Source organism: Nonomuraea sp. NPDC049152, assembly GCF_040648355.1.
GTDB lineage: Bacteria > Actinomycetota > Actinomycetes > Streptosporangiales > Streptosporangiaceae > Nonomuraea.
The window spans coordinates 1-112,709 of record NZ_JBEZDO010000007.1 but is presented as its reverse complement, the minus strand read 5'-3'; the positions used below and the strand labels follow the sequence as shown (position 1 = coordinate 112,709).

110 protein-coding genes, 3 tRNA genes and 4 pseudogenes (1 of these 117 running past the window's edge) are annotated in these 112,709 nt (G+C 67.5%); 72 read left to right on the top strand and 45 right to left on the bottom strand.

Annotation, left to right across the window (positions count from 1 at the left end):
• On the bottom strand, positions 1–354 hold the 5' portion of the coding sequence (locus tag AB0B45_RS15470) for a hypothetical protein (protein ID WP_358130571.1). The gene continues 822 nt to the left of window position 1, outside the view; only the first 354 of its 1,176 coding nucleotides appear in the window; it begins with the start codon at positions 352–354; the stop codon falls past the left edge of the window.
• Positions 355–848: 494 nt separating this feature from the next.
• On the opposite strand from AB0B45_RS15470, the gene AB0B45_RS15465 reads away from it, so the two are divergent.
• From AB0B45_RS15465 to AB0B45_RS15420, 10 genes are all read left to right on the top strand, one after another.
• A complete protein-coding gene (locus AB0B45_RS15465; protein WP_358130569.1) occupies positions 849–1,139 on the top strand; it encodes a hypothetical protein in 291 nt (96 codons plus the stop codon).
• 403 nt (positions 1,140–1,542) lie between these two features.
• On the top strand, positions 1,543–2,061 hold the full coding sequence (locus tag AB0B45_RS15460; RefSeq protein WP_358130566.1) for a hypothetical protein: 519 nt from the start codon (positions 1,543–1,545) through the stop codon (positions 2,059–2,061).
• A 494-nt stretch (positions 2,062–2,555) separates the two neighbouring features.
• Complete coding sequence (locus AB0B45_RS15455; RefSeq protein WP_358130564.1) at positions 2,556–2,894, top strand: hypothetical protein; 339 nt, start codon at positions 2,556–2,558, stop codon at positions 2,892–2,894.
• Positions 2,895–2,976: 82 nt separating this feature from the next.
• The gene (locus tag AB0B45_RS15450; protein WP_358130563.1) at positions 2,977–3,549 is read left to right on the top strand and encodes an SAF domain-containing protein; all 573 of its coding nucleotides are present in this window, start codon (positions 2,977–2,979) and stop codon (positions 3,547–3,549) included.
• Complete coding sequence (locus AB0B45_RS15445; RefSeq protein ID WP_358130560.1) at positions 3,546–4,226, top strand: hypothetical protein; 681 nt, start codon at positions 3,546–3,548, stop codon at positions 4,224–4,226. The genes AB0B45_RS15450 and AB0B45_RS15445 overlap by 4 nt, the downstream gene beginning before the upstream one ends.
• On the top strand, positions 4,223–5,512 hold the full coding sequence (locus tag AB0B45_RS15440) for an ATPase, T2SS/T4P/T4SS family (RefSeq protein ID WP_358130558.1): 1,290 nt from the start codon (positions 4,223–4,225) through the stop codon (positions 5,510–5,512). The genes AB0B45_RS15445 and AB0B45_RS15440 overlap by 4 nt, the downstream gene beginning before the upstream one ends.
• Positions 5,509–6,339: a type II secretion system F family protein gene (locus AB0B45_RS15435; RefSeq protein WP_358130555.1), complete on the top strand. Its 831-nt coding sequence runs from the start codon at positions 5,509–5,511 to the stop codon at positions 6,337–6,339. Before AB0B45_RS15440 ends, AB0B45_RS15435 begins: the two co-directional genes overlap by 4 nt.
• A gap of 188 nt (positions 6,340–6,527) precedes the next feature.
• Positions 6,528–7,211 (top strand): type II secretion system F family protein, encoded by a 684-nt coding sequence (locus tag AB0B45_RS15430; RefSeq protein ID WP_358130553.1) that lies wholly within the window; start codon positions 6,528–6,530, stop codon positions 7,209–7,211.
• 18 nt (positions 7,212–7,229) lie between these two features.
• Positions 7,230–7,424 (top strand): hypothetical protein, encoded by a 195-nt coding sequence (locus AB0B45_RS15425; RefSeq protein ID WP_358130550.1) that lies wholly within the window; start codon positions 7,230–7,232, stop codon positions 7,422–7,424.
• Positions 7,421–7,792 carry a TadE family protein gene (locus tag AB0B45_RS15420; protein WP_358130548.1) on the top strand — a complete coding sequence of 124 codons (372 nt, stop codon included), beginning with the start codon at positions 7,421–7,423 and terminating at the stop codon, positions 7,790–7,792. Before AB0B45_RS15425 ends, AB0B45_RS15420 begins: the two co-directional genes overlap by 4 nt.
• A 5-nt stretch (positions 7,793–7,797) precedes the next feature.
• Here AB0B45_RS15420 and AB0B45_RS15415 read toward each other — a convergent pair whose 3' ends face one another.
• Positions 7,798–8,316 (bottom strand): DUF4262 domain-containing protein, encoded by a 519-nt coding sequence (locus AB0B45_RS15415; protein ID WP_358130545.1) that lies wholly within the window; start codon positions 8,314–8,316, stop codon positions 7,798–7,800.
• Between AB0B45_RS15415 and AB0B45_RS15410 the strand changes: the two genes are divergently transcribed.
• The 3 genes from AB0B45_RS15410 to AB0B45_RS15400 are packed head-to-tail and all read left to right on the top strand — an operon-like array spanning position 8,317 to position 11,572.
• Complete coding sequence (locus tag AB0B45_RS15410; RefSeq protein ID WP_358130543.1) at positions 8,317–8,745, top strand: TadE/TadG family type IV pilus assembly protein; 429 nt, start codon at positions 8,317–8,319, stop codon at positions 8,743–8,745.
• Positions 8,742–9,131, top strand: coding sequence for a pilus assembly protein TadG-related protein (locus AB0B45_RS15405; RefSeq protein ID WP_358130541.1), 390 nt, complete (start codon positions 8,742–8,744; stop codon positions 9,129–9,131). The genes AB0B45_RS15410 and AB0B45_RS15405 overlap by 4 nt, the downstream gene beginning before the upstream one ends.
• Positions 9,128–11,572, top strand: a complete 2,445-nt coding sequence (locus AB0B45_RS15400) for a LysM peptidoglycan-binding domain-containing protein (protein WP_358130538.1) — start codon at positions 9,128–9,130, stop codon at positions 11,570–11,572. The genes AB0B45_RS15405 and AB0B45_RS15400 overlap by 4 nt, the downstream gene beginning before the upstream one ends.
• Positions 11,573–11,695: 123 nt before the next feature.
• Here AB0B45_RS15400 and AB0B45_RS15395 read toward each other — a convergent pair whose 3' ends face one another.
• The 3 genes from AB0B45_RS15395 to AB0B45_RS15385 form a co-directional block, all read right to left on the bottom strand.
• The gene (locus AB0B45_RS15395) at positions 11,696–12,139 is read right to left on the bottom strand and encodes a hypothetical protein (RefSeq protein WP_358130536.1); all 444 of its coding nucleotides are present in this window, start codon (positions 12,137–12,139) and stop codon (positions 11,696–11,698) included.
• A 163-nt stretch (positions 12,140–12,302) separates the two neighbouring features.
• Positions 12,303–12,842 (bottom strand): NUDIX domain-containing protein, encoded by a 540-nt coding sequence (locus tag AB0B45_RS15390; RefSeq protein WP_358130534.1) that lies wholly within the window; start codon positions 12,840–12,842, stop codon positions 12,303–12,305.
• A 139-nt stretch (positions 12,843–12,981) separates the two neighbouring features.
• Positions 12,982–14,328 (bottom strand): helix-turn-helix transcriptional regulator, encoded by a 1,347-nt coding sequence (locus tag AB0B45_RS15385; protein WP_358130532.1) that lies wholly within the window; start codon positions 14,326–14,328, stop codon positions 12,982–12,984.
• Between the two features lie 281 nt (positions 14,329–14,609).
• On the opposite strand from AB0B45_RS15385, the gene AB0B45_RS15380 reads away from it, so the two are divergent.
• The 9 genes and pseudogenes from AB0B45_RS15380 (at position 14,610) to AB0B45_RS15340 (ending at position 23,043) form a co-directional block, all read left to right on the top strand.
• Entirely contained in the window at positions 14,610–15,773 is a 1,164-nt protein-coding gene (locus AB0B45_RS15380; RefSeq protein WP_358130529.1) for an adenosylhomocysteinase, read from the top strand.
• Entirely contained in the window at positions 15,770–16,843 is a 1,074-nt protein-coding gene (locus AB0B45_RS15375; RefSeq protein ID WP_358130527.1) for an NAD-dependent epimerase/dehydratase family protein, read from the top strand. Before AB0B45_RS15380 ends, AB0B45_RS15375 begins: the two co-directional genes overlap by 4 nt.
• Positions 16,840–17,715, top strand: coding sequence for a glycosyltransferase family 8 protein (locus tag AB0B45_RS15370; protein ID WP_358130524.1), 876 nt, complete (start codon positions 16,840–16,842; stop codon positions 17,713–17,715). Before AB0B45_RS15375 ends, AB0B45_RS15370 begins: the two co-directional genes overlap by 4 nt.
• Positions 17,705–19,225 carry a hypothetical protein gene (locus AB0B45_RS15365; RefSeq protein WP_358130522.1) on the top strand — a complete coding sequence of 507 codons (1,521 nt, stop codon included), beginning with the start codon at positions 17,705–17,707 and terminating at the stop codon, positions 19,223–19,225. The genes AB0B45_RS15370 and AB0B45_RS15365 overlap by 11 nt, the downstream gene beginning before the upstream one ends.
• The gene (locus AB0B45_RS15360) at positions 19,222–19,851 is read left to right on the top strand and encodes a hypothetical protein (RefSeq protein WP_358130520.1); all 630 of its coding nucleotides are present in this window, start codon (positions 19,222–19,224) and stop codon (positions 19,849–19,851) included. Before AB0B45_RS15365 ends, AB0B45_RS15360 begins: the two co-directional genes overlap by 4 nt.
• Positions 19,740–20,144: pseudogene (locus tag AB0B45_RS15355) on the top strand (Gfo/Idh/MocA family oxidoreductase); the annotation flags it as partial. The gene AB0B45_RS15360 and the pseudogene AB0B45_RS15355, both read left to right, overlap by 112 nt.
• Positions 20,145–20,565: 421 nt before the next feature.
• A complete protein-coding gene (locus AB0B45_RS15350; protein WP_358131095.1) occupies positions 20,566–20,847 on the top strand; it encodes a hypothetical protein in 282 nt (93 codons plus the stop codon).
• The gene (locus AB0B45_RS15345) at positions 20,834–21,817 is read left to right on the top strand and encodes a phosphotransferase (RefSeq protein ID WP_358130517.1); all 984 of its coding nucleotides are present in this window, start codon (positions 20,834–20,836) and stop codon (positions 21,815–21,817) included. The genes AB0B45_RS15350 and AB0B45_RS15345 overlap by 14 nt, the downstream gene beginning before the upstream one ends.
• Positions 21,814–23,043 carry a DegT/DnrJ/EryC1/StrS family aminotransferase gene (locus AB0B45_RS15340; RefSeq protein WP_358130515.1) on the top strand — a complete coding sequence of 410 codons (1,230 nt, stop codon included), beginning with the start codon at positions 21,814–21,816 and terminating at the stop codon, positions 23,041–23,043. The genes AB0B45_RS15345 and AB0B45_RS15340 overlap by 4 nt, the downstream gene beginning before the upstream one ends.
• Before the next feature lie 24 nt (positions 23,044–23,067).
• Here the strand turns inward: AB0B45_RS15340 and AB0B45_RS15335 are convergent, their stop codons facing one another.
• On the bottom strand, positions 23,068–24,120 hold the full coding sequence (locus AB0B45_RS15335) for a phosphotransferase (protein WP_358130512.1): 1,053 nt from the start codon (positions 24,118–24,120) through the stop codon (positions 23,068–23,070).
• A 161-nt stretch (positions 24,121–24,281) separates the two neighbouring features.
• On the opposite strand from AB0B45_RS15335, the gene AB0B45_RS15330 reads away from it, so the two are divergent.
• Positions 24,282–24,593 (top strand): hypothetical protein, encoded by a 312-nt coding sequence (locus AB0B45_RS15330; protein WP_358130509.1) that lies wholly within the window; start codon positions 24,282–24,284, stop codon positions 24,591–24,593.
• A gap of 370 nt (positions 24,594–24,963) precedes the next feature.
• Here the strand turns inward: AB0B45_RS15330 and AB0B45_RS15325 are convergent, their stop codons facing one another.
• Both AB0B45_RS15325 and AB0B45_RS15320 read right to left on the bottom strand, forming a co-directional pair.
• Positions 24,964–25,494: a hypothetical protein gene (locus tag AB0B45_RS15325; RefSeq protein ID WP_358130507.1), complete on the bottom strand. Its 531-nt coding sequence runs from the start codon at positions 25,492–25,494 to the stop codon at positions 24,964–24,966.
• Positions 25,495–25,609: 115 nt separating this feature from the next.
• The gene (locus tag AB0B45_RS15320; protein WP_358130504.1) at positions 25,610–29,410 is read right to left on the bottom strand and encodes a LamG-like jellyroll fold domain-containing protein; all 3,801 of its coding nucleotides are present in this window, start codon (positions 29,408–29,410) and stop codon (positions 25,610–25,612) included.
• A gap of 430 nt (positions 29,411–29,840) precedes the next feature.
• On the opposite strand from AB0B45_RS15320, the gene AB0B45_RS15315 reads away from it, so the two are divergent.
• The 6 genes from AB0B45_RS15315 (at position 29,841) to AB0B45_RS15290 (ending at position 34,942) form a co-directional block, all read left to right on the top strand.
• Positions 29,841–30,674, top strand: coding sequence for a hypothetical protein (locus AB0B45_RS15315; RefSeq protein WP_358130501.1), 834 nt, complete (start codon positions 29,841–29,843; stop codon positions 30,672–30,674).
• Positions 30,675–31,554: 880 nt separating this feature from the next.
• Entirely contained in the window at positions 31,555–32,379 is an 825-nt protein-coding gene (locus tag AB0B45_RS15310) for a hypothetical protein (protein ID WP_358130499.1), read from the top strand.
• Between the two features lie 372 nt (positions 32,380–32,751).
• On the top strand, positions 32,752–33,120 hold the full coding sequence (locus tag AB0B45_RS15305) for a hypothetical protein (protein WP_358130497.1): 369 nt from the start codon (positions 32,752–32,754) through the stop codon (positions 33,118–33,120).
• 13 nt (positions 33,121–33,133) lie between these two features.
• Positions 33,134–33,469 carry a hypothetical protein gene (locus AB0B45_RS15300; RefSeq protein ID WP_358130494.1) on the top strand — a complete coding sequence of 112 codons (336 nt, stop codon included), beginning with the start codon at positions 33,134–33,136 and terminating at the stop codon, positions 33,467–33,469.
• Positions 33,470–33,542: 73 nt separating this feature from the next.
• Positions 33,543–33,836 (top strand): hypothetical protein, encoded by a 294-nt coding sequence (locus AB0B45_RS15295; protein ID WP_358130491.1) that lies wholly within the window; start codon positions 33,543–33,545, stop codon positions 33,834–33,836.
• A gap of 65 nt (positions 33,837–33,901) precedes the next feature.
• Positions 33,902–34,942: a DUF4192 domain-containing protein gene (locus AB0B45_RS15290; protein ID WP_358130489.1), complete on the top strand. Its 1,041-nt coding sequence runs from the start codon at positions 33,902–33,904 to the stop codon at positions 34,940–34,942.
• A gap of 345 nt (positions 34,943–35,287) precedes the next feature.
• On the opposite strand, the gene AB0B45_RS15285 is transcribed toward AB0B45_RS15290, so the two are convergent.
• The 4 genes from AB0B45_RS15285 to AB0B45_RS15270 form a co-directional block, all read right to left on the bottom strand.
• Positions 35,288–36,169, bottom strand: coding sequence for an ADP-ribosylglycohydrolase family protein (locus tag AB0B45_RS15285; RefSeq protein ID WP_358130486.1), 882 nt, complete (start codon positions 36,167–36,169; stop codon positions 35,288–35,290).
• 161 nt (positions 36,170–36,330) lie between these two features.
• Positions 36,331–37,353 (bottom strand): hypothetical protein, encoded by a 1,023-nt coding sequence (locus AB0B45_RS15280; RefSeq protein WP_358130483.1) that lies wholly within the window; start codon positions 37,351–37,353, stop codon positions 36,331–36,333.
• 130 nt (positions 37,354–37,483) lie between these two features.
• Positions 37,484–38,176 (bottom strand): hypothetical protein, encoded by a 693-nt coding sequence (locus tag AB0B45_RS15275; RefSeq protein WP_358130481.1) that lies wholly within the window; start codon positions 38,174–38,176, stop codon positions 37,484–37,486.
• Positions 38,177–38,527: 351 nt separating this feature from the next.
• Positions 38,528–38,827, bottom strand: coding sequence for a hypothetical protein (locus AB0B45_RS15270; RefSeq protein WP_358130478.1), 300 nt, complete (start codon positions 38,825–38,827; stop codon positions 38,528–38,530).
• Between the two features lie 124 nt (positions 38,828–38,951).
• Here AB0B45_RS15270 and AB0B45_RS15265 point away from each other — a divergent pair, with 124 nt between their 5' ends.
• Both AB0B45_RS15265 and AB0B45_RS15260 read left to right on the top strand, forming a co-directional pair.
• Positions 38,952–39,467, top strand: coding sequence for a hypothetical protein (locus tag AB0B45_RS15265; RefSeq protein WP_358130475.1), 516 nt, complete (start codon positions 38,952–38,954; stop codon positions 39,465–39,467).
• A gap of 185 nt (positions 39,468–39,652) precedes the next feature.
• The gene (locus AB0B45_RS15260) at positions 39,653–40,261 is read left to right on the top strand and encodes a hypothetical protein (RefSeq protein WP_358130472.1); all 609 of its coding nucleotides are present in this window, start codon (positions 39,653–39,655) and stop codon (positions 40,259–40,261) included.
• 45 nt (positions 40,262–40,306) lie between these two features.
• Here AB0B45_RS15260 and AB0B45_RS15255 read toward each other — a convergent pair whose 3' ends face one another.
• From AB0B45_RS15255 to AB0B45_RS15240, 4 genes are all read right to left on the bottom strand, one after another.
• The gene (locus AB0B45_RS15255; RefSeq protein WP_358130469.1) at positions 40,307–40,846 is read right to left on the bottom strand and encodes a GNAT family N-acetyltransferase; all 540 of its coding nucleotides are present in this window, start codon (positions 40,844–40,846) and stop codon (positions 40,307–40,309) included.
• 150 nt (positions 40,847–40,996) lie between these two features.
• On the bottom strand, positions 40,997–42,319 hold the full coding sequence (locus AB0B45_RS15250; RefSeq protein ID WP_358130467.1) for an NlpC/P60 family protein: 1,323 nt from the start codon (positions 42,317–42,319) through the stop codon (positions 40,997–40,999).
• Positions 42,316–43,170, bottom strand: a complete 855-nt coding sequence (locus AB0B45_RS15245) for a replication-relaxation family protein (RefSeq protein WP_358130466.1) — start codon at positions 43,168–43,170, stop codon at positions 42,316–42,318. The genes AB0B45_RS15250 and AB0B45_RS15245 overlap by 4 nt, the downstream gene beginning before the upstream one ends.
• Entirely contained in the window at positions 43,167–45,509 is a 2,343-nt protein-coding gene (locus AB0B45_RS15240) for an ATP-binding protein (RefSeq protein ID WP_358130463.1), read from the bottom strand. The genes AB0B45_RS15245 and AB0B45_RS15240 overlap by 4 nt, the downstream gene beginning before the upstream one ends.
• A 41-nt stretch (positions 45,510–45,550) precedes the next feature.
• Here AB0B45_RS15240 and AB0B45_RS15235 point away from each other — a divergent pair, with 41 nt between their 5' ends.
• Complete coding sequence (locus AB0B45_RS15235; RefSeq protein WP_358130461.1) at positions 45,551–46,162, top strand: amino acid transporter; 612 nt, start codon at positions 45,551–45,553, stop codon at positions 46,160–46,162.
• 3 nt (positions 46,163–46,165) lie between these two features.
• A complete protein-coding gene (locus tag AB0B45_RS15230; protein ID WP_358130458.1) occupies positions 46,166–46,639 on the top strand; it encodes a hypothetical protein in 474 nt (157 codons plus the stop codon).
• Here the strand turns inward: AB0B45_RS15230 and AB0B45_RS15225 are convergent.
• The 4 genes from AB0B45_RS15225 to AB0B45_RS15210 form a co-directional block, all read right to left on the bottom strand.
• The gene (locus AB0B45_RS15225; RefSeq protein ID WP_358130455.1) at positions 46,618–48,357 is read right to left on the bottom strand and encodes an ATP-binding protein; all 1,740 of its coding nucleotides are present in this window, start codon (positions 48,355–48,357) and stop codon (positions 46,618–46,620) included. The genes AB0B45_RS15230 and AB0B45_RS15225 overlap by 22 nt on opposite strands.
• The gene (locus AB0B45_RS15220) at positions 48,354–49,283 is read right to left on the bottom strand and encodes a PrgI family protein (protein WP_358130453.1); all 930 of its coding nucleotides are present in this window, start codon (positions 49,281–49,283) and stop codon (positions 48,354–48,356) included. Before AB0B45_RS15220 ends, AB0B45_RS15225 begins: the two co-directional genes overlap by 4 nt.
• Entirely contained in the window at positions 49,280–50,776 is a 1,497-nt protein-coding gene (locus AB0B45_RS15215) for a conjugal transfer protein TrbL family protein (protein ID WP_358130451.1), read from the bottom strand. Before AB0B45_RS15215 ends, AB0B45_RS15220 begins: the two co-directional genes overlap by 4 nt.
• Positions 50,777–50,955: 179 nt before the next feature.
• Positions 50,956–52,317: a hypothetical protein gene (locus tag AB0B45_RS15210; RefSeq protein ID WP_358130448.1), complete on the bottom strand. Its 1,362-nt coding sequence runs from the start codon at positions 52,315–52,317 to the stop codon at positions 50,956–50,958.
• A gap of 254 nt (positions 52,318–52,571) precedes the next feature.
• Between AB0B45_RS15210 and AB0B45_RS15205 the strand changes: the two genes are divergently transcribed.
• The gene (locus AB0B45_RS15205) at positions 52,572–53,075 is read left to right on the top strand and encodes an XF1762 family protein (RefSeq protein ID WP_358130446.1); all 504 of its coding nucleotides are present in this window, start codon (positions 52,572–52,574) and stop codon (positions 53,073–53,075) included.
• Positions 53,072–53,287 (top strand): hypothetical protein, encoded by a 216-nt coding sequence (locus AB0B45_RS15200; protein ID WP_358130443.1) that lies wholly within the window; start codon positions 53,072–53,074, stop codon positions 53,285–53,287. Before AB0B45_RS15205 ends, AB0B45_RS15200 begins: the two co-directional genes overlap by 4 nt.
• A 2-nt stretch (positions 53,288–53,289) precedes the next feature.
• Here the strand turns inward: AB0B45_RS15200 and AB0B45_RS15195 are convergent, their stop codons facing one another.
• Positions 53,290–53,994, bottom strand: coding sequence for a hypothetical protein (locus AB0B45_RS15195; RefSeq protein ID WP_358130440.1), 705 nt, complete (start codon positions 53,992–53,994; stop codon positions 53,290–53,292).
• 97 nt (positions 53,995–54,091) lie between these two features.
• Between AB0B45_RS15195 and AB0B45_RS15190 the strand changes: the two genes are divergently transcribed.
• The gene (locus tag AB0B45_RS15190; RefSeq protein WP_358130437.1) at positions 54,092–54,499 is read left to right on the top strand and encodes a VUT family protein; all 408 of its coding nucleotides are present in this window, start codon (positions 54,092–54,094) and stop codon (positions 54,497–54,499) included.
• Positions 54,496–55,230, top strand: a complete 735-nt coding sequence (locus AB0B45_RS15185; RefSeq protein ID WP_358130434.1) for a hypothetical protein — start codon at positions 54,496–54,498, stop codon at positions 55,228–55,230. Before AB0B45_RS15190 ends, AB0B45_RS15185 begins: the two co-directional genes overlap by 4 nt.
• On the opposite strand, the gene AB0B45_RS15180 is transcribed toward AB0B45_RS15185, so the two are convergent.
• The gene (locus tag AB0B45_RS15180; protein ID WP_358130431.1) at positions 55,221–55,883 is read right to left on the bottom strand and encodes an HAD-IA family hydrolase; all 663 of its coding nucleotides are present in this window, start codon (positions 55,881–55,883) and stop codon (positions 55,221–55,223) included. The genes AB0B45_RS15185 and AB0B45_RS15180 overlap by 10 nt on opposite strands.
• A 54-nt stretch (positions 55,884–55,937) precedes the next feature.
• Here AB0B45_RS15180 and dcm point away from each other — a divergent pair, with 54 nt between their 5' ends.
• From dcm to AB0B45_RS15165, 3 genes and pseudogenes are all read left to right on the top strand, one after another.
• The gene (gene dcm, locus AB0B45_RS15175; RefSeq protein WP_358130428.1) at positions 55,938–56,885 is read left to right on the top strand and encodes a DNA (cytosine-5-)-methyltransferase; all 948 of its coding nucleotides are present in this window, start codon (positions 55,938–55,940) and stop codon (positions 56,883–56,885) included.
• A complete protein-coding gene (locus tag AB0B45_RS15170; protein WP_358130425.1) occupies positions 56,882–57,118 on the top strand; it encodes a WhiB family transcriptional regulator in 237 nt (78 codons plus the stop codon). The genes dcm and AB0B45_RS15170 overlap by 4 nt, the downstream gene beginning before the upstream one ends.
• A 201-nt stretch (positions 57,119–57,319) precedes the next feature.
• Positions 57,320–58,285, top strand: a pseudogene (locus AB0B45_RS15165) (recombinase family protein); the annotation flags it as partial.
• Between the two features lie 582 nt (positions 58,286–58,867).
• On the opposite strand, the gene AB0B45_RS15160 reads toward AB0B45_RS15165, so the two are convergent.
• The 3 genes from AB0B45_RS15160 to AB0B45_RS15150 form a co-directional block, all read right to left on the bottom strand.
• Complete coding sequence (locus AB0B45_RS15160) at positions 58,868–59,095, bottom strand: hypothetical protein (protein ID WP_358130422.1); 228 nt, start codon at positions 59,093–59,095, stop codon at positions 58,868–58,870.
• Between the two features lie 62 nt (positions 59,096–59,157).
• Positions 59,158–59,239, bottom strand: a tRNA-Arg gene (locus AB0B45_RS15155).
• A 206-nt stretch (positions 59,240–59,445) separates the two neighbouring features.
• Positions 59,446–61,122: a DUF6119 family protein gene (locus AB0B45_RS15150; RefSeq protein WP_358130419.1), complete on the bottom strand. Its 1,677-nt coding sequence runs from the start codon at positions 61,120–61,122 to the stop codon at positions 59,446–59,448.
• 141 nt (positions 61,123–61,263) lie between these two features.
• Here AB0B45_RS15150 and AB0B45_RS15145 point away from each other — a divergent pair, with 141 nt between their 5' ends.
• The 5 genes from AB0B45_RS15145 (at position 61,264) to AB0B45_RS15125 (ending at position 71,347) form a co-directional block, all read left to right on the top strand.
• Complete coding sequence (locus AB0B45_RS15145; protein WP_358130416.1) at positions 61,264–63,207, top strand: N-6 DNA methylase; 1,944 nt, start codon at positions 61,264–61,266, stop codon at positions 63,205–63,207.
• Between the two features lie 90 nt (positions 63,208–63,297).
• Positions 63,298–65,292: a class I SAM-dependent DNA methyltransferase gene (locus tag AB0B45_RS15140; protein WP_358130413.1), complete on the top strand. Its 1,995-nt coding sequence runs from the start codon at positions 63,298–63,300 to the stop codon at positions 65,290–65,292.
• Positions 65,289–66,566 (top strand): restriction endonuclease subunit S, encoded by a 1,278-nt coding sequence (locus tag AB0B45_RS15135; RefSeq protein WP_358130410.1) that lies wholly within the window; start codon positions 65,289–65,291, stop codon positions 66,564–66,566. Before AB0B45_RS15140 ends, AB0B45_RS15135 begins: the two co-directional genes overlap by 4 nt.
• On the top strand, positions 66,566–69,712 hold the full coding sequence (locus AB0B45_RS15130) for a type I restriction endonuclease (RefSeq protein WP_358130408.1): 3,147 nt from the start codon (positions 66,566–66,568) through the stop codon (positions 69,710–69,712). The genes AB0B45_RS15135 and AB0B45_RS15130 overlap by 1 nt, the downstream gene beginning before the upstream one ends.
• 78 nt (positions 69,713–69,790) lie before the next feature.
• Entirely contained in the window at positions 69,791–71,347 is a 1,557-nt protein-coding gene (locus AB0B45_RS15125) for a protein kinase (protein WP_358130405.1), read from the top strand.
• Here the strand turns inward: AB0B45_RS15125 and AB0B45_RS15120 are convergent.
• From AB0B45_RS15120 to AB0B45_RS15110, 3 genes are all read right to left on the bottom strand, one after another.
• Positions 71,325–72,320: an EVE domain-containing protein gene (locus AB0B45_RS15120; RefSeq protein WP_358130403.1), complete on the bottom strand. Its 996-nt coding sequence runs from the start codon at positions 72,318–72,320 to the stop codon at positions 71,325–71,327. The genes AB0B45_RS15125 and AB0B45_RS15120 overlap by 23 nt on opposite strands.
• Before the next feature lie 508 nt (positions 72,321–72,828).
• Positions 72,829–73,302, bottom strand: a complete 474-nt coding sequence (locus AB0B45_RS15115) for an NUDIX domain-containing protein (protein ID WP_358130402.1) — start codon at positions 73,300–73,302, stop codon at positions 72,829–72,831.
• Positions 73,303–73,313: 11 nt separating this feature from the next.
• On the bottom strand, positions 73,314–73,553 hold the full coding sequence (locus tag AB0B45_RS15110) for a winged helix-turn-helix domain-containing protein (protein WP_358130399.1): 240 nt from the start codon (positions 73,551–73,553) through the stop codon (positions 73,314–73,316).
• Positions 73,554–73,717: 164 nt separating this feature from the next.
• On the opposite strand from AB0B45_RS15110, the gene AB0B45_RS15105 reads away from it, so the two are divergent.
• A complete protein-coding gene (locus tag AB0B45_RS15105; protein WP_358130396.1) occupies positions 73,718–74,017 on the top strand; it encodes a hypothetical protein in 300 nt (99 codons plus the stop codon).
• Positions 74,018–74,527: 510 nt separating this feature from the next.
• Here the strand turns inward: AB0B45_RS15105 and AB0B45_RS15100 are convergent.
• The 3 genes from AB0B45_RS15100 to AB0B45_RS15090 all read right to left on the bottom strand — a co-directional run bounded on the left by AB0B45_RS15100 (position 74,528) and on the right by AB0B45_RS15090 (position 76,783).
• Positions 74,528–75,121 carry a guanylate kinase gene (locus AB0B45_RS15100; protein ID WP_358130393.1) on the bottom strand — a complete coding sequence of 198 codons (594 nt, stop codon included), beginning with the start codon at positions 75,119–75,121 and terminating at the stop codon, positions 74,528–74,530.
• The gene (locus AB0B45_RS15095; protein WP_358130390.1) at positions 75,118–75,858 is read right to left on the bottom strand and encodes an AAA family ATPase; all 741 of its coding nucleotides are present in this window, start codon (positions 75,856–75,858) and stop codon (positions 75,118–75,120) included. Before AB0B45_RS15095 ends, AB0B45_RS15100 begins: the two co-directional genes overlap by 4 nt.
• A 556-nt stretch (positions 75,859–76,414) precedes the next feature.
• A complete protein-coding gene (locus AB0B45_RS15090) occupies positions 76,415–76,783 on the bottom strand; it encodes a GntR family transcriptional regulator (protein ID WP_358130388.1) in 369 nt (122 codons plus the stop codon).
• A gap of 124 nt (positions 76,784–76,907) precedes the next feature.
• Between AB0B45_RS15090 and AB0B45_RS15085 the strand changes: the two genes are divergently transcribed.
• The 9 genes from AB0B45_RS15085 to AB0B45_RS15045 all read left to right on the top strand — a co-directional run bounded on the left by AB0B45_RS15085 (position 76,908) and on the right by AB0B45_RS15045 (position 82,883).
• Positions 76,908–77,246, top strand: coding sequence for a hypothetical protein (locus tag AB0B45_RS15085; protein ID WP_358130385.1), 339 nt, complete (start codon positions 76,908–76,910; stop codon positions 77,244–77,246).
• A complete protein-coding gene (locus AB0B45_RS15080; protein WP_358130382.1) occupies positions 77,243–78,622 on the top strand; it encodes an FtsK/SpoIIIE domain-containing protein in 1,380 nt (459 codons plus the stop codon). The genes AB0B45_RS15085 and AB0B45_RS15080 overlap by 4 nt, the downstream gene beginning before the upstream one ends.
• Before the next feature lie 14 nt (positions 78,623–78,636).
• Entirely contained in the window at positions 78,637–79,269 is a 633-nt protein-coding gene (locus tag AB0B45_RS15075) for a DUF2637 domain-containing protein (RefSeq protein WP_358130380.1), read from the top strand.
• A gap of 15 nt (positions 79,270–79,284) precedes the next feature.
• A complete protein-coding gene (locus AB0B45_RS15070; protein ID WP_358130378.1) occupies positions 79,285–79,566 on the top strand; it encodes a hypothetical protein in 282 nt (93 codons plus the stop codon).
• Between the two features lie 15 nt (positions 79,567–79,581).
• Positions 79,582–79,758 (top strand): hypothetical protein, encoded by a 177-nt coding sequence (locus AB0B45_RS15065; RefSeq protein ID WP_358130375.1) that lies wholly within the window; start codon positions 79,582–79,584, stop codon positions 79,756–79,758.
• Positions 79,755–79,877: a hypothetical protein gene (locus tag AB0B45_RS15060; protein ID WP_327089209.1), complete on the top strand. Its 123-nt coding sequence runs from the start codon at positions 79,755–79,757 to the stop codon at positions 79,875–79,877. The genes AB0B45_RS15065 and AB0B45_RS15060 overlap by 4 nt, the downstream gene beginning before the upstream one ends.
• A gap of 102 nt (positions 79,878–79,979) precedes the next feature.
• Positions 79,980–81,332, top strand: coding sequence for a replication initiator (locus AB0B45_RS15055; RefSeq protein WP_358130372.1), 1,353 nt, complete (start codon positions 79,980–79,982; stop codon positions 81,330–81,332).
• Positions 81,325–81,516: a helix-turn-helix domain-containing protein gene (locus AB0B45_RS15050; protein WP_358130370.1), complete on the top strand. Its 192-nt coding sequence runs from the start codon at positions 81,325–81,327 to the stop codon at positions 81,514–81,516. Before AB0B45_RS15055 ends, AB0B45_RS15050 begins: the two co-directional genes overlap by 8 nt.
• Positions 81,513–82,883: a tyrosine-type recombinase/integrase gene (locus AB0B45_RS15045; protein ID WP_358130367.1), complete on the top strand. Its 1,371-nt coding sequence runs from the start codon at positions 81,513–81,515 to the stop codon at positions 82,881–82,883. Before AB0B45_RS15050 ends, AB0B45_RS15045 begins: the two co-directional genes overlap by 4 nt.
• Before the next feature lie 31 nt (positions 82,884–82,914).
• On the opposite strand, the gene AB0B45_RS15040 is transcribed toward AB0B45_RS15045, so the two are convergent.
• The gene (locus AB0B45_RS15040; RefSeq protein ID WP_358130364.1) at positions 82,915–83,574 is read right to left on the bottom strand and encodes an HAD family hydrolase; all 660 of its coding nucleotides are present in this window, start codon (positions 83,572–83,574) and stop codon (positions 82,915–82,917) included.
• A 172-nt stretch (positions 83,575–83,746) separates the two neighbouring features.
• Positions 83,747–83,819: transfer RNA gene (locus AB0B45_RS15035), tRNA-Arg, on the bottom strand.
• A 151-nt stretch (positions 83,820–83,970) separates the two neighbouring features.
• Here AB0B45_RS15035 and AB0B45_RS15030 point away from each other — a divergent pair.
• On the top strand, positions 83,971–84,441 hold the full coding sequence (locus AB0B45_RS15030) for a hypothetical protein (RefSeq protein WP_358130361.1): 471 nt from the start codon (positions 83,971–83,973) through the stop codon (positions 84,439–84,441).
• Positions 84,442–84,578: 137 nt separating this feature from the next.
• The gene (locus AB0B45_RS15025) at positions 84,579–85,733 is read left to right on the top strand and encodes a D-alanyl-D-alanine carboxypeptidase family protein (protein ID WP_358130358.1); all 1,155 of its coding nucleotides are present in this window, start codon (positions 84,579–84,581) and stop codon (positions 85,731–85,733) included.
• 46 nt (positions 85,734–85,779) lie between these two features.
• Here the strand turns inward: AB0B45_RS15025 and mscL are convergent, their stop codons facing one another.
• The 3 genes from mscL to AB0B45_RS15010 form a co-directional block, all read right to left on the bottom strand.
• Entirely contained in the window at positions 85,780–86,178 is a 399-nt protein-coding gene (gene mscL, locus AB0B45_RS15020; protein WP_358130355.1) for a large conductance mechanosensitive channel protein MscL, read from the bottom strand.
• A gap of 18 nt (positions 86,179–86,196) precedes the next feature.
• Complete coding sequence (locus AB0B45_RS15015) at positions 86,197–86,790, bottom strand: SAF domain-containing protein (protein ID WP_358130353.1); 594 nt, start codon at positions 86,788–86,790, stop codon at positions 86,197–86,199.
• 103 nt (positions 86,791–86,893) lie between these two features.
• On the bottom strand, positions 86,894–87,700 hold the full coding sequence (locus AB0B45_RS15010) for an S-methyl-5'-thioadenosine phosphorylase (RefSeq protein ID WP_358130351.1): 807 nt from the start codon (positions 87,698–87,700) through the stop codon (positions 86,894–86,896).
• A 268-nt stretch (positions 87,701–87,968) separates the two neighbouring features.
• On the opposite strand from AB0B45_RS15010, the gene AB0B45_RS15005 reads away from it, so the two are divergent.
• Positions 87,969–91,322, top strand: a complete 3,354-nt coding sequence (locus AB0B45_RS15005) for a serine/threonine-protein kinase (protein WP_358130348.1) — start codon at positions 87,969–87,971, stop codon at positions 91,320–91,322.
• Between the two features lie 104 nt (positions 91,323–91,426).
• Positions 91,427–93,400, top strand: coding sequence for a DHA2 family efflux MFS transporter permease subunit (locus tag AB0B45_RS15000; RefSeq protein ID WP_358130345.1), 1,974 nt, complete (start codon positions 91,427–91,429; stop codon positions 93,398–93,400).
• Here AB0B45_RS15000 and AB0B45_RS14995 read toward each other — a convergent pair.
• The 3 genes from AB0B45_RS14995 to AB0B45_RS14985 all read right to left on the bottom strand — a co-directional run bounded on the left by AB0B45_RS14995 (position 93,397) and on the right by AB0B45_RS14985 (position 95,948).
• Positions 93,397–93,693: an FmdB family zinc ribbon protein gene (locus tag AB0B45_RS14995; RefSeq protein WP_358130343.1), complete on the bottom strand. Its 297-nt coding sequence runs from the start codon at positions 93,691–93,693 to the stop codon at positions 93,397–93,399. The genes AB0B45_RS15000 and AB0B45_RS14995 overlap by 4 nt on opposite strands.
• A gap of 66 nt (positions 93,694–93,759) precedes the next feature.
• A complete protein-coding gene (locus tag AB0B45_RS14990) occupies positions 93,760–95,265 on the bottom strand; it encodes a potassium/proton antiporter (RefSeq protein WP_358130340.1) in 1,506 nt (501 codons plus the stop codon).
• An 86-nt stretch (positions 95,266–95,351) separates the two neighbouring features.
• Positions 95,352–95,948 (bottom strand): 5-formyltetrahydrofolate cyclo-ligase, encoded by a 597-nt coding sequence (locus AB0B45_RS14985; RefSeq protein WP_358130337.1) that lies wholly within the window; start codon positions 95,946–95,948, stop codon positions 95,352–95,354.
• 25 nt (positions 95,949–95,973) lie between these two features.
• Here AB0B45_RS14985 and galU point away from each other — a divergent pair, with 25 nt between their 5' ends.
• The 7 genes from galU to AB0B45_RS14950 all read left to right on the top strand — a co-directional run bounded on the left by galU (position 95,974) and on the right by AB0B45_RS14950 (position 100,968).
• Positions 95,974–96,876 carry a UTP--glucose-1-phosphate uridylyltransferase GalU gene (galU, locus tag AB0B45_RS14980; protein ID WP_358130334.1) on the top strand — a complete coding sequence of 301 codons (903 nt, stop codon included), beginning with the start codon at positions 95,974–95,976 and terminating at the stop codon, positions 96,874–96,876.
• A complete protein-coding gene (glp, locus tag AB0B45_RS14975; protein ID WP_358130331.1) occupies positions 96,863–98,053 on the top strand; it encodes a gephyrin-like molybdotransferase Glp in 1,191 nt (396 codons plus the stop codon). Before galU ends, glp begins: the two co-directional genes overlap by 14 nt.
• Positions 98,050–98,520, top strand: a complete 471-nt coding sequence (moaC, locus tag AB0B45_RS14970) for a cyclic pyranopterin monophosphate synthase MoaC (protein WP_358130328.1) — start codon at positions 98,050–98,052, stop codon at positions 98,518–98,520. Before glp ends, moaC begins: the two co-directional genes overlap by 4 nt.
• Positions 98,505–98,993, top strand: a complete 489-nt coding sequence (locus AB0B45_RS14965; protein ID WP_358130325.1) for a MogA/MoaB family molybdenum cofactor biosynthesis protein — start codon at positions 98,505–98,507, stop codon at positions 98,991–98,993. The genes moaC and AB0B45_RS14965 overlap by 16 nt, the downstream gene beginning before the upstream one ends.
• A 425-nt stretch (positions 98,994–99,418) precedes the next feature.
• Entirely contained in the window at positions 99,419–100,051 is a 633-nt protein-coding gene (locus AB0B45_RS14960) for a GNAT family protein (RefSeq protein WP_358131079.1), read from the top strand.
• Between the two features lie 178 nt (positions 100,052–100,229).
• Positions 100,230–100,835, top strand: a complete 606-nt coding sequence (locus AB0B45_RS14955; protein WP_358130322.1) for a hypothetical protein — start codon at positions 100,230–100,232, stop codon at positions 100,833–100,835.
• A gap of 56 nt (positions 100,836–100,891) precedes the next feature.
• Positions 100,892–100,968 (top strand) — tRNA-Ala (locus tag AB0B45_RS14950).
• Between the two features lie 151 nt (positions 100,969–101,119).
• Here AB0B45_RS14950 and AB0B45_RS14945 read toward each other — a convergent pair.
• The 5 genes from AB0B45_RS14945 to AB0B45_RS14925 form a co-directional block, all read right to left on the bottom strand.
• Positions 101,120–101,434, bottom strand: coding sequence for a hypothetical protein (locus AB0B45_RS14945; RefSeq protein WP_358130319.1), 315 nt, complete (start codon positions 101,432–101,434; stop codon positions 101,120–101,122).
• 139 nt (positions 101,435–101,573) lie between these two features.
• A complete protein-coding gene (locus AB0B45_RS14940) occupies positions 101,574–101,963 on the bottom strand; it encodes a hypothetical protein (protein ID WP_358130316.1) in 390 nt (129 codons plus the stop codon).
• Between the two features lie 285 nt (positions 101,964–102,248).
• Positions 102,249–103,391 (bottom strand): hypothetical protein, encoded by a 1,143-nt coding sequence (locus AB0B45_RS14935; RefSeq protein WP_358130313.1) that lies wholly within the window; start codon positions 103,389–103,391, stop codon positions 102,249–102,251.
• Between the two features lie 687 nt (positions 103,392–104,078).
• Complete coding sequence (locus AB0B45_RS14930) at positions 104,079–104,714, bottom strand: hypothetical protein (protein WP_358130311.1); 636 nt, start codon at positions 104,712–104,714, stop codon at positions 104,079–104,081.
• 403 nt (positions 104,715–105,117) lie between these two features.
• Positions 105,118–105,750 carry a hypothetical protein gene (locus AB0B45_RS14925; RefSeq protein ID WP_358130308.1) on the bottom strand — a complete coding sequence of 211 codons (633 nt, stop codon included), beginning with the start codon at positions 105,748–105,750 and terminating at the stop codon, positions 105,118–105,120.
• A 765-nt stretch (positions 105,751–106,515) separates the two neighbouring features.
• Here AB0B45_RS14925 and AB0B45_RS14920 point away from each other — a divergent pair.
• From AB0B45_RS14920 to AB0B45_RS14900, 5 genes and pseudogenes are all read left to right on the top strand, one after another.
• Positions 106,516–107,034, top strand: a complete 519-nt coding sequence (locus AB0B45_RS14920) for a VOC family protein (protein WP_358130305.1) — start codon at positions 106,516–106,518, stop codon at positions 107,032–107,034.
• A 28-nt stretch (positions 107,035–107,062) separates the two neighbouring features.
• Positions 107,063–107,881 carry a MerR family transcriptional regulator gene (locus AB0B45_RS14915; RefSeq protein WP_358130303.1) on the top strand — a complete coding sequence of 273 codons (819 nt, stop codon included), beginning with the start codon at positions 107,063–107,065 and terminating at the stop codon, positions 107,879–107,881.
• Positions 107,882–108,450: 569 nt separating this feature from the next.
• A complete protein-coding gene (locus tag AB0B45_RS14910; protein WP_358130301.1) occupies positions 108,451–109,176 on the top strand; it encodes an ABC transporter ATP-binding protein in 726 nt (241 codons plus the stop codon).
• A gap of 65 nt (positions 109,177–109,241) precedes the next feature.
• Complete coding sequence (locus AB0B45_RS14905; protein ID WP_358130298.1) at positions 109,242–110,489, top strand: FtsX-like permease family protein; 1,248 nt, start codon at positions 109,242–109,244, stop codon at positions 110,487–110,489.
• 444 nt (positions 110,490–110,933) lie between these two features.
• Positions 110,934–111,839: pseudogene (locus tag AB0B45_RS14900) on the top strand (LysR family transcriptional regulator).
• Positions 111,840–111,879: 40 nt separating this feature from the next.
• On the opposite strand, the pseudogene AB0B45_RS14895 reads toward AB0B45_RS14900, so the two are convergent.
• Positions 111,880–112,002, bottom strand: a pseudogene (locus AB0B45_RS14895) (LysR family transcriptional regulator); the annotation flags it as partial.
• A 147-nt stretch (positions 112,003–112,149) separates the two neighbouring features.
• Between AB0B45_RS14895 and AB0B45_RS14890 the strand changes: the two are divergent.
• The gene (locus tag AB0B45_RS14890) at positions 112,150–112,524 is read left to right on the top strand and encodes a VOC family protein (RefSeq protein WP_358130296.1); all 375 of its coding nucleotides are present in this window, start codon (positions 112,150–112,152) and stop codon (positions 112,522–112,524) included.
• The last annotated feature ends 185 nt before the right edge of the window (positions 112,525–112,709 follow it).

The window sequence follows — 112,709 nt, the reverse complement described above, 5'->3', positions numbered from 1 at the left end:
GCCGAAAAGGCGTGGAGCGACGTCGCGTTCGAGATATCCGAGGACGGTCGCGTAGAGATGGCCGCCGCCGACCTGCCGATCGGCGCCGCGGAAGGACGCCATGGCCTCGAGGTCGTGACAGCCGGTCGGTGGTCGAGGAGAGGCGACCGTGGCGACGGTCTCGGAGCCACGGTCGTCCTGGTGGAAGAGGTTGCCCTCGCTCATCCCGAAGGCACGGCAGAACAGCAGCCGGTACCGCTCGCTCAGTGACGCGATCCGGCCCGACTCCCAGCGCCGGATCGAGCGAACCAACGCTTCGTGATCGGGAAGATCGCGAACATTGTCCCCAGCGGCGACGCGAAGACGTCGGGCCATACTGTGCACGTCCCACAGGCGCGCCTTCCGCTCGGCGCGGATGCGTGCGGCCCATCGTGGTGGCTCCACTGTCTCCGCCTCCGTGCTTGCCTGAATGCATTGCGTGTCCGCCGGTGCTCCTCATTGTCACCCTCCGATCGCCCGTGCGCAGGCCCTCTACTGGGACCGACTCGATTTCGACAACGTAGGGACCTCCAGATGGATGAATCACAGACTGCGCGAGCGCTCGCGGCACGACTTCCCAAATGGACCATCTGGTTCGGCGAGCACACCAAGAGCTTCTGGGGCCTATCAAGAAGCTTGGACCTGCGAGCGGCGCCGCATATCGAGGCGTCCACCGCCGAGGAGTTGGAGCGCCGAGCGAAGGCGATAGAGCGGCACTTTTGCGACATCCCCGCGCTCATTTCACGCCCGGTATTCCGGCGGTCATCCACGACCGAGCCCTCCCTTGGTCGGAATGTCCGCAGGCGCCGCCGTGTAGCGGGAGCCTCCTCATGACGCCTGACGAGGCACTCGCGGAGTTGCGGAACGAGCTGCAGACCGCCGGAGTCCCGACCGAAGACCGTGATGTCTTCTGGTGCGCGGCGGACGAACCAATGCTCAGCCTCGCGCCTGGACTGGTCATCTGGATCGGACGCCAGCACGGCTTCCGCTGGCCGGACCAGAAGGGGCGGTGGCGCAAGTGCTCCCTCGACGATGTCTGCGGTGTCGTCGACTTGATCCTTCCGATCTACAAGCAGCGCATGAGCGGCGTTGAGGCCGCTACTCAAGCTGAACCTGTGTAATGGCAGGTTCGTTCGACCGGCGCGGCGATGTGACGGAGGCGCGGCCTCGTCGTTGCGCCGCCCAGCCCCGGTGAGTCTGGCAGGAGTGGTACCGGGTCCACTCCCGTCATCTCGTACCTCGCAGTGACGAGGGGCGCACCGGGCAGAGGACCGCGCGGAGCAGAGGCGCCCTGTTCCGCGCGGTTTCCTTTGCAGGAAGAAATTCTCCCGCCCAGTTCACCGCATATGTATTGATATTTGGAGATAATCCGGCGCATTTACAATGCTCTGACGTGCAGTGATTACATTGCGCAACTAGATTTCTTTTCATCGTCGCATTACTGTGACTAGCCCACGCGGTTACTACCCTCTCGAACTGCGAGGACGAGTCATGCGGCGACGGTGCGCCCAACGGGAACGTCTCTTGGCCGGGACGATCGTGCTTGCTGCTCTAACGGCCTGTCGGCCTGTCGAGAGCGCGCAGACATCCCTTGCGCCACCGTCCTTCACCGCCTCCATCGACCCATTGGCCTCGGTCAAGGACGCCATCCTTAATGCCTACCGAGGCATGTGGCGCGACTTCGCCGATGCTGCCCATACGGCGGACTGGAACGATCCGGATATCGCCGACCACACGACTGGAGACGCCGAGGCGAAGCTCCGTTATGGGCTCTTTCTCGCCAGCAAGAAGGGCCAAGTGGTCAAGGGCGACCCACTGCTGCTCAGCACGCGTATTGCCGAGCTCAAGCCGGAGAACATCCCGACGAAGGCCACGATCGTGGACTGCGTCGACGACACGAGGTTCCTGGTCCATGAGAAGAGCGGAAGCAAGGCCAAAGGCGGCGCAGACGTCGGACGGCACCACACCACCGCAGTGCTCACCCTCCGCAGGGGCTCCTGGTACGTCAACTCCTACATCCTCAAGGAGGCGGGGACGTGCTGACCCAGGTCCTGGTCTCTTGCGCGCTGACCACCACGGTCTTCGTGGCCTCCGGTGACGACGGTGGCGGTACCGGAATCGCGGAGTGCGGCAGCTTCGGCAGCACAGGCTGCGCCGCCGAGGCCAGGCGCTGGTGGGGCACCAACCGAACCGATCCGACCGGCGGGGGCCATTCCGGCAGCGGATCTGGCTCCGCGCAAGGCCCGACGTGCTCGACAGCGCCGGCACAGGCGCCGGCAGGAGCTCCCAGCAGCGGGCGATGGGTCCTGATCACCTGCCCAGGGCAGCCGCCGCTCCTCGCCCGCGACGGTGGCGCGCCGGAAGGTGAGCCAGTAGACGGAGCCCCGGCGCTGACTCCGATCATGGTTGCTCTCATAGCTCGGGACCGCTTCACACTGCCATCGCCCGCCATCGACTCTTCGCCTAAGCCGTCCGACCCGCAGTTGGTCCGTCTCCCGATCTGGCTATCCGTTGGGCGGAGCATCTGGCATCCATACATGTCGACCGCCACGGCCGGTGGCATCACCGCGACCGCTACGGCGACGCCGACACTCGTCACCTGGAACATGGGCGATGAAACCACGGTGACCTGTAAGGGCCCGGGGACGCCATTCAGACACGGTCGCGACGACGCACGCAAGGAGTCGCCGACCTGCGGCCACACCTACGTCAAGTCCAGCGCGACGAATCCCAGCGCGAAGTACCCGGTGACAGCGACGATCACGTGGGCCATCACCTGGAGCGCCGCCGGGGAGAGCGGCACGTTCCCCCCGCTCGTCACCACCTCCACCACAAGCTTCCGGGTCGCCGAAAGCCAGGCGATCGTTACCAACTGAACGGGGGAACATGTTGGTAAGGACTGCCGCTCCGGCACGCCCGAAACCGGGTATGCCGAAACGACGCCGCAGTGTAGGCAGGGTGCTCTTCGGCGGCATCGTCGTCTTGGCATGCTCGTTCGCCTCGGCTGCGGTGACACTGCGCGTGGGGGCCGTTGAAACTGGGGCGTTGGCCGTCCAGACCGATCTGCAGGTGGGACACACCCTCACCGCGGCCGACCTCCGCGCGGTCAAGGGCTCGATGGATGCGAACCTTGTCCCGCCGGGCATGGCGCAGAAGGTAATCGGACGCCAGACGAAGGTGCCGCTGATGGCGGGCACGCTGGTCACCGAGAACGTCGTAGGGGACCCGGCTTTCCCGCAGCCGGGGCTTGCCGTGGTTGGCGTTGCGGTGAAGCCCGGCCAGTATCCACCGGACTTGGCCCCAGGTGACCGCGTATCCGTCTCACCGATTCCCGAAACTGGAGTGATGACGGATGCGAATACCAAGGTGAAAGCCGTGGTCGCCGTGGTCACCAAGGTTGACCGGCCGGAACAGCCGCAGAACCCTGCTGTGGTCACCCTCCTGCTGCCACAGATCGACGCGCAGTCCGTCTCGGCTCCGATCGCCCAGGGTCTGGTGAGCTTGATGCAGATCTCACCGGAGGCACCATGACGGTGATCGGCGTGGCATCGGTGAAGGGCTCCCCAGGGGTGACGGCGTTCGCACTCGCCCTGGCGACCACCTGGCCAGGAAGCGCACTACTCGCCGAACTCGACGCCTCTGGTGGCGACCTGGCCGGATACCACGGGCTCCAACCGGATCCCGGCATCGCATCGCTCGCCACAGAGTTCCGCAGGGAACGCGACCCAGAAGTCCTGACCAGGCACACACAGAGCTTGCTCAGCGGACTGAAAGTGATCGCAGCGCCGGCCCATCCCGCGCAGGCGTACGCCGCCATCAGCGCACTCGCACCCACGCTCCCCGCGCTCTTTCCGAAGCTCCTCCGTGACACGATGCTGATCGCCGACCTCGGGCGACTGGTCGGACCCTCGGTCGAGCTGGCTCGTTCAACCGACCGGCTCCTCGTTCTCGCCCGCGCCCATCTGACTGATCTCGCGCACCTCGATGGACTGCCCCCGAACGCGGAGTTGGTCCTTGTCGGTCGCGGTCCGTATCCGCCCAAGGAAGTCACGGACGCGCTCGGGCTGAAGGTCCGCGCGCACATCCGCCACGATCCGGTTGCCCAGGCATTCCTGGAGGGCCGACGCCGCCGTACCCGCCTGGTCAGGGCCGCAGAAGAGCTCTCCGCGACCTTGGCTACGTTTGTCCAGCTGGAGCCGACTCCGTGAAGGACTTGATCAAACAGATCCGCGTCGAGGTTGCCGACAGGATCGCCGCCCGCAGCCGCGCGGACGAGGAGGCGGGACGTCCGCCGATGACCCCGAAGGAGCGGCGCGAGTACGGCAGGCAGCTCACGACGGAGGCACTGGACGCGCACATCCGGCGGTCGATCGACGCAGGTCGTCCTCCACTGGATCCGGTCACCGAGGCGCAGATCGCAAAAGCGGTCGACAACCGGCTGTTCGGGCTCGCCGGGTTCCAGCAGTACCTCGACAACCTGAACATCGAGAACATCAACGCCAACGCCTTCGACGACGTCCACATCACCTATGCCGACGGGACGTCGGAACAAGTCGGCCCGGTCGCGGAATCGGACGAGGACTTGGCGGAGACGATCCGCACTGTCGCCGCTCTGCTCGGTGTCGGAGAGCGCCGGTTCGACCCCGGCTCGCCCATGCTGGAGATGGAGCTCCCGGATGGAGCCCGTCTGGTCGCGACGATGGCCATCTCCCGGCAGACAGCCGCATCCATCCGTCGCCACCGCTTCCCCGACGCCACCATGAACGATCTGTACAAGACTGGGACGTTCGATCGCCAGCTTCAAGGATTTCTCTCCGCGGCCGTGCTGGCCCGCAAGAACATCGTGGTCGTCGGCGCGACGGGTGGTGGAAAGACAACTCTGGTCAGAGCGATGGCCTCGGTGCTGCCGCGAGACGAGCGGATCATCACCGTGGAGCACCAGTTCGAGCTCGGCCTGGACCGCGACAAGCAAGCGCACTCCAACGTCCTGGCCTTCCAGGCTCGCAAGTCCAACATCGAGGGTCAGGGCGCCGTCACACTTCCGGAGCTGGTCCGCATCGCGCTGGGCATGTCACCCAGCCGCGTGATCGTCGGAGAGGTCAAAGGCGATGAGATCATCCCGATGCTCAACGCCATGACCCAGGGCAACGACGGCTCGCTCAGCACCGTACACGCCAGCTCCAGCGATGGTGCGTTCAAGCGGCTCTCATCCTTCGCGATGCAGGCCCCTGAGCGACTGTCGGCCGAGGCCGCGGCCATGCTCATCTCCGAAGCGCTGCACTTCGTCGTGTATCTCACGCTGACCCGCGACGGTATCCGCGTCGTTTCCAGCGTCCGTGAGATCGTCGGGTGCGACGGCATCAACGTCATCTCCAACGAGATCTACGCCCCCGGCCCCGACCGTCGTGCCATACGCAACCACCCGCTGCGCACCGAAACCCTGGACGAGTTCGAGGCAGCGGGCCTGAACGTCGACGAGTGGCTGGCCTCATGACGGAATATGCCCTGCTCGCAGCCCTGACAGGTGCCGGTATCGGTCTCGGTCTCGTCCTCGTCGCCACCGGGTTCAAGCCTCGCGTCGTCGAACCTCGCGGCCCGCTCGACCCCCGGCTCTTGGTGCGGCTGGCCGCCTGCGTGGGCGCCGCCGTACTCATCGGAGCCGTCACCCGCTGGCCCGTCGGCGCCGCGCTCGCAGGTCTGGCCGCGTGGTTCCTGCCCAAGGCGCTCGGCCCCGACCGTGAGCACGCTCGGCAGGTCGCCCGCATCGAGGCGGTCGCGGTCTGGGCCGAGATGCTCCGTGACACCCTCGCCGCTTCAGCAGGCCTGCACCAGGCGGTCAGCAGTACCGCGGCCATCGCCCCTGAGCCGATCCGTCCAGAGATCATGGAGCTGGCCGCCCGCCTCGACCAAGGAGAACGGCTTCCGCACGGGCTGAAACTGCTCGCCGACGACCTCGCCGATCCGACCGGCGACCTCGTGTGCGGCGCACTGATCCTGGCTGCCAAGCGGCAGGCCGGACAGCTCGGCGATCTCCTCGGCCGCTTGGCAGAGGCTGCTCGGGCACACGCGGTGATGCGGCTGCGCGTGGCCGCCGCCCGCGCGCAGACCCACTCGTCGGTGCGGACCATCATGGCCGTCACGGTGCTCATGGCGGGTGGCCTGATGCTGTTCAACCGTGACTTCCTGGCTCCCTACGGCACCACGATCGGCCAGGTCGTGCTGCTCCTCGTCGGATTGGTCTTCGCCGCGTCGTTCTACCTCATCCATCGACTTAGCCGGATCGGCGAGCCGCCTCGCGTCCTCACGAATCTGGAGGACTGATGGTCCTCTCGCTGATTCTCGGCGCCGGGATCGGCCTCGGCCTAGTGCTGATGGCATTCGGCCTGTGGCCTGCTCGGCTGTCTCTCGCTCAAGAGCTTGTACGGCTCCGCCACGGCACGCCGGCGAAGGCCTCTGCTGAACCTGATGTGGTTGCCCGGCTCGGTCGGCCGCTCGCCACCAGAAACCCGGTGAGCACTGCCACCCGGCGTGACCTGGCGGTCTGTGACAAGGCGGTGGAGCGGTACTTCGGCGAGAAGCTCGCGGCCGGGCTGGTCTTCTTGCTGCTGGGACCAGCGCTGTACGGCATGCTCGCTCTGGCCGATCTTCGCCTGCCCTGGCAGGTTCCGGTGTGGAGCATGGTGCTGCTCGGCGTCGTCGGCTTCTTCGTACCTGACACCGCCATCCGGTCGGAAGCCGCGAAACGGCGGGCGGAGTTCCGGCACACGCTGTCGGCGTTCTTGGACCTGGTCGTCGTGTCGCTGGCGGGAGGCCGAGGCGTCGACGGGGCTCTTACCGACGCGGCAGCCGGTGGCAGCGGCTGGGCGTTCGTACGGCTACGTGCCACCCTGATGGCCGCGACGTCTACCCGCCGTACTCCATGGTCCGCCCTCGGGGAGATGGGCGAAGAGTACGGGATCAGCGAGCTGTCCGAACTGGCAGCCTCCGTCGCGCTGGCGGGCACCGAGGGAGCGCGAGTGCGGGCCTCGCTGGTGGCCAAGGCGGCGTCGCTGCGGGCCCATCAGCTGGCCGAGATCGAAAGCGACGCCCGTGCCGCGACCGAACGCATGAGCGTCGTGACCGTCGGGTTGTTCGTCGGGTTCCTGGTCTTCGTCGGCTATCCGGCCATCGCGGCCGTTCTAACGGGGTTCTGAATCACATGGAGGTAACTCGTGTTGCTTCGGCTCATGGTCCTGTTCGAGGCTCACCTGAAGAAGGTGCGCAAGGCCGTGAACGAACGCCCGGACGCGGGCTACTCCACCGAGACCGTGGTGATGGTCGCGATCCTGGTCGCCATCGCGATCGCCGTGGGCGCCATCCTGATGAGCAAGCTGCTCGCGAAGGCGAACTCGCTCGATCTCGGGTGAGTGAGCGGGGAGCGGCCACCGCCGAGATGGTGATGACGTTCCCTTTCGTCATGGTGCTGATCCTGCTCGTGGTGCAGTTCGGCGTCTGGCAGCACGCCGTGCACATAGCCGAGACCGCGGCGGCGGAGGCACTGGCGGTGGTCCGCGCGCACGGGGGAAGCACGGGCGCCGGTCAGGCCAAGGCGTCGTCGTTGTTGTCGCAAATGGGCCGATCTGTGCTGCGCTCTCCGCAGGTGTCGGTCTCCCGTACGGCTGACGCGGCTCGCGTGGAGATCACAGGGGTGGCGCAGGCTGTGGTGCCCTTCCTCGAGCTGCCGGTCGGCTCAGTGGCGGTCGGGCCGGTCGAGCGGTTCCGAGGTGATCAGTGATCTGGTCAGGAGGGCAGCTGGGTCCAGGATCCTGCCGGATGCTCGGCCTTCGGGATCCACAGCGACGGCTGGAGTTCCCCCAGCGCGCAGCCCTCATCCCAGGGGAACCGATTCTGCCCGTCAGGCCAGAACATCTGCAGGAACGGCAGCGGAGGGTATTGGTAGAACTGCAGCGCCGTGCCGAACAGGGTCGAGTGCCAGCTGGCGTCGACCATCTTGAGCGTTACCAGGCGCTCTTCCAGCACGTCGTCCCGTCGCTGGTCGGCGCGAGCCGAATGACCAGCGGCGATCCCGGCTCCCAGGGTGTTCAGACAGCTTCGCAGGAGCTCGACGTCCAGCCCGAACATGGCGATCTCGGGGGAGTCGAAGCTGTGTCGCAGGCCGACGGTGAACGCCCATCCCGGCCCCGTTTCGTCCTCCGGGATCATGACGACGCTCCAGCCATACTCGTTGATGTGCTCGATCGTTCGGCGGTCACCACTGTCGAGTTCGAAACAGATCACACACTGGCAGGAGTCGGGCATGTGGCTGAGCCTAGGGCAGCTCCTCTTGAACGAGAGCGGGGGTCGGCGACGGCAGAGCTGATCACGCTCACGCTGCTGCTGTTCGTGCTGGCGCTGTTCGCTGTCGCGGCGGGCCGGCTGGTGACCGCGCGGCTGGAGGTCAACAACGCCGCGCACCAGGCCGCGCGGGCCGCGTCGGTCGCGCGCACCCCGGCCGCTGCTGGTGCCGCCGCCCGCTCAGCCGCTGATGGAGCGCTGGCCGCCAAACGGGTTATATGTGCAAGCCGGCAGGTGAACGTCGGGCTCAGCTCATTCCGGCCTGGCGGGAGCGTCACGGTGACGGTCACCTGCCAGGTGAAGCTGTCGGATGTCGCACTCGTCCACATCCCAGGCAATACGGCGCTGAGCTCATCATTCGTGGCGCCGATCGACTACTGGAGGTCGCGGTGACCGGGTTCGTGGTGGCCATCGTGGGAGCGCTGTTCCTGCTCGCCGGGCTGGTGGTGGACGGCGGGCTGGCGCTGGGCGCGCGGGTACGGGCGGTCAACGAGGCGCAGGAAGCTGCGAGAGCCGGAGCACAGCAACTGGACCTGGCGGCCTACCGGCGGGACGCCGAGGTGCGGCTGGATCCAGGGCGGGCGCGGGCTGCCGCGCTGGCATACATCGCGGCCACGTCGGACACAGCGATGGTCACGGTGTCCGGGGACCGGGTCACCGTCGCAGTCCACGCCGTCCAGCCCACGCAGATCCTCGGGCTGGCAGGACTCGGGTCGATCCGGGTGTCCGGGGAGGCCGCAGCCGTAGCACAGCGCGGTGTCACGGAGGTGATCAGGTGAAGATCCTCATCATCCTCGGCCGTGGAGCTCGCCTCCTGTTGGCTGGCGTCGTGCTCATCGGGATCGAGGGCGGCGTGCCGTACATGCTGGTGCGGTTCGCGGGCCTCCCCATCCCGCGCGGCGTGCCTTCCTGGACTGCGATAGAGCGGCTGTTGCTGAACCCGATACCTGACCAGCTCCTGCTCAGCGTGCTCGCCGTCCCACTCTGGCTGCTGTGGGCCGCCTTCTCCGTGGCGCTCATCGTTGAGATCACCGCGCTGGCGCGGGGTGTGGAGCTTCACGTTCCGCTGCTTGGGCCGCTTCAGGCCATGGCCGCCGGACTGCTGGGCTCGATGGCGATAGCCGTTCTACTGATCGACCTGCGCGCTGCGAGCACGCCGATACAGCCAGCTGCGGTACCCGTGGCTGCCACGCAGGTCGTGGAAGTTGACGCTGCTGTCGACGGTGCTCCGCATAAGCCTCGCGAACCAGTTCACGTGGTCAAGCCCAGGGACAGTCTGTGGAAGATCGCCGGTCACCGGCTCGGCAGCGGGCTGAAGTGGCGCACGATCTGGAAGCTCAACGGCGACCGGCGCCAGGTCGACGGCCAGATGTTTACCGATCCGGACGTCATCCAGCCCGGCTGGCGTCTCCGTCTGCCCGATGCGCATCGGTCCCAGCCATCTGTTCAGGTCGAGAAGCCTCCTGCCCATGAACCGTCGCCGCCCGCTCAAGCCCGTGCGAAGCCGACGGAGCAGGCACCGTCCGCCACTCCGGTGATCGTCACCATCGACGTACCGTCCGGTGGGATTGTGGCGCTGTCCGCGGTCGCAGGCATGTGCGCCGCTCAGGTGCTCGCGCGGTTCCACCGGCGACGCCGCCGAGTACTGCCGTCCGCCGCAGAAGGGGTCACGATCACTCCGGAGCCCGACATACCGCCGGTGATCGAAGCTTCTCGCCGTGCCTACAATCAGTTGTTTCGCGAACAGGACCAGGCGCCGCCATCGGAAGCTGAACTGGTCCGCGCCGCGTCCACTATCGAGGTGCCTGATGACATCGTCATCGGTGTCCACGAGGACGGCTCTCCGGTCCGACTGAGTCTGTCGGGGATGAGCCTCGGACTCGCCGGACCAGGAGCGCTCGATGTGGTCCGAGGGATCCTGGTGGACCTGCTGCATCAGGCGGGCGACTTCCGCGTTGAGGTCCTCACCTGTGCGGCGGACGCGGCTCGGCTTCTCGGTGTTGAGGAATGCCACGCCCTGGCGCGAGGCGTACCCGGGCTGACCGTGCTGGAATCGATGGGGGCAGCGCTCGATCGATTCGAGGAGATCCGCTTTACACGACGGCGAATGCTGGCCGAACGAGAAGCAGGTCACGTCGAAGAACTCCGGCAGCGCGATCCTGGGGAGGCGCTGCCCGTCGTGATCCTCGTTGTGACGCCGGAGGATGAGGTCGACACCCGTCTGGGTACTCTGTTGGAGCCCAGATGCGGCATGGGCGCCCTTCTGTTGGGCGACTGGCCTGCGGCCACCTGCCAGGTGGCCGCTGATCACTCGGTGTCAGCTGCACATGGCCAGGATGGGAGACCCCTGACCGGCGCGAACCTCGTACACCTTCCGGCGGGAGATCTCGTCGATGCACTGCGCGTACTCGGCGAGGCCCAACCTGATGCGTATGAGCAGGATGCGGCTGTCCCACCGGTAGGCACAGTCGCTGAGTGGGAGCATCCGACGCCCGTATGGGTGCAGGTCATGGGGCGACCAGCTGTCCTGGTGAAGGATCACGAGCAGCCGCTGCGCATTCGCGGTCTCAAGCTCTCCTTGCTCGTCTACCTCGCGTTGCACCCGAGAGGGGCGACGAAGGAGGCGATCAGTGAGGCGCTGTGGCCTGGCAAGCCGCCCGGTCACGAGTTTCACAGCCTGCTCCGGCATCTGCGCGACGCACTGGAGACGGCCACCGGTCTGACCGGCGAGTCGTTCGTCGTGGCCATGGACAACGAGACCTACCGCGTCGACGCCGAACGGATCGGCTTCGACCTGTGGGAGTTCCAGCGAGAGGTCAAGGCTGTGCGGGTCGCCGCCGACACGGCATCCCGGCTCGCAGTGCTTGACCGCGCCGCAAGGCTGTGCGTCGGGGAGCTCGGCAGCGGCCTGAGTGAGGAATGGATTCTGGAGGAGCGCTACCCGCTCACCCTGGCCCAGGTCGACGTCCTCACCCAGCTCGCGGAGCTGTGCGACGACCACGAGCGCAACCTGGAGCTGCTCGATCAGGCGCGCCGTCTTGACCCGGACACCGAAGAGATCTGGTGCCGGATCATGCGACTCCACCAGCGGCTCGGCTACTTTGAGCAGGCCAGGCTCACCGGCCAACTGCTCCTAGCGCACCTACGGACCCTGCATACCGAACCTACGCCTGCTACGGCGGAAGTGCTCGCCGCGGTCCTGGGACGCCGGGCGCGCTAGGTTGCCGCAGCGGTGGAAGGGAATTCCCTCAGAGCCTCGACAAAGACCAACCGCCTCAGGCGCTGTTCCGAGCAATGTGAGGCTGATGTTGGTGCGCACACATGAATTCGCCGGCAGCGGGTTTCAAGCCTCGAGTAGGGTCTCAGCCTTCGTAAGGATGACGCCTACCTCATGCCAGTACTCATTCAACGCAGGGAGAACTTGCTTCCCATCGAGATCCCCGCCGATGAACTGCCATTCAATTGAAACGTCAATGTGAACTTGATTGGCAGTAAGTTTCTCGACGGTCATAGCAGCCGGCTTAGGATTAGGAGATGTCATCTCGACCCTGACTCTTGGCTTCGTCCGCGACTCAACCCGCTTCAGTTCGGCGTTGCGCAGATCCTGGATCGCCTTCTGCATCCTACGGTCAGCTGTATGCCACCAACTGGCGAACTGGCTCGTCCTACATCCTTTGCTCTCGTCGTCGATACAGCGCGTCACTCCGGCGAGCAAGTCCAGGACATAGGGCAAAAGGTCCCGGAAAGCGACCTCGTTCTCTACACGACCACTCAGGTCGTCCAGCATGCGCCGAGCACGCGAGAGTGTCTGTCGAGCTAGCAACAGATCCATTTCTGTAGGTTAGCGCGGAGAAGCATTCTGCCTCCAGCGGCCCGGAAGCCTTAAGGGCGGCTACTTGGATCGCGTCCCAGGTGCGAGTGCGAGTACTACCTCTTCATCGAGGTGGCGCTCAAATCCAGGTGTAGTTGTCGTCGGTGACGGCAGGCAGAGCGGCGTCGGTCAGCGTGGCATGTGGAGAGGACAGTGCGGCGAGGGCAGCCCCGATCGGAGGGAAGATAGGCAGGTCGGCGGTTTTGCGGTAGTCGATCCATTCGACGATGCCCACCTCGCGACCGCCATCGGGCAACTCGTCGTACTCCTCGGCTGCCATCCGGTCACGGACCTCCGGGGAGACGTGCAGCCGGTAGATCAGATGCAGTTTGCGCGGCGGCGCGGTGGGCCCGGGGCGGGTGACCATCTGGTCGGCCACCCACAGCAGTTGAGGCGGCGTGGCCTGGTCGATGTTGAGGGCGAGTTCCTCGGCCAACTCGCGGCCGAGCGCCGCCAGGAGGTCCTCGCCGGGTTCGACGTTGCCGCCGGGTGGGGTGTAGTGGACGGAGTTGGCGCGGTCGCGGTGGATGAGGGCGACGTCGTCGCCGCAGAACACGAGCGCACCGGTGCGGATCTTGATCCGAGTGAACGCCGCGTGTCCGGCGGGATTGGGTGTCATGGCCGTCAGTATCGCGGCCTGAAGGCCGGCACCGGGAGGGAATCGGCGAGACGCGCCCGGGCACCGGTGCCGACCTCTGCTCTCGCTGTCAGCCGACGTCGGCCAATCCGGGTAGGGCGAACGCCTGACTTCGGGAGGGTCAGACGGCTACAAGCGCCTCGTGGAAGGCCCGGGCGTCGCTGTCGTCAGGCCACCGCTCAAGCAGCTCGTCGTCGAGGGTGCGCAGCTCTCGCCGGATGCGTGCCGAGCTGGTCTGCCGCGCGACACCGAGCGCCTGGAGCCCGAGGTGCGCCGCCCGGGCCGGGTCCCGCTCGGCCTGGACCACCGCCACAGCCAGCTTGGCGGTCAGGTGGCCACGATCACGCACGAGGGTGGCGGGCAGCTTGCCGATCTGCTCCTGCAGGATGCGCACCGCTGTATCGGCGCGGCCCGCGGCCCGGTAGCAGACCGCTGACTGCTCCTGCAGGGTGTCGGAGTCGTAGTAGTGGAGGTAGACCGGCACGTTTGAGTGGGTGACGTGGGGGTGGTCGCGCAACGCCTCGGCCGCCTGGTCGAGCAGGTCGAACGCCTGGCTGTGCTCGCCGAGCATGGCAAGGCCGCGAGCCTGCTGCTGGGCGGCCAGCGCGGACAGTTTCGGCTCCAGCTCGGCGGGGCGGCGGCGCGCGGCCGCGGCGAGCTGGACGACGGCGGCGTAGTCGTCGGTCAGGCATGCGATGTTCGACTGCCGCACCAGCATGTAGGCGGCCATCTGGGTGTCGCCGGCGCAATGCGCCCACTCGGCTGCCCGCCTCGTCCAGTCCATCGCCTCGGTGAGCTCGCCCAGGTCCTGGTGCAGCCATCCGGCCATCTCGGCGTACTGGGACAGCACCTGCAGCAGCGGGTCGGCGTGCGCCGCGCCTGCGCCGCGGCGTAGCTCGTCGAGCACCTCGATCTGCGCCAGCACCGGCCGTAGCAGGCTTCGGGGGCCGAGCATCTTGTCGGCCGTGTAGTGCTCGTTCAACACCCGGTGGAAGTAGTCGATGACCTCGCCGTCGACCCGGGCGGGCTGGTCGAGGGCGCGCGCGACCCGTTGCGCCTGGTCGGGGTCGCCGAGCGCGGGCAGGATCGAGGAGAGTGCTCCGCTGGCGATCAGTTGGGCGAACTGGCGGCGCGAGATCGTCACTTTCACCATCCTGCCATCCGGGGTCTGCATGTCCAGGATGACGGGTTCGCCCTCATGGATGCCAGCGACGCCGGACATGAGGGGCGCGGCTGGCCCGTCGCCCTGGCGCAGCGCGGTCAGCAGCCCGTTGGCGCCGAGCACGGTGTCCATGGCCTGGACGCGGTCGAGCGGCGCCAGCCAGTTGCCTTGCTCAGCGCGCTGGATGCGGGTGTGGTCGTAGTACGTCAGCGCGGCCAGCTCGCGCAGCGACATGCCGGCCTGCTGGCGCAGCTGCCGCAGGACCGGCCCGAACGCGTACGCAGCGATGCTTTCGTGCTGGTCCATCACCAAGCCTCCTTGTGCGCTGCGGTGTTGCTTTTTCGAGCAACGCCGGCCCTCTGGGCGGCCCGGCCCACTCCGGGTGACGATCCGTGCGGGCGGATGGTCGGAGCGTAAACCGCACGGTCAGGATGTGCACCCCGATCTCCAGGACCATCACCGCCGCGGCACACCCCTGATAGTCACGAGCTTGGAGAGCGAGTGGATGAGATCGAGATCGTTGGCGTTCGACCGCGCTGTGTCATCGAGCGCGCCGCGACCGGCTGCTCCCGCAGGAGCGTGCCCTCATGACGGTGACCACCGCCCGGACACCGGTCCGGCCGGCATCGGGCGCAGAAGCGTTCTTCGCTGACCTGGCCGAGGACATGCCGCGCACCGGCGCCACATCGTTGGCCATCACGCACCTGCTTCCCGGCCAGATGGAGTTCCTCACCGCGCTGGACCACGTCGCTCAGGTCTCGGCCGTTCTGCCCAAACCGACGTCCGTTGACCGGCGCACGCGCGACCAGATCGCAGCGTCCTACCGCTGCGACCCGCTGGACCGGGCCCGGTTCGCCGACCCTGGGTGGTTGGCCACCTACCTGAAGGAACGGGCATTCGGCCGGCGCCTGGTCCTGGCCGACATCGGCGGGTACTTCGCTCCCGCCTTGGCCGAGGTGTGCGCGGCCCTGCCCGGCGTGATCGCCGGAGTGGTCGAGGACACCGAGAACGGTCTGCGCCGCTACCTGGAGCTGGACGCCCTGCCATGCCCGCTCTACAGCGTCGCCCGCAGCCCCCTGAAAGAGCCCGAAGACCGGCTCGTAGGCGGAGCGATCGTGTTCTCCATCGAATCGCTCCTGCGCCGGCTCGGGGAGGTGCTGGTTGGGCGTCAGGCGTGCGTGCTCGGCTTCGGGAAGATCGGCACCGGGATAGCGGCGGCGCTGCACGCGCGGCACGTCACCGTGACGGTGCTCGACACTGACCCGGTACGGCAGGCCCAGGCCATCTCTATGGGGTACGCCACGGCGAGCTTGCCTGAGGCGATGCGGCGCGCCGATCTGGTGGTCAGCGCCACCGGGAGCCGCGCCATCGGCATGCAGCAGCTGGGGCTGCTGCGCGACGGCGCGATTCTGGCCGGCGCGACGTCCCGCGACGACGAGTTCGACCTGGCGGACTTGAACGACCCGTCGGCGGGGTTCGCCCGCGACGAGCTCCTCCCTGGCGTGTCACGCCACAACCGCGACGGCAGGTCGTTCCTGCTGCTCGGCAACGGCAACGCCGTGAACTTCCTGCACACCTCGGCGCTCGGCCCGGCCGTCCACCTGATCAAGGCGGAGATCATCGCCGCGGCGGCGCTCCTGGCGGACGAGCCGCACGAGCCGGGCCTGTACGAGGTGCCGGCGGCGGCCCGCGGGCGGATCGCCGCCCGGTGGATCGACGCCTTCCACACCCACCGTCCCCTGACATCGTGAAGGAGCACCTGATGGGCAGCCCTTGCCCTGACCGTCCCGGCCTCGCGCCGGTCTCTGCTGCCCAGTTCTTCACCGGGCAGCGCGTCGTTGTCACCGGCGCGGCCGGGTTCATCGGCTCACACATGTGCGAGCGGCTGATCCAGTTCGGGGCCAACGTCGTCGGCGTCGACAACCTCGTCACCGGCAGCCTGGACAACCTGGCCGGGCTGAGCAGGGAAGCGGCGTTCGAGCTGATCATGGCAGACGTGACTGTGCCGTTCTCCGTCACGGGGCCGGTTCACACCGTGCTGCACCTTGCCTCGCCCGCCTCGCCCCGCGACTACCTGCGGCTTCCGGTGGAAACCCTCATGACCGGGGCGATGGGCACGCTGCATGCCCTGCAGCTCGCCCAAGCCAGAAACGCCCGTTTTCTGCTGGCGTCGACGTCGGAGGTGTACGGCGACCCGCTGGTGCACCCCCAGCATGAGCAGTACTGGGGCAACGTCAACTCGGTCGGCCCGCGCAGCGTGTACGACGAGGCGAAACGGTACGCCGAGGCGTTGACCGCGTCGTTCCGCAGGGACGGCGGCACCGACACGGCGATAGCACGGATCTTCAACACCTACGGGCCGAGGATGCGGCCCGGCGACGGCCGCGCCGTGCCTGCCTTCATCGGCCAGGCCCTCGCTGGTGAGCTGCTGACCGTCGCCGGCGACGGCAGCCAGACCCGGTCGCTGTGCTACGTCTCCGACACCGTCGAAGGGCTGCTCGCCCTGGCCGCCAGCGCCCACGCCGGCCCCGTCAACATCGGCAACCCGCAGGAGATCAGCATGCTGGAGCTGGCCCGCCTCGTCCGGGAACGGTGCGCCGCCGCGTCGCCGATCACTTTCGTGGAGCTGCCCGTCGACGACCCTCAGCGCCGCTGCCCCGACATCAGCCTGGCGCGGCGGCTACTCGGCTGGCAGCCCCACGTCGACCTGGCCGACGGGCTGGCCGCCACCGTCTACGCCGCCGCCACCGCCGCGAGCGGTACGCCTGGAGCCCTCCTGCGGGCCGGCGCCGCGCGCGCCGCCACCGGGGTCCGGTCATGACGGGCGGCCAGCTGCCGCCGATCGTGTGCGGCGTCGACGAACGCTACGCGCGGCCGCTGTGCGTGCTGATGGAGTCGCTGGCCGCCGCCCACGGCCCGGACGCCGGCCTGCGACTGATCGTGCTCCACCACGATCTCGGCGAGCAGGCCTCCCTCGCCATCGACCGGAACGCCGCCCGCCTGGGCTTGGCTGCCGAGCTGCGGCAGGTGAGGCAGGCGGCGGGCGGCTACCCCGTGTCGGGCTGGGTCAGCGACGCCGTCTACCTGCGGCTGGCCATCGGCGACGTCATCGACGAACCGGTCGTGCTGTACCTCGACGCCGACACGCTCGTCATGCGCGACCTGCGCCCGCTGCTGCACCGCCAGCTCGGCGGCGCGGCCGTCGCCGCTGTCCGCGACCCGCAGAACCCCGTCATCGGCTCCGGCATCGCCCTGCCCGGCTGGCAGAGCCTGAACATCCCCGCCGGCCGCGAATACTTCAACAGCGGCGTGATGCTGCTGGACCTGGCCGAATGCCGGCGCCAGCGGGTCTTCGAGCGGTCACACCAGTTCCTGGTCGACCACCCCGACATGGTGACGCTGTGGGATCAGGACGCGCTGAACTGGGCGCTCGAGGACCAGTGGGTTCGGCTGGAACGCCGGTGGAACACCTTCGCCCTGTCGCCGCTGGTCGACCGGGGCGGCTACTACCACGCCGACGCTGAACCGTTCATGCCGCTCGCGCGGCTGCTGGCCGACGAGCCGTCGGCGGCGGTGCTGCACTTCGCCGGACCGGACAAGCCATGGAACGTCACCTACCACGAGGGACCACTGCGCGACATCTACCTGCGGCTCCTCGCCAGGGTGAACGCCGAGGCCGCCGATGAAGGGTGACCGGACGCGGTGGGCGCTCGGATGCCTGGCGGTGGCGGCCGCCGCCCGCCACGCCGTCGGCCTGCGGCAGATGCGCGCCACCCTGTCGTGGCTGGCGCAGCCGCCGCCCACGACGACGACGGCGGCAGCCGTCCCCGTGCACATCGTCGTCCCGGTGCTGCGCGAGCAGCAGCATGTGCCCTCCGCGATGGACTGGTTCGCCGCGCTGCTGCACGAGCTGCCCGGCTCGACGCTCACCGTGGTCACCACCGCGCGGGAGGAACGCGAACGCCAGCACCTGGCCGGCCTGATCGCCGAGCGCGGGAACCGGCCGATCACGGGGCGCCGCTTCCCGCAGCTGACCGCCGCGGAAATCGACGCGCTGACCGCCGAGCAGGCCGCCTCGGGCCGGTTGACCCGGCACACGGCCGCGCGCGTCCTCGCCCGGTTCCCGCTCACCAGCGACGTGCTCGCCTGCGAACTCGAGCGGCACCGCGGCCTGCCGATCCGGCACGTCCACTACTCGGGCGGCGGCCGCAAGGCCGGACAGGTCAACTACGCGGTGGCCCGGCTGGGCGCCGACGCCGGCAGCTACGTGGCGGTGTACGACGTCGACTCGCGGCCCACTCCGGCGGTGATGGCCGCCACGCTGGCGTTCATTCAGCTGGGGCAGGCCGCCGACGGGGAGCTGCCCGAGGTGCTGCAGCAGCCTGCCTGGCACGCCCGCCGCGCCGCCCGCGGCAGGGCGTGGGAGCGGACGCTGTGCCAGGGCGCGGCCGACCTGCAGACGCTGTGGACGCTACGGCGAGAGATCCCCTACGCGCGCCGCTACGGCAAGCTCATCGGCCGCGGCCGGCAGCTGTGGTGGGGCGTGGCCCGGGCGGGAGTGTCGCAGCCGGTGGGGCACGGACTGTTCGTCCGAGGCGACGTGTTCGACCGCGTCGGCGGGCTGCCGGAGTTCACCCTCCTGGACGACGTGCCTTTCGGTTACCAGCTGACGATGCATCGCGTCCCCGTCGTGCCGGTGCCGGTCATGACGGTGGCCGACGCCCCCGAACAGGCGGGTGAGGCGCTCGCGCAGGGCCACCGCTGGTTCCGCAGCTACCTCGACTATCCGGCGGTTGCCCGGCATGCCAGCGCCGCCGGAGCGGGCACCGCCGGCGCCCACGCGGCGGCGCTGGCCGTGTGCCTGTACCGGGGTGTGGCGTGGCTGTCGGCGAGCCCGTGCACGGCGGCGTGCCTGCTGGTGGCGGTCAGCCGCCGCCACCGGTGGCCGGTCCGCGTCGCAGCGGTCGCCGCCCTGGCGTGGGGCGTGGTGGCGCCGGTCGTGCTGCTCGGCCACGCCGAGGGGCACACCACGACGGCGCGGGGCGTGGCACGTAGGGCCGTCGGCCTGCTGGCCGCCTACCTGCTGCGCAGCGTCGGCCCGTGGCAGGCCGTCGCTCACGCCGCCACTTGCAGCCAAGCCAGCCCATTGTCTCCGAAAGCCAACCGTGCGGCGGGTGCCGCAGCAGAAAGGACCCCCACATGATCATCGGTTTTGAGGGTGTGAGCTGCACCGGCAAAACCAGCCTGGCCGCGGCTGTCGCCGCTCGCCTGGGAGGCGTGCCTGTCGTGCCGTGCTACTACCACGCCGCGCCGGACCCTTCCCTGCTGTCGCACCCTAAGCCTCGTACCGAGCAGGACCACCTCGACGTGCTGGCGGTCCATCTGGACGTCGAAGCGTTGCGGTGCGAACAGGCCGATGCGGCTGCCGCGCGCGGCGACGTGATTCTCGACCGGACGGCCGACACCCCGTTGGCGCACCTGCGCGCCATCGGCCGGATGCGCGGCCTCAACGCCGACCAGGCGGGCCGCACCATGGTGGAGGAGCAGCGCCGGCGGGGCCGGGTCGCCGTACCGGACGTGACGTTCTACCTGCACGCCGATCACGCTGTGCTCGCCGCGCGCGCCGCGACTCGCACCAACATGCCGACGCTCTACTACGACCGCGACTTCACCCGCCACTTCGCCGCGCATTTCACTGACGCCCCGGTCACCCCGCTGTGTATCCGGGTGAGCGCGGCCGCGCCGATCCCACAGGTCGCCGACACGGTGATGCGCCACCTCGCCCAGGTGCGGCCCACCACCACGGCGGCGGTCAGGGGGCGGCGGTGAGGGCCGCCATCGTCGGCTGCGGAGCCATCGCCTCCCGGTGGGTGCGCGTCCTGGCCGCGGACCCGCGCGTCACGATCGTCGCCGTCGCGGACCCGGACCCGGCCGCCGCCGACCGGCTCACCGCGAGGTACAGCCTGGGTGTCGCCCACGCCAGCAGCCTTCTGCAGGTGCTGGCCGCCCACCCCGTCGACCTGGTGGTCAACCTCACCCCGCCCGACGCGCACGCCGAGACGACGATGCTCGCCCTCGACGCGGGACTGCACGTGCTAACCGAGAAACCCCTGGCCACCAGCCTCGCCGACGCCGCCGAGCTGGTACGCGCGGCCCGGCAGGCCGGGCGCGTCCTGGCGGTGATGAGCAACCGCGGGTCCGACCCGCGTTTCCTCGCCTTCACCGACGCGGTCCAGGCCGGCAGCAGCCCGCCATACGCCGTGACGGCAGAGGTGTTCGTCGCCTTGCCGACGCCTGGCTTCCGCGCCCTGCAGGAGTGGCCCGCCACCGTGGACCTCGCCGTCCACGCCTTCGACCAGATCAGGAACTTGATCGGCGCGGCGCCGGCCCGCGTCAGCTGTGTGGAGGAGCCGCTGCCGTTCCTTGGCGGCCACTGCGCCGTCACCGCCATCACCGTCAGCTTCACCGACGGCTCCACCTTCACTTACCGAGGCGGGTACACCGGTCCCGGCCTGCGCACCCCAGCGACCGGCGTGTGGCGGGGTGGACGCCCACGGGTTCGCCGCCCGCTGGGACGGCGCCGCCATCCTGGAAACCGCCGGCCGCGACGACGCCTTCCACACAACGACGCTGCCCGAAAGCATCCCGGGATACCAGCTGTGCATCGCCGACATGCTGAATGCCGTACACGGGGGCGCGGCCGTGGACGGCAGCGGGAGTCTCGGGTCCATCGCCCTGCTGGACGCCGCCCTCGCCTCGGCCAACGACCAGGGACGGGCCGTGCCCGTCCCGCGGGTGCCGGAGTTCAGGCATGCAGCACCCTGACCCGCCCCCGCCCACCGGACAGATTATCGGCGAGCTGGTCGGCGCCGGGATACACCTGTCGGACGACGGCCTCATCCAGCACGTCGGCGGCACTAACAATCACGTGTTCACCGCCAGCCACGCCGACGGCCGCCCCCTGGTGGTGAAAGCCGCACGGCACACCCGGACCCGGTACGGCACCGCAGTGTGGGCGGCTGCGGCGATGACCGCCACCGGCGTTCCCACTCCCACCGTCCTGTGGCACAACGACCGGATCTGCGTCGAGACCCGCTGCGCCGGCCAGGCGCTGGCCGCCGAACCCATCCACCAGCGACCGGGCACAGCGCGCCCTCCCGGCGACGCCGAGCTGGTCGGCGCCGTCGATGCCGGCCGGATCCTGAGGCTCCTGCACACCGTGCCTGCCGCCGGGTTCGGCCAGCTTGACCCGTCCGGGCGCGGCCGGTACCGCTCGCTGCGCGAGTGGCTGCTGTCCCCGCCGCCGCTCACCGGGTCGGCAGCGGATGCCCCCGACCCGGCGCCGCTCCTAGCCGCCGTCCATGCCACGCTGCGCCGCCACCTGCCTGTGCTCGGCGACGTGGCGCCTCGGCTGCTGCATGGCGACTGCGGCGGCCGCCACCTCATCGCCGACGGCGGGCGCGTCACCGGCGTCGTCGACCTCGAATCCGTCCGGGGCGGTGACCCGCTCACCGACGTCGCCGCCTGGAGCCTCACCGAGCACCCCGACCTCACCACCGCCATGCTCGGCGGCTACTTCCCGCACCGGCCAGACCCCGTCACCGTGTGGGCGCTGGCCCTCTACCGGCTCCGGATCGCCGCTGCCCTGCTCACCTTCCATCTGCGATCCGGCTATCCCGCCGCTGCCCGGCTCCGCGCCGCACAGATCCGCGCAGACCTGCTGGACATCGCCGCCGACCGGCCGCGCCTTGCGCCGCTCGTCACCGCCGCCTCAGCCCTCGAGGAGCTGCCATGACCTGTCCTGCCGTGCCGACCGGCGGAACCCCCGTGGTGACGCTGCCATTCCCCCGCCGCCCCAAGTACGGCGCCGGCGAGCGCGACGCCATTCTCGCGCTCATGAACGGCGGCCGCCTGTCGGAAACCTGGCGAGGCCCAGCGACTGCCGCGCTCGAAGACGACGTGGCCCGCCTCGTCAGCACCCGGTACGCGTTGTCGTTCAACTCGGGCACCGCCTCGCTGCACGCGGCGCTGCACGCCGTCGGAGTCGACCCGGACGCGGGCGTCGTCATGTCGCCGATGACGTGGATGTCCGCCATCACCGTCGCCTTCCACGCCGGCAGCTTCCCGGTGTTCGGCGACATCGAACCCGCCTCTACCCATCTGGCCGCCGCCGCTCTGGCCGCCGCAGCGCCGCGCTGCTCAGCGGCGATGGTCACCCATGCGTGGGGCATCCCGGCCCCGATGGACGCGCTGGTCGGCGCCGCTGACCTGCCGGTCGTGGAGGACTGCTCCCACGCCCACGGCGCGCTCTACCGATCCCGGCCTGTCGGGTCGTGGGGCGCGGCCGGCTGTTTCAGCTTCCAGGAGGCGAAAGCCGTCTCCGGCGGCGAAGGAGGGGTGATGACGACCTCCGACCGCGGCGTGTACGAGCGGGCGCTGACCGTCGGCCACCACCCCCACCGGCTGGCCGCCGAGCTGACACACACGGACCTGCTGCCGCTCGCCGACGCCGGAGCGCTGTACAAGTTCCGGATGCCGCCGCTGTCGGCGGTCATTGCCCGCCACCAGCTGACGAGCCTGCCGGAGCGCATGGCGGCCGCCGAGGAGAACCTGTCCACCCTGCTGCAGCTGATCGTAGGCCAGGATCTGCCGGTCACCGCGCCAGCACTCGAACCGGGGTCGGTGCGCGGCTGGTACGGAACCCCGCTAATCGTCACCGAACCTGTCGCGGACCCTGAAGCGCTGCACGCCGCGTGCTCCGCCCGAGGGGTTCCGGTGCGGCCGCCGTACCCCGACTGGCTGACCACCCCGCTGCTGCAACAGCCGAACCTGCTGGCACGCTACTGGCCACACCTGCGCGGCCAGTACCGGCCGCCACGACGCGAGGACTTCCCGAACTACTACGAGGCACGCCGACAGATGCTCGTGATCAAAGTCCCCGACGTGCCCGCGGACGACTACATGGAGCAGGTCGGCGCCGCTCTGGCCGCTGCGCTCGCCTGCACCATGCCTGCTGCCTGACCGCGCTCCACGAGCCGGGGAGTGTTACGCCGCTGTGAACGCGGCCTGTACCTCTTCCCGGCGGCCGGTCCACCAGGCCAGCAACCGCTCCGCTGGGGCGAACAATTCGTCGGCGCCGTGATCGCCCCGGTCGTAGTGGAAGTCCAGCTGCCAGAAGTCCGACATGCGTTTCCACCACAGCCGGTCGAGAGCGTCGGCTAGGTCCTCCGGCAGCAGCCGTACCATGCGGCGGTAGCCGGCTGCGAACGCTGCGATCCGGTCCAGGTCCAGCAGCCCGGTTGAGGAGGAGAACTGGACTGTCGCGGTGCGGGTGACTTCCTCGGCGAACGGTCGTATCCGGATACGATCCCAGTCCAGAACGGCAGCGATCTGCCCGTCGCGCCACAGGACGTTGCGGTGCTGCAGGTCGCCGTGCGTCCATCCGGCCGGCCCAGCCGACGCGTCGTTGGAAGGCCGCTGGTCGGCGTATTTGTCGATGAGGGTTTTGCGCTGCTCCAGCAGTTCGGCGGCCGCCAGGTCGAACGGCTGTGGAACATCAAGGGCGGAGATCAATCTCAGGTAGCGGTCCGCCTCGGCGGTGGCCACAGCAGGGTCGGTCACCTTGGACCTGGGAGTTGCGGGCGCCTGGGCCAGACCGGACTCCGGGGGGAGGCTGTTCAGCCGCTGATGGATGCGACCGATCAGATGGCCAAGCTGCTCGGCCTGGTCCAGCGACAGATCCAAGCCGGGCAGGTGCGCGCCATCCACCCACGGGAGGAGGCAGTAGCCGCGGTCGCCCACCTCGACGACGACGTCACCGTCGACGCTCACTTCTGGCGAGCTCGCGGGCAGCTCGTCAGCGGCGAGCATTATCTGAACTCGCAGGTTACGGCGGGCCGTCGAGAGAGGCACGTCGAGGATCTGCTTGAGCGCGTAGGTCGCCCGGCTGGTGCGGACCCGCCAATTGCGGTTCATCATCCCGTCGGTGAGGTACTGCAGGTCAGCGGCGTCGAGTGGGCCGAGCCGGAACGCTTCCTGGAGCCGGGGGAGGTCATCTGCGACGTCGTGGCGTCGGGTCCCTGTGGTGGCTGCGGTCACGTGGAGCAGCCTACGCCGCGGCTGTGGGAGGCACCGGTTGAACGGCTCGGCCTGTGCCATCCGCGGCTGATGGACCCCGCCTGGGGCGTCCTTGCCGCGCACGACGACGCTCACTACCTCGCGGATCTCGCGATGGGCGCCCCGACACCACCATGTCCCGTATGGGACTGTATGTCCGAATCGTTTATGCTCCCGGCCTGCCGATCTGGCGCCCCGCCGCCGGCCACGAGATCGAGCTGATCATCCTCAACGGCCGCCCGTGCCTGCGCGTATCCCAATGGATCGCAGGCCGCCGCTACTTGATCGCCTATGCCTGGAATGTGCGCCAGGTCGCACAGCACGTCGACCTGGCCGACCTGGTCGAAGTCGTCGACCTCACCGAAGCCAAGAAGCGACGCGACCGCCAACGAGCAGACGCCCCACGCCGACCCGACCTCGTCGTGGGCGAACGCGTGGCCCGCAAGATCAGGTGATCGGGGGTGACGCTTCGGCCAGGCCGGGCTGGCACGCCGCGTTCATCAGACTGCGCGAGGCCGCCCAGTAGGCTGGTGGAGCGCCGCTGAGCTGTGGGCCGAGCATCCTGTGTCTTCGGGGGCCCCTGCCGTGACCACTTTCCAGCCCGGTGGCTCGTCGTGAGGGTGGCGCGCGATCTCGTCGCGGCCGCCCAGCGGTGAACGGTACGCCGCTTCCGCGCGCGTCTCGCGGAACCCGACCAGCCGTGGCAGCACCGCGCCTGGGGCTACCGCAACAACACCCCCGAAGTCCGGTTCCCAGCCGCATGGATCGGCAACGCGATGGGCAAGGCCGCGTGTTCGCCGGCTGCCGTCGACGCTATTCCTCCGATCAGGTAGGAACAGCCAGGTGTACGGCCTGCATCCACGCTTCGTCTACTGCGGCCTGGCATAGTGCTTCGGCGGTCATGAGCGTGGCGAGACCCCAGTCTTCTTCCCAGAGCTCCTTGCCGGCGGGCGTGGTGGCAACCCACTGCTCGACGCTCGCAGAATTGGGAGCCGGGTTCCAATCCCAGTCGAATGGATCGAATGAGGTGACGAGTTGACCTTCCGTCAAATATTCGACTCGCGGCGGCACGAAGTCACCCCATGCGACGCCCAGGCATGGGCCGTGATGGGACAGGGCGACGAGTGTTGCGCGTGCAAAGTAGTCGTTCGGCTGGATGACGAGCACACCGTTGCCAAGCCGTCCGGCGAGGAGGCGAAACTCGCCGAGTTCGCCGAAAGTTCCTGCCTGTGTGCTCTCGGCTTGTATGCCGTATGCAGTCATAACCTTCTCTGGTGAGGTGTTGGAGCACCAGGTAAAGGTATTGACGTAGTCGAACTTATTCGAAAACCATTCATAGTATTGCGCGTCAGCCATGAATATCGCTTGCTTTCTTTGGTCTCTCAGGCTGCTCGATCCGCGGCGGCTCTGATCCTGGCGAATAAGGCCGTCCGCCGACTGGACGCATTTGTCGGCGGACGGCTCATGCTAATTACTGGTCGCACCCGTCGGGGGTGATATCTTCCGGCGGTACGTCCGGTAGGATGAGATCTTCTGGCGGTGTCTGGCCATCCTTGGTTACATGCACCCAGAATGGATCCTTTTCCAGGACTCTGTTCCAGAAGTACCAGTTCTTGAGCTTAGTGCCGCCGCTGGAGTTGTCGTTGCACTCTACGATCGCGACGGAGTAGTTGATGCCTGCGTGTCCAACTCCCTCATGCGTGGAGGCAAAGGGGTACTCATCGCAGCTCGGCTTTGTGAAGCCGCTTGTATTGAGCTTCCGGCACTCGCGTTTCGCTGCTCGGTAATTCAGGTTGGATACGCTGCCTTTGACTTTTCTGTCGCTCATGGATCGGGTCAGACATCCGGATTGGCTCTTGCATCCACGGTCGGCGGGGTTATACTTCCCGGGGATCTTCTTGGTCTGGCCGGGATACTTCGTGTCCGTAGCCTGCGGGTCGTTAAGAGCCTTCCAGATGTGGGCTGCCGTTTGCTTTGAAGCCTCTTCGTTGCCGTCTAGGTGCCAGGTGGGACGGGCGCTCCACACGACGCAGCCGCCAGCATAGTGGAAGATCTGGAGCGAGTCGCAGCGGAACTCCACTCGCTCATTGTCAAGCTTTCCAACTCGTTTTGCCGGATCATCCGTATCGGGATAATAGACCGAGGGCTGGATCGCGCAGTACCCGAAGTGTTCCGGTGCAGGGGAGTTGGCGGTTGGCGATGTCAGAGTAATCTCGCGGTCGGCGCCCTGGGTCCAGGAATATGCGGTATCAGAGACCCCGTCCGGCTTATCGGACGTACACGAACTGGTATTGTTGGCGTGCACCGAAAATTGGCGAGTCGCGGCACCAGGGAAATTCCCTGGAAAGAATTTGTCGACTTTGATCCATACCTTGATCTGTCGACTGTGAGCGCCCGGCAGGCCGCGAGCGGCCGTGTTGCCGTTCGTGTAACCCACGTAGGAATGCACGACGACGCTGATACGTGCGGCCCACATCTGATTCGTCGGGACCCCTTGGACCTCCAACGTTTCGCCGATTAGGGCGGTGTAGCAGACGTTGAACGAGTTTCTAATCCATCGCATAGTGACCGAGTTGGGTGGCCGGCTGTCCTGGCATTTCTTCTGGTCGACGCGGCCGTACGGGAAGGGGTCAGCCATTACCTGAGCGGCTTTGGCGGTCGAGGAGGGGGCTGGCGGCGGGGCGAGAGCGCCGTCGACGGGCATACTGATGCCGGCCTGAGGCTGTCGGGCGGTCGTGGCGGCGTGAGCCGCCGAACCGACGATGGGCGTGTTCATGTCGGTCGAGATCTGTTGCGAGTTTTGGGCGATGTTGTAGATCCGGACTTCATCGATCTCGCCTTGGAAGAACTCACCCCAGACGCCGTTGCCGCCGATGTCTAGCGGGCCGTCGGACTCGTCGAGTGACCCGACCATGGGTGTCTCCGCAGCGGGGTTGCCGTCGACGTACAGGCGCGCCGTGGTGCCGTCGTAGGTCACAGCGACGTGGCTCCACGTGTCCAGCGGCAGAGGTGAGGTGGCCGAGATTGCGCCCACACTGCCGCGGTATAGCCACCCGGAGGGGTTACCAATGCCGTTGGAGGCATACAGGCCATAGGAAGCGTTATTGCTGCTCGGCAACTCCTTGAGGATCACCGTGCGCCAGCTAGAGAGAGTGGCGGGTTTGACCCAGGCGGACAGGGTCATCCCCGTGTTCAGGCGCAAGGACGGTGCATCGGCGACAGTGATCCAGCTGCTACTGCCGTTGAAGGCGAGCGCCTGACCGTGCTTGCCGGCCACCCAGGTGGTGTCTCGGGCCTCACCGGTGTTGCCCAGGCCTGATGCGTCGCCTACCGACGTACCCGTACCCTCTTCCATTCCATACGCGGCGACCAAGCCCTCGACCGGCGTAGAAGTGGACGCTGTGGTGAAGCTCCACGAATGAGGGGCGGCCATGGCGTTGCCGTCCACATCGACCGTGCCGCTGATCTCAGCCGTGTAGGTCGTGGTAGTGGCCAACGGTTGCGCGGGCACGAAGCTCACCATGGTGCCGGAGAAGGTCACCGCCCCTTGCACGGGAGTCCCGGCAGCGTCCTTGAGGGTGAACACCGGATTCGCCACCGGCTCGTCGAAAGTCACTCGTACGCCGGCCGAGACCGGAACATCGTTTGCGTTCGCGGCGGGGTCAGTGGAAACGACCACAGGAGGTATGGAGTCCGTCTCAGGTTCTGCGGTCTCCTCCGCTGGATCCAAGGCTGCCAACCACTCTTCACGGGTGGCTTCCTCCACTGGGTGGAAGCCGTATCCGGAGTCGTGCATGAAGGTGTCCTTGGCGTCCTCGCGCAGAGCGCGCGTCTGCTCCGCGTCGAGGATCGGAAGCGTCGGGTGAGCGGCGTCTTCGACGAGATGGGCCGCGACCTCTTCGACAGTGGGAGGAGTGCCGTCGGTGGGGCCGGGGATGATGAACCCCCGCGCCTTGGGTTGGACGGGCTTAGGCACGTACTTGATGATGAGTACGGGTCCGCGGGGTTCGCCGGGCCAGCCGTCGTAGCCGTATTCGTTGGAGCGGTACCAGCGCCAGTTGGTCGGCACATCTTCGCTGGCGGAGCTGAGCTGGACGCCGTAGTCGGGGCTGCCGTCCATCCAGGCCTGGACCATCTGCTCGATGGAGTAGTACAGCTCGCCTTCGCCTTCGGGGCAGTTAATGCCGTAGGCGCCTCGATTTCCCTCCTGTCCGTTGACAGTTACCGAGGGCTGGTTGTTCCAGGTCAGGGTCGACATCTGCCAGTCGGCGTTCACCCGGCGGGCGACGACTCCAGGGGTGGCGGTGTCACTGCAGTTGTTGGTGTCGTAGTTCCACAACCGCAGGTCGGCGTTCTCAACCGTGCCGCCTTCAAGGGGGGTGCCCTTGATGTTGAAGCGGATGTAGCCGCGCCACGTGACGGTGCCGGTGTTGGACTTGCCGACGATGACACGGTTCAGGTTGTTGTTGGATGCCCCATTTGGGTATGCGGCGTTGTTGACGAACGTGTCACCGTCGATGCCGGTGCCGGTCCAGTCGTCGGAGGGCAGAGCCACTCTTACCGGATAGACGACCGCGGGGTCGGCCAGGAACTGATCGTCGGGCGTGACAACGACGGCTGAATCGTCGGCGCCCTGATCCACCGCGGTGGTCGCCGTGCCCGTGTGTCCGGCATCCGGGCTGCCTGTGGCTAAGGCGTCCAACATCGGAACTGCGCTGATGGCAGCCACCGACTTGTTGTCCTCCTCGGTCACAAGGGCCGATGTGCCGTCGGAGCCCTTGCCGTATTTCATACCCTTGGGGAGATCGACGGGGACGCGTAGCGTCAAATCGCCGGAAGGACGTTCGCGGATCACGGCTTCGTGGGTGAACCCGGTGGCGGTGGCGGTGACGACCAGATCGACGCCTTCGCCGTAAGCCGACTTGTAGGTGGCGGTGTTTCCGGCCAGCTCAGGTTTGGGCAGTTGGCCTGGTCCGAAGACTGCCGCCTTGCCCTTGACGTTCTTCACCTTCACCAGAGGCGCTTCGCCGCCCGATGACAGGACAAGGTCGCCGTTGACGGCCTTGGGCCGGATGACCCCGTTCTCCTCCACCAGCGTGGGGTCGACGGTCTGCCAGGTGCCGCCCTTGTTCACGCGGATCGGGGTGGTGTGCACTTCGGTGTGCAGGGTCTTACCGTCAGGATTCGCGAAGGTTGTGGCGGTCTCGCTTCGGTAAGAGGCGATTTCGACCCGCTTGTTGGACTTCTTGGCTTCCCGCTGGGCCGATTTCACGGCCTCGGGCAGGGTCGCCGGTGGAGCTTGGGGGGCCGGTGGTGTGGGCTGCGCAGAAGCCGGTGCTGTGGTTAGTGAGGCGGTCAGCGCAAGGGCTGCGAGCAGTGAAGCACGGCGGTAACCAGGGGTTAACGCGCGGGACCTCGGTCGATGTGATGTCACGCCGGCCTTTCTTGATCAACTGGCAAACCGGATGATCGTGACATAAGGAACTTGTAAAAGTAAAGAAGCCTGTTCATAACGAATCGGATGTAGTGGACGCTGCGGTCCTCGAACTCGGTGCGGCCCGCTGTCAGCCAGTTGAAAGACCAAGCCGTGCTCACAGGCTCGTCGTAGCCAGACCGGTAGGCTGACGGCTGCGCCGCTGAGCTGTGGGCCGGGCGTGCAACGTCTGCTCGGGGGCCCATGCCGTGACCACATCGTCGTGAAGGTGGCGCGCGATCTCGTTGCCGCTGCCCAGCGCTGGACGGTACGCCGCTTCCGCCACCAGGTCGCCGAACCCGACCAGTCGTGGCAGCACAGCGCCTGGGGCTACTACGACAACACCCCCGAAGTGCGGTTTGCGGCCGCGTGGATCGGCAACGCGATGGGCAAAGGGCGCCTGTTCGCCGGCCGCCGCGACGACGACGGCACCGTCAAGCCGTACCCGGACTCGCACCGCGCCGCAGAGCTCGTCGCCAGCATCGGCGGCGGGCCAGTCGGCCAGTCGAAGCTGCTGGCCGCATTTGGCCCGCACCTGGTCGTGGCTGGAGAAGGCTGGATCGTCATCCGCCCGAAGACCGACGCGTTCACCGAGCAGCAGACCGGCGAGGACTGGCGGGTTCTGTCGGTGCTGGAGATGAAGCGGCGTGGCCAGGACCTCGAGGCCGAGATCGACGGCGAGCCGGTGCTGATCCCGCAGCACGATCCGGCCAATCCCGACAGGCTCGCGCCGCGGCAGGCACCCGCCGACGAGGAGACGCCCGATCAGGAGAACCCTGGCGAGGCGAACCTGCCGGTCGACGAGACCACCGCGATCCCATCAGGCAGAGTCCACCGCGTATCCGGCGAGGAAGGCGGGGCCATCTACCTGGCGAGGCATGCCGAGGCGTACTTGGCGCTGGATGAGCTGGATGCGGCCGTCGAGACAGCCGAGCGGGTCCTGGACTTGATGGGTGGCGTGGACTCTGCACGCGGCACGAGCGCGCTGGACGAGCTCCGAAGCGGCCTGCTGCACCACAAGGATGTACCGGTTGTGCAGAGCTTCCTTGCGATGACCGCCTGAGCGATCCCAGCACTTCCCTGGCACATCACTCGTGAGCAACCGCAGAGCTGCTCGAAGTTGGCCGTACCACCGTTCTCGCCCTCCGCGGGAGCCGAACGGGAAATGCGTGTCCGTGCATGCTCCTCTATGTCACCGTGACCCCGGCGGCAGGCCGACCGTGTACTGGCAGCTGACACGATGTGCAGCTGACCTGCGGAGACGGACATGGGGATCCTGGAAGCGTTCCACGGGACGCACACTGCTGCTGTGCGGGCCGGGTATCGCGTGATCGATTGGTCGCTGCCAGCGCTGCGGTGCGACAGGGTTCGGGTCCGGGCGCACACGTGCGAGTGCGGCGAGGTGTTGTTCGAGTTCTGCCTGGCGGGTGGGCTGTCCTTCATCAGGCGCACTGTGCGGTACGGCGATGGCGTCGTGGTGCACGAGTCGGACTGGTCAGTCACTTGGGTCGCGGAGCGACTCTGGGAGCAGCTTCTACGTGGCGAGGCTCGTTGACTGGGTGCTCGTGCTCTCCTGCACGCGCCGGGGGGTGCGCGGGGTTGATTTGAACGCGACGGGTGGGCGGGCGCGTATGCCCAGGTGGGGTGGCCTTTGACCCCGTCGTCGCGTACCGCGACTCGTAGGCAGATCGCAGTCATCCACATCAAAGGGCCGGGCGGCGGCGCTTTCTGTGCAAGAGTTTCATCGGACGATTTCTTTGTTTTTCGTTCCCTGGAAATGCAAATTAGTTCGCTGGGGTCAGTCTCTCTGTTTTTGTTTTTCATTCTCCTCCGCAAGTGCTCTGGCCTGCGAAAACTCCCTAAATACTCTCCATAATTCATTGATTCGATCTCGCTTTTGCGGTTCAATTGAATTGAGAGAAGAAAAGGGTGCCGCGCGGGGCGTGGTGCGGGAGATCGGAGCAATCATGGAAAAGGGAATGCCTGGCAAGTGCGTACCATCCAACGTTCCTGGCTCAACTCTTGGGCCGGAAGACATGGCGCGCGTAACGCCGGAAGACTTGCGGGATATTCAAAAGCTGTCGCGCGGCTACTGTCGTACGGTCGACGCCACGCGGTCACGCAAGCGAATGGACGGAAGCGCAACCGTCGTCAAGGGCGGATACGCCCCGTACGGGACTGACGACGTGTCGGACGATGTCACGCAGGACGCCGTGCTCATGTTCGCTCAGCGTCTGCGCGACATCATCGCGAACTGCGCCTGTACCCCGGATGGGGAAGGGTGGATCTACGTTAGGCGCGACGGCGCGGAGATGGTCATCACGCGTACGACTCTCAAGCGGTGGGCGGTTCGGGATGCCGCCGCGCGCAACGGCTACCGGGTGGACATGCCCCCGGAGAAAATCGACGCCTCGCCGGGCGCGCAGCTCATGCGTGGGCTTCCCCATGCCCAGAACGTCACCCATGCGGCGATCGCGTTCTGTGCCGCTCAGAACAGCGCCACCATCTTCCGCCAGGCGTTCGGGGACGGTTCGGACTTCCCGGTCCTGACTCAGGTGTACGACGTCGCCGCTCAGGCAACGGACTTGGGACGTGCGGGCGTGCTCGCTTCGGCAGCTCAGCGGGTTCACGGGGGCGCGTACGGCTCTCGCCGGAACGTGATCCGGGTGCGGGATGCCGCGCGGACGGAATGGCGAGAGCTGTCGGCACGCCTTGACGAGGCCAGAGACGCCATGGTGTACGCCAACACGGAACCGACCGGCGACTGACGGAAAAGTCGTCAAATGGACCCCAGAGACGCCCTGGGGTCCATTTTTATGAACGCACACAACCCTATTTCTGGCCCTTGAGATATTGGGGAAGGCCGATCGGAAGTTTAAAATCCGTGGACGCTTGGACGCCGGATCGCCCCGTATTTAAGTGAGAGTAGAAAGCGCGCCGAACAAACGGTGCGAGCGCTCGACCGGCGGTAGAGCCATCCGCAGAGTCTTCAAGAATGCGGACGGTTGAGCCGTTCCGGTGCCCGTATTTAAGTGAGGGAAAAGAACGCTCTCACCGCGCGTCAGTAAGTGCGGGGAGACCAAGCGCTCGGCCTTCCGCGCGCGGGGGGACACATATCCGAGAGAAGGAGGGAAACGATCATGGCTGCCGATTGGGCGGTCGGAGATTTGACAGTCGCCGGTGGTGGGCGCGTGATGCGGATCGTGGCGATCGGCGAAGTCCGGGACGATACGGCGACGCTGGTTCCGGCGGCCGACCCGGACGGGAAGCGCGAATATGGCGTCACGCGCGCGCTGGACCCAATGCCCGCCGGGGCGGAGGTGATCACATGCCTGGGGTGCCTGTGGAAGACGCACCTGTGGACGGACGCGACCCACACTAACCGCTGGTCGGCGGTGCGAACGAGGCTGATCCGCTGCTCCAGGTGCTACGTGGATCTTCTCAGCTTCCGTGACACGGAGCTACACGCCACCAGTTCCACGATCCGACCGCATCACCTCACCAAGTAGACCGGGAGTGGCGATGAACCATGCCCTCATCCTGCCCACCGGGTGGATCATCAGCCCACGTCTGATGCCCGCCTGGCCCGGCCGGGTGATCTTCTCGGCGTCCGACGTCTTCTCCAGCGTCGGCGCGACGCTGAGCACGGCGGAGCTGGTCGGCGCCGCGCGTACCGTCCTTGCCTTCCTGACGCTGGACGCCGGGGACACGGACGCTGACTACTTCACCGACTACACGAAAGCGCAGCTCGCTTGGCGCGACACGCACGCCGAAGGGCTGTCCCTGTTTGCCATGGACGGTCTCTGCGGTTACTGCGGCTCCGAGGACCACCCCTCTCCCGGCTGCCCTGCGCGGTGAGGCGGCGTGCCGTACGGCTCCGCTCCCGGCCAGTACGGCACGCTCCCTGACCGCCCGCAGAAGGGAGAAAGCCATGTGGTTCGGTCTGTGGTACGGCGGCAACGGCTACAGCACGCCGGAGCCGTCCGACCTGGAAGAGTTCCCGTCCCTGGCCGACGCCGGGGCCAAACTGATCGCCCGCCACCGGGACGGCTACTGGCGCCGCTCACGTTTCGCGTTCGTCGACCGCGACCCGGCGGACGTGCTCACTCCATGCGTCGGCGACGACTGCGAGATCTGGATTTACCGCTCCCGCGAGTCGCTCGACTACCCCGACCGCCGCCTGTGGCTCGGCCCGCGCGGCGGCATTCGTTCCGAATCCTGCTGACCAACCATCCCGTTTGCCTCCGGCCAGAACCCGGCCGGGGGCTTTCGCTTTTCTGGAGGTTGACCATGTCCAAAGACACCGTACGGCTCAGCAACCCGGCCGACTTCATCGCGATCGTCCCCTACCTGCTGGGCTACCACCCTTCGCCCCCGTCGATCGTGGCGATGGCGTTCGACGCCGAACCCACCCGGTTGCTCGGCGTGGTCCGCTTCGACCTCCCGAACGACTCGGCGGAGACGCCGCAGCTGGCCGAGCGCCTCGGCAAGCTGCTTCGGCGCAACGGCTGCCACGGGGTCTTCCTGATCGGGTACGGGCCGGGTGCGCTGGTCACTCCGGTCGTGGACGCGATCACCAGCAGGCTCGATGGGATCCACCTCGTGGACGCCGTCCGAGCTGAGGACAACCGGTACTGGTCGTACTGCTGCGCCGATCCGGGGTGCTGCCCGCCCGACGGCGTGCCGTACGAGATCGCCGAGAGTCGGGCGGCCGTCAGCGCGGTGCTCGCCGGGCTGGTCGCGCGCCCGGATCGAGAGACGTTCGCCCGAACGCTCGACCCGGCTACCGGGGAGGACCGGGAGCTGGTCACCGCCGCCACCCAGACGGCGTGCGCGCACGCCCGAGAAATGCTGAAGTCCGCGAACGGCACTTACTGGTACCGGGAGGGGTTGGACCGGGTGGCTGAGGCGTTCGAGACAGAGCGGCTCACCGCCGATCAGGTCGCGTGGCTCGGCGTGCTGCTGACCGGGATCTTCGTCCGCGACGGGGCCATGACCTTCATCGGGCGGTACGACGACGAGGCGCACATCAGCCTGTGGACCGACGTCACCCGCCGGGTGGATCCGGCGTTCGCCGCCGCGCCCGCCGCGTTGCTGGCGTTCGTCGCCTACCGCTCCGGGAACGGCGCGCTGGCCCGGATCGCGGTGGAGCGCTCGCTGACCGCCGACCCGGGATACCGGTTCGCACTGCTGACCGCGTGCGCCCTGGACCACGGCGTGCCGCCGGAGACCGCCGCGTCGATGGACTGTGCTGGGCTGGCCGACGACATCGCCGCCAAGGTGGAAGAGTTCCCGCACATCGCCCGCCCGATCATCCCGGAAGGGTGGTGATGTCGTGGAGTACGCCTCTGCCCGGCCCGGTCATGAGGGGGACCAGGGCGCCGACGCCCGTGATGTAGCCGAGATACTCCTCCCGGCCGGGGCGCCCTTGAGCGCGCCTCATAGACCCAGGGCGCCCCTCCACGCGGACGCCCAACGCAGCCGAACCTATACACGGGCTGAAATGCTTGATCGTGGCGTTCCAGTCAGCAGGTCAACAACTTCCCGGTCGGTTGTCCACACCCTCTTCGCGGATCATCGGACGAGGGGCCAGCGGCCTGCAGGTTCGATGAAGAATGCGGCGGCCCGCCGTACGCTTACCTCGCCATCGTCGAGCAGCCCGATCAGCTCGCACCATCATGCGGCCATCCCGGCCCATCCGGGGAGAGCCTCGACTTCTCCCATCCAGGGGCTCGGGGTTCCCGTCCGGGTGCCAAGGATGCCGCCGACGATCGCGCAGGTGGTGTCGACGTCGCCGCCCGCGGTGGCGGTGGTCCAGAAGGCGTGCTCGAAGTCGTTCAGGTGGCGGGCCGCGGCCCACAGCGTGAACGGGACGGTGTCGTGGGCGGTGACCTGGCGGCCATTGCCCAGGACCTGCGCGGCGAGCAGGGGGTCGCTGACCGTCAGCAGGAGCCGGGCCTCGCCGATCCCGTCGCGCACCATGCTCGGCGGGGTGTGCTCCAGGACCAGGTCCAGGAAACGCCCGGGCGACAGGTCGGCATGGGCGGTGGCGACCGCGGCCGCGACGGCTACGGCGATCGCGCCGGCGACGGCTTCGGGGTGGGTGTGGGTCACCCGAGCCGACAGCTCCGCCTGCCGTACGGCCTGCGCCAGGTCGTCGGCGAACCACGCGCCGAGCGGGGCGACGCGCATCGCGGCTCCGTTACCCCAGGAGCCGTTGCCGTCGAACAGCTCCGCAGCCAGGGCGCGCCAGTTGCCGCCTTGGCGAACCAGCCGGAGCATCCTGCCGGTGGCGGGGCCGTACCCGCGGTCGAAGTCATGATGCTCGGCGAAGCTCGCGGCGAGCAGGTCCTGGTCGATGTGGCCGCCGCTGATGAGGATGGTGTAGACCGAGCAGGCCATTTCGGTGTCGTCTGTCCACTGCCAGGGGCCCTGCGGCAGCGTGCGGGAGTCGAGGGCCTGACGGTTGGCCGGGACGAAGAACTGGGATCCCAGCGCGTCACCCAGGGCCAATCCGTGGAGGGAGGCGATTGCGCGAGTCGGTGCGTCAACGGGCATCGCCGGCCATTATGGCATCAGCCACTGTGCTGCGATCAATCGCGAGTCGGACCCGTTGATCGCCTCAACGGCCGGGTCGTGCTCCGCCGCTGGCCACATGGCCGCCGCCTCCCGCATTCGAGACTCGGCCTGGGTCTGCTCAAGGTCATCGGTTCGCGCCATCAAGGGTGACTGTCGAGGCCGTCCGCAGCGCCGCCCTCGACAAGCCCATCGCCCTGTCCTGGCGCTGAGTCGCGAAGGAAGTCGTCTATGGCCGGCGCGCAGGGGAAGCCCCACCGGAACGTGATCTGGCAGCAGGGGTCCAGAGCTCGCAGATCGCCGAGCAGGTGGGCGAACGCCCCAAGGGTGATCGGGTTCCACCCTTCGCCCATGCGGTAATCCAGCGAGATGTTCCCTGGCCCGATCGCGACGCCGAGGTCAGGAATCGGGAGGTCGTCGAACCTCACTTTTGTCAGGACGACGTGGAAGGCCTCCAGCCGCCCGGCGAAGATCTGCGAGACGAGATCGGCTTGCTGGTTGACGAGAACGTTGCTGTCGAATGCGGCGGAGTAGACGACCCAATGGTCGTCCAGAGGCCCCGCATGGGTCAGCAGGTGACGCCAGATGGCAGCAGCACCCAGCTCACTGACCTCGTCCAGATGGACCTCAGGCAGCGAGCCGTCGTCTTCGGCGAACAACTCGCCGAGGTCGTCCCACAGTGCCAGGTAAGGCAGTAACTCCGCGAGTGGATCGCTCGTGGAGTCGATGAGCCTTTGTGCCACGGCTCGTACCTTGCGGTCTGTCTTTTCCCCTGTGCCGAAACCGGCCTCGATCATGACGTACTCGCGATCGAGCTGGGCGAGGGGATGCTCGGAACCGATGCTGGAAGTGGCCATGAAGGTGCCTTCCCCCGGCGTTACCGCGCCTGTGAGGATCTTGGTGGCGATGGCCCAGGCGACATCGGCATGTTGCTGTAGGTGGAGTTCCCGCATCGCGGGTGGCAGGTGATCGTGAAGCTCGTAGCCGGGGTCGCGGAGGCCGGCCAGGATACGCAGGGCGGGAGTGTCCAGGCCGGCGACGAGCGCGTCGCAGGCGGCAGCCACCACCTGGGGGCTCGAGCCCAACCCAGCGCGCCAACAGATCGCCGCGACCTGCAGCCTGGATGCCGCATCCTTCATGTGCACGGCAAAAAGGATGTCCGACATCGCGCCCAGAACGACACCGGTTTAGAGAAGGCGCGGCCGTGACTCCAGCGGATCATCGGTTCCTTGAGGCTGACACAGGTGCCTGCGCGGCGTCTGGGAGTCGGTCGAGCTTGCGTGGGGTGAATGGATCTCAAGTGAAGATGATGGCAGCGCCCACCCTGATCGATGCGCGGGCGGCAGCGATGAGGCGGAGGCAGACGAATGCTTCGATACCGTAGCGATGCCAGCGGCGTCCGGAGTCCGTGATTCCTCCCCCGGCGATCTCCCAGACTTCGTCCGACTCAGGGTCCAGGTCGTCGGGAAGCTCAAGCACCCGCGCGAGCCGTAGGCATTCGTCCAGCAGCCGATGGGACGAGCCGAGATAGGCGCCGGTGATTCGCTCGTCAATGAGTACCGGCTGAAAGTCGACGGGCACGTAGTAGCCTTCGGCATCGCTGTGCTGGACGAGGTGGTCGAAGCCGGTGCGTCCCTCGTCGGCGGATCCGACGGTCGCCTTCTTCTCGATGTCGATCGCGTAGGCCGGACCGCGCCGGTACGCCTCGGCCAGCAGCGGGTCCTTGGAGGCTCGGTCGTCACCAGGCGGTGGCAGTATGCCTGAAGCGGTCAGATGGACGGCCAGGCGACGGAGGTAGTGGAGTCCGCCGTACCCCCACGACTGGAATTCGACGGGCTCGCCGAGATCGGCCTCAGGCTGCCGCCAGTCCCCGAACCCCGCGACCCGTAACGCTCGGGCAACCGCGGCGAACTCTTCTCCGAAATGCTCGATGGCCTCCCCGTCGTCATCCAGGTTGGCGAGGTTGCCCACGACAATGTCCAGTCCCATGAAGGGCATGATGCCGAAGGCGCCGGACAAAATGGACTCCGGCTCAGCCGGCTGCGAACTCTTCTGATCGGGCGTGGGCTGCCGCCGAGCGTGTGGGCCATGCCGGGCTCATCATCAGGCTGGCCGAGGCGCTCCCCGGGGCTCGGGTCGAGGAGCACGATCGGCGGGCATCCGTCCACTGGAATGGCGATGGTGTGAGCTGCTCGATCTCCATTTATGCGGACGGCTGCCGCATCGAGATGGACGGGATCCGCCCCGGTACTGCTGAGCGGATCGCGCAAGCCGTACGGGATCAGGAAACGTCCCGCTGAGGTACCCCTGCGCACTGCTCATGTGGTGCGCAGGGAGGGTTCAGCTCTTGCGGACGGGCTTCCAGCGGTAGGCGTCCGTCCAGTAGACACACTTGAGTTTGCGGGTGTGCGGGGCGTGGTCCATCGAGTAGCCGTAGGCTCCGCGCTGTTCCTTGGAGCAGTTCAGGTGCTCACCGACGCAGTCCCAATGGTTCTTGTGCTTGAAGTAGTACCGGTTCTTCGGCGGGTGTTTCTTGTTGCAGTATGGCCGGGCGGTGGTGGTATCCGCGGAGGCGGGCGTGGGGATGGAGAGCGTCAACAGGGCCGCGGCGGCGAGGGCGGCCGTCAGGATGGTTCTCATGGTTCCTTGGGGCGTTGAAGGAGAGCATGATCAGCAAGTGTCGAGTGTAGGACATCCCGGTTCATAGGTATTTGCACCCCATGGCCCGTGTCGAGCTGCTTGTGATCTTTGTGAAAGGGTTGCGATGAACGAGGCGACCGCTCGTTTGTTGTTCGACGTTGTGGAGCGGTTGGAGAAGAGCATCGTGGCCCGTGACTGCCCGGCGATCGTGGCCCTGGAAGGTGTGCGCAAGCTGGTGCTCAGTGACTATGACTACCTGCGTGACCGGGGTACGGCTGTCGCTTTCGAGAATCGGGCTGCGGCCAAGGGCAGGGAGGTAGGGGCGGTCCGGTGGGTGCTTGCCGTACCGCAGGTCTGGTTCTTCGAGCCGCCGAGCACGGTCAGCGTGCGGGCGGTGTCGAACCATCCACTTCGTGAGGGTGAGCAGGAAGCGATCACCTGGATGAGCTTCGACCATGAGGACGGCGTCGACTACGGGCGCGTGGCCTACGCGCGGCGTCCCAGCGGGGAGCCGGTCTTCGAGGAGCCGGAGATCTTCGATGTGGGGATCAACCCCAGGCCGGAGGCGCCGGGGTACGCCCTGCTCCAGGCGTTCGTTCAGGACGAAACGGAGCCGACTCCAGGAGGAGCCGGCTCCTGACCCTTCCAACTTGCCTTTGAGAGAAGAAAAGGTGGAGACGGGTCACTTCGAATCGTAGGTCAGCGGGAATGCTCGCGGCGATTAGGGCCGACTCCAAGATCACGGAGAATTGTCCCTGATCGAACGATCCCACGAACCCGGTGGGGCCTTCGTGCGTCGAACCACGCGTGATCATGATTCTTGCAGTGTCTCTCGCCCTTGCCCCCGTCCAGATCCCCAAGAACTTCCTGCTGAGCGAGAAGGCCGCTCGTACACCCCAGTCGGACGAAGTCAGAGCCGAGGAGTGGTGGGAGATCAGTGACAAGCTGAACAAGCCCTTGTTGGGGAATCCATGTGGGCGCAAGGGTGCCACGACGGCGGACCGGTCGGCCGCGCGCACGATTGTCCACCACACCAGTGCCCCGTCGTACTCCGGCGAGCAACTCGTGATCTATCGGAGCACCAAGGCGGCCAAGAAGGCCATGAGCAAGCTGTTCGCCGACGCCGGGCAATGCGCGACCCAACCGGACGGCAAACCGTACAGCTGGACCGGCGATGGGAAAACCCGGTGGGTGGTGAGCCGCACGCGACTGGCGCACGAGGCTGCACTGATGCGCATGATGATGTACGACAAGCTCAACAAGGATTGGTCTTCCCTGTTGTCGGGCCTCGTGGCGCGCAAGGGTCGTGCGCTGATGATCCACATCGGCGATCAGGAAGCCCTCGGCTATGAGCGGAAGCAAGCCGTCAAGACCCTGCGTAGCACTGCCATCAAAATGGCGGCGAAGGTATGCGCGCTGCCCGGAGTCTGCTGATCCAGAAAGCTGGCATAGCGTCCGATCGCGCGGTGTCACTTGACATCAACTTCGCTGCGCTCTTCGCCGGGCGGGGTTGGTGTGAAGCGATCCAGCGTAGATCCGCTGCTGGCAGCCGTTGTAGAGCGCCGTGCGTTTGAATGCGAGCCCGATCTTCTCGGCGACGCGTTGGGACGGCCGGTTGCCCGGGTTGATGATGGCGACGAGCCGGTCCAGACCGAGGACGTCGCGGGCGTAATCGCGGCAGGCATGGGCGGCCTCGGTGGCGTAGCCCTTGTTCTGCAGGTGGGTGCGGAGAAGATAGCCGACCTCGACATGGACGGTGCCTTCGACGTTCTGGAGCGTGAGACCGCAGTTACCGGCGAACTCGCCGGTGTCGCGCAGCGTGAGCAGCCACAGGCCGTGGCCATGCTCGCGATAGAGACGCTGGTTCCATTCGATCCAGCGGGCCGCCTGCTCTCTGCTCATCGGCGCCGGGTAGTAGCGCATGACCTCGGGATCGCCGAGGAGCGCCGCCATGTCGTCGAGGTCGGCCGGGGTCATCTCCTGGAAAGACAGGCGCTTGGTGGGGGCAGGAATCGCCATCGGGGCTCCTCGGTCAGCGCGTGCGTCATTACCCGGCCGCGGGCAGCCGGGTAACAACAGTGGCGGGGGTGAGCTGCAAGGATGGCTTTTCGCGGGGTGGAGAACAAGACTGTTTCTGCGCCGAGGCCTGTGGGATCATGAGCGTAGGCGTTACTTGGGGCTTGGTCGGATGGCGATCGAGTAGCCGGCTCTATCGATGGGGTCCACTCGGACGACCGCGCCTGTGTGGGGGGCGTTGACCATCTCCTTGGCGTTGATCGCCAGACCCACGTGATCGGGCCCGGACCGGGAGGAGTCGGTCTCGTAGAAGACCAGATCGCCGGGCTGGATGCTGGAGCGGGAAACCTTGCGCCCAGCTCGCACCTGTTCGTATGTGGTGCTACCGATACCACGGCCAGCCTTCGCCCAGGCATATTCGGTAAGGCCAGAGCAGTCGAAGCCCTTGGTGCCGGCGCCGCGGCCGATGCCGTTGGACGGGCCGAACGGGCCCCCGCCACCCCAGCTGTACGGCACGCCCTTCTGGGATAGGGCGGTGCGGACGGCGGTCAGCGCATTGCCGACTGCGGCCGGGAGTTGCTTAGTGATCTCTTCGGGCAGGTTGTCGACGGTGTCGAGCGCTGCGTACAGCTTGGTGCACAGTTGCTTGGTCAGGGTGGCGACCAGCTCTGCTGCTTCCTGCTGGTGGGGTTCGGCGTCGGGATCGTCGATGGAGGTTCTCCGGCGGAGTCCTGCGGCAAGGTCGTCGATCACGGCCTGCTTGGGGATGCCGAGGGAGGCGGCTGCTTCGATGCTGTCCTGGATCGTTTTCTTCTCGTGTGCCGACAGCTTGGGCACGTCGGTTGGCTGTCCTGAGGGTGGTCTTCCACGGGCGGTGCTCCTTGCTTGCGGTGTGGCGTCGAGGGCGGCGAGGATCCGCGCCGCGCGGTCTTCGTGCTTGCCGTAGGCATCGGGGAAGGCCGAGTGCTGCACGGCTTGGGCGGCTTCGGTAAGCGGGCGGGTGTCCCAGTCGCGCACCTTGATGAGGCGGTTGTAGAAGGTGCGGGCGGCGTAGGCGGTGTCGGTGACCTGGGCGCGGGTACCCCAGCCGTGTTGCGGGTGTTGCTGGAAGACGCCGTGGGCCTGGCCGTTGTCGCCGACGACTCCATCGCGGAGATTCGACTCCTGGAGGGCGGTGGCAATCCCGATGACCGCCGCGCGCTCGGGTAGGCCGAGTTCGGCGGCGGTGTCGATGATGGTCTTGGCGTTGGCGGACTGTTCGCGGGTGAGACCGAGGCGCTTGGTGGGGTGGATCCGTTCGGCAGGCCGTACGTCAGAGGAAGGGACGTAGGCGCAGACGGCGGCGGCGCGCTGGTCGGGCTGGGCGGTGACCGCGGCGTGCTGGGCGCCGCCGGCCATCCCGGCGAGCAGGGCGATGCCGGAGACGAGGCCGCCGCCGGTGGCGAGGAGTTTGGCGAGGCCGAGTTCGGCGATCATCGGGGGGTTACCTCCGGCGTGGTGCGGCCGAGGTGGGGCCAGTGGTGAGCGAGCTCGGCCAGGCACAGCCGGGGGCCGGTGGATTCGAGGGGGAGCCAGATCGGTCCGGCGGGGCTGTCTTCGGCGGTGCGGGTGGCGGTGGCGACGGGGGCGAGGTCGGTGCGCAGGCGGGTGCGGAGGTTGGTCTCGCGGCGGTTGCTGTGCAGGGAGTACAGGACCGGGGTGACGATCGTGGTGGCCAGGGCGAGCGCGGCGTAGCCGTTGAGTTTGGCGGAGACCCGGTCCAGGGGCTCGGTGCCGTTGTCGTATTCGAGGAAGAAGTCGAGGGTGAGGCCGTTTTCGCTCCACCGGCCGTAGCCGTCGGGGCGGGCGGATTCGCCCCACATGGCTGTGCAGCGGTGTTCGGGCCACCATTTGAGCAGCTCCGCGTCTGCGCTGTGACGTGAGTGCCAGGCCAGGTCGGTGAAGAAGGTGTTGACGCCGACGTGGTGACCGAGCCGCTGGTTGTGAGCGATGGCCAGGACACGGTCGCGGCGGTAGCCGAAGGTGGCGTAGTCGACGCCGTCCTCGGCGGCCAGGACGGCGGCTCCGGCGGCGCCGAGCACGTAGTGGTACGGCGCGGCGCCGCTGCCGATCGGTTGGTTGGGGCGGAAACGCTCCAGCACGCCCATGTGGGTGAGGATGAGCAGCCGCTTGCGGGTGGCGGCGTCTGTGTCGAAGTAGAGGCGCTGGATGTGGTGGGAGGTGAGCACGCGATGGGTCCATATGGCGCGCAGGATTCTGCGGTCACGGGGCGTGAGCCGTACGGCCAGCGAGGTCAGGACGGCGGCGCTGAAGCGGGGTGGTGTCACGGGTGTTCTCCTTCGTGGTCGAGCCGGGGGTCTTCCGGCTTGGGGGTGGCGGGTACGGCGTGGCGGCCGTGGATACGTGCTGCGCTCGCCCGGATCTGGAGGGCGGCGTCGGGTGAGGGTTCGGGCAGGGGGCGGGTGCGCAGGGTGAATGGGGGCGCTTCGGCGGAGCGGACCACTAGGCGGGCGGCAGCTTGGAAGGCGTCGAAGTTGGCCAGGTCATGTGCGGTCAGCTGCGGGGTGAAGTGGTGTTCGACCTCGCGGGCGTCGCCGGGCGAGAGCGAGAAGTAGATCTTGTTGCGGGCGTCGGAGGAGACGGCTTGGCGCAGGTCGCGCGGGAGCTGGGCGAGGTGCTGGTGCGCGAGGACGAGGGAGATGCGGTAGGCACGTGCCTCGGCGAGCATGTCGCTGAGCGCGTGAGGGAGGGTGAGGAAGTTGTGCGCCTCGTCCACGTAGAGGGCGGCGTGGCCGCGGGTGCGGCCGAGCTTGGCGCGGCGGGAGGCGGCCTGCCATACCTGGGCGAGGATGACCGAGCCGAGCAGGCGGGCGGTGTCGTCGCCGAGGACGCCCTTGGGCAGGCGGACCAGCAGGATGCCGCCGTCGAGAATGTCATCCAGGTCGAAGGTGGAGGTGGCTGAGCCGAGGATGTCGCGGACAAACGGCCGGAGGAGGAAGGCGCGCAGCTTGTTCATGATGGGGGCGGTGACGGTGGCCTGGGAGGGTTCGGGTAGGGCCTCGTACCAGTTCCAGAAGCCGCGCAGGATGGGGTCGCCGATCGTGGCGACTACTCGGTTACGTAGCAGCGGATTGGTGAGCAGTTCGGGGATGTCGGCGAGGGTGCCGCCGGCGTGGGCGAGGGTGAGGGCGCAGCCGCGCAGGATGTCGTCGGTGCGGGGTCCCCAATAGTCGGCGTAGATCTTGTGGAAGATGCCGACGAGGTTGTCGACGGTCATGTCCGCCTCGCCGCCGCCGAGCGCGTTGAGCGAGGGATTGGGGTGGGGGTCGTCGGGGTCGATCAGGACGACCTTGTGCGCTTTGTCGGCAGGGATGAGGCCGAGCAGATCGCGGACCAGGTCGCCCTTGGCCTCGATGACGACGGTGCCGCGTCCGGCTTCGATGTCGGACAGGATCATCTGGGCGAGCAGGGTGGACTTGCCGGTGCCGTTGGGGCCGAGGACGTGGACATGGTGGCAGGAGTCGGCCACGCGCAGCGCGACCGGGCGGGGGTGTCCGGCGTCGGCGTAGCCGAGGACCTTTCCGGTGCGGGAGATCTGCGGGGAGGGCGGTACTGCATGCGCTCCGGCGCGGACCAGACCGGGGATGGCGGCGTCGAGCGGCAGGTGGGCGAGCGCGGCGAGTTCGGGGACCGACAGCAGGAATCCGCGGCCGAGCCGTCGCGTGGCCAGGTGATGGGCCGGGCGTAGGAGGCGGCGCCGTTCGAGCCGGTTGTGGCCGGAGTAGAGCGCGAAGGCCGAGGCGATCGCGTGAGCACGGCCGCAGTTGGTGTGGGCGCGGGCGTCTCTGGCCGGGGCGTCGGCGTGTACGACATAGCGGACGGCGACCTCGTAGCGGGGGTGGTGGGTCTTGTCGCGGATGGCACGGGCTTCGGCGGACTCCTCCAGCCGGATCACCCGGTCATGCGACGTGCGACGGTCGCCGGGTCCTGGGGCGATGAGGTCCAGGACGGCCCGCGTCAGCCGTACCAAGCCGCTCGACGTGAGGGACAGACGGTGGCCGGTGGCGGGGCGGGCGAGGATCTGGACGGCGGCGCGTTGCCAGGTCGGCAGGCCGACGGCGGCTCCGACCAGGGCGCGTAGCGGGTCGGCGCGGTGGTCGTGCTTGAGCGGGAGACGTTCGTCGCGGGCCAGGGTGAACTGTCCGCCGATCGCCCGGCCGGTCAGGGGAACGGGCGGGGTGACATCGGCGACGTTGGTGCGGGCCGATGGCCAGGCGGCCTCGATCGCGTGCTCGACCAGCCGCTGGGGGACGACGCCGGGCACCCACAGGCGGATGCGGACACCGGCGGCGGTGAAGAGGTACTCGAAGGCCAGGTGGGGCTGGCCAAGCAGGGTGCGTTTCCAGGCGGGGTGCAACAGGCCGACCAGGTTGCCCCACAGCGCCTCCGCGCCGGGCAGGTCGGCGACGGGCGGGGCGAGGATCTCCACGCACCGGGCGGCGCGGGTCAGGCGCGCGTGGCGTAGCCGTACGAGCATCAGCCTGGCTAGGAGGAATGTCAGCTCTCCGCCGATAGCCCAGATGGCCAGGGTCCAGGCATGGGCGATTAGCCATACCCAAGCGGCGTCGAGGAAGGCGTCGGGGTCGTCGAGGACGTCGTAGATCACGGGGCTTCACCAGCCCGGCGTCGGCGGGTGAGGATGGGGGCATGCCGCGCATTGAGACGCCTTGGGGCGTATGGGAACCGGCTCCACTGGCCGAGGTCGTCGAGCTGTTCCAGAGGCTGGACGTGCCGTGGTGGGTGAGCGGCGGATATGCGATCGAGCTGGCTGTGGGCCGCGCCTACCGGGAGCACGCGGACGTGGACATCTCCGTGTTGCGCCGGGATCAGCTGGCTGTACGTCGCCTGCTGGCCGGGTGGGACGTGCACGTGGCCGATCCGCCGGGCTCGCTGCGGCCGTGGCCGGTGGACGAGGTCCTGCCGGTGGAGGCGCACGACATCTGGGTGCGCGAGGACGTTGAACGGCCGTGGCGGTTCCAGCTCATGCTGGACGAGGCCGAGACAGGCGAGTGGATCTACCGGCGGGACGCGCGGATCCGCCGCCCGATCGCATCGGTAGGGGTCGCCCATGACGGCTTTGTCCGGCTGACACCGGAAGTCCAGTTGCTGTTCAAGGCCAAAGGCCGGCGCCTCAAGGACGAGCAGGACTTCACCGAAGTGCTCCCGCTGCTGACCGAGGCGCAGCGGGTTTGGCTGGATGAGGCGCTGGAGATCGAGTTCGGCACGCATCCCTGGCGTGACCGGTTGCGCAGGGAGTAGGCGGTGGACTGGAACAGCCCCGGGGAGCTCATGGGGTGCGACGACCCGGTTGAGGTAGATGCCGGATTTGACCGCGGTGAACCGCTGATCGGGGTCGCGGTGATCGGGCTGGCGCTCAACGTGCTCGACCCGAGCGCGGTCGCCCCGCGTCTGCATCGCGCCATGCGAAATCTCGATTCTCAGGTCCGCTACAGCGGCGCTTTGTCCGTGGGGCACATGGCCCGGCTCAACGGCAGTGTGGACGGCACCTCGCTCATGCTGCTGCGAGAGCTTCTGGGGGATCCGGAGGTCGGTGGAACTGCCGAGGACGCGCTGGAAGACGTCTGGATCTACGTGAAGCGGTCTACGCTGCCCGGGTGGCTGCGGCGGAGAGTGGGACTGGCGCGCCTCAGGGGAAAGCTGGATCTGTACCGGTGGCTTCTCGTGGAGGGTCGGCGCGAACGTAGGAACCGGTCTCAAAGGTCCGCCTCCTCGTAGTCGAGGAGTTCCTGGGGACTCGAGGTCACGGTCGAGTGCTCCCAGGGGCTGCTGATCACCTGGAAGGCGACACGCTGCTGGCCAGCTGCGAGCAGGCCCATGCCGCGTTCGGCGGAGAGCAGGAGTTGTCGTTCACCGTCGGACAGGCGGAAGGCATCGGTGACCTTGTCGATGGCCTGCGGTGCCTGTTTGAGCAGGATCTGGGTGGTGGAGTTGGCGATGACGGCCTGCCCCATGTCGGAGCCGAGGAGGTCGGCGGCGTCCTGGGTGATCACGCTCAGGCCGGCCCAGTGCTTGCGGGCGGCCTTGGCCATGCGCAGCAGGAACCTGGCGCCCTCGGGGTCCTTCATGAGCAGCCAGGCCTCGTCGACGACGACCAGGCGGGGGCGGCGGCTGTTCGGGTCGCTGACGCGACGCCAGACGGTGTCCAGGGTCAGCAGGGTGCCGACGGCCTTGAGCTCCTCGGGCAGGTCGCGCAGGGAGAAGACGATCAGGTGGGAGTCGGGGCGGGTGCTGGTATGACCGTCGAAGAGTTGGCGATGGCTGCCGCTGACGTACGGCGCGAGCCCGGCGGCGAGCTCCTTGCCTTGCGGATCGTCGGTGAGCACTTTGGCGAGGTCGCGAAGGGCGGGCGGGCGGCGTTTCCAGGTCCGCGGTTCGTTGGTGATCCCGGCCTGTTTGTAGGTGGCGAGAATGGCGCGGTCGAGGGTGGCCTTGGCTGCGTTGTTCAGCGGTTCGCCGAGCATGACGGCGATAAGGGTGTGCAGGAACAGAGCACGCCGGGTGAGCGGATCGTCGCCTGGCTTGGATCTGGGCGGCAGGTCGAAGGGATTGAGCCGGACGCCCGAGGCGCCGAGGTGGAGGTAGGCGCCGCCGACCGCCGAGGCGAGGCGGGCGTATTCGTCCTCGGGATCGATGACGGCGACCTCGACTCCGGCATACAAGGACCGGAGCGCTTCGAGTTTGGCGAGGTAGGACTTGCCGGCGCCGCTGCTGGCCAGGATGACGGAGTTGTGGTTGGGCTGTTCGAACCGGTCCCAGGCGACCAGCGAGGCCGACGACAGGTTGGCGCCGTAGAGGACTGCGGTGGGGCCGAGTTCGGCGGTGAGATCCGGCGAAGTAAAGGGGAAGGCGGCGGCCAGCGCCGGGGTGTCGAAGGTGCGGCGCATGCCAAGGTTGTCGTAGGCCAGCGGCAACGAAGAGATCCAGCCCTGGAGCTGGCGGTAGGTGACCTGCCGGGCGTCCAGGAGCAGCGAGGCGGCGAGCGCGCGGACCTGGGCGCAGGCGTCTTCCAGTTCGGTGGCGGACTTGGCGTGGACGGTGAGGTAGATCGAGGCGCGGAACAGCTTGGCCTGCCCGCGGGCGATCCGCGAGGCCAGGTCCTGGGCATCCTCGGCGGCGGCCTCAATGCCGGGGTCGAGGAGTCGCCCGTGCTGGTGGTCGTTGCGCAGGCCGGATTCCAACCGGGCGAGCTGTTTGCGGAGCCGTTCAGAGGCGATCAGCGAGGGGATTGGCTCGATGTGAACCGACACGTCCAGGCGGCCTGGGTAGGTGAGCAGGGGTTCGAGCCAGCCGGGGCCGACCTCGCGCGGGTAGCCGTTGATCGCGAGGGTGGCGCAGACGCTTCCGGCGATCTGGAGGCGGCGGGGTTCGACTTCGACGGCGTCGGGGCCGAATCCGCTGGTGGCGGGAGCCGTACGGCGGAAGGGGTGTCTCACCAGCGACCTCCGATCACGTCGTTCGGGAGCGCGAAGTCGTCGCCGAGGGGCGGTGCGGTGGGGTCGAAGCAGGCGTGGAGCAGGCCGGCGACGCCTGCCGGGTCGAGGAGCTTGATGGTCAAGCCGCAGGCACCCAGCACGCGGGAGGCCTCATCCAGGCGTCGTAGGGCGCGGGAGGCGGCAGCCGTACGGCCCTGTGAACCGATGATCGGCTCGCGGATGATGAGCAGGACCTGCCGTCTGAGCAGGTCATGGCGGGCGGATATGTCGGTGAGGAAGGCGGCGTGTTCGCGGGCCGCGTGGGCGAGTGCCGGGTGCGGGAGCTGGGGTGCGCTGCGGTGCAGGTCGGCGATTGCGTCGGAGAGGTTGACCCGTTCGGCGCGGACCAGGATCTGGATCGGGCCGGACAGCGCGTTGAGGCAGCGGCCGAAGACGGCGACGAGGGAGTCCTGCTCCTCCGGTGTCCGCAGGGCGAAGCTGACGGTGGAGACCTCGGCGACGGCGGCGACGCCGTCCGGGCCCAGATCGATCAGTCCGTCCTGGCCGACGCCGCGGGCGGGCAGCTTGAGCGGGGCTGGCAGCGGCCCCGTAGAAGCGGCGATCCAGGCAGGGGCGGCGGGGATGTCCTCGGCGGTGGCGACCAGGTGCTTAGGGGCGTGCCGGTGGCGCAGGGCGAAGAGCAGATAGCGGTCCAGGGGGATGCCGTCGTGCTGGACGATCGCGAGCAGGATGCCGGCCAGGCCCACTGGTACGGCGAAGGCGGCGAAAGCCCAGAGGGGGATGTGTTCCCCGAAGGTCAGGTAGGCCCCGTACAGGAGGGCGCCGGTGCCGCCGAAGACGAGGACCTGACGGGCGGTGAAACCAGCGATGATCTTGTCGGGGGCTTCCACGTTGGCGGGGATACGCACGGCGTCGGTCCAGGTCATCGGCCGTCATCTCCTCGAGGTCTGCGGGTACGGCGGCGCGGCGGCGTCCGCCTGGGTGTTCCGGGGTTCTCCGGCCATTCGGGGGTGCCGGGGATAGGCGCGTTCGGCGCGACGATCGGACGTACGGCTGGTCGTGGAGGTGGTTCGATGGCCCGTCCTTGTGCCTGGGCTCGCAGTTGCTGCATCTGGCCGAGCCCGGCAGGTCCCGCGGCGTAGTAGGTCTCGCGCGGGTAGCCGTACACCGGTTGGATGGCGGGCACGGGTCCTGGCAGTCGTGGGGTCGGCCGGTACTTGCCGGCGACGGTAAGACCGGTGGGCGCGTGCTTGACCGGCATGAGCTCCCAGTCCTGCTCGCGGGCCGGACGGCGGGCGCCGACGGGGGCGTGCTTGACCGGTCCTGGGCCGCCGACGGCAGCACCGGCAGCGGTACCGGCAACCGAGGCGGCAGCGGCGGCACCGGTCAGCGCGGCGGCAGCCGGAGCGGCAGGGCCGGCGGCAAGGGCGGGCAACACTCTGCCCGCCACCGCCTTGGCCGCGGCAGCCCTGCCGCCCCCGCCTCCGCCGCTGCCTCCACCCCGGCCCCCGCCTCCTCCGCTCCGGCCGAGGTGGAGGGCGCGCAGGACGGGGGAGGTGAGCTTGTAGGCGACGGCGTACTTGACCATCCGGCCGATCGTCGAGCCCCTGCTGGGCAGGAACACGGCGCGGGAGACCCAGCCGGGGATGCGGACCAGGATGACCAGCAGGCAGAGGGCGAGCAGCAGGTTGTAGAGCTGCCCGGCCGGCTGGAGCCCGGCGGCCTCGCGACCGTCCTGGTTGAAGAAGATCCGTACCGCGGTGACGAGGGTGAGGGACTGGGCGACCTGGATGAGCAGCAGGCCAGAAAAGGCCTTCCACCACAGCCGGGTCAGCCCGTCGGTCTGCGGTAGCGCCAGACAGGCCAGCGCCAGCGGTGCGGCGATCACCAAGAGGGTCGTCATCGCGAGGCGGAAGACGAAGGTGATGAGCAGGAGCACCAGCAGGACGACCGCGACCAGGCCGAGCAGGGTGTAAAAGATCTGGTTGTCGCTGGTCGGCAGGATCATGTAGCGGATGGTGTTGGAGGCGCGCTTGGCATCGAAATCCTGGCCGAGCAGGGCGGAAGAGACGCCGTTGGCAAGGTCGATGAGCTGGCTGGTGAGGAAGAAGCTGAAGTTGACCAGCCCGAAGGCGACCGCCAGGCGAGGGGCGATTTCCTTGAAGGCGTGCCGGGTCTGGACGGTCTCATGCCCCATGACCAGGATCCCGGCGAGCACGACCAGCAGGACGAAGGCGGCGTTGGCGATCGCGGCGGTGGCCTGCCACAGGTCCTGGATGCGAGCCTGACCGGACACGCTCGGGGTGGACAGCACGGTGCCGGCCAACAGTTCCAGCAATGGCTTGATGGACAGGGCGACCAGGTTCGCGAACCAGGTGTTGATCTGTCCGGTGATCCAGCCGCCGATGCCGACGTTCACGCCGGTCGACGGCAACTGGCTGTCGGGAGAGGGCGACGGGCTGGGAGCAGGGTCGGCCCAAGCGACAGGGGCGGCAACGGTCAACGCGGCAATGAGGAAAACGGCACCGGCAGCGAGGCGGAAGGCCGTTGCCGCAGTGGAGGACGGGCGCGGCAGCGATGCGGCGGTAGTCATGGCAGTCACCCGCCGACCACGTTCTTGAGTACGTTGACGAACAGCGGCGCGAGTACGGCAAGGGCGTAGCCGAACGCGGCGGCCTTCAGGGCGGTCTTTGCCTTCTGCACCTCGCCGGGGTCGCCGCCCGCTACCAGATAGCGCAGCCCGCCGATGGTGAGCATCAGCGTGGCCAGGGTGGCCAGCAGGCCGATCAGCCAGTTCCGGAGATTGTCGAAGACCTTACCGAGATCGCTCGGTACGGCTATAGCCTGCGGCGGTGAGCCGGTCTCGGCAAGTGCGGCGCTTGCCGCAACGGCAAGGACAGCGGCAAGGAGCAGAAGCACCGCCAGCACCCGGCATAGGCGCCATATCCATCGTCGGCACCCGTGCCCGCTGTTCGTGCCGGGTTCGGCCGGGCGGCTGCCGGTACCGCCGGGGTAAGACGGAGGGGCAGGCGTTGCCGTACCGTCCGGCAGGTCCAGCGCCGGAGCGTCCTGTGGCAGCCGTGCCATACCGGCTGCCGCCGATCGTCGCCGGGCGGAGGTCCGCGCGGAGCCGGGTGTGGTGCCCCGGCCTCCCTTCGTGACATCGAGCTTGGATGGGATATCTGAGGAATCCCGGCTCCACGCGGAAATCTGTGCCTCTACCTCTCTAGTGCAGGTAGAGGTGATCGTTAGGGACAGTCGTGCGGTGACGTCTCCGGCCTCGACCGCGGCACACAGCACCGGCTCGGCCCGTTGCCGCCGCTTCTTGGCCGCCTCCTCGCTTAGCCCGAGCTCGGCTGCCGCATCGGCGAGGGTGCGCTCCTCCAGCCGGGTGCGGCCGATCAGCTCGGCGTCCAGCTCACTGACCACGCCTTTGGTCACCGCGTCGAACAGCACGAAGTCCGGGTGACCCCAGGGCGGGCGGGGCGGCACCGATACCGTCACTGGCAGCGGCCTTCCGGAGGTGGACTCGGCCAGCTTGCGGGCGCGTTCCCCACCGCGGCGGGCCTCGTTGCACAGCCGCGGCCGGACGTTCGGCGCGTCGAGGTCGATGGTGCGGAGGGCCTCGACGAACCGGGTCAGTACCTCGTTGTCGATGTCAGCGGGGTCTCCGGCGAGGTAGCCGCCGGTGATGCGTCCGGCGATGCCGCGCAGCGCGGGCAGCGCCACTCCGACCGCGCCGACCAGCCACATCGCGCCGAGCAGGCGGGCGCGCCGTACCAGCTCCCGCCAGACCACGTCCCGCGCGGCGTCGCTCACGGTGCGGCGGGTCAGCACGGTGCGCAGCTCGGCGAGCGGGATGGGCCGCTGCGGCAGGTCCGGCGCGAGCGCGGCGCCGTCCAGGGCCAGGCCGTACGGCTCGCCGGCCACGAGCTGGAAGATGTGCTCGGCGGCGTCCATGGGCGAACGGTGGCGAATCTCGGATTCCATCGGAAGGCTCCAAAGGCGCGAGGAATTTCCTTTCTCGCCTCCGGTGTAGAAAGCTGCTCAGGCAAATCGCTGGCATATCTGCTGGCACCTTCAAACGAGTTTTCCCGGCCGAGTTGCCGACGGTGTTGCCGCAGCTGAAGCGCTAGTTGCCAGTGCTCCTGCCTTCGGTTTGCCAGTCAGGAGATTTCCACTGAGGGCATCTGAGGAAATCGCCCCCACCCGCCATGAACCGATTCCGGTACGGCACCTCCGAGGGAACCTCCGGAAAAGCGCTGACGGTTGTTCCGATCACGCTGCAGACCGCTCGGGCGTTCATCGCCTGGTCCCACCGCCACCTGATGCCGCCGCAGGGCGCCAAGTACGCCATCGGCCTCAACTCCGACACCACGCTGGTCGGCGTCGTCGTCGCCGGACGTCCTGTCGCCCGCAGCTTCGACGACGGGTTGACCATCGAGGTCACCCGCCTGTCCACCGACGGCACCCCGAACGCCTGCTCCGCCCTGCTCGGGGCGGCCTGGCGGGCCGCCCGTGCCATGGGCTACCGCCGCCTGATCACCTACACCCTGGCCGACGAGCCCGGCACCAGCCTGCGCGCGGCGGGTCTGCGCCGGGTCGCCGATCGCCCCGCCCGCCCCGGCTGGGACACCCCCAGCAGGCGCAGGACCGACCACGGTGCCGACGGCGTGGACCGGGTCCTGTGGGAGATCAACCGGCAGGTGCGGTCATGACCGCCTGCCCGGCGCTGCGCGTGCTCTCCCTTGGCGCGGGAGTGCAGTCGTCCGCCCTTCTCCTGCTCGCCATTGAACGCCGCATCCCCCGTTTCGATATCGCCGAGACCGAGCTCAAGCCCGGCCCGATCGAGGACGACCATGTGGAGGGCTGCTCTCCCTGGTCCTGCCGCTCCGGATCTCCTGTGCTGGAAGGCGGTGAGGATCAGTGAGGCTACAGATTCCACTCCCCGTCCAGGGTCTCGTAGACCTCATCCAGAGCCTCGGTGGTACGCGCCCGGACCATCAGGCAGACGCCTGCGTCCTGGCGCAGCAGCACATCCGGGCCGGCGAACCACACGATGGACGGCTCGTCGGCCGGGTAGGCGGGCATTGCCAGACGTTCGTAGGCTGCCTCAACAAGCGCTATGTCGCCAGGAGCGAGGTCGAGGAAGTTGAACAGTTCCTCCTCTGCGATGAGCGTCTCCGACAGCACGATCTCCACGAAGGCCAGCGACAGCCTGTCCAGCCACGGAGCCCACAGCTCAGCACTCCTGTCGGCCATCGAGGTGCGGTAGACCGTCCGGGAGTCTTTCCGCTCCAGGGCGTCAAGCGGGACGCCCCACTCGGCGACGTGCTGGTTCTCCAGCCGGTAGACCAGGACCTGTCCGGTGTCGTCGATGTACAACTCCTCGGGAGTCAGCAGCCGGTCCTGGTTGCTGGTCAGATCTCCACGGCGACCGAGCAGCGCATATGCCTCGCGCAGGATGGTGGGCAACCGAAGACCAAGCCGTTGCTCAGCCGCATCAAGATCTGCGGCATCGTACCCGTCTCCCTCGCTGAGAGGCGTCGACCAAGCGGTGGCGAAGCGGCGGATAAAGCCCCAGGAACCATCCCGGTTATCGATGGTGCCGGCCAGCTCGGTTCGGAGATCAAACATGGGGGGAAGCATAGAGGCGGACTTCTGTGGAGTCTGCCCCTGTTTGTGGGCATGGTGGCGCTGGCCAACCTGCTCAGCGCCTCCCTGACGGTTTCCCGTGGGATTCGGGCTGGTCGCACCCGCCGGGGTCTATCTCGCCGGGTTGCTGTTCGCTGTGCGTGACCTCATCCACGAACAGTCCGGCCCGCTCGCGGTCCTGTACGCGCTGTTCGGCGGCATCATCCTGTCCGGGCTGCTCGGATCGGACCAGATCGCCGCCGCCAGCGTGGCCGCCTTCACGGCCGCGGAGCTGATCGACACCGCCGTCTACGCCTGCACCCGACGCCATGGCCCACTCGTGGCCGTCACTGTCTCCAACCTCGTCGCTCTCGCAGTGGACAGCACGCTCTTCCTGCTCATTGCGTTCGGCTCGCTGGCGATGGCACCTGGGCAGTTCGTCGGCAAGGTCTGGATGACCGTGCTCGCCATATTCCTCCTCTGGACCTGCCGGAGGTGGACACGATGAAGTTCTACCTCGGCACCCACCAGCCCAGCTGGCTCACCCGCATGCCCGGCGTCCCGCTCATGCTCTCCCACCGGCGCCTCGCCTCGATGCGCCGTCTCCCGATCGCCGTCACCCGCTGGGCGCTGGATTCCGGCGGCTTCACCGAACTGTCCCTTCACGGCGGCTGGACTACCGACCCTGTCGTGTACGGCATCGCGGTACGCCGCTATCAGCAGGAGATCGGCAACCTCGACTGGGCCGCACCCCAGGACTGGATGTGCGAACCGCACATGCTCCGCCGTACCGGCCTTTCCGTCGGCGAACACCAGCGCCTCACGTTTCAGAACTACCTGCGGCTCCGCGAGCAGGGCGTGCCGGTCATCCCGGTGCTGCAGGGCTGGCGTTTGGCCGACTACCTACATTGCGTCGACCTGTACGGCAAGGCGGGCGTGGATCTGACGGCAGTTCCACTGGTCGGGGTGGGAAGCGTCTGCCGTCGCCAGCACACCGGCGAAATCGCGGAGATCACCTCCACCTTGGCCGATCAGGGGCTTGCTTTGCACGGCTTCGGCGTCAAGACCAGTGGGCTGGGCCGCTACGGTGACGCCCTCGCCTCGGCCGATTCTATGGCCTGGAGCCTGCGGGGCCGCTACCTGCCCGGCTGCACCCCCAGTCACAAGAGCGAATCCAATTGCCTGACCTTCGCCCTCATCTGGCGGAGCCGCCTTCTGCAGGAGGTGGGTCAGCGATGACTACCGTCCGCGAGCAGGAGCGCTATGGCGCTGACGACGTCCGCGACCGTGTGATCGGGCTTGAGCCCCTCGCCTGTCCATGGCAGACCACGATCGATCCAGACCGTGGACAGTCCCGCCCGACGCCCGCCGACGATGTCCTTCTCAGGGGCGTCGCCGATCACCCAGCCTCCCTCGCTGAGTTGTGCGCCGCAGCGAGCTGCCGCGATCTCGAACAGCCGGATGTCGGGCTTACGGACGCCCTCGGCGTCGGAGATCGCCCACCCATCCACATGCTCGGCAAGACGGGTCCGCTGGATTTTGCCCGTCTGGTTGTCGGCCATCCCGTTGGTCACGATGGCGACCCGCCAGCCGACCGCGCGCAGCCGGTCGAGACCGGCCAGCACCTCATACGGGCAGACGACCAGCTCCGGCAGCCTCGCCCGATAGGTCGCCCACAACTGCCCGACAGGCTCGGCCAAGCCGAACCGCTCGCGTACGGCGGCGAAGAAGGTGTCCATCGGCAGCGCCCCATCATTATCGAGGCGGATCATCCAAGCCGCGTCCTGGTCGCTCAACCCCCGCTGCTCGACGAACTCGCCCACCCAGCGGCGGAACGCGTCCAGCCGATCGATGAGCGTGTTGTCCAGGTCGAAGAGCGCCAGCTTCTGCACGAGTACCCACCCTATGGCGATCTTCCCGAATACGCCCGCCCTTGGATCGGCTCGATGTGCACCGGGTACGGCGGGCTCGACCTGGCCGTCATGGGCGTCTACGGCGCTCGCCTGGCGTGGTGCGCCGACAACGATCCGCACGTAGCGGAGATCCTCGATGCCCGCTTTCCGACCGTCCCGAATCTTGGCGATCTGACCACCGTGGACTGGAGCGCCATCCCGCGCGTGGACATCGTCACCGCCGGATTCCCCTGCACCGACATCAGCTACGCCGGCCGCGGCGCCGGACTCACCAAGGAGACCCGCAGTGGACTCTGGTTCACCATCGCCGACGCCCTTCGCGTCCTACGACCTGGCCTCGTCATCCTGGAGAACGTCGCCGCCCTCCGCAGAAGAGGACTCGACCGTGTACTCGGGGACCTGGCCGCCCTCGGGTACGACACGGCGTGGACATGCCTACGCGCCAGCGACGTCGGAGCACCCCACCGTCGCGAGCGCCTGTTCATCCTCGCCGTCGCTGCTGCCGACCCCCGCAGCGTGCAACCCGAACGACGGAGAGCGCCTGGAGTCCTGGCTGGACCGGCGCACCCAGCAGAAGCCCGGCCGGGCCATGCCCCTGGCGATCGCGATCAAGCTCCTCCTGTCCACCCCGAAAGCCTCGGACGGGAGCAAGGGCTACGCCAGGCATACCGACTCCAAGGGCTACTCGACGCTGCCTGGCATCGTCACCAGGATTGGGGCCCCTACGAGCCAGCCATCCGGCGATGGGAAGCCATTCTCGGTCGACCCGCCCCCAACCCCACCGAACTCGGAACCCGAGGCCAGCCCAGACTTGCGGCGACCTTCGTAGAGTGGCTCCTCGGCCTGGCCGAGGGCCACGTCACCGCGGTCCCCGGTCTTCCCCGCACGGCCAAACTCAAGGCTTTGGGCAACGGCGTCGTCCCTCAGCAGGCCGCATTCGCCCTCAGGGTTCTCACCGACCGTTTGGGCGGTGAATCGTGAAGCAGGAATCGTGCTGGTGGAGCTATGCCGCATGCGTCGGGGCTAATCCCGATCTCTTCTATCCGCCGCAAGGCGGTTCCTCAACCGAAGCGATCACCATCTGCCGCGCCTGCCTGGTGAGGACCGAATGCCTGATCCACTGCCTCGTCCATGGCGAGATGTACGGAATCTGGGGCGGCACCACCGAAGCCGAACGGCGCGACATCCGGCGGGCGGTGACTCGGTGTCCGTAGCCGAGAACGACCCTCCCACCAGGCCACATTTCCCCTCCCAGGGACCTCTCAAGCCACAGCCCCTTCCCTACGCTCAACAAGAGGAGGCCGAACCACTTGGAATCGAGATCGGGCTCGTTCCACTCCATGGGGCGGACGGACGGTCGCTGCGTGCGACCCAGGCGAGCGTGATCCACGAACTGCTGTGCTGGTTCGCCGCACATGACACCGACGAGGAGAGCGATGAGCGGATGGGGATCGGGAGGCAGCCAGGACCCGTTTGACGGTCTCCGAGTCGCCTGGTGCGGCCGGACCTCGACCGAGGACCTGCAGGACCCCACCCTTTCCCTGCCCCGACAGCTCGACAACAGCCGGGCGGCCCTGCCGCCCGGCGCCGTCATCGTCGCCCACTTCTACGACATCGAGTCCGGCCGCAAGAACCTCGAAGACCGGGGGTACGGCACCGCCCACGAACACTTCACCATCCCCATTCCGCGCGACGGCGGCATCCAGGACCTGCTGGCTGAAGCAGCCCGGGACAACCGGCGCTTCGACGCGGTGATCTGCGAGTCGATCGACAGGATCTCCCGCCGCACCTTCTACGGCACCAAGATCGAACACGACCTGGAGCAACTCGGCGTCGCACTCTTCGCGGCTGACGAGCCCATCACCCTGAACGGCAAGCGGGCCACGGCGATCCTCACCCGCCGCGTTAAGCAGGGCATCGCCGAGTGGTACGCGGTGCAGATGATGGAGGCTTCCTGGGACGGTCTGCGCACCCATACCCAGCAGGGCTGGAACGTCGGCCGTCCGCCGTACGGCTATCTCGCCGACAAGGTGCCGCACCCGGTTCCCGCGAAGGCGGCCGACGGCAAGTGCAAGACCAGGCTCGTCCTTGACCCGGTTCGCGGCCCGGCCATCACGCAGATCTTCGCGTGGCGTGTGACCGAGCGCCTGGGCTACGGCGACATCGCCGATCGGCTCAATGCCGACCGCGAGCGCTATCCACCGCCGGAGTCGCTGAACCCGAACTTCCGAGGCCGCAATGCCTGGTGCCGCTCAGGAATCAGGGAGATGCTGCTCAACCCTAAATACACCGGTTACATGGTGTGGAACCGCAAGGCGACCACCAGCCGTCGGGGGAGCAGCCGCAGCATGCTCAACCCTCCCAGCGCCTGGGTCTGGTCCACGCACCCCACCCACGAGCCACTGGTCACCAGAGAGACGTACGAGGCTGCCCAGAAGGTCGGGCGCACACGAAACACCTCCCGCGCCGGCTCGGATGTCAACAGCCACCCGCGGACCCGCCACACCTATCTCCTGCGTTCGTTCGTCTTCTGCGAGCTGTGTGGCCTCCGGATGAATGGCCAGACCGAGACCCGGCGGAAGGTTGGGGAGTACGCCTACCACTTCTGTCAGCCCAGCATCAATAACAAGGGCAGGGAAGACCGCTTCCCCGATCACCCCAAGGTCGTACGAGTGCGTGAAGACACTCTCATCGCCGCCGTTCACGACCTGTTCCAGCGCCGAATCTTCGGCCCGCACCGTCACGAGCTACTCGCCGCCGAACTCCCTGTGAGCAGCGACAAGGCGGAACAAGAGTGGGAGTTCCGCTGCAAGGCGCTGAAGAGGAGCGTCGCGGACATCGTCAGGAAGCAAGACCGCCTCATCGCTCAGATCGAGGACAACGACGCCGATCCCGAGTTCTCACGCCGCCTGCAAACGCGCTTCTCTGAGCTGGAGAACAACCGCCGAGCCAAGTCTCATGAGCTAGCCGAGGTTCAGGCGGACCCGCCCGCCCGAGACCATCAGGTCGAGCTGCTTCACATGATCCCCCTGCTCCAGACCAGGCTCGCCGACCTCCCCGTTGCCCTGCAGCGCAAGCTCTTCGCGGCTTTTCACCTGGAGATCCGCTATGACCACAGGACCCGGATCGCCCTGATCAGAGTCACTGTCGACGCCGAAACCATCGAAGGAGTCGCCGCTATGGCAGAACACGTCCCTGACAACGAAAACAGCCGCCCGCTGGATGCGGGCGGCGGTGCCGAAGTTTTGCTGCGTGCCCCCGGCATGATTCGAACATGCGACACCCGCTTTAGGAGAGAGCGGGTGGTGACGCTAACCAACCTACGCTGACCTGGCGAAGCGCGGTGTCAAGCTCGCATGGCTGGCTTGATCATGCCGCATATGTCCCACGTCCCTACTGACCACGGTCACCATGTCATCCAGTGGCAAGCCGACCCGGAGCGCAGGGCCGCCAAGGCCCGAGCACCGGAAGCGGGCGCGGCAGCATGGCCTTCCGCTTCCGGTGGAGCTACGTTAGCTGAAGATTTCCGATCCAAATCATGTCAAGTAGTGGTGTAGTCGGGTTCTCCGCCGCCCTCCTCAGCCGAGGAATTGCTTGGGATGCCGACGACTTCGACGATCACCCCATGGTCACGCTGGAGAGTATCGGCGAGCGCGACGAGCGCAACTTGGGCAAACGGATAGAGCGAGTCGGGCGTTAGTTCCTTGCCTTTGAGGAGGATGGCCAGCACGACCTTGCCCGGCACGAAGTTCTCTGGCACGGTGAGCAGGCCGCCGCTCAGCTCCGCCACCTTCGCGCTGAACTTCGCGCGAGCATCCGGCTCGTTGTACAACGTCCGAGTCGAGATCAGCGCCTGGGCGAACTGGTGGCTGAGGGGCTCCGAGCTGTGCGCCGCCTTGACATGCACAAGCGTGTGCCGGTCGGTCAGCCCGTCACACACCTCGTAACCCTTACCCCGGCGCTGCTGCCGGGTCCGGCTGAACTGGCGATCAAGGCACAGGTACCGGCCTCGTCCAAACGTGTTCTGCATGCGCATGTTGTACTCCTCCTCGGACTCACCGGCCCGCCACGGCAACATGGTCACCTCCGACTCGGGTACGATGAGCTCCTGCAGGCGGCGCCGCATCGACTCGACGTAGCCGGCACCGCACTCGTACCATTCCCCGTCGCTGAGCTGGTAGATGCGTGACCCAATCGCCGCCACAGCCTCGAACCAGCGGATGGCCCGGGTCCTGCCGATCGGCTCCTTTCCTTCACGGTCGGCACACATCTCGACAGTCCCGTCGCGGAGCGCGACGGAGGGGCTGGTGCAGTGCTGTACCTTGCACCGTCGGCGGAGGTCGTCGAGATCGAGCTCCTCCCGGACGATCGCGACGCTACCGACCTTGATGCGGTACGAGCGAGCCTCGTGGCGCAGGTCGACCAGGGCGGCCGGGACTGCCACATGCAGCCGGGCGTCGCCCTGCCCGCGGAGTGCCTCATCCAGCAGCGCGTCCAGCTTGTCGCGGAGCGACTCGGAGCCCACCGGCCGGATGGCTTCCAGCCGTTCGAAGTCGGGTGGCACCTCGCGCTCGCTGATCTCGTTCAACCGGTGCAGCAGGGCTCGAAACGCCGTCGGCTCCAGCGGGATGGGCAAGCGCAACCCGTCCGCACCTTCGACAGAGACGCTTTCCCGGTGGTTGAGACCGAGGTCGGCGGCCTTGATCAGGCCACCGAGCTTCTTGACCAGCTCGGCGTAGTCTCGGATGCCGACACCACCGATAGGGATGCCGTCCGGGACGTAGGTGGAGTCGTGCCGTGGCAGGCCGCCGAGCGCCCGTCGGTCCACGTCGCGCACCCGTGCCGGGTCGACCGCGCGCAGCGCGCAGTGCAGACCGAAGCCCGGCTCACGGGAGTCAGTGACCGCAAGGTACCCCTGACCGAAACCGATCCCATAGACGTACGGCTCCGCCGCCACGATCAGTACCGCTTCGCAGTCCTGCCTGATCAGCGGAAGCGATACGCCTGTGAGCGCGGAGAGGCCAGGAGTCCACCCGGCCTTGGATGGTGGGTGCTGGCGGAAGTAGAGAACCGCCGGCGAACCGTCGATGTCGAGCTCCATGACATCGACGCCCGGCGCGGCGAGGCGGCCGGTGGAGGTGGCTTCGAACATCGCGTCCGCAGTGGGTGCGATGCCGGCGAGTCGGTAAACGGTGGCGGGCAGGGTCGCAGGTGCCATGGCGTACTCCAAGCGAGAAGGGAGGATGAGGAGAACCGCTTGCACCGAGTATGACTGAAAGCGCTGTTAAAAAGTTCCCGCTTGTCTAAGACTGCTTTTCACGGTTACCCTCACGGCAGTCGCTAAGGGAACGGGGAGACCATGTCGCAGCAGCCGGTGTACGTGACCGCCGCCGAGATCTCCCGGCTGGCCGGAGTCACCAGAGCCACCGTCAGCAACTGGCGGCGGCGTCACGCGGACTTTCCCGCTCCCACCGCCGGAGCCGACACCAGTCCGCTCTACGACCTGGAAGCCGTGCGGGTCTGGTTGGCAGCTCACGGGCAGACGAAATCGGGTTCTGCTCTGGCTGAGCTCCGCACACTGCTACGACTCCGGCAGGGAACCGCCATCGCCCACCAACTTCTGCCCTTCGTGCTCGCCGCCGCGCAAGCCGAACGCGACCTGACCGGACTGCCGGACAAGGCGCTCGCCGAAGCGGCCAACCAGGCCGTGGCCAGGCTCGCTGTCCTCCTGGGAAGTTCGCCGCTGACCTATGAGACCGACGACGCACCGGTGCTCCGCGCCATCGTGAGCAGCGTGCGCGACGATGGTGGTCCTGCTGTCGTGGACGTCTTGGCCGAACGAGAGCTCGCCGACAGCAACTCCCCTGGCGCCTTCACCACCCCACGCCAGCTCGCTGACCTCATGGCAGCCCTGCTGGGGACGGATGACCACTACCCCGAGACGGTGTTCGACCCTGCCTGCGGCGGCGGGTCGCTCCTCGATGCTGCCGGCAGTCGGGGAGCGACCGAGCTGCTCGGGCAGGATCGGCTGGAGGTGCAGGCGCTGCGCAGCACCATCCGCCTGACGCTGTCCCGCCCGGAGGCCTTGACGCTGGTGCGCGCCGGCGACAGTCTTCGCGCCGATGCCTTCCATGGGCTGAAGGCGGACGCGGTTCTGTGCAACCCACCGTTCGGGGACCGCGAGTGGGGTCACGACGAACTGCCCTACGACCCTCGCTGGACATACGGCACGCCATCCCGCGGTGAAAGCGAGCTGGCATGGGTACAGCACGCACTCGCCCACCTTGCCCCCGGTGGCCACGCGGTGCTCCTGCTACCGCCGTCCACAGCCACGCGCACGCCCAGCCGGAAGATTCGCACCGAGCTACTCAAAGCAGGTGCCATCCGAGCCGTGATCGCCCTGCCACCTGGCCTCGCTGTCCCGCTGCACGTCGGCCTTCACCTGTGGGTGTTGCGCAATCCCCTGCCAAGTGCGGCTGCCGAACCGATCTTGATGCTCGACCTGTCCGAAGGAACCGGCGACGAAACGCCCGCGTGGGAGACCCTCACGGGCACCACCCTGGCCACCTGGCGGGCCTTCCTCAACGACCCGGCCGAATTCGAACCGGTGCCCGGCAGAGCGAGAGCGGTCCCCGTGGTCGCACTCTTCGGCGACAACGTCGATCTCACACCGATCCGACACCTGCACCGTGCGCAGCTCGACCCGGCAGAGGTTTCCCAGCAGGCCGCTCTCCTACTCAGCGAGCTCTCCCAGAGCCATGCCGATCTGGACACGGCGATCTCGTCTCAACGATGGGCTGCGTCAGACCAGCCCAGGACGTGGCGCACCGCCTTGATCAGCGATCTCGTCCGGGGAGGCCTGCTTGCCGTTCTCCGGCCTGAACCGGCCACACCGGTCATCGTGGCGGCGGGCGACGTCATCCTTCCGAAGGGGATCGCCTCGCGAGAGCGAGCGAGGTACCGGGTGGCTGATGATCGCCATGCGGGAGCCATGCTGGGCGCCGACCTGGTCGCGCTCCGGGTCGACCCGTCCCGGCTGGACCCGTGGTTCCTGGCCGGCTTTTCACTCACAGAGGAGAATCTCGCAACCGCATCCGGTCTGCGTTCCTACATCCCCATCGATCCGCTGCGGTTCAAGGTGCCGCTCCTTCCGCTGGACGAGCAGGTCCGTTACGGCTCCGCCTTCCGTGAGCTGCACCGGTTGGAGGAGGCCGCCCGGCACATGCACGAACTGGCCGTCGAGACCGCCAGGACCGTCTCCTCAGCCCTGACCGGCGGCGGGCTGACACCTCCGCCGCTTTGAGTTTTCCGCTGGATCAGCCCTCCCGCTCTTCGCATTCCCCTCACACTTGAGGACACTGTCCTCCCGGTCGCCACGAGAGAAGGACCCCCGTTGGACCTCGGTAAGCACTCCCAACTGTCCAACCACGCCTGGGCCGTCGCCGACCTGTTGCGCGGCGACTATCGCAGACACGACTACGGCAAGGTGATCCTGCCGTTCACCGTGCTGCGCCGCCTCGAATGCGTTCTGGACTCCACCCGTGACGAGGTCGCCGACGCCGCCGACAAGGGCGAGGAGCGGGAGTTCTTCCTGCGCCGGGCGGCCGGGCACAACTTCTACAACATCAGCCGCTACACGCTGAAGAAGATCGCGGGCGACCCGAAGCACGCCGCCTCGCTGATGAACCAGTACGTTGCGGCCTTCTCCGACAACGCCCGCGAAGTGCTGGAGAAATACGACTTTGCCCAGCAGATCAAGAAGCTGGACGAGGCCGACCTGCTCTACCAGGTCATCGGCAAGTTCGCCGACCTCGACCTAGACCCGCAGGTAGTCCCCAACCAGGCGATGGGCTACATCTTTGAGGACCTGATCCGGCGCTTCGCCGAGGCCTCGAACGAGACCGCGGGTGAGCACTTCACCCCGCGTGAGGTCATCGAGTTGATGGTCAACCTGCTCATCGCGCCCGACGCCGACCTGCTGCGCGAAAGCGGTGTCGGACGTAGCGTGCTCGACCCCGCCTGCGGCACCGGCGGCATGCTCAGCGCCGCCGAGGAGCACATCAAGACGTTCAACAAGGGCGCGACCGTCAAGGCGTACGGGCAGGAGCTAAACCCCGAGTCATGGGCGATCTGCCGCTCCGACCTCATGATCAAGGGCCAGGATCCGGACAACATCGCCTTCGGTAACTCGTTCACCGATGACGGTCACTTGCGGGAGCGGTTCGACTACATGCTGGCCAATCCGCCGTTCGGTGTCGAATGGAAGAAGATCAAGACCCAGATCGAGGACGAGGCGGCGCGCGATCCGGAGGGCAAGTTCCAGGCCGGTCTGCCCCGAATCAACGACGGCTCGCTGCTCTTCCTCCAGCACATGATCTCCAAGATGAAGACGCCCGCGCTGGGCGGAAGTCGCATCGCGATCGTCTTCAACGGCTCCCCGCTGTTTACCGGTGCCGCCGGCTCGGGTGAGTCGAACATCCGCCGCTGGATCCTGGAGAACGACTGGCTGGAGGCGATCGTCGCCCTGCCCGACCAGCTCTTTTACAACACTGGCATCTCCACCTACTTCTGGATCCTCAGTAACCGCAAGTCGCCCGATCACCAGGGCAAGGTCATCCTGCTGGACGCGCGGGAGTACTGGCAGAAGATGCGCAAGTCCCTCGGCGACAAGCGCAAGACAATCGATGCAGACCAGATCAGAGAGATCACCAGGCTGTACGGCGAAGCCCTCACCGTGTCCGGTGACCCTGACCATCCGTTGCACGGCAAGGTTAAGATCTTCCACAACGAGGAGTTCGGCTACCGCCGGATTACCGTCGAGCGCCCGCTCAAGCTCCGATTTGAACTCACCGAAGAGAATCTCGACAAGTTTCGGATCTCCCTGAAGATCTACAACCCGATCGCCGCCGGCAGCGACATCGGTGTCAGCGACCAGGTTGAGGCGGTCCGCCCGCTGCTGGGCTCCACGTGGTGGACGAAGGCCGAGGCCTTCTCGGCTCTACACGCGGCGGTGGCCGCCGCCGGGAGTCCGTGGCCGTCGAAGGCACCTTTTCTCAAGTCGCTCCGTGACGCCATCGGCGTGAAGGACCCGAAGGGCGAGGTGCAGTACAAGAAGAAGGGCGACCCGAACCCGGAACCCGATCCGGACCTGCGCGACTTTGAGAATGTCCCGCTGGACGAGGACGTCGAGGAGTATATGAAGCGCGAAGTTCTCCCGCACGTGCCCGACGCCTGGGTCGACCATGAGAAGACGAAGATCGGCTACGAGGTCCCGTTCACTCGGTACTTCTACGTCTACACGCCCCCGCGTCCCCTAACCGAGATCGATGCCGAACTGAAGTCCCTGGAGGCCGAGATCCAGACCCTCCTCAGCGAGGTGACCGAGTGACCATCAAGCTCCCAGCACTACCCGATGGCTGGACCTCGACCCGCGTGGACAGAGTCGCGTCGGTCAGCGCACGAATCGGCTGGAAGGCACTCACTGCAGACGAGTACCAATCGGAGGGCTATGCCTTCCTGGCCACGCCCAATATCAAGAGCCAAAACATCGACTTCCAGAAAGTCAACTACATCACGGAGGAGCGATACGAGGAGTCGCCTGAGCTGAAGTTGCAGTCGGGCGATGTACTTCTCGCTAAAGACGGCAATACTCTAGGGATCGTTAATATTGTTACGGATCTTCCCCGCCCTGCGACAGTGAACGGATCAATAGCTGTCATCCGCCCCTTCGGGATCTACCCAGCATTCCTCAGATATTTTCTGGCCAGCGGGGTGACACAGGCGGCGATCGAAATGCTCAAGGGCGGGATGGGAGTCCCTCATCTCTTCCAATGGGACATCAACCGGCTACCCATATCCATGCCAGCCATTGAGGAGCAGCGACGGATCGCGGACTTCCTCGACGCCGAGACTGCCCGCATCGACCGCTTGAGCACTCTCCAATTCGAGGCTGCAAAGAGACTCGATGAACGGGACGCCGCGCTCAGAGACACCCTGGTAGACGCTCTCTTCAATGACGTAGGCGAGATCTCGCTTCGACGACTGAGCACTGTCATCGAGCAGGGCGCCAGCCCTCAATGCGAGGCCGTGCCGCGCGAGCCAGGCGAGTGGGGCATCCTCAAGCTGAGCGCTGTGAAGGGAGGAGCTTTTTACCCCCGTGAGAATAAGCGACTCCCTGACGATATTGAACCCGCAAGAGCGAATGAGGTTCGCACCGGAGACTTTCTTGTCACCAGGGCGAACACCCCTAATCTCGTGGGAGACGTGGCGGTTGTGAACGGAGCCTGCGAGCAACTGCTCCTTCCCGATCTTATTTACCGTGTCGGTCTATCTACCAGCGTTCTCCCAGAATTTGTGGCCCAAGTGGCGATGAGCAGTCGAGTGCGGACCTTCATTCAGGCTGTTGCCCGGGGCTCGTCACAGTCGATGGTAAAACTTCGTGGGGAAGACATTAGGGCCTGGCCGATTCCTGCTGCGACGATCGCTCAGCAGAGGGCATTGGTTGAGAATGTTCGAGAAGGGACATCCACAACCGCTCTACTGCGTACAATTATAGGCCGCCAGTTGGCGTTGCTAGCCGAGCGGCGCCAGGCGCTGATCACGGCGGCAGTGACCGGGGAATTTGACGTGCCGTCGGCGAGTGGACGTGAAGTGGAGAAGTGATGGCTGCGAAGCACAACGAGGAAGCCTTCCGGAGCGCCATCCTCGTCGAAATGCAGCAGCGCGGCTGGGAGGTGGGTCACTACTCGGACTACCGCGCCGACCTCGGCCTGGCCACCAGCGAGCTGTTCATATTCATTGGCGCGACCCAGATCAACGAGTGGAACCAACTACTCAGCCTCTACGGAAACGACGCCGGCGCCGCCCAACAGGGGTTCGTCAAGCGACTGAACCAAGCGATCGCCGCCGAAGGCGTCCTTGACGTGTTGCGGGCCGGTGTGAAAGATCGCGGTGTCCGCATTAAGCTGGCCTATTTCAAGCCGAACCTTGTCGAATCCGACGCCGTGTTAACAAACTACCGAGCCAACCGGCTCACAGTCATCCGGGAGATCGCCTACGCGACGAAAGCGGCGGACCAGGGCCACCGCCTGGACCTGGTGCTGTTCGTCAACGGCATCCCGGTCGCCACCGCCGAGCTGAAGAACCCGCTCACCGGGCAGGGCGTGGAGCAGGCCAAGGAGCAGTACAGGGAAAAGCGCGACCCCACCGAGCCGATCTTCGCCCAGAAGTCGGTGGCGAACTTCGCCGTCGACCCTGACCAGGTCTTCGTCGCCCCGAGGCTGCGCGGCAAGAACACGCCGTTCCTTCCCTTCAACACGGGGTCGGAAGGCCCTGGCGAATCCGGCGGCACCGGAAACCCGACGCCGACCGTACCGGGAAAGTATCCGACCTCCTACCTGTGGGAGCAGGTGTGGGAGCGTGACAACTGGCTGGACCTGCTGGAGCGCTTCGTCCACCAGCCCAAGGACAAGAAGGGCAGCGGACGCTCGGCGATCTTCCCCAGGTTCCACCAGTGGGACGCCGTCAAGAAGCTCACGGCGCATGCCGTACGGCATGGAGCCGGCCACAACTACCTGGTGATGCACTCGGCCGGCTCCGGCAAGTCGAACACGATCGCCTGGCTGGCGCACCGCCTGAGTGCGCTGCACACGGCGACCGATGCCCGCGATCTCGATCCCGCAGCGGTGGCCAAAGGGCTCAAGCCCGGCGTGCCGATATTCGACAAGACGATCATCATCACCGACCGGCGCAACCTGGATGCCCAGCTCCGCGAGACGGTCGGCAGCTTCGAGCAGACCGCCGGGCTCGTCATCAAGATCGACGAGCGGCAGGGGGCGAAGTCAGCGCAGCTGGCAACCGCGCTCTCCAAGGAGAGCGGGAAGATCATCACGGTGACCCTGGCCACCTTCCCGGTGCTGGTGGAGTACCTCAAGGACAACCCGACCGAGATCAAGGGCCGAACGTTCGCGATCGTCGTGGACGAGGCGCACTCCTCCCAGTCCGGCGAGGCCGCCAAGGCGGTCCGCGCCGCGCTGCGTGATCTCGGCCTGGACGCCGAGGACGAAGCCCAGGGCGCCACCAGTGTGGACGCCATGCTGAAGCAGAGCGCCGCCGAGCGCAGCATGGCCTCCAACATCTCCTACTTCGCCTTCACGGCCACGCCGAAGGCCAAGACCCTGGAGCTGTTCGGCAAGCTGGCGAAGGTCGACGGCGAGGAGAAGTACAAGCCGTTCCACACCTACGCGATGCGGCAGGCGATCGAGGAGGGCTTCATCCTCGATCCGCTCCGCGCCTACGTCACCTACGACACCTTCTGGAAGCTGGTCAGCAACAACCCCGACGACCGGGAGGTGGACAAGTCGAAGGCCAGTCCACAGCTGGCCCGGTACGCCCTCACCCATGATGCGACCGTCGCGCAGCAGGCGGTCGTCATCGTCGAGCACTTCCTGGCCCACACCCGAGGCAGGATGGGCGGACGGGCCAAGGCGATGGTCGTCACTCCTTACCGGGTCAGCGCGTTGCAGATGTCGCGTGCCATCAAGGAGGAGCTGGAGATCCGCGGCAGCGACATCGGAGTGCTGGTCGCCTTCTCCGGCAGCCTTGACCACGACGGTGACAAGGACATCACCGAGGTCAAGGAGAATGGCGGCCTCGGCGAGGACGCCCTGCCCAAGGCGTTCGCCTACACCCGCGCGGACGACAAGGTTATGAAGGCCGGCGGCAGGGGCCGCGCCGAGTATCGGATCCTCGTCGTGGCCGACAAGTATCAGACCGGCTTCGACGAGCCGCTGCTGACCACGATGTACGTCAACAAAAAGCTGGCGGGCATCGCCGCCGTGCAGACCCTGTCGCGGCTGAACCGGACCGCTGAGCGCAAGTCACAGGCGGACCTGGCCGTCATCGACTTCGTCAACGAGGCCGAGCAGATCAGGGACTCCTTCCGCCCTTACTTCGAGGAGGCGGAGACACTCCCCTCGGACCCGAACCTGCTGTACACAGCGTCGAGCAAGGTCATGGGCCACCAGGTGCTCTACAAGCAGGAGATGCTCGCCTTCGCCGCAGCGCTCTTCGCGGCCGATGAGGCCAGGGTCTCTCGCGAGAAGCTGCACGCTGAGCTCTACCGGCTGCTCGCCCCCGCTGTCAGCCGGTTCAAGGACCTGCTGGACAGCGAGGACGAGGACGACCAGGAGAAGGCCGAGAACTTCCGGTCTGACCTGGACGCCTATGTCAGCAAGTACGGATTCCTCTCCCAGGTCATCCCCTATCAGGACGAGGACCTGGAATTGCTCTACGTCTACGGCCGCTACCTGCTGGCCCGGCTTCCCCACGGCGCCAGGGGTGACGTGGACCTGGGCGAGATCGACCTCACGCATGTCAAGACCGAGAAGACCGGCGAGCACGACCTCGGCCTCACTCCGGAAGGCGCCTCCGTTCTCAAGGGCTTCGGCGACGGTTCCGGCCGGTCCAAGGAGGAGGAGAAGTCGCTGCTATCGCAGCTGATCGAGAAGTTCAACGAGAAGTTCGGCACCAGCTTCACCGAACAGGACATGATCGTCCCGTTTAACGAGACCGTCGCCGACCACGAGGTACGGCAGGCCGCCGTCGCCAACGTGGACCCGGACAACTTCGGGCACGTCTTCAACAAGGTCTTCGAGGAGAAGGTCGCCGACCACGTCGACAGCCTGAAGACGCTGGGCGACAAGTTCTTCGACAAGGACCCCACATTCAAGGTCGCGCTTACCAAGACCGCCCGCAGGGCGGCCTGGCGGCTCATCCGTGAGCAGGAGGGGCTCGACGACGTGGCTTGATGGCTTCTGTTGGACAGTCGAGCTCTTCCATGGTCACACTGATCACCAAACGTGCTGAGGACGACTCGTGGAGACAACGTGTCGATTGAACCCGTCGCCGGGCGATACGAGCTGACCGAGAAGATCAGTACCGGCGGCATGGGCACGGTCTGGCGCGGCTACGACGCCGTGCTCGACCGTGAGGTCGCGGTGAAGGTCATCCGAACAGACGTGGTCACGTCCGTACGAGATGCCAAGGAGCTTGCCGACCGTTTCCGCCGTGAGGCCCGCATCACCGCGCGCATTCGCCACCATGGCGTGCCCCAGGTCTACGACGCCGTCCTCGAAGAGCCCTATGACCAGCTCTACCTGGTCATGGAGTACATCCACGGCACCAGCTTGCGTTCCTACGTCAGTCCAGGCGCTCTCCTGCCGATCCCCTGGGCGGCGGCGATGGCCGCACAGATCGCCACCGTGCTCTCCCATGCCCACGCCATTCCCGTCGTCCACCGCGACCTCAAGCCCGATAATGTGCTGGTCAGCGCGGACGGCACGGTTAAGGTGCTCGACTTCGGCATCGCCGCGATCCTCCGCCCCGATGTGCCGCAACTGACCAGGCTCGGCATCCCGATGGGGACCTTCCAGTACATGTCGCCCGAGCAGACCCGGGCCCGCCAAATCACCCCTCAGAGCGACCTCTACGCTCTCGGCTGCCTCCTTTATGAGCTGCTCACCGGTCGGCCGGTCTTCGACGGCCCCACCGAGGACGACTTCGTCGAGCAACATCGCCATTCCCAGCCGATGCTGGTTCGCGTGTTACGCCCCGAAGTCCCGAAGGACCTGGAGAAGCTTGTTCTCGACCTGCTGGCCAAGAAGCCCGAGCAGCGTCCGTCGGATGCCTACGCGGCCTACGTCAGTCTTCTGCCGTTCTTACCTCCACCGGGATCACCCGCGCCACAGAGCGGTCATCAGTTCGCCGGATGTCCGGATCCCACCCAGATGTATCGCCGCCCGAACGCCCCACGCCTGCCCGAGGCCGCCTCCAGCGTCCCCGAGCCAGCACCTGCTCTTTCTCCAGGTGGGGTGGCCGACACCAACTTCAAGGATGCTGTCGCCGCAGCCAACCGTAAGGTCACCGAGCTCCTTGACGACGAGCGCTACGTCCAGGCAGCAGACGCCCTCCAGGACGTGATCGACTCAGGTTCAGCCGCTCTTGGGGCCCGTCATCCACGAGTCCTCGCCCTGCGCAAGAAGAGGGCCGCGATTCTGTTCGTCGGCGGCGATTATCGCCGATCGCTACCGGAGTTCGACGACCTCAATCAGGCTTATGAGGCCACTGAAGGACCCACTGGCAACAACGTCATCGATTGCCGCCGCCACGCGGCCGACTGCCGCGCGGAACTCGGCCACGTCACTAGTGCGCTCCGGCAGTACCACGAAGTTCTGAGTCTGGTCAGCGCGAAGGAGAGTGACATCTCCCAAACCGCCATTGAGGTCCGGCGCAGCATCGGGACGCTCCTCGCCAGCGAGGGTAATGTCGTAGCGGCACGCGAGGTACTGAACCCCCTGTTCGACGACCTCCGCGTTCTCTACGGACCAAGCCATGAAGAAACACAGGAAATAGCGGAGATGCTCAAATACCTCGCGAACGGGTAACAACTTCCTCGCTGATACGATCTAGAATCCAGGCCCGCCCAGCCCCGCGAAGTTTGGACCCCAAACGAAGAATTTCTACTCGCATATCCTCAATGGGTATATAGCGGACATACTCCTGTCGGAGTCCTATTGAGCCGAGACGGCGTAGAGCCGGACGATTGACCTCACGACGAACCTTCTCGCGCCGCTCTCCGGGAGCAACGATGAAGTGGGGGATGTTTAGGTTTGGCTGGCAAGCCAAAAGATCCGCCATTCTCCCCCAGCCTCGGCTGATGTCGGTGGTGCATTCCACCTCGAACGCTGCGACGACCGCATCGTCCTCGAACCAGAGCACGTCGACATACTTGACCACCTCAGCGGCCTTGCCGGGCAGCGACCGGGGTAAGGAATTCACAACCCTCGGCATAGAACCGAGTGGCACGTCACCGTACAAACGGCTGCGATCATTTACTGCCACATACACATCAAGGCCGAGGTCCGCGCCAAGCTTTAGCAGCAGGTATTGGGCCTCCGTGTGAAGTGTTGACGCTGAACCCGATAGGGCCTTATGAAGCGCCGCCAAGATCGCCTGGCCATCCGGGTCAGAGAGAACCTTCGGGGTTCCTCGAAGCCGCACTCCCCACGAGCCCAGGTCGCCGCGCCGCTCGAACAGCTCAAGCTCGCCGAGAAGCTCAGTGATCGGTACTCCTTGCTCGGGGCTGGAAGCTTGCACGCTCAGGTCAACCCCGACTCGGAGCGGGTAGTCTCCGCTGGCCCAAATCTGCTCGTCGGATTCGTAAGGTCCGCCGGTGATCTCTGCGATGCCAACCAACCGCTTCAGGCCCCTGACGTAGAACACCAGATGATCACCCCGCTTCATGGCGCGCACGCTCTTGCGACGGCGCAGGGGGAATCCGGCCACATCAGCACCGTGAGCGATGAACTCGTTCCAGGTGTTCTCGGTGTATACCGCCAACCAGTACTTGTGACTCAAGGTGCCTCCTCGGGTACCAGCAGAGTAGGCCCTGGGCAACAAGTATTCGACTATTTCGGGAAAGTCCTGTGACATGATCGAGCCCTGGCCTGCGGCGCGCCTTGATGACGAGCATGTAAGCTGCTTTCTGATCTTGGTGGGATAGACGGGTACACCCCCAACGTCGCCAGCCAAGGCCATTCAGTGGCAAGGACCGACGAAGTCGGTTCGCGGCAGCCGATCGCCCTGACCGCATACGCTGAGTGCCGAAGTCAGCGATCGTCACGGCCTCGACCACTTCGGAGCTCGGTGAACAGGTTCACCTTCGCCGGCCCGCCAAAGCGCATCGAAATGGGCATCGATCGTCATGTGCTCGTTGCGACTCTGTAGCGCGTGGGCGGTGCTGGCCGCGACCGGCCGAAGAGCCGCAGCGCGGCCAGCGGACCGCCTGACGCGCTGCCGACCGCCGCAGGCGGGCGGCCTTGAAGACGTGGAGAAAGTCCTCATCCACCGCGGCCAAGCCAGCGGCCTAGCCGATGTGAGGCGCCTTGCCTTCGAAGTAATGAGCAAGGCGCAGGCGCATGGATTTGTCCATCTGGTAGCCGATGATCGTCTCAGGACTGAGCCATCGGACCTCGCGGGATTCATCGCTGGGTCTCGGCGCGCCTGCGATCGCGAGTGCTGTGAGGACGATCGAGAACTCTTGCCGTGCTTCGCCGTTGCTGGTGTAGAGGATCACGTGACGTGGGTCGGTGTAGATGCCCGACAGACCCGTGATGGTGCAGGTGATGCCCGTCTCTTCGTACGTCTCACGGACTGCGGCTTGAGGCAGTGATTCACCAAGGTCGATGGCTCCACCTGGCAGAGCCCAGTTGCCGTTGTCGGAGCGACGGATCATGAGGATGTCGCCGGTCTCGTTGCGGACGATGACGTTCACGGAGGGAACGAGGCTGTTGGGGACGGGCGCGTTGGGATCGTCGTAGAAGTCGATGCGGCGTGACACGCCCTGTGACGCTACTCGGTAGGCCGCGGCAGGCCTACGAAACTGCCGAGATTGGGCACGGTGTAGATCAGGCTCTCGTCGCGGAGTCGCTGCATGGCCTTGCGGATGGTGCCGCGTGCGACCCCGAACTCTTGCATGAGTTGGACTTCGGATAGCAGATGCTTGGGCGGGTAGGTGCCGTCCACGATCCGTGCGCGTAGCACGTCGGCTATCTGCTCCCACCTGGGACGATCCGGCTCGAAGTCGATCACAGTCTAACCATAGAAAGCCCTGTTCAGACACTATCAGGCAGCTCATGGCATGCCATGGCATGGACAGGGATGTACAGGAGAGTTATTCTTCCTGCATGATGTGCCGCCCCGCTGTATCGAGGCGGCCTAGTCATAGCAGCCCAATGAGCGGCAGGGGAGAAGCCATGCTCAGGCAAGACGTGGAGCTCGCGCCGTATCACGGCACCCATCCGGCGCCGAGGCGCGCGGACTGCGAACCTGTTGCCTGGTACGAGAGCACTCTTCGATGTGAGCGGGTGCGTGTGCGGGCGCACACCTGCGGCTGTCGCAACACGGTGTACGAGTTGTGCGCCGCGGCGGGCGTCCTGTTCGTGCGGCGCCTGAAGCGTGAAGACGGCTCAGTGAATGTGCGTGAGACCTCGTGGCTGCGTGCGGCCGAAGCGCTGCGACTGTGGGCGGCGATTCTCGACGGGCGAGCGGCCTGAGGCCTCGCCCGGGAGTGTCGGTAGGGAGGAGAGACACTGTGGCGGCAACCGCACGAATCAGGAGCGCTACGGCCGGCGGTCTTCACGTGGACGGCTGGGTCACGGCTACACGTGAATGGGGAGGCTTCTCGGCCTGCCGTGACCCTGATCGGTCTCTGGCCCCGTCTGAGGAGGGGGCGGGTCTCAAGCGGTACTTGATCGCGGACTCTTCGTATGAGTTGGTTTTGCTCATCGAGGAGCAGCAGCAGCTCGAAGAGCGTCTGACGATGTCCCAGGTGTTCACCTGTCCAGCCTGCGGTAGGGAGCGGGGTAACGCGCCGGTCATCGTCACAGTGGATGAGTCCTCCGTGACGCCGGAGCGCTGCGCCAAGAGCTATGGGACAGGCCGCGGCTGCCGGCACCTCAATGTCGAGTGGACCTTTCAGCGCCCCGTCGCTGACGGGGCGCGGTGCGGGGATTGCGGCACCTGGTGGCGGCTCGATCTGATCCCGGATGACGTCGCGGCGCGGCTCAGGGGTGGGAACCCTCCTCGTGAGGACACCCGGCCGTCCGCAGACGGTCGTACGCGCTCATGATCTCCTTCGCCGCCGCGTCCGGGCTGAGCTGGTCAGTGTGGAGACGCAGATGAAAGAAGCCCGCGTCGGCGTTCGCTCCGAGGTCTTCAACGGTCTCGTCCCACGCGGCCAGGCGCTTGGTGGTGTCGGTGTCCCCACGTGCTTGCGAACGCTGCTCGGTCACCTCGCGCTGCACCCACAGCAGGACGCGAAGCCAGGAGTCGGGGACTCGGTCGAGGAGCTGGCGGAGGTCTGGGATGTTGCCCATGTGGACGACGGGCACGTAGCCGGCGGCGTGCCGTGTCTCGATCGCTTGGCGGTCGATGGCGTAGACGTTGCCGTAGCGACGCGTCTCGACGAGCAGTCGGCCTTGGCTGCGGAGCTTGTCCAGGTGGTCGCTCGTGACGAACTCGTACCCTGCGGCGCGTCCGGTGCCGACCTTGAGCTTGGGCAGCAGGACGAACCGCGGGTCGAGGCGGTGCAGGGCGGCGGTGATGGTGTCCTTGCCGCTGGCGGGCGGGCCGTACAAGATGATCCCTTGCAGGCTCACGCGAGGATCCGCTTGAGCGCTTCGCGGGTCTGGTCGGCGAGGCTGATGGCGGCGCCGAGCCGGTTGTCGATGGTGATGTGCGCGGTGGGCGGGCTGCTGTCGACGGCCAGCCCTTCGGCGTACTGGTCCCAGTTGTCCAGCTTCCACGCGTCACGCGCGGCGCCGCGGAACTCGATGTACTCGCGCATGGACTCGGGATCGCAGCGCACCCAGATCGCGGCGACGTCGATGCCCTTGGCCGCGCACCGGTTCTCCAGGCGGGTGAACCACGCCTCGTCCTTCAGCTCCGCGATGAACGGCGCAGAGAGGATGGTGGAGGTGCCGATGTTGAGGTTGTCCCAGGCGGTCTCCATCAGGCACCGGTACTCCAGCGGCCGGACCTCCTTGAGGTACAGGTCGGTGTGCCGGTCGTTGGGGTTGCCGCCGAGCGAGATCAGGAGCCGTTCGACGATGCACCGCGTGAGGGAGTCCTTGTCCAGGAACGCCCAACCGGTGATGTCCGACAGGAAGCGGGAGAACTCGGTCTTGCCTGATCCGGCGTATCCGCCGACCAGGACGAGGATCGGCTTGGGGCTGCCTCCGCCGTGTCGCCGGCGCCAGGCGTCGACCACGCGGTTGCGGAGGAGAGCCTGTGGCGAGTCGCCCGGTTCGATGCCGCCGATGGAGACCCTGGTGAACGCTTCCTCGATGACCTGGGCGGCAACATTGTCCGCGGCGGGGTCTGCCGGTGGAGGCAATTCAGAAATCACAATTTCCGCTTTCTGTGATTCACCGGGCAAAGCTGGACGAAAACCTAGTTCAGGTTCGCTGGCCTGGTAAAGCAGGCAGTAAGCGCGTCGGTAGTGCGGGCCGGGAAACACTGTTCCCTGCTCGTGTCCCCACAAGGTTTGGAAGTTGGCCGCCGGGACGGCCAAGCCGTGCCCAGCCGCGGCCTCACGTAGCCGCTCGCCTGCGGCTTCGAGGGTGAGTCCGTGCGCCTCGCGGTGTTCGCGCAGGCGGGAAGGGGTCCAGCCGGTTCGCTGGGTCGTCTTCATTGCATACCTTCGCCTTCACACTGGGGGGCGGTGCGCGGTGTGCCGGTCGTGCATGTGAAAACAGACGTGTAAATGCCGTTGAGTCGAATTGAAGAAGCTTAACTAGATCCGCGTGATACCGGAAACCCGCTGGTCACGGTGAACTTAAGCCACTCCGAAAGAGCGAAACACAAGGAGATGGCGATGGAGTCGCACCGGTACCGCATCATCGGGGAACTGGCTGAGATCAGGGCAGAGCTGGAGGAGTTGACCTGTCGAGTCAGCGAGATCGCTTCGGCTTTGGGAACACCGCCGACTCAAGAGCCGCAAGCCGATCCCCCAATTCCTTGAGGGTGCGGCGCATCTCGGCCAACTGGGCCAGGACTTCACCGTCGAGGTCTTCGGCGGGGCCGGCCGCGGGTTGGGCTTCGCTGACGAACACGCCCTTGCCCTGCTGGCCGACGACCAGGCCTTGAGTGCGGAGCACGCTGATGGCCGACTTGATCACGCTGGCCGACACGTCGTAGCGCTCGCCGAGCTGGGCGATGGAGGGAAGCGCCGCGCCAGGCGCCAACGTCCCGCGGCGGATCTGCTCGCTCAGGTCGTCGACGATCTGCAAGTAGGCCGGTCGGCCGGACTTCTCCACCATCTGCGCCCTCCTCAGTTCCTCCCAAGTTGAGCACACCGCAACCAAGCGGTCAAAGAACGCCTTGACAACTTAGAATTCCAAGCGTTCCATGTCTTCTAAGCATCCCCCAATCAAAGGAAAGATCATGCGAACCATCCCCATCCCCGTCGACGTCACCAAGCTCCAGATCACCTGCGTCAAAGCCCCCAAGCCGCGCCTGGTCAGCAAGGACACCGGCGAGATCAAGCGCGACAAGGACGGCAACGTCATGTACGAACTGACGCTGCTGTTCGAGGACGAGTCCAGCCGCATGGAGCTCGTCAAAGTCAGCACGACTCCCGAACCACAGGTCAACGTTGGTGACGAAGTCGTCCCCGTGGGCCTGCTCGGCTACGTCTGGGAGGCCGGCGGCCGGTGGGGCATCTCCTACCGAGCGCAGACGTTCATCCCGGCCGGTGCCGGAAGAACGGCGGCGGGCCAGTGATCGACATCGACATTCACCATCCCGCCATCAAGGCCCTCGCCGCACTGTTCCTGCTGATCCTGTGGCGGCGCTGGGCGCCGGTCTCCTACTGGTACCTGTTCGTCTTCCCGCGCAAGGCCGTGTGGCTGCGCTGGTCCTGGCGGCACGTCGCCTCCGGGTGCGGGCTCACCAAGAAGCGGCGGCGCTGGTGGTTCACCACCATCCCTGGCCTGGTCGCCTCCACCGGCGTCGTCCGCGTCAAGCGCCGCTTCCAGCGGGTTGCGGTCGACACCAAGCCATGGATGGGGCTGCCCAAGCCGACACGGAACGGCTTCCGCATCACCTTCCACCTCCTCGACGGCCAGGTCCCCGACGACTACGCCAAGGTGTGCGAGCGCCTCGCGCATGCCTGGCGCATCGAGGCGGTCCGTGTCGTCGGCTCCCGGCCTGGCCGCGTCACCCTGCAAGGCATCACCCAGGATCCGTTGACTCATGTCGCTCCGGCCATACCCCCGGCCAAGCCGTCAGGCGGCTGGTCCGCCGACGACCTGCTGCGTCCCATCGTCGGCGTGCTGGAGACCGGCGCAGCCTGGCGGATGGACTTCCGGCTCATCCCGCACTGGATCAACGCGGGCGCCACCCAATCCGGCAAGTCGAACCTGCTCAACGCCCTCATCGTCGGACTGTCCCCGCAACCGGTCGCCATGGTCGGCTTCGACCTCAAAGGCGGCGTCGAACTGTCGGTCTACGGACCCCGACTGTCAGCGCTGGCCACCACCCGCGAACAGTGCCTCGACCTGCTGGCCGACCTCATTACCGTCATGGGCTCACGCATGCTGGCCTGCCGCCGGCACGGCGTGCGCGACATCTGGCAGCTACCCGACGCCCTGCGCCCCATCCCGGTCGTCATCCTGATCGACGAGCTGGCCGAACTCTTCCTGACCGCGGACAAGGCCGAAAAGGACCAGGTCACCCGTACGGCAACCGCCCTGCTGCGCATCGCGCAACTCGGCCGCGCCTTCGGCATCCACCTGCTCCTGTCCGGGCAGCGCATCGGCTCCGACCTCGGCCCTGGTGTCACCGCGCTGCGGGCTCAGATCGGCGGACGTGTCTGCCACCGCGTCAACGATCCCGAAACCGCGGTGATGACTCTCGGCGATCTCGACCCCGACGCCCTGGTCGCCGCCCGTTCCATCGCCCCCGAGATGCCCGGTGTCGCTGTGATCACCGGCTCGGATGGCCGCTGGTACCGGGCCCGTTCCGGCTACGTCTCCACCGAAGCCGCCGAACGAGCCGCGCACACCTTCGCCGACCTCACCCCGTCCTGGGCTCAGGTCGCCGCCAGCGGGCTGGGCCACGAGCTGCCCGGAAGCGGCAACCCCGAGCTGGCCGCCTGAAAGGAGCGCTCCCGATGACCCCCGACGCCGCCCGCCTGGCCGACACCGCGCCGGTGCTGATCCTCGCTCTGATCGCCGGAGCGGGCAGCTTCACCCACATCCGCGACACCGCCACCGAGCACGGACAGACGGGCTGGATGGCCTGGGCGGTAGCGGTCTGCGTCGACCTCACCTGCGTCATGGCCGCCCGAGAACGGCAGCGCGACCGCAAGAACGGACGGGAACGAAACGGCTGGATCTCCTGGCCGACCCTCGTCCTGACGAGCGGCATCGTTCTGTCGCTGGCCGCCAACCTCGCCCAAGCCGAACCGTCGCCCTGGGGGTGGATCACCGCCGCCACACCCGCCAGCGCCTTCCTCGTCGCGGTCTCGATGCTGGAGCGCCGCGCCTCCGAACCCCGTCCCGAACCGTCCTCCGACCTCGTCCCCGTCCCGCGTGCCGTTCCAGAGACCACCGCGCTCGCCGTACCGGATCAGAACGGACCGGTGGCCGAACTGCTCGACTACGCCCGCCGCGTCGCCCAGGAACACCAGGCACGCCACGGCAAGCCCATCACCCGCGACACCCTGCGCGCCCGGCTCGGCGTATCCAGCCAACTCGCCTCAGACCTGCTGCGCACCCTGCGCGACAGCCCCGAAACCGCCTGACCGAAGGAGCACGCCGTGATCCCCTGCCACGACCTCATCAACGGCCTGATCGACCTCGCCGCCTTCCTCGAAGCCAACCCCGACCTGCCCACCCCGGACCCCATCGAGGTCTACACCTTCCCCACCCCCGGCACCGACGAGGAGATGCGCGCCTTCGTCGACCAGGCCGCGACCGCCCTCGGCGTCACCCCCGTGGAGGACTCCTTCCACCACTACCGAGCCGTCCGGTCCTTCGGCCCCGTGGAATACCGGGCCGTGGCCATCCTGTCCGCCGCCCGCGCCCGCCGCTCCGCCTGACAACAGGAGAAATCCATGCGTATCCGCATCGAAGGCACCCACGCCGAACTCGCCAACGCCATCCGCCAGATCCGCGCCGTCCTGCCCGTCGGCTCCGTCTCGACGCTGCTGGAGACCGGCCGACCGTACACCTGGCGCGTGTTCATCAACACCGCCCCCGACCGCTCCACGCGAGGGAGGTGGGTCACATGAGCGAAGAGCCCATCCCGCCCGCCGCACCGCCCCGGCACCAGTGCTGCACCTGCGGCGGGACCGGCATCGACAGCTACGGCGACAACTGCCCGCACTGCGAAGGCCACGGCTACTGCTGATGCCTTCGGTGCCCCCGGCGTGACCACACATCCGCCAAGACGTCCGTCACGTCGGGGGCCATCCCGAACCGAACCGCGAAGCCCGGAAGGGACAACCCCATCATGGCAAGCCCCGACACTGTCGCCGAGCTCATCGCCCGGCTCGACGACCCCGACCACGACCGCTGGGCCGCCCAGATCCGCCGTACCGGCGGCTGCCGACAGCCCATCCACTTGCGCGGCCACGTCCTGCACGTCGACCCCGCTACCGGAGGCCGCCTGCACACCTACAGCACCGCCACCGAACCCGGCGGCATCCTGCGCGTTCCCTGCAAGACCCGACGCGCCTCCCGCTGCCCGTCCTGCGCCGAGACCTACCGCGCCGACACCTACCACCTGATCCGCGCCGGACTCGTCGGCGGCAAAGGGGTGCCTCCTACGGTGGCCACGCACCCCTGCCTGTTCGTCACCCTCACCGCCCCCTCCTTCGGTCTCGTCCATACCCGCCGCGAGCGCGGCGCCAAGCTCCTGCCGTGCCACCCGCGCCGCAACGCCCGCACCTGCCCGCACGGGCGCGTCCTGTCCTGTACGGCCAAGCACAGCGCCGACGATTCCCGCCTCGGCGAACCTCTGTGTCCCGACTGCTACGACTACTCCGGCTCGGTCCTGTTCAACGCCGTCGCGCCTGAGCTGTGGCGCCGCTTCACCGAGGCTCTCCGCCGGCGCTTCGCCAAGCTGTCCGGCCTGACCCTGAAGGCGCTGAAGGAGAAGGTGACGATCTCCTTCGCCAAGGTGGCCGAATATCAGCGGCGGGGCGTCGTCCACCTGCACGCCGTCATCCGCCTCGACGGCCCGGACGGACCCGAATCCCCACCGCCGCCCTGGGCGAGCGCCGAGGCCCTGGCAGACGCAGTACGGCACGCTGCTTCAGCCGTGACCGTCCCCATCCCGGCCGCGGGTGTTGAGCCGGCGAAGGTCCTGCGATGGGGCACCCAGCTCGACATCCGGCACATCGCCATGGACGGCGACCTCACCGAACAGGCAGTCGCCTCCTACGTCGCCAAGTACGCCACCAAGGCCGCCGAATGCGTCGGTGCCCTCGACCAACGCATCAACCCGCTGACCGATCTCGACACTCTCCCGATCCGCGACCACGCCCGGCGGCTCATCGCTGCATGCCTACGGCTGGGCGCCCTCGACGAACTGGCCGACCTCAGGCTGATCCAGTGGGCACACATGCTCGGCTTCCGCGGCCACTTCTCCACCAAATCCCGCCACTACTCCACCACCATGGGCGACATCCGCGCCGACCGTACCGAGCACGCCCGAGCCGAGGCGGTCACCACCGGCCGCCTGCCCCTCTTCGACGAAGACACCGTCCTTGTCATCTCCCATTGGGAGTACGTCGGCAAGGGTCTCTCGCCGGTGGACGCGCTCCTCGCCTCCCTCCGGCTGGTGGTGAGTCCGGATGCGTAACAGGGACAAGCTTCTGACCCTCCCCGAAGTCTTGGAGGAGCTGAACGGCGTCTCGCGCCGGACCTTCTACCGGTGGAGAGAGCTGGGTAAGGCGCCGGTCTGCGTCCAGTACCCCAACGAGGAACTGCGCGTCTGGAGAAGCGACCTGGACGCCTGGCTCCACGGACTTCGGGAGGCGTCATGACGACCAGCTATGACGTGAAGTTCTGGGAGATCCAGCGCAGGACCCAAGGTAAGGCGATCTCCTTCGTAGTGCGCTGGACCGTGGCCCGAAAGTCCAATTCGAAGAGCTTCCGCACGAAGGGTTTGGCCGACAGCTTCCTGTCCGACCTCCGGCAGGCGGCGAAGGCTGGCGAGCTCTTTGACATCGCGACAGGTCTGCCGGTCTCGATGCTCAACGCTGAGCCAGAACCCGCAGGGCCCTCTTTTCTGGAGTTCGCGCAAACGTATGTGATCAGTAGATGGCAAGGGACGGCGCCGCGGACAAGGGAGACGGAGGTGTACGCGCTGCTGTCGCTCGTTCCCGCCCTCGTCGACGATGTGTCAGGTCGTCCGGACGATGACGAGCTTCGCGAGGTTCTGCGGTCTCATGCACTCCTGCCAAAGGGCAGGCGCAACGAGTTGAACCGCGCGGGCACACTCGCTCTCGGTTGGCTCCAGAAGGCGTCTCTCCCGTTGGAGGACCTTCAAGACCCGTCCGTACTCCGCCGCGCCCTCGATGCCATCTCGGCCACGTTCGCGGGTGAGGAGGCGGCGGCCAACACGGTACGACGCAAGCGGGCGATCTTTCATCACTTGCTGGAACGAGCCGTGGAGCAGAAGGCCTTCGCGTCGAACCCTCTGGACACGATCAAGTGGAAGCCGCCGAAGGCGGTTACTGCCGTCGACCCCCGGACCGTCGTCAATCCCACGCAGGCGAAGGAGCTGCTGAACGCTGTTCCTCGGGTCGGTCGCACTCGCGGTGTCCGGCTCAAGGCAATGTTCGCCTGCATCTACTACGCGGGTCTTCGACCTGAGGAGGCGGCGGACCTGCGGTTGAAGAACTGCACCCTGCCGGAGTCGGGGTGGGGACTGATCGTGCTGGAGAAGGCGAGACCGCAGGGCACCAAGCGATGGACGAACTCGGGTCAGACACACGAGTCCCGCAGCCTCAAGCACCGGGCCAAGAAGGAAACGCGAGAGATTCCGATCCCACCGGCGTTGGTCGCCATCCTCCGCGATCACATCAAGGCGTACGGCACAGCGGAGGACGGTCGGCTGTTCCGCACATCCAAGGGAGGCTCCTACTCCAGCTCGGCATACTCCTACGTCTGGCAGGAAGCTCGTGCCCTCGTATTCACCGAAGCGCAGTTGAGCTCCCCGTTGGCCGCGCGGCCGTACGACCTGAGGCACGCTGCCCTGTCCCTGTGGCTCAATGCGGGCGTGCCGGCCGCGGAGGTCGCCCTTCGCGCGGGCAACAGCGTTGAGATCCTCAACAGGGTCTACGCCAAGTGTCTGGACGGCCAGAGAGAGACCATCAACGGAAAGATCAACAACGCTCTGGAAGAGTGACCCACAGCAGCGTGTACAGGGCCTCGGTGTCTCACTGAGGCCCTTCCTGCGTGCGGAGAATGCTCATCGCCTCGACGACGTCGGAGACCACGTGGTCGGCTCCGTGCTCTGGTTCCGGCTGTCCGCCGCGGTTGACCCAGATAGTCCGCAAGCCTGCTGCGCGCCCACCCGCGATGTCCGCCCCAAGGCGGTCGCCGACCATCCATCCGCCGGCGGCGAGTGTCAGCCCGCAACGCCGCGCCGCGACATCGAACAATGCCGTCTCCGGCTTACGAACACCCTCGGCGCCGGACAGCGCATATCCGTCCACTACATCGGCCAAGCCGGTGTGCTCGATCTTCCCGAGCTGGTTGTCGGCCGTTCCGTTGGTGACGATGGCCACCCGCCAACCCGCCTTCCGTAGCTCCGACAGTCCGGTCAGTACTTCAGGGCGGCAGCGGACCAGGAGTGGCATGCGAGCGCGGTAGGCGGCCCATAGCTCCTCGACGGGATCGGGCAGCCCAAAGCGTTCCCGTGTCCGCGCGAAGAAGGCCTCTCGATGCGGCAAGCCCTCCTGGTCCAGAGCGATCAGCCAGTCGACGGCTTCCGAGTCGAGGCCACGTTCGGCGACGAACTCCGTAGCCCACAGCACGAACGCCGCGTTGAGATCAATGAGCGTGTTGTCAAGATCGAAGAGGGCTAGGCGCTGCACGGATGTCTCACAATCAGGGGCGCGAGCTGCCAAAACACGCTCAAGATCATCCCGCATATATCCCGCGATCACTGTCCTACGGCTGCCTACGGCGGCATACGGCTGCCTAGTAAGCAAAAGACCTGCGACTGAGAAGCCGCAGGTCAAAGGCTAAAACTGCTGATCAACTGTGTGCCCCCGGCATGATTCGAACATGCGACACCCGCTTTAGGAGAGCGGTGCTCTATCCCCTGAGCTACGGAGGCGGACGCACGTAAGCCTAGCGAACCTAGGGCCGTGCGTGTGACATCGGGCCCCGGTAACTTTGGCCGGGTCAGTCATGGGTGCTCTGATCTGCGGTAAAGGCATGACAAGCGGTCCCGTGATCAGGCACGCCGCATGGCTAACGTCGCGCTCGTGACCAGTAGGCGACGAAGTAGGCGGGGCGCGGGGCGGCCTGTGGTGTTGTTCGCGGCGTTGCTCGCGCCCGCGATTCTGGCTGGGGGGCTGCTGGCGGGGGAGCTCGTGGGGTACGACGCGGCCTTCAGCGCCGCGGGGATGAGCGAGCGGCAGGCTGGTCGTCAGGTGGTGGTGGAGCGGCATGACGGGCCGGTGGTGTTCGAGGCGGTGGCTGCGCCTGCGCCGCCGCATGCTGATCGGACCTATCGCGGGCTGGTGCCGGCTCCGGTGGGGGTGGAGTCGCGGGAGCCGGTGGCTGCTGCCGTGCCCATGGCTGAGGAGCGGGTCGAGGAGCCGGTGGAGGCGCGGCGGCCGGGGCGGGAGCGGCCCGCGCGGCAGCGGCCGGTACGGCGGAGCGACTGTCCTGTGGAGTGGGCCGAAACCTGGTTGTGGGAGTTGTGTCAGGAGTATCAGCGGAGGCAGGCGTAGACATCCGGCCCTGAAAGAGTCCTAAATGGCGCGTTCGGAGCATAACGGCTGTCCGGAGTTCGGTCCGGGCACCGAAGCGGCTGTAGTAACGTGCGTGCCTGACCCAGGTAACGAGTTCGCAAACGGAGGAATCGAACGTGTCAGCCCCTCGATCAGCGGGTCTGATCGCGGTCGTCACGGCGATCTCTTCGGTATTTCTGGGGATTCCGGCCGATCCTGCCCATGCCGTCGATCCGGTGCCGGACGCCGTCGTCGACGCGGTGGTGGGAGGCGGCCTGCTGGAGGACGCTGTCGAGGACAGCGCGGAAGCCGGTTCCTTGCCGAAGGCTCCTGATCTGACGGCGTTGCGCAAGGAAGCCGAGAAGGCGGCGAATGAGCTGGCGGCGGCGCAGAAGGTGCTCGACAAGCGGACCACTGATCTGAAGGCAGCCAACGACCAGCTCAACAAGAAGCTCAAGGACCTGGCGGCGGCGGAGGCCACGCTGACGCGGATGCGGCGGCCGATCGCGGACCTGGTCGAGCTGGTGTACCAGCAGCCTATGAGTGATGGGATCGCGCCGTTCCTGTCCGGTGACGGGGATGCGACCATGGCGTTGATGCGCTCGCAGAGCGACGCGAGCGCGCTCGCGCAGGCCAGACAGCTGCAGGTGGACGAGATCTCGAAGGCCTACGCGGACAAGCAGCGGCTGGCCGCCGAGGCGCAGGAACTGCGGGCCACGAACCTGTTGGCCGCCGCACAGGTGGAGGCGGAGGTCTCCACGCTGACGAAGCGGTCGGACAAGGTCGTGCAGTCGCTGACGAAGGCCCTGGTCAAGATGGGGATCAAGATCGATAAAGTGGGTCGTGCGGCCTTCGCGTGCAATCCGCTGCGGATCGATGCGACCGCCGACTATCCCAACGGGCTCATCCCGAAGAGTATCCTCTGCCCGATCCAGCAGCGTGGGCATCTGTTGCGGGCGGACGCGGCCATTGCCTTCGTCTCGCTCAACGAGGCGTACAAACGGCAGTTCGGGCAGCAGATATGCGTCACCGACGCGTACCGGACGCTGGCCGAGCAGCAGTCGATTTACTACCGCAAGCCTGGGCTCGCGGCGGTGCCGGGGCGGAGCAACCATGGGCTCGGCATGGCGGTGGACCTGTGCGGTGGTGTGCAGAGCGCGGGGACGGCACAGTTCAGGTGGATGGAGTCGAACTCGAAGCGGTACGGCTGGTTCCACCCGGATTGGGCCTATAGCAACCCTTACGAGCCCTGGCACTGGGAGTACGACCCGCAGATCGACTCCCTGCGCTGACCGGGCCTGGCGAGGGCCGGTGCTCCGTCGGCGGCGCGGTGCCGATCTAGACGGGGGCGACCTCGGCGCAGCACTGTGAGCAGCGGGAGGCGGCCCTGGGGATCTCCGACAGGCATTCGGGGCATTCCCGGTGGGCGACTTCCTCCCGTCCTGCGACGCGCTCCTTGTAGCGGGTGTACGGCCTGACGATCAGGAAGTACACCACCGCGGCGATCACGAGGAACGACACCAGCGCGTTGAGGAAGTTGCCGTACCTGAACTGCGCCTTGCCCACCGTGAGCGTCAGCGAGCGGAAGTCGGGCAGGCCGCCGAAGGCCGAGATCAGCGGCGTCAGCAGGTCCGCGACGAAGGACGTGACGATGGCGCCGAACGCCGCGCCGATGATGACCGCGACGGCCAGATCGATGACGTTTCCCTGCGTGAGGAACTTCTTGAATCCGCTCATGTCTCAAACAGTATCGAATCAATCACTGAGCGGATTGATGGTCATGGAGAGGCGGCCGCCGGCTTGGGCGGCGGCGAGCATTCTGGCCTGGTCGGGGGTGGCGGCGAGCACGATGAGGGCGCCGCCGTCGGTCTCCCCTGTGGGGATGGTGATGACGGGGACCCGTTCTGCCACGGTTTGGGCGGGTTGGCCGCTGTCCCATGCCGCGAGCACGCCGATGACGTCGCCGGGGGAGAGCAGGCGTACGGCGTCGGCGTCGGCGATGCGCACCGGCATGGCGACCGTGCCTGGCGGGAGCGTGGCCAGGAGGGCGGGGTCGAGCAGGCGTACGTCGGTGAGGGGTTCGCCGCGGCGCATGGGGGCGGCGAGGGTCCGGCCGATGGCGCCGGTGCTGAGGGCGCCGTCGGGTACGGCTCCCGCGGGCAGCCGGGCCGGGCGTAGGTCGCCGTCGTGGAGGAGGCCGGGTTTGAGGTCCTTGGCGGCGATGAGGACTTCGGTGGTCGGGCCTGGGCCTGGGCGGAGGACGGTGAGTGCGCAGGCGAGGCAGAGGGCGGCGAGTGCGGCCGCGATCAGCCGGCGTCGCCGCCCGAAGGCGCGGGTCCAGGCGCGCATGCGCGACTCCAGGGGATCGGGTGGGGCGGGAGAGCGCGAGCACGACAGGTGCGACGTCGGCGTGAGGCGCGGCGACGACGTGAACGGTGGGGTGGGGCGGGGGTCAGGGGAGGTCGAAGGGGAGTTTGATGCCGTCGAGGGCGGAGCCGCACGAGCAGGTGCGCTCCTCGGGAAGGGCCTGCACCGCGTCGGCCACGAGCGTGCGCATCTTGGTCACGTTCGTGGCGAAGAAGCGGAGCACCTCGTCGTGGGTCACTCCCTCGCCCGCCTCCACGCCGGCGTCATGGTCGGTGACGAGGGACAGCGAGGTGTAGCAGAGCGCGAGCTCCCTGGCCAGGATGGCTTCGGGGAAGCCGGTCATGCCGACGATCGTCCAGCCGTTGCTCGCGAACCACCGAGATTCGGCGCGGGTGGAGAAGCGGGGGCCCTCGATGACGACGAGGGTGCCGCCGTCGACGGTGTTCCAGCCGCCGGAGCGGGCCGCGGAGACGGCGACCGAGCGGCCGTCGGGGCAGTAGGGGTCGGAGAAGGAGACGTGGACGGCGCCGCCCGCGTCGTAGTAGGTCTGCACGCGGCCAGAGGTGCGGTCGACGAGCTGGTCGGGGACCACGATGGCGCCGGGACCGTGCTCGACCTGGAGGGAGCCGACGGCGCTGGGGGCCAGGACCTGGCGGACGCCGAGCGAGCGGAGCGCCCAGAGGTTGGCGCGGTAGGGGATGCGGTGCGGCGGGTAGCGGTGGTCGCGGCCGTGCCGCGGGATGAAGGCCACGGAGCGCGTGCCGATGCGCCCGACCGTTACCACGTCGCTCGGCGGACCGTAGGGCGTTGTGAGCTCGACTTCCTGGGCGTCGTCGAGCAGCGAGTAGAACCCCGATCCGCCGATGACGCCGATGTCTGCGCGAGTGACCATGGCGAGAGAGTAGCGGGAAGGGGTGGGTGGGAGGAGAAGTGGAGCCCGGTTCTGTGGATAGCGGCTGGGTGGGGGTGTGGACAACTCGTCGGGGGTCCAAAAGCCCGGGTGCCGGAGAAACGGGGGAGAGGCCCCGACAGGCCCCGTCCGGCCCGGTTGCTGGGTGATACTTGCGCTGGTCACAGGGGCGCGGAGGCCCAGGCCGCAACTTATTGGCGATCATCGGCATCAAACCTCCGCAGCGCATGAAAACCTCGGAGGTCGTGGGATGAACCTGGAGGCTCTTCTTCCCGGAGACCCTCAACGGCTGGGCGGCTACTGGCTGGCGGGACGGCTGGGCTCGGGTGGGCAGGGAGTCGTCTACCAGGCGTACGACGACTCCGGCGCCAGGGTCGCGATCAAGGTGCTCCACAACCCCGACAAGGACCGCTTCGTCAAGGAGGTCACAGCCGCCCGTCGGGTCGCCTCCTTCTGCACGGCCAAGATCCTCGCCTTCGACTTCGACGCGGCCGAGCCGTACATCGTCAGCGAGTACGTGCCGGGGCCGAGCCTGCGCGAGGCCGTCGAGCGGTCGGGCCCGCTGGCGGGGGACCGGCTGTACCGGCTGGCGACGGCGGTCGCGACCGCGCTGGCCGCGATCCACGAGGCCGGGGTGATCCACCGGGACCTCAAGCCGGACAACGTGATGCTCGGCCCCGACGGCCCCCGGGTGATCGACTTCGGGGTGGCGCGCACGCAGGAGATGTCGCTGACCTCGACCGGGTTCGTCGCGGGGACGCCGACGTACATGCCGCCCGAGGTGTTCACCGGGCAGCGGGCAGGGACACCGGCGGACGTCTTCGCGTGGGGCGGTGTGATCCTCTACGCGGCCACCGGCTTCGACCCGTTCAAGGACGAGAGCCTGGGCGGGGTGATGCACCGCGTCCTCACCGTGGACCCCGATGTGAGCATGCTCGACGAGCCGGTCCGCTCGCTGGTGTCGGCGGCGCTCCGCAAGCGGCCCGAGGACCGGCCCAGTGCCAGAGACCTGCTGCTCGGCCTGGTCGGCATCGGCCATTCGGCGCTTCCCTCCGCCGCGGTCCCTCCGTCGGCGGTCGCGCTGAGCACCGCCTACGCCGACCCTTCGCTGGGTGAGCTGGCCGAGTCCGTCTACGCGGGTCTCGGCCCCTCAGACCAGGCCATGACGCCCCAGGTGTTCCTGCGGCTGGCCGACAACGAGCTCACCCGAAGGGTTCCACCCGAGGAGCTGCCTGACGAGGCGGCGGGGGTTCTGCGCGCCTACCGCTCCGCCGGGCTGCTCGACGACTCGGTCGCGATCGTCCATCCCGCTCTGCACATGGCCTGGCCCAGGCTCAGAGGCTGGATAGAGGAGGAGCGGGACGGCCTGCCCATCCATCGCGCGCTGAGCGACGCCGCCCGGCGCTGGGAGACGGGCGGCGACGTCTACCGTGGCGCGGCGCTGGACGAGGCGCTGCGCTGGGCGGCCACCGGCAGACGGCATCTGACGCTGACCCGGCGTGAGGCCGCCTTCCTCGAGGCGGGCACGGCCCTGGCACGGCGCGCCACGAGGCGGCGCGGGCTGGTGATCACCGCGCTGTCCGTCCTCCTGGTCGTCGCGATCGTGGCCACCGTCGTCGCCGACCGGCAGCGGCGGGTCATGGCCGAACAGAATCTGGAGTCCATGGCCAGGGTCGTCGCGGCGCGGGCGGAGGAGCTGCGCGGGCCTGAGCCGGTGACGGCGATGCGGCTCAGCGTCGCGGCCGCCGACCTCGCACCGGTGATGGAGGCGCGCGGCAGCCTGTACGGCTCGCTCGTCCAGCCCGAGATGGCCACGTTCACCGACCCTGGGTCCCCGCCCGACGCGGTGCGGACCCTGAGCTCGGACGGCGACACCCTCGTCTCGGTGGCGGCCGGAAAGGTACGGCTCTACCGGCGGACAGGCCTGGTCACCTCCTTCGCGGGCGTGGGTTCGGGGATCTCCGCCGTGGAGATCAGCCCCGATGGGCGCACGCTGGCCCTGGTCGCGGGCGAGAAGGTCAGGCTCTGGGACGTGGCCTCGGGCAAGCCGATCGGCGGCGCGCTCCCTTCGGGCACGGCGACGTTCAGCCCGACGGGGCGGCTCCTCGTGACGAGCTCCGCCGGGACCTCTCGGTCATCCTTCTGGGACATCGCAGGGCGCCGGTGGATCACCGGGCTTCCCGCGGCGTACGACGTGATCGTCGGGCCTGGCGACAAGCTCGCGGCCGTCGGGCAGGACGACGGCACCTGGAAGGTGTGGGATCTCCAGCGCCGGCAGCCGCTGTCGCCGCTCCCGCACGAGGCGATGGCCTGGAGCCCTGACGGCCGCCTGCTCGCCCTGCGCACGGGAGAGACGGCGTTTCGGCTCTGGGACGTCGCCAAAGACGCGTGGCGGAGCAACGACAACCTCGAACTCCCCTACAAGGGGCAGGTCGTCTTCACTCCCGACAGCCGGTTCGTGGCGGCGCTGGGCGACGACGGCAAGCTCGGCCTGTGGCGGATCGACGACGTCGACCCGGTGATGTCCCACCCCATCAAGGTCAGCGGCGTCGGTGAGCTCCGGGCCGGCGACGGGACCCTGCGCCTTCTGACGGAATCCGCCGTCGTGACGGTGGACGTCTCGGCCTACACCGCACCCGCCGTGCTTCCCGGCCTTCCAGGCCCCCGGTACCGGCAGTTCTCGGCCCTCGCGGGCGCGGGCTTCAGCGCCGGAGGAAAGCGGCTCGCCCTCGCCCACAAGGCATGGGTCACCGTGTGGGAGACGGCGACCAGGCGGCGGATCGCCAGGTTCCGCGGTGTGGGCGCCGACGGCGCCCCGCCCGCGCTCAGCCCGGACGGCCGGACGCTGGCCGCCCCCACCGCCTCGTCCGTGGTCCTGTGGGACGTCGACTCCGGCGCCAAGCTGGGCTCGTTCCCCGGATCGCACGCCGTGTTCAGTCCAGGCGGCGGCCTCGTCGCCGTGGCGACCGGCGGCTCCGTCGACCTGTACGACGTGTCCACCCGCAGACGGACGGGCCGCCTCCCCGCCCGTACCGATCTGACCTTCAGCCCTGACGGCCGCCTGCTCGCCGCCAACGACCCCGAGGGAGGCGGGCTGTGCGTGTTCGACGTGAAGTCAGGCAAGAGGATCGGGATCCAGGGGCACATCGTCATGGCGGGGGCGGCCTTCAGCCCGGACGGGCGCACGCTGGCGGTGGGTGACTCGCTCGTCCATGGAAGGCTCGTGCTGATCGACACCAGGACGTGGCGGCGCGTCGGCTACGCCTTCGCCCACGAGGAGCTCGTCGGCGAGCAGGCGGTCGTCAGGATCTCGTCCGAGGGCATCCTCGCCGTGGGCGAAGGAACCGAGGTGCGCCTCTGGGACCTGACAGGCCGCCGCGCGATGGGCCTTCCCGTCACCGGCTATCCCGAGGGCGTGGCCTCGCTGGCCTTCGGTGACGGCGTCCTGTACATCGCCGGTGGCGACGGCTCGCTGCGCGCCTTCCCGATCGAGCGGGGCAGGGCGTCGGCGGCCGTTCGAGCCCGCGCCGGTGGCCCGATCTCGGCGGCCGAATGGAAGCGCCACATCCCAGAGCTCCCCTTCCCGGAGGATCAGAGCCGCTGATCGGCGAGGGGCGGCGTGGTCATATCGTGCGAATACTCCGATGAGTGAGCAAATGATCTCGAAGAGTATGCTCGGCCGTACGAGCGCCGCAAGGAGAAGGACCCATGCCAGAGCGTCGGAAAGGCCTAGGCCTGATCATCATCGCGCTCATGCTCGGCATGCTCCTGGCAGCCCTCGACCAGACCATCGTCTCCACCGCCCTCCCCACCATCGTCAGCGACCTGGGCGGCCTCGAACAGCTCTCCTGGGTCGTCACCGGCTACCTGCTCGCCTCCACCGTCTCCACGCCTCTCTGGGGAAAACTGGGCGACCAGTACGGCCGCAAGAGCCTCTTCATCACCGCGATCGTCATCTTCCTCGTCGGCTCCGCCCTCTGCGGCCTCAGCCGGTCCATGGGCCAGCTCATCGCGTTCCGCTCGCTCCAGGGCCTCGGCGGCGGCGGGCTGATGGTGCTCGCGCAGGCGATCGTCGGCGACGTCGTCCCTCCGCGCGAGCGCGGCAGGTACCAGGGCTTCTTCGGCGCCGTCTTCGCCGTGTCGAGCATCGTCGGCCCGCTGCTCGGCGGCTTCTTCGTCGACCATCTGTCCTGGCACTGGGTCTTCTACATCAACCTGCCCGTAGCCGTCGTCGCCCTCGCGGTGATCATCACCGTCCTCCCCGGCAGGTCCACCCGCACCCGGCACACGATCGACTACGCGGGCATCGTCCTGCTCGGGAGCGCGACGTCGTGCCTGGTCCTGCTGGCGACGTGGGGCGGCACCGTCTATCCCTGGTCCGACCCGGTCATCTGGGGGCTCGGGCTGGCGGCGGTGGGGCTGCTGGTGGGCTGGTGGTTCGCGGAGAGGCGGGCCGCCGAGCCGGTGATGCCGCCGCGGCTGTTCACGACACGCACCTTCGTGGTGGCGTCCGCGGTCGGCTTCGTCGTCGGTTTCGGCATGTTCGGCGCGCTGACGTACCTGCCGCTGTTCATCCAGGTCGTGTACGGCGTGAGCGCCACCCTGTCGGGCGTCCATCTGGTCCCGATGATGGCAGGCATGCTCACCATGTCGGTCGTGAGCGGTCAGTTCATCTCGCGCTCCGGCCGCTACAGGTACTTCCCGATCGCGGGCACGGCCGTGGCCACCATCGGGATGTTCCTGCTCTCCCGCCTGACCGAGAACAGCTCGACGCTCACCATGAGCGTCGACCTGCTGGTGTTCGGCGTGGGGCTCGGCATGACCATGCAGGTGCTCGTCATCGTGGTCCAGAACGCGGTCGGCTACGAGGACCTGGGCGTGGCCACCTCGGGCGCCACGTTCTTCCGGTCGATCGGCGGCTCGTTCGGCGTCGCCGTCCTCGGGGCGATCTTCACCTCGACGCTCAACGAGGACCTGCGGCAGCTCATCGCGAGCGTGCGGCTGCCCGCGGGGTTCGACCCCGCGCAGGTGCAGGCCGACCCGACGATCATCAAGCGGCTGCCGCCCGCGCTCGCGGCCGACTTCCTGCACGTCTACGCCGACGCGATCTCCAGCGTGTTCACGATGGCCACGCCGATCACGCTGGTGGCGTTCGCGCTGTCATGGTTCATCCCCGAACAGCCGCTCAGGAAGACGGTGGGAGCCATCGACATCGGCGAGGGCCTGGGCGCGACCTCGGCCGAGCGCTCGTCGCTGGCCGAGGTCGAGCGAGGCCTGGTACGGCTGGCGGACGCCGACCTGCGCAACGACTACTACGCCAGGCTCGGCGAGCTGGCCGGGCTCGACGGCATCTCGCCGGCGGGCGTCTGGATCATCGCCAGGCTCGACGGCGAGGGCTGGGTGCGCGGCCAGGACCTGGCCGACCGCGGGAAGGTCACGCGGGCGGAGGGCAGGCCGTACGCCGACCAGCTGGTAGCCGCAGGACTGGTCAGGCGTTCAGCGGACGGCGAGTCGCTGCGGCTCACGGCCGAGGGCGACAGGGCCGCCGCGGCCCTGTTCGCACGTGCCAGGGACGGGCTCAGGGAGCTGGTCGCCGACTGGGGCGCGCATCCCGAGCTGCATCGGCTGCTGGACACCCTGTGCCCACAGCTGCTCGGCGCGGACGCCGACCGGCCTCGTTAGCTGGAGGCCGCGGGAGCCGGCGCGGGCGCGGGCGTCGAAGCGGGGGTGCTGGTGCTCGTGCTCTCCGAGGACTTGGCGGGGGCCGGCGTCGTCGTGGACGTGCTCGTCGAGGACGACGAGCGGTTGTCGGTGCGGTAGAAGCCCGAGCCCTTGAAGACGATGCCGACGGCCGAGAACACCTTGCGGAGCTGCCCCTCGCAGTTGGGGCACACCGTCAGGGCATCGTCAGAGAACTTCTGAACGACCTCGAGTGGCTCGCCACAGTCATTGCAGACGTACTGGTACGTGGGCACGCGCTCCTCCTCAGGTTGGCACTCGACCTACGCGACTGCCAATCATAAACACTCCTTGAGGGCGACTCATTCCACACCGCTCTCGCCGTACCACCCGGCCAGCTTGCCCCTGCGGCTGACGGCGCGCATCCGGCGCTCGACCATGTCGCGGCAGGAGGCCGTCGCGACCACCAGCAGCTGGTCGTCCGACCTGAGCCTGGTGGTGCCCGTGGGGACGAACGTGTGGCCCTCGCGGACGATCAGCGTGACGGCCGCGTCGGCGGGCAGACGCAGCTCGAAGATCTCCACGCCGTGCAGCAGCGAGCCCTGGGGCACCTTGATCTGGAGCAGGTCGGCGTTCAGCTCCTCCAGCGGCGCCGACTCCACGTCGAGGTCGCGCGCCTCGCCCTCGGTGGCGATCCCGAGGAGCTTGGCGACGAACGGCAGGGTCGGCCCCTGCAAGAGCGTGAACACGATGACGATGACGAAGACCTGGTTGAACAGGTGCTCGGCCCCGCCGACGCCCGCCGCCCACGGGATCGTGGCCAGGACGATCGGCACCGCGCCGCGCAGGCCCGCCCACGACAGGAAGGCCTGTTCGCGCCAGTGGATCCGGTCGAGGCGGAGGACCCGCACCAGCCACGCGCAGACGATCACCGACAACGGCCTGGCCAGCAGCACGAGGACCGTTCCCGCGATGAGCCCGGGCACGACGGCGACGGGCATCTCGCCCGGACTGGCCAGCAGGCCCAGCATGACGAACAGGCCGATCTGCGCCAGCCACGCCGCGCCCTCGGCGAATCCGCGGGTGGCCGCCCTGTGCGGCAGCCTGGCGTTGCCCAGGATCAGCGCCGTCAGGTAGACGGCCAGGAAACCCGAACCGTGGAGGAGGACGGCGCCGCCGTATGCGACGAACGTCAGCGCGAGCACGGCGAGCGGGTAGAGGCCGGAGGCGGGCAGCGCGACGCGGCGCAGCGCGTAGGCGCCCGCGGGGCCGAGCAGGCACGCCACGCCCGCGCCGATGGCCAGCTCCATGACCGTCTGCAGGACGAACTCGCCCAGGCTGGGCAGAGGACCCGTCGCCTGGCTGAGCAGCACGACCACGATGACGGTGGGCGCGTCGTTGAAGCCCGACTCCGCCTCCAGGGTGCCGGCCAGGCGGGTGGGCAAGGGGAGCCTGCGCAGCACGGAGAAGACCGCGGCCGCGTCGGTGGAGGCCAGCACGCCGCCGAGGATCAGCGCGATGCGCCAGTCGGCGCCGAGCAGCCCCCGTACGGCCAGCGCCACGACCACGATGCTGACCACCACCCCGACGGTGGCCAGCGCGAGCGCGGCGGGTATCGATCGCCGGACATGGCTCCAGGTAGTGGTGAGACCGCCCTCGGCCAGGATCAACGCCAGCGCGCCCAGCCCGACCTGCTGGGCGACCATGGGGTCGTCGAAAGGGATGCCGAAGCCGCTCTCGCCGAGCAGGAATCCGAACCCGAGAAAGAGTAGGAGGCTGGGGAGACCGCTGCGGTGGGCGATCCGTACCGAGGCGATGGCCGCGATGACGACGGCTGCTCCGAGAAGAAGCCAGACGTCGAGTTTCATCTGGCCCCCTCTCCTGTCCTGAGGGCTATTGTCGCGTACTCGCCGGGCTAGTCCGCCCTGCCGGGTAGCGGCTTGCTCGCGCGATGTTACGACGGTTTCTGATCATTGGCCGTGTGAGAGACGTTCGTCAGGCCGCTGGGCTGCATCACCCATTTGACCGGCTGATCGTGTGGCTCGGAGGGGACGCCGCTGATCAGCTCGCCGTCGTGGAGGAGGGCGACCGTCGGCACGTTCGGTCCCACTCTGGCGAGCGCGCGGTCGTAGGAGCCGCCGCCGCGGCCGAGCCGTACGCCCGAGTCCCTGTCGACGGCGAGCGCGGGCACGATGAGCAACGCGGCGGTGCGGACCGCGTCGACGCCTCTGCGCGTGTCGACCGGCTCCATGATCCCGAAGCGGCCCGGCGCGAGCGTGTCCGGGCCGTCGTAGACCGCCCAGTCGAGGTCGTCGTCCTCGCGCAGCACCGGCAGCATGACCGTCGCGCCGTGCTTCCACAGCGCGAACACCAGCCCGTGCGTCTCCGGCTCGTCGCCGATCGACCAGTAGCACGCCACCAGGCCGGCCATCTGGACCCATGGCTGGTCGAGCAGCGTTTCGCGGATCGCCCGCGCGTTGTCCCGCCTCTGCTGGACGGGAATGGCGGCACGCCGCTCCGTCAGCTCGCGGCGCAGCTTCACCTTGTCCACAGATACCTCCAGTAGGGTCCCCTGTATGGCTGACTTCGACCCTGTGACGAAAGCCGTCGTGCCCGCCGCGGGTCTGGGCACCCGGTTCCTCCCGGCGACCAAGGCAACTCCGAAGGAGATGCTGCCGATCGTCGACAAGCCCGCGATCCAGTATGTCGTCGAAGAGGCCGCCTCCGCCGGGCTGCTCGACGTGCTGATGGTGACCGGCAAGAACAAGCGCTCCATCGAGGACCACTTCGACCGCGCGTTCGAGCTTGAAGGCGCCCTTGAGGCCAAGGGCGATGAGGAACGGCTCTCCCAGGTCCTGGAGCCGGCCTCGCTGGCGACCCTGCACTATGTGCGGCAGGGCGAGCCGAGGGGCCTCGGGCACGCGGTGCTCTGCGCCAAACAGCACGTCGGCGACCACGCGTTCGCCTGCCTGCTCGGCGACGACCTGATCGACTACCGTGACCAGCTGCTCAAGCGCATGATCCAGGTGCGCGACACCTACGGCGGCAGCGTCGTCGCGCTGATGGAGGTGCCGAAGGAGCAGGTCTCCCTGTACGGCGTCGCCACCATCTCGCCCACCTCGGAGGACGACGTCGTGCGCGTCACCGACCTGGTGGAGAAGCCGCCGGTGGAGGAGGCGCCGTCCAACTGGGCGGTCATCGGGCGCTACGTGATCGACCCGGCCGTCTTCGAGGTGCTGGAGAACACCCCTCCGGGCCGAGGCGGCGAGATCCAGCTCACCGACGCGCTGCGCACGCTGGCGGGCATGAGCGGCGAGGACGGCGGCACCGTCCACGGCGTGCTGTTCCGGGGACGCCGCTACGACACGGGCGACAAGCTCGAGTACCTGCGCACCGTCGTGAAGTTCGCGGCCGACCGCGAGGATCTCGCACCGGACTTTGTACCGTGGCTGCGTGAGTTCCTCGATGAAATCGGTTGACGCGCACCTGGCCGACATTCTCGCCACGGTGCGCACGCTGGCCCCGCTCGAGCTGGAGCTCGAGCGGGCGCTCGGCACGACGCTGGCGGAGGAGGTCTCCTCGCCGGTGCCGCTGCCGCCGTTCGACAACTCCGCGATGGACGGCTACGCCGTCAGGTCAGCCGACGTCACCGGCGCGCCCGTGACGCTGCCCGTCATCGACGACATCGCGGCGGGCTCCGGCGCGCTCAGGGCGATCGGCCCCGGGCATGCCGTCCGCATCATGACCGGCGCGCCGCTGCCCGCCGGGGCCGACGCGGTCGTGCCCGTGGAGTGGACCGACGGCGGCACCGCCACCGTGCGCGTCGACCGCCCCGTCGCCGAGGGCCATGCCGTACGGCGGGCGGGCGAGGACGTGCAGGCCGGCGAGGTCGTGCTGAAGCCCGGCACCCGCATCGGCGCCGCGCAGCTCGGCATCATCGCCGGCACGGGACGCCGCAGGGTGTGGGTGCGCCCGCGCCCCCGCGTCGTGGTGCTGTCCACCGGCGCCGAGCTGGTCGAGCCGGGCTCGCCGCTCGGTATGGGCCAAATCTGGGACTCCAACAGCTTCACCCTCACCGCGGCCGTCCGCGAGGCCGGCGGCGACGGCTTCCGCGCGGGCACGGTGACCGACGACCCCTCCGTCTTCCTCGACCAGCTCGACGCCCAGCTCGTGCGCGCCGACGCGGTCATCACCAGCGGCGGGGTGTCCATGGGCGCCTACGAGCCGGTCAAGGAGGCTCTCACCCCGCTCGGCACGGTCCGCTTCGAGCGGGTCGCGATGCAGCCGGGCATGCCGCAGGGCTTCGGCGTGGTCGGCGACGACCAGGTCCCGATCTTCACCCTGCCGGGCAACCCCGTCTCGTCCTACGTGTCCTTCATGCTCTTCGTCAGACCGGCGCTGCGGAAGATGAGCGGGCTGCCCGCGGGACCGCCGCCCATCCAGACCGCCCAGGTGCTGGCCGGGCTCAGGTCGCCCGAGGGCAAGCGGTCGTTCCTGCGGGGCGTGCTGGCCGAGGACGGCACGGTGGTGACGCCCGTCCACGGGCAGGGATCGCACCAGCTGGCGGCGCTCGCCTCGGCGAACTGCCTGATCGTGGTGCCGGAACAGGTGACCGAGGTGCCCTCAGGGGCCGCAGTACAGGTGATCAGGATATGAGCGAGTTCACACATCTCGACTCGACGGGCGCGGCGCGCATGGTCGACGTCGCGGGCAAGGACGTCTCCGTCCGTACGGCCACGGCCACCGGCCGGGTCGTGCTGTCCGGCGAGGTCGTGGCCCTGCTGCGCTCCGGCGAGGTGCCCAAGGGCGACGCGCTCGGGGTGGCGCGGATCGCGGGGATCATGGGGGCGAAACGGACGCCCGACCTGATCCCGCTGTGCCACCCGATCGCCCTCCACGGGGTGTCGGTCACGCTCGACGTGGTCGACCAGGGGGTGGACATCACCTGCGTGGTGAAGACCGCCGACCGCACGGGGGTCGAGATGGAGGCGCTGACCGCGGTGACCGTCGCGGGGCTCGCCCTCATCGACATGGTCAAGGCCGTGGACCCCGCGGCGGTGATCACCGACGTGCGGGTGGAGGAGAAGACAGGGGGGAAGACGGGGGTATGGAGACGTCCTTGATCCGTACGCTCGTGATCACCGTGTCGAACCGGGCGTCGGCCGGGACGTACGAGGACACCTCGGGACCGCTGCTGGCGGCGCTGCTGTCGGCGGCTGGATGCGAGGTGTCGGGACCCGTGGTGGTGCCTGACGGGCCTCCCGTGGAGGAGGCGCTCAGAACGGGAGTGGCCGAGGGGTACGCGGTCATCGTGACCACGGGAGGGACCGGGCTGACACCCCAGGATCTGACGCCGGAGATGACGGCCAAGGTAATTTCTCGGGAAATTCCTGGCATCGCCGAGGCGATACGGCAGGCGAACAGGGAGCGGGTGCCGACGTCGGTGCTGTCGCGCGGGCTGGCGGGGCAGGCGGGGTCCACGTTGATCGTGAACCTGCCGGGGTCGCCGGGCGGGGTCCGGGACGGCGTCGCCGTACTGGCCCCGATCCTGCGGCACGCGGTGGACCAGATCCACGGCGGCGACCACCCCCGCTGACCCCCGGTCTCGTCCGCCCCTCGTGGCGCGGATCCCAGTGCGCCTCTGGTGATGCGGGGTCCACTTCCTCCCAAAAGCCGCCATGGCTCCTCCCCTGCCCGTTTCCCGACGAGCCCCGGCTGTCTCCCGCGCATCCCTCGCGAAGAACACCAGCCGTCTCCCACACCGGTCCGTCTCCCGGCGAACACCAGCCGCCTCCCCTGCCTACCTCCCGCGGAGCCCCAGCCGTCTTCCCCTCCGCGTGCTGTGCGACTCCCCAAGAGGGCCCACACGCGTCGTGGGCGGCCCGGGGTGCTCCGGTCGGCCGTCAACGTCCGTCCGTCGCCCGGGAGAACCCCAGCTCACGGCTCCTGTTCTCGCTGTCGGCCCCCAGGAGGGGCGGCTGCAGGGGGATCCATGGCGGCTTCAGCAGGTTCCGGGGGATGATGAGTGATGTGGATCGACTTCGTGGTTGGCCGGCGACCCTGAACGAGGGACCCGTGGGACTGCGCCCTCTCCGTCTGGGGGACGTCCGCGTGTGGCGCGACACCCGCTTGCGCAACGCCGACTGGCTGCGGCCGTGGGAGCCGAGCAACCCCGAAACGCCCCTGTTCAGGACCGGCCTGGGGCCGTACCTGTCGATGGTCGCCACCCTGCGCAGAGAGGCCCGACAGGGGCTCTCCATGCCGTGGGTCGTCACGCACGAGGGCAGGTTCGCGGGCCAGCTCACCGTCGGCGCCATCGTCTGGGGCTCGGCCCGCTCCGCGCAGGTCGGCTACTGGATCGACGGTGCGCTCGCCGGACGCGGCATCACGCCCACCGCGCTCGCCATGGCCGTCGACCACTGCTTCTTCACCACCGGCCTGCACAGACTCGAGGCGAACATCCGTCCCGAGAATCACGCGAGCCGCAGAGTGGTTGAGAAGCTCGGGTTCAGGGAAGAAGGCATTCGTCGGCGTCAGCTCCACATCGATGGGGCCTGGCGTGACCACATCTGTTACGCGCTGACCGTCGAGGACGTGCCTCGCGGGCTGCTTGTTCAGTGGCGGCGCGCAGGCTCCTCGCATGAAGAGGTTTGACGATCTCGCGACACACCGCACCGAATACTCGTCAATTAGTGACACGCGGTCTTACGGTGCGTGACGTGAGCACATCGAAGACGCCAAGAGCACCCATGCGTCTTCGTGCTGCCCTCAGGACCGTTCCTGAGGCTTCCAGGGCGCTTCGTGCGACTCTTCTTGGCGCTCGGAGGTGGCCGTGAGCAGCGTGTTGCTGTACCTCGCCATCGTGGTGATGTGGTTGTGCGTCCTTGTGCCGATGTGGCTGCGCAGGGACCGTAACAACCTGGCCGAGCTCGAGGAGTTCTACGCGGCCGAGATCACCGGACCGGTTCCGACCATGGCCGCCTCCTCCTCTGTGGAGTCGCAGGACTCCGAGCCGGTCGAGCCGTACGACACGATCAGCGACCTCACGCACCCGCCTGTGGACCTGCGTCACCTTCGCGCCCGGCGTAGAGCGATCATCGTAGCGCGCCGCAGGAGGATGCTGTTCTTCTCGGTCCTGCTGACCCTCGCGTCCGTGATCACCGCCGCGGTCCAGGTGATCCCCTGGTGGGGGGTGGCGCCCGCCGGCGTGCTCCTCACGGCGTACCTCACCGTGCTGCGCATCGCCACCCGCGTCGACAGGGAGCGCCGTATACGCGCCGCCGAGGCCCGCGCCGTCCGCCTGCGCCGCCAGCGCGAACGGCAGCGTGTCGAGGCCATGGCGGCCGAGCAGGCCGAGGCCGAGATCATCGAGTTCCGCACACCTGACGTGCTGTTCGACCAGTACGCCGACCCGCCGCGCCGCGCGGTGGGTGACTGAGGCGACGACGGATGGCGCGAGGACCCGTGGAAGTTTGCTAATCTAATCGAGTCCTTGGGGATGTAGCGCAGTCCGGTAGCGCACTTCGTTCGCATCGAAGGGGTCAGGGGTTCGAATCCCCTCATCTCCACCAGGGGCCGTTCATGAGACGGCTGGACTGAGGTTGACGGGATCCCGTCTGATCATAGCGATCGGGCGGGATCTTGTCGTTTCAGGGGTTTCCGAATCGGGTTCGTCCGGGTTTGGGGCCCGTGGAGCGGGTGCCTGGGGAGGCCCGGGTGGTGTCAGGCCGCTGGTGGAGGACCGCGATCGCGTCGTCGGGCATGGCGAAGCCGACGCTGGGCTGGCTGCTGCGACGCGACGGCGCACCGGTTGTCGGCGAGGCAGGTGTGCGGATCGTCGGCAGGTGGCCGGTCGGGGTCGAGGCCCAGATGTTCACGGGCGGTCGGGGACAGGGAGAAGGCGGCCAGCCGCCAGGCTTCGGCCAGGGTGGCTTTGCCGGTGTGGTGGATGGAGAGCAGCAGGCAGATGAGCACCGCCCGGATCGGCACTCCTGCCGGTCCTGGTCGAGAGCCGAGTTCGGCGTCGATCAGCGCCATGATGCCGGAGGCGTCCAGCAGGCGGGCGTAGTGGCCTGCGATGGCGTCGGGGACCCGAAAAGCCTGCTTGGCCGGGGCCGAGGGCGGGCGGCTCGGGCGCGGGTAGTGCGCGGCGGCCAGGCGCGTGGCTTCGCCGTACTCAACCGGTGCGGCCGCGCAGCAGCGCGACCGCGGTCTGTTTGTCCAGGGTGGGGACGAAATGGCTGTAGCGGGCCAGCGCGGAGGCGCTCATCCCGGCCGCGGCGGCCACCACGCCCAGGTCGATCCGCGCGGTCAGCAGCTCGACGATCCACGAGGCCCGCAGTCGGCGCACCGACAGGGCCGGCAGGCCGCCGGTCGGTTGGTGCCGTGCGGTCCAGGAGCTGAACAGGTTCTTGGCGTGTCGGGCGGCTCGCCGCGACCGGAACACGAAGGTGTCGCTGTCGGTGTCGGCGGCACCGGCCAGGACGTCCTCCCAGGCGGCGCGGCAGACAATCAACCGTTCGGTGCCCGAAGCGTTGACCACGACCGCGGATGGCTCGACAACCACTCACTGTGCGCTGCCTTGAGGCGATCCCTCGCTGCAAAGTCTTGGAGAGCCCAGTCCGCTCCGCCGTCGTAGGGGTGATAGATACGGCTCATCCGCTGGGACGTGGCGCGCAAGTGCCGCAGCCAGGCCCGGTAGGTCTGTGCCGAACTCGGCGCGAGATCGGTGCAGCCGGTTAAGACGAACGCGTCGATCGCCTCATGCCGCAGCCACACCTCCGGATCGCGCGGTGGCTGCTGGAATGCCGATCGCGTTGAGGAGAGGGCGGGATCGGAGAGAACGGTCAGCTCAGCGGTCCCCGGCGGCCAGCAGCAGGTTGGCGTCGACCCGGGCGAGGCCGGAGACGTTCGAGCCGCCTTCGGTGTACCCGGCCTTGCGCTTCCACCGCCGCCCGTCGTAGTGCAGCAACGTGACTTCGGTTGTCACGTCCTGTTCGTAGCCCACCGCCCACACGTCGTCCTCGCCGACGGCGGCGACGCCGTACAGCGAGCCCTTCCACCTGGGGGGTTCGACCTGCGTCCAGGAGCTTCCGTTCCAGTGCAGGATCAGCGGTTTGCCTGTACCGTACTCGTCACAGTCCCCCGAGGTGCTGCGCTCACCCACGGCCCACACGTCGGACGGCCGGTTCTGCCAAATGTGCCGCAGCATGCCTTGGCCCAGCGCGGGCAGTCGCATCTCCACCGGCGCGCTGCCGGGAGTCGCACTGTGCCAGATCGCCGGGCGCGAATCAGCGCATCGCCCGCTGGACGAGCTGCCCGCGATCCACACTTGCCCGGCTCCGGCGTCCACGGCGCGGAATCTGCCTCCGCGCGGGACTTCCTGCTTGCCGAAACGCCTGCCGTTCCAGGTCACGAGGACAGGGACGGACATCTTGCCCTCCCCGCGCCTGCCGATCAGGAACGCCCGCGAACCGTCCACGGCGACGTCGGCCAGCGCGCCGACCTTCGGGAGCTGGGCAGGTTTGAACGTCTTCCAACGCCGGCCGTCCCAGCGCAGGGCGAAGGGGAGCCGCACGTCCTCGGAGTCCTCGTTGAGGTCGCCGGTGTCGCCGACTGCCCAGACCTCGTTCGGTCCGTCGGCGTCCACGCCCGACACGATGGAGTCGATCGCGTCGGGGAATCGCTTGGACAGGCGCTGGTCGACACGCCATCCGTCGCGGTCCATCCGCAGGAGCACGCCGTTGGGCGGCTCGTCCTCCGCTGTTACGGCATAGCCGACCGCCCAGGCCGCGTCCGGGCCCGCCACCGCCACGTCGAGCACTGTGCTGGCCCTGTCGTCAGAGGCATCCTCGTCCTCCTCATCGTCGAGGTCGCTCTCTGTGGGCGACGCGGCAGGGGTCGTGCTCGCCGCCGGTGTCCTCGGCACGGTACCCGCTGGGGCTGCCGTGCAGCCCGCCAGGACGAGGACGCAGACGATCCACAAGATCTTCATGGTTTCCGGAGTCTCGCAGACACTCGGGCATGATGTGACGTTTCTGGCGCCTCCACAGCGCGCACGTGACGATGGCGCCGTCGTTGATCACGCGCAGCCGTACCCGTCCGTCGCGCAGGCACACCTCGATCCGGCAGGTACGGACCGCGGAGTGACGCACCACATTGGTGACGGCCTCGCGCAGGACGGCGGCTAGCAGGGTATCGGTCTCGCCCGGCAGGTGGGGCGGGTCTGCTGGATCTGCTCCGCGGGTGGCCGCGTGCCAGCGCCGCAAGATTGGGGCTGCGGGGTCGATGCGATGGGGAATTGAGGCGATCTACTGCGCCCGCCAGGGGTTCCGCGTCACGCCCCCTCGGCTGGGAAACGATCACGACCATCGTGGGAAGCGATCTTCGCCAGGGCGTCATCGTCACTGCTCAACCACACTCGTGAACGCCCCACCAGGGGCCGTTCTTGAGAGGGCTGGACTGAAGTTGACGGGATCCCGTCTGATCGTTGAGATCGGGCGGGATCTTGTCGTTTCGAGGGTTTCCGAATCGGGTTCGTCCTGTTTTGGGAGTCGCGGAGCGGGTGTCCGGGGAGGCCCGGGTGGTGTCGGGGCGCTGGTGGGGGTCGTAGTTCGCGTCGCTGGGCATGGCGATGCCTGCTCCGGGCTGGGTGGTGCGACACGGTGATCTGAAGTGCGGGTTATGGGATGGGTGGTGGCCTGCTCCGGCCGGTGAGTGGCGAGCGGTGGAGGCGTTCTACTGGGGTCTCGGGGATGTCGGCGGGTGTTTCGGGCTCGTCTGGGGGCTGGTGGGTGTGGTGCCAGGCGTCGAGGAAGTGGTCGTTGGCGACGGTGACGAGCAGGGCGACCAGGATGGTCTGGGCGACGCGGCCGTGAGCGAGCCGGTTCTTCGGGTCACTCAGGTCGAGGTCGTGGCCCTTGAGACGGCCGTTCAGCCCTTCCGTCATCGCTCTGACGGTGGAGTACGTCCCTCGCCACGAAGGGCTGAGGTAAGCCAGGTCCTGGCGGAACTTGTCGAGGTGGCCGAGGTCGCCGGGGTGCAGGGTGATGGTCTGCTGGTGGCAGATCTCCACCCGCCCCCGCACGTCGGGCTCCGGTGAGGCGTGCGTCGGGGTGTTAGTCGTGCCGCCAGATGGTGCTTGCTTGGCCCGGGAATGCCCGGCCAGCATCGGTGCGACTATCCTCCGGGCGGTGGCCAGGTCGCTCAGCCGATCTTCCAGGGCCGCCACCTGCTCACGCAACGACTCAAGTTGCCCGCGGACGGACTCCTCGTCCGCAGTCAGACGCTCCAGCAGCGATGCTTCGCCCAACGTCATGCCCGACCTCCACGTACTGGCGCCGTGCGTAACCCGCAGAAAATCTGCGATTACAAAGAGTCATATGGTGCCTGCAAACCGTAACTGTAGATGGCGTTGCGGCTCGCGTGAAGAGACACAGCTGCAATCGGTTCTTCCGCACCGAGCACAACTGTCCCTGTGCGACTACAGACCGCCCGGATGGCTCGACAACCACTCACTGTGCGCTGCCTTGAGGCGATCCCTCGCTGCAGGGAAACGGAGCACGCAGTCCGATCCGCTGTCGTAGGGGTGGTAGATCCAGTTCATACGCACGTCGGCGATCAAGACGCCGGCCATGACATTCGCAGCCACCGCTTGCAGCAGCGCCCATCGTCGAGAATAACCGCTGAGCGGCTACTACCCCGCCTGTTCGGCGTCGAGGTCAGCGGTGACGGTCCGCGAGGTCGAAGGCCTGAAGGACAAGGTCCGCCTCTCTTTTGACCCTGCAGTCGGAGTCCCTCTCGGCGACCTCCTGGACGATGAGGCGCAGTACGGGCCACTCCATGTACGCAGTGGCCCGCACCGCTGCGGCTCGCACCATCGGGTGCTCATGACGCACCGCTTCGTCGATCGCGGCGCCGAACCGCAACGACAACGTACCCAGGTGGGTATCGTCAAGCGTGATCGGAGCACCGAGGCCCAGCCGGAAGAGAGCCTGCACCATTTCGTACGGAGCAGAATCCGCCCTCACCGCGTCCAGAAGCTCGCGCTGGTTCCATGCGTCGAGCCGGGACTCGATCTGTCGGAACGCCTTCGCCACCGGCCCTCGCTCGGATCCCCGAACCTGGCACAAAGCCTCGCCTGACCCCATATCCTCCGCGTAGTGGAATGTCGTGTTGCCGTCGACAGCCCAGATGACCTCGTACGCTTCGCCGTCCCCGCCACGAGCAGTCGACCGCGCCCAGCCCAGCTCGGCAGCAACGACGCTGGCCTGCTGCTCGCCACGTTGGCGCAGGACGAGCCGGATGCTCCGAAACGTCTCAACGGAATGCACCGAAGCCACCTCCAGATGCATGAACGGCGATAGAAGAAGATGATCTTACTGAACTAAGACAGGTGGCCGTTCGTCGCCGAGGGATGTGATCAGTGATCTGGTTGCGGGGTGTCGAGTTCTCGCAGGACCTCTTTGATGGTCTGGTCGATGATCTCGGGTTGGTCGTACGGGATCTGGTGTGTGGCGCGTTCGGCCACGATGAGCCTCCCGTGGGGGGGATTGGGCGGACAGTGCGCGATGATTGGCGTTCAGATGTTCGAGCTGCGCCTTGGGCATGCGAGGGCGTTTGCCTGCGGTGATCACACGGATGGGCACGGGCGGCAGAGTGTGCCGGTCGAAGGCGTCGGCGACCTCGCGCATGTGGCGCGGCATGGCCTCCAGGGTGCGGGCGAGTTCGCGGATTTGCCGGGACGTCTTGGTAGGCAGGAGCGCACGCAGGCGGAGCAGTCGTGAGGCGAGGAAGAACGAGAGGGTGCGTACCAGCGCTGAACCCAGCCGCCGTGCGGACTCCTCGGCCCGCTCCAGCTTTGTCAGCAGCGACGTCACCATCGCCTCCCTCGCGGCAGTCCCAGGACATCGCCATCACTCGGCGCATAGCTGCAACTCCACGCTGTAGGCGGCAATGGCATTGCTGACCCCAAAGACTGCAAGATCCGTTTCCGCCGCACGAGGAAAGCCCTGCCACCTGCATGGCCTGCAACATCGGGTGTCGAGACTCGTGCAACTTGGTACAAGTGCTGATCCGGATTTGACCCTGACGTTGCGTCAGGCACCACGATGAATCGCATGACCGACTACTACGAGGCATTCGATATCAGCCCTGTCCCTCCGCCCGGGCCCGACGCGACGCCACCGGAGATTTACCGGGGCATCTACGGCATGCCGCTGTTCGTCAGCGTGCCGACGCCGGACCTGGCCGCGTCCGTGGATTTCTGGACCCGCGGGCTCGGATTCATCGACCTGTTCACGGTCCCGGGCCAGGTGACACACCTTCGGCGGTGGGCGTTCCAAGACGTCCTGCTCGTCCCGACCGACGCTCTGCCGGCCACGTCGACGATGAGCATCGGCGTCAGTTGCGTGCTGAGCCAGGTTGACGAGATCGAGCAGGCGTGCGCCGAACTGGTGCCCGGCTGTACGACGGGACCGCGACAGACTCCGTGGGGCACCGTAGAACTGGAGGTCATCACGCCGGAGAACGCTCGTGTGATCATGACTGCGGCCCGTCTCTTCGATCCCGACAGCGCCGCGGCAAGCCACCTCGAGGAGAACGGCTACATGCTCCCTAAGGTGGGTGAAACCGCCTAGGTCAGACATGCATGTCAGACTCGACAGCGTGACCGACACCGCGATGGACGATGCCGCGGGACCCGGCGGGCTGACCGTCGGGGCCGCGGCATCGCACGTGGAAGTCACCGTCCGCACCCTCCATCATTGGGACAGGATCGGGCTGGTCCGCCCGTCCGGGCGAACCACCGGCGGTTATCGGCTCTACTCCGCGGCCGATGTCGCACGCATCCACCGGGTGCTCATCTACCGCGAGCTCGGTCTGTCGCTCGACGACATCGGTGAACTTCTCGATGCTCCGACGGCCGATATGACCGTGCCGCTGACACACCAGCGCGCCCAGCTCCTGGATCGCATCTCCCGCTTGCAGGCAATGGTCGACGCGGTCGATCGCATGATCGAAGCAGCGCGCGCCGGCATCCTGCTCTCCGCGGAGGAGCAAGTCGCGATCTTCGGGCAGCGCTGGAAGCCGTCACTGGCCGCGGGCGCACGTGACCGGTGGGGCGACACAGCTCAATGGGCACAGTACGCCGAGCGCGCCGCGGGCATGACCCCCGAGGACTGGCAGCAGATCGCCGACAACATCACAACGCTCGAGCACGACCTGGCAGCAGCCAAGCGCGCCGGCGTCAGGCCAAGCAGTGCCGAAGCCAACGCTCTGGCGGAACGACACAGGGCCTCCATGGACGCGTACTTCGACTGCACCCTTTCGATGCAGGTCTGCCTGGGAAGGAAGTACGCCGCCGATCCTGGCTTCACGGCCTACTACGACGCAATCGAGCCAGGCCTGACCATCTGGCTCCGTGACATCATCGACGCCAACGCCCGCGATCGAGGCATCGACCCGGATTCGGCGACCTGGAGCTGACGCACCCGCGCCCGCGTCACCAAGTGCGCTCCCGGTAGCCTTTCGAAGCAATCCCACTCGTCTGGGAAGCGATCTTTTGCGCTGCTCTTCCCCGTCAGATCCACTCGTGAACACCCCACCCACGATCAATCGGTCTATGCCGATCACGGTGCGGGGATGCAGCAGCAGGTAAGCCTGGACGGCACGGTGGCGCGGCGCCAACTCCGGCAGGTGATCGTCACCGGCCAGAACTCCGACCGGACCAAGAAGCTGAAATCGAACAGCCACGCTCACCTCAGGCCCATCGAGAATGCACCGGTCGGCATCGCGTCTGTGCTGACGGCCAAGGTCGATCATTTCGCGGCACATGCGCGTATCTCCTGTCTAGGGATGCGTCAATGGGCGCTCACCGCTTACGGCACAGTGCCGATGCCGAGATCGTCAGCGTTGGCGTCGCCATGTTGCCGCAAGGGTGGACTCGGCATCGCGCTCTCAGGGTCGAGGGTCAGGGGGCGAGCGGCGGGTCCAAGGGGTCGGTCAGGGAGATACCCGATGGGCGTTGGCGCGCATTCTCCGGAAGGCTGCTGATCATGGTTGATCACGCGGTCCTCCTTGAGGGTGTGACCAGGACATACGGGAATGGTGCTACCGAGGTGGCGGCGCTCCGGCAGGTCAGCGTCGGCTTCCCACGTGGCAGTTTCACCGCCGTGATGGGTCCCTCGGGGTCGGGCAAGAGCACACTGCTGCAGTGCGCGTCGGGGCTGGACCGGCCGGATTCGGGCGCGGTTCTCGTCGCCGGACAGGACATCACCCGCCTCGGCGAGAAGGAGTTGGCGGTGCTGCGCCGCGATCGAATCGGCTTCGTCTTCCAGGCGTTCAACCTGGTGCCGTCGCTGACCGCGTGGCAGAACGTGATCCTGCCCAGCAGATTGGCCAGGCGGCGGCCCGAATCCGCACGCGTGAGCGAGTTGCTGAACCGGGTCGGCCTGGCTGGGCGGGAAGGGCATCGCCCAGCGCAGTTGTCCGGTGGCCAGCAGCAGCGGGTGGCGATCGCCCGCGCCCTGCTGGGCAGGCCGGAGGTGCTGTTCGCCGACGAGCCGACAGGGGCGCTGGACCGCCGCACCGGGCACGAGGTGCTGGCGTTGCTGCGGGAGGCAGTCGACGCGTTCGGTCAGACGGTGGTGATGGTCACACACGATCAGGAGGCCGCAGCCCGCGCGGACAGCGTGCTGGTCCTGACCGATGGGCGGATCGTCGATGTCCTGGACAGGCCCTCGGCGGAGCAGATCGGCCTGCGGCTGGGCGGCCTCCGGTGACACTCGTGCTGGCTTGGAACAACATCCGGTTCAATCGGATGGGCCTCGCCGCTTCGTTCGCGGCGGTGATCTTCGCTGTGATGCTGGTCGGCGGGAGCGGGCTCGTGGTCGTGGCCGCGAGCACGCGCGATGAGTTGAACGGCGTCATGGGGCTGCTGGTGCTGTCGGCCGTGGTGTCAGGGTTCGTGTCCGTCTTCGTGGTCGCGGGCACGCTGAGCCTGCACGTGTTGCGGCAGCGCAGGACATGGGGGCTGCTGCGGTCGGTCGGCATGACGCCGCGGCAGGTGGGCCGGCTCATCATGGCGGAGGCGCTGGTGGTGGCCGTGCTGGCGAGCGTGGCGGGCTGCCTGCTGGCCGTGCCGTACGCAGCTTTGATGGCGGCGTTCATGCGGATGACCGGCTTGGCGCCTGCGGGTGTCCCGGTGGAGGCCACGACAGGGCCGTTCGTCCTGGCTTTGGTGGTGGGGGTGGCGGTGACGCTGCTGGCGGCCCGGGTCGCGACGCGCAAGGCGGTCGGTGTGGGGCCGCTGGAGGTGTTGCGGGAAAGCGCGGCACAGCGGCGGCTGCTGCCTTGGCCCAGGGCGGTCGTCGGGGTGGCGGCGCTGGCGGGCGGGGGCGTGCTGTTGTCCCTGGTGCCGCAACAGGTGAAGGTGTCGGTTGCAGCGCCGACGGCGCTGGGGGCGACGATGGCGCTCTGCGTGGGCGCGTCCGCGTTGGGTCCTGTCGCGTTGCGCGGGATGGGGTGGCTGCTCGGGGCCGTAGTGGCGTGGCTCGATCCGGGTGCCGGGATGCTTGCCAGGTCTTCCTTGGTCACCCAGCCGCGGCGGGCGATGGCGGCGGCCTCTCCGGTGATGTTGACCGTGGCGCTGGCGTGCACCTTCTTGTTCGCCGTGGCGACCACCGACGTGGCGGCGGGCGTCATCCGTACCGGGCCGTCGGCGTGGGTGGCCCCGATGTTGGTGGGCTCGACGGTGGTCTACACCGTGATCTCGGTGCTCAACGCGACGGCCATGACGATGGGCGAGCGGGCAGAGGAGATCCGGCTGCTGCGGACCGTCGGGACCACGCCGCGGCAGCTCGCCAGAGCAGTGTGCTGGGAGACGATGATCGTGACGTTCGTCGGAACGCTGCTGGGGACGGGCATCGCCGCCGCTTCGCTCAGCGCGCTCGGGGAGGCCGTAACCGGTAAGCCGTGGTTCGCCTACTCTCTGCCGCAGTATGTCGGGCTGGTGCTGATCTGCGCGGTGAGCAGTCTCGCCGGAGGACTGGCCGCCACGCGTCGGTCGCGGTGCGGGTCCCTGACGTCGTCGTAAGGAGGCAGCGTGAAGGTTGCGCGCGGGAAACGATACGTCGATCCTGGGAAGCGATCTTCCGGGACCTGCCGTCGAGGCTGCTCAGCCGTACTCGTGAACGCCCCACCCAGGTCAAAGGCCGCTTTTGAAGATCAGAGGCGGCCTTTTTCGTACCCGTACAGCAGCTCGGTACGGCAAGGGCCTGTGGGCGATGTCGTGTCCGGAGCCGTCGATCACGCAGAAGCCGGCGTTCGGTAGCACGTCGGCGTACGCGCGGGCGACCTCGGGCGCCGGGTAGCCGCACGAGTCGCGCGGCACCAGGGTGACCAACGCCTGATCCCGGCCCTACGGGTGCCGGACGATGAGGACTCTGCGCAGATCAGGGGCGACCGCAAGAGAGTTCCGGTTACTCGCCTGCTTTCCTCTTGACCTGATATGCCAGACTTCCCCCCAGATACGGCATAGATGGGCGAAATGGGGCTTGTGGAGCTACGGGACATCGAGATCTTCCTGACGCTGTCTGAGGAGCTGCACTTCGGTCGTGCCGCCGAGCGGCTGCACGTCTCTGTGGCTCGGGTCAGCCAGGCGATCAAGAAGCAGGAACGAGCCATCGGCGCCGAGCTTTTCGCGAGGAACAGCCGCAGCGTCCAGCTCACGCGGCTGGGTGAGCAGTTGCGGGACGATCTGCGCCAGCTGCACCAGGGCCTGGCGCAGACCTTGGAGCGGGCACGGCTGGCCGCACGCGGCAAGACCGGCACGCTCCGGGTGAGCCTGTTCCCCCTCAACGTCCAGGAGCTGCGCCGCTACTGGGAGGCCTTCCGCGCCCGGCACCCGCAGTGGGAGCTGCGCCTGCGGATGTCGGTCTTCCAGGATCCGTTCGCCCAGCTCCGCAACGGTGAGGTCGACATCCTGGTCACCTGACTGCCCATCGAGGAGCCCGACCTCACGGTGGGTCCGCTGCTGTTCGCCGAGCCGAGGGTGCTGGCCGTGGCCGGCGGCCATGCGCTCACCCGATGGTCGTCGGTCTCCCTGGAAGCGGTCAGCGACTTTCAGCACGTGGCCATCGAGCCTGCGCCCGGCTACTGGACAGACCACTACGTCCCGGAGCTCACCCCCAAGGGCCGGTCGATCGACCGCACCGCCACCTTTAGCAACCTCGAGGACATCTTCATGCACACGGTCCTGGGAGAGACCGTCACCCTCTTCCCGGTCCACGTGACCCGGTACTTTCCCCGCCCCGACATCGTCTACCTGCCGGTCAAGGACGTGGACGCGTTGCCGTACGGGCCGGTGTGGCTCAGCGCCGCGGAGAACGACGTGATCCGCGCCTTCGCCCGCGTCGTCCGCGACCTGGGACCGCTGCCCGGCTGAGACGGCTCGGCTGGTGCACCCGAAGAGGGGGCGCATACGTGCGTACCTGCTTCTTGATCGCCTGGCTGACGCGCGCGGCCGACACGTGCAGCCGCTCCGCCGTACGGCCGACATGCAGTTCCTCGGCCGGCGTCAGGAAGCTCTCGATGTCGCGGATCTCCAGCGTGTCCTCCTCCGGCGTGAAGTCTGCGGTTAACGCAGCGTTGCAAGATCCGGCATTGCTCCGGCCAGGCCGTACCGGCAACCTTGATCCAGGACGAAACACCACATAGGGGGAAACCGTGGCAAACAACCGCATACGAGCAGAACCATGAACATTGTCGCCTCAACGGTCGTCTTCGCCGTCGACGATCTGGCAGGCTCCCGCCGCTTCTTCACCACCTATCTGGGTTTCCGCGAGGTGCTCGACACCCCGGATTTCACCTTGCTGTGCCGCGACGATGCGGTCGCCGACATCCTGCTGCGCCAGCGCGACCTCGAACGGCCGCGTGAGCGGGTGTCGCAGCCGGTGGTGGCGTTCGCGGTCACCGACCTGGCTCGCGAGTATGCGCGCCTGCGCGCCGAGGGCGCGCCCATCACCGGGCAGTTGTGGCGCAATCCGTGGGGTGAGTGGCTGATGCGTCTCACCGACCCCAACGGCATCGTCGTCGAGCTGACCGAATGGATCGCGCCCAGCGGCGCCTGATCCACCCCCCTTTTTGGGATGGCGCTTGGACGGCGCCGCCCTCAGTCGATCACTCTCTGTTTATGAATGGAAGCTAAGCGTATGCAACCGCATCCTCGTCGGTGGCTGATCCTGATCGTGCTCTGTCTGAGCACGCTGGTGCTGATCATCGACAACATGGCACTCACGGTCGCCGTGCCCTCCCT

Excerpts from the sequence above, each read along its gene's own strand:
- AB0B45_RS15265 (WP_358130475.1), top strand. The coding sequence starts at position 38,952 with ATGAACGAGGCGACCGCTCGTTTGTTGTTCGACGTTGTGGAGCGGTTG.
- AB0B45_RS15045 (WP_358130367.1), top strand. The coding sequence starts at position 81,513 with ATGACGACCAGCTATGACGTGAAGTTCTGGGAGATCCAGCGCAGGACC.
- AB0B45_RS15210 (WP_358130448.1), bottom strand. The coding sequence starts at position 52,317 with ATGGACGCCGCCGAGCACATCTTCCAGCTCGTGGCCGGCGAGCCGTAC.
- AB0B45_RS15270 (WP_358130478.1), bottom strand. The coding sequence starts at position 38,827 with ATGAGAACCATCCTGACGGCCGCCCTCGCCGCCGCGGCCCTGTTGACG.
- AB0B45_RS15370 (WP_358130524.1), top strand. The coding sequence starts at position 16,840 with ATGACGGGCGGCCAGCTGCCGCCGATCGTGTGCGGCGTCGACGAACGC.
- AB0B45_RS15060 (WP_327089209.1), top strand. The coding sequence starts at position 79,755 with ATGAGCGAAGAGCCCATCCCGCCCGCCGCACCGCCCCGGCACCAGTGC.
- AB0B45_RS15445 (WP_358130560.1), top strand. The coding sequence starts at position 3,546 with ATGACGGTGATCGGCGTGGCATCGGTGAAGGGCTCCCCAGGGGTGACG.
- AB0B45_RS15255 (WP_358130469.1), bottom strand. The coding sequence starts at position 40,846 with ATGGCGATTCCTGCCCCCACCAAGCGCCTGTCTTTCCAGGAGATGACC.
- AB0B45_RS15130 (WP_358130408.1), top strand. The coding sequence starts at position 66,566 with ATGGCTGCGAAGCACAACGAGGAAGCCTTCCGGAGCGCCATCCTCGTC.
- AB0B45_RS15390 (WP_358130534.1), bottom strand. The coding sequence starts at position 12,842 with ATGACACCCAATCCCGCCGGACACGCGGCGTTCACTCGGATCAAGATC.
- AB0B45_RS14935 (WP_358130313.1), bottom strand. The coding sequence starts at position 103,391 with ATGAAGATCTTGTGGATCGTCTGCGTCCTCGTCCTGGCGGGCTGCACG.
- AB0B45_RS15290 (WP_358130489.1), top strand. The coding sequence starts at position 33,902 with ATGTCCAAAGACACCGTACGGCTCAGCAACCCGGCCGACTTCATCGCG.
- AB0B45_RS15305 (WP_358130497.1), top strand. The coding sequence starts at position 32,752 with ATGGCTGCCGATTGGGCGGTCGGAGATTTGACAGTCGCCGGTGGTGGG.
- AB0B45_RS15010 (WP_358130351.1), bottom strand. The coding sequence starts at position 87,700 with ATGGTCACTCGCGCAGACATCGGCGTCATCGGCGGATCGGGGTTCTAC.
- AB0B45_RS15455 (WP_358130564.1), top strand. The coding sequence starts at position 2,556 with ATGTCGACCGCCACGGCCGGTGGCATCACCGCGACCGCTACGGCGACG.
- AB0B45_RS15085 (WP_358130385.1), top strand. The coding sequence starts at position 76,908 with ATGCGAACCATCCCCATCCCCGTCGACGTCACCAAGCTCCAGATCACC.
- AB0B45_RS14960 (WP_358131079.1), top strand. The coding sequence starts at position 99,419 with ATGAGTGATGTGGATCGACTTCGTGGTTGGCCGGCGACCCTGAACGAG.
- AB0B45_RS15325 (WP_358130507.1), bottom strand. The coding sequence starts at position 25,494 with ATGGCTGACGCGCAATACTATGAATGGTTTTCGAATAAGTTCGACTAC.
- AB0B45_RS15090 (WP_358130388.1), bottom strand. The coding sequence starts at position 76,783 with ATGGTGGAGAAGTCCGGCCGACCGGCCTACTTGCAGATCGTCGACGAC.
- AB0B45_RS15005 (WP_358130348.1), top strand. The coding sequence starts at position 87,969 with ATGAACCTGGAGGCTCTTCTTCCCGGAGACCCTCAACGGCTGGGCGGC.
- AB0B45_RS15385 (WP_358130532.1), bottom strand. The coding sequence starts at position 14,328 with ATGGACCAGCACGAAAGCATCGCTGCGTACGCGTTCGGGCCGGTCCTG.
- AB0B45_RS14990 (WP_358130340.1), bottom strand. The coding sequence starts at position 95,265 with ATGAAACTCGACGTCTGGCTTCTTCTCGGAGCAGCCGTCGTCATCGCG.
- AB0B45_RS15050 (WP_358130370.1), top strand. The coding sequence starts at position 81,325 with ATGCGTAACAGGGACAAGCTTCTGACCCTCCCCGAAGTCTTGGAGGAG.
- AB0B45_RS15145 (WP_358130416.1), top strand. The coding sequence starts at position 61,264 with ATGTCGCAGCAGCCGGTGTACGTGACCGCCGCCGAGATCTCCCGGCTG.
- AB0B45_RS15330 (WP_358130509.1), top strand. The coding sequence starts at position 24,282 with ATGGGACTGTATGTCCGAATCGTTTATGCTCCCGGCCTGCCGATCTGG.
- AB0B45_RS15465 (WP_358130569.1), top strand. The coding sequence starts at position 849 with ATGACGCCTGACGAGGCACTCGCGGAGTTGCGGAACGAGCTGCAGACC.
- AB0B45_RS14945 (WP_358130319.1), bottom strand. The coding sequence starts at position 101,434 with ATGGCGCTGATCGACGCCGAACTCGGCTCTCGACCAGGACCGGCAGGA.
- mscL (WP_358130355.1), bottom strand. The coding sequence starts at position 86,178 with ATGAGCGGATTCAAGAAGTTCCTCACGCAGGGAAACGTCATCGATCTG.
- AB0B45_RS15075 (WP_358130380.1), top strand. The coding sequence starts at position 78,637 with ATGACCCCCGACGCCGCCCGCCTGGCCGACACCGCGCCGGTGCTGATC.
- AB0B45_RS15365 (WP_358130522.1), top strand. The coding sequence starts at position 17,705 with ATGAAGGGTGACCGGACGCGGTGGGCGCTCGGATGCCTGGCGGTGGCG.
- AB0B45_RS15415 (WP_358130545.1), bottom strand. The coding sequence starts at position 8,316 with ATGCCCGACTCCTGCCAGTGTGTGATCTGTTTCGAACTCGACAGTGGT.
- dcm (WP_358130428.1), top strand. The coding sequence starts at position 55,938 with ATGTGCACCGGGTACGGCGGGCTCGACCTGGCCGTCATGGGCGTCTAC.
- AB0B45_RS14930 (WP_358130311.1), bottom strand. The coding sequence starts at position 104,714 with ATGACGTTGGGCGAAGCATCGCTGCTGGAGCGTCTGACTGCGGACGAG.
- AB0B45_RS15220 (WP_358130453.1), bottom strand. The coding sequence starts at position 49,283 with ATGACCTGGACCGACGCCGTGCGTATCCCCGCCAACGTGGAAGCCCCC.
- galU (WP_358130334.1), top strand. The coding sequence starts at position 95,974 with ATGGCTGACTTCGACCCTGTGACGAAAGCCGTCGTGCCCGCCGCGGGT.
- AB0B45_RS15205 (WP_358130446.1), top strand. The coding sequence starts at position 52,572 with ATGAACCGATTCCGGTACGGCACCTCCGAGGGAACCTCCGGAAAAGCG.
- AB0B45_RS15185 (WP_358130434.1), top strand. The coding sequence starts at position 54,496 with ATGAAGTTCTACCTCGGCACCCACCAGCCCAGCTGGCTCACCCGCATG.
- AB0B45_RS15055 (WP_358130372.1), top strand. The coding sequence starts at position 79,980 with ATGGCAAGCCCCGACACTGTCGCCGAGCTCATCGCCCGGCTCGACGAC.
- glp (WP_358130331.1), top strand. The coding sequence starts at position 96,863 with ATGAAATCGGTTGACGCGCACCTGGCCGACATTCTCGCCACGGTGCGC.
- AB0B45_RS15345 (WP_358130517.1), top strand. The coding sequence starts at position 20,834 with ATGCAGCACCCTGACCCGCCCCCGCCCACCGGACAGATTATCGGCGAG.
- AB0B45_RS15380 (WP_358130529.1), top strand. The coding sequence starts at position 14,610 with ATGACGGTGACCACCGCCCGGACACCGGTCCGGCCGGCATCGGGCGCA.
- AB0B45_RS15280 (WP_358130483.1), bottom strand. The coding sequence starts at position 37,353 with ATGTCGGACATCCTTTTTGCCGTGCACATGAAGGATGCGGCATCCAGG.
- AB0B45_RS15340 (WP_358130515.1), top strand. The coding sequence starts at position 21,814 with ATGACCTGTCCTGCCGTGCCGACCGGCGGAACCCCCGTGGTGACGCTG.
- AB0B45_RS15435 (WP_358130555.1), top strand. The coding sequence starts at position 5,509 with ATGACGGAATATGCCCTGCTCGCAGCCCTGACAGGTGCCGGTATCGGT.
- AB0B45_RS14965 (WP_358130325.1), top strand. The coding sequence starts at position 98,505 with ATGGAGACGTCCTTGATCCGTACGCTCGTGATCACCGTGTCGAACCGG.
- AB0B45_RS15150 (WP_358130419.1), bottom strand. The coding sequence starts at position 61,122 with ATGGCACCTGCGACCCTGCCCGCCACCGTTTACCGACTCGCCGGCATC.
- AB0B45_RS15235 (WP_358130461.1), top strand. The coding sequence starts at position 45,551 with ATGCCGCGCATTGAGACGCCTTGGGGCGTATGGGAACCGGCTCCACTG.
- AB0B45_RS15360 (WP_358130520.1), top strand. The coding sequence starts at position 19,222 with ATGATCATCGGTTTTGAGGGTGTGAGCTGCACCGGCAAAACCAGCCTG.
- AB0B45_RS15295 (WP_358130491.1), top strand. The coding sequence starts at position 33,543 with ATGTGGTTCGGTCTGTGGTACGGCGGCAACGGCTACAGCACGCCGGAG.
- AB0B45_RS15285 (WP_358130486.1), bottom strand. The coding sequence starts at position 36,169 with ATGCCCGTTGACGCACCGACTCGCGCAATCGCCTCCCTCCACGGATTG.
- AB0B45_RS15300 (WP_358130494.1), top strand. The coding sequence starts at position 33,134 with ATGAACCATGCCCTCATCCTGCCCACCGGGTGGATCATCAGCCCACGT.
- moaC (WP_358130328.1), top strand. The coding sequence starts at position 98,050 with ATGAGCGAGTTCACACATCTCGACTCGACGGGCGCGGCGCGCATGGTC.
- AB0B45_RS15195 (WP_358130440.1), bottom strand. The coding sequence starts at position 53,994 with ATGTTTGATCTCCGAACCGAGCTGGCCGGCACCATCGATAACCGGGAT.
- AB0B45_RS15395 (WP_358130536.1), bottom strand. The coding sequence starts at position 12,139 with ATGCTGGACGACCTGAGTGGTCGTGTAGAGAACGAGGTCGCTTTCCGG.
- AB0B45_RS15250 (WP_358130467.1), bottom strand. The coding sequence starts at position 42,319 with ATGATCGCCGAACTCGGCCTCGCCAAACTCCTCGCCACCGGCGGCGGC.
- AB0B45_RS14925 (WP_358130308.1), bottom strand. The coding sequence starts at position 105,750 with ATGCATCTGGAGGTGGCTTCGGTGCATTCCGTTGAGACGTTTCGGAGC.
- AB0B45_RS15000 (WP_358130345.1), top strand. The coding sequence starts at position 91,427 with ATGCCAGAGCGTCGGAAAGGCCTAGGCCTGATCATCATCGCGCTCATG.
- AB0B45_RS15015 (WP_358130353.1), bottom strand. The coding sequence starts at position 86,790 with ATGCGCGCCTGGACCCGCGCCTTCGGGCGGCGACGCCGGCTGATCGCG.
- AB0B45_RS15105 (WP_358130396.1), top strand. The coding sequence starts at position 73,718 with ATGCTCAGGCAAGACGTGGAGCTCGCGCCGTATCACGGCACCCATCCG.
- AB0B45_RS15065 (WP_358130375.1), top strand. The coding sequence starts at position 79,582 with ATGCGTATCCGCATCGAAGGCACCCACGCCGAACTCGCCAACGCCATC.
- AB0B45_RS15200 (WP_358130443.1), top strand. The coding sequence starts at position 53,072 with ATGACCGCCTGCCCGGCGCTGCGCGTGCTCTCCCTTGGCGCGGGAGTG.
- AB0B45_RS15275 (WP_358130481.1), bottom strand. The coding sequence starts at position 38,176 with ATGGGACTGGACATTGTCGTGGGCAACCTCGCCAACCTGGATGACGAC.
- AB0B45_RS14920 (WP_358130305.1), top strand. The coding sequence starts at position 106,516 with ATGACCGACTACTACGAGGCATTCGATATCAGCCCTGTCCCTCCGCCC.
- AB0B45_RS14890 (WP_358130296.1), top strand. The coding sequence starts at position 112,150 with ATGAACATTGTCGCCTCAACGGTCGTCTTCGCCGTCGACGATCTGGCA.
- AB0B45_RS14910 (WP_358130301.1), top strand. The coding sequence starts at position 108,451 with ATGGTTGATCACGCGGTCCTCCTTGAGGGTGTGACCAGGACATACGGG.